This window comes from Microbacterium sp. UCD-TDU, from assembly GCF_000340625.1.
Taxonomy (GTDB): domain Bacteria; phylum Actinomycetota; class Actinomycetes; order Actinomycetales; family Microbacteriaceae; genus Microbacterium; species Microbacterium maritypicum.
Genome location: NZ_KB454446.1, coordinates 230,687 through 344,239 on the forward strand (window position 1 = coordinate 230,687; position 113,553 = coordinate 344,239).

Genomic DNA, 113,553 nt, shown 5'->3' on the forward strand with positions numbered 1-113,553 from the left:
GGCAGATCTGGCCGGCCGGGCGGTATCCGAACGCGCACCAGGGCGGTGCAGGGCTGCCCGAGTACACCGCCGCCGACCGCGACATCGACGGCCAGGACATCGTGTTGTGGCACACCTTCGGCCTGACGCACTTCCCGCGACCGGAGGACTGGCCCATCATGCCCGTCGACTACGCCGGATTCTGGTTCAAGCCAGCCGGCTTCCTCGACCAGAACCCGGCCATGGATGTGCCAGAGGCGTCACAGGCGCACCGCGGCGCGACAGCGAGCACATGCTGCGGCGGAGACACCTGCACCTGCGCGCACTGAATCGGATGCCCGCCCGGGGCAGGCGCGCAGGGACCACCCCCGGTCTCGACGCTTCTGCGCGTCGAGCTCTGCGCGTCGAGACCGCGCCTGCCCCGCGGCTCAGTACCTCGCCGAGAACGCGCCGTCCGACTGCAGCAGCTGCCCCGAGATCCAGCGCCCTTCCTCCGACACGAGGAACTCCACCACCGCGGCGATGTCACCGGGGCGTCCGAGACGCCCGAGCGGTGTCATCTCCGCCAGCCCGCGGCGCGTCTCGTCGTCCATCCAGCCGGTGTCGATGGGCCCGGGGTTGAGCACGTTCGCCGAGATGCCGCGCGGGCCGAGCTCGCGGGCCGCCGAGATCACGAGCCGGTCGAGAGCGCCCTTGGAGGCCCCGTAGGGGAGGTTGCCGGTCACGTGGTCGCTGGTGAGCGCCACGATCGCACCTCCGCCGTCGCCCACCTGCCGCGCGAAGGCCGCGATCAGCAGCAGACTCGCCCTGGCGTTCACGGCGACATGCCGGTCGAAGCTCTCGGCCGTCGTGTCGAGGATGCCGGATTCCACATCGTGCGCGTGGCTCAGGATGAGGGCCGAGACCGGGCCGTGCGCGGCGGTCACCTCAGCCATCAGGGCCTCGGGCCCCTCGGGCGTGGCGAGGTCGGCGATGTGATCGGCGTCGTGCAGGTCGCTGGTGACGACGGTCCAACCGGCGGCGCGCAGACGAGGAACGATGCCGGCGGCGATGCTGTCGGCACGCGCGGCGCCGGTGATCAGAGCAAGGGGCATCCGCACACCGTATCGGACTCCCCGGGCGCTCGCATCGCCCTCAGGCGAGCGCGGCGATCGCGTCGCGGAGGATGCCGTCGGCCTCGTGGAGGGCTGCGGCCGCGTCCTGCGGCGTCGCGTCGGCGGCCAGCATCAGCAGCGCGAGCTTGACCGAACCGTCCGCCGCCTGCAGTGCCGCCGCAGCCTGGTCGATGTCGACGCCGGCGAGCTGCGACACGGTGCGGATCGACCGGGCATGCAGCTTCTCGTTCGTGGCCAGCAGATCGACCATGACGCCGCGGTAGGTCTTGCCGAGGTTGATCATCGACAGCGTCGTCAGCATGTTGACGACGAGCTTCTGCGCCGTCCCCGACTTGAGGCGCGTGGAGCCGGAGATGAACTCGGGTCCGGTGACGACCTCGATCGCGACCTCCGCGGCCGCACCGATGTCGGAACCGGCGTTCGAGGCGATCGCCGCGGTGAACGCACCGACGCTGCGGGCGTAGATCAGCCCTCCCACGACGTAGGGCGTGCGGCCGGAGGCGGAGATGCCGACCACCGTGTCGTTCTCCGAGAGACCGAGCTCGCGCAGCGAGGCCTCAGCGGCCGCGTCATCGTCTTCGGCATTCTCCACGGCGGAGCGGATCGCCGTCTCGCCCCCCGCGATCAGCCCGACCACCATGGACGGGTCGGTGCCGAACGTCGGCGGGCACTCGCTCGCATCCAGAACGCCGATGCGCCCGGCCGTGCCCGCGCCGATGTAGATGAGGCGTCCGCCGCGGCGGAACCGCTCCGTGATGCCGTCGACCACGATGGCGATCTCCTCCGCCCGCTCGGCGACGGCCTCCGGCACCCGCCGGTCCTCCGCGTTCATGCGTCGCACGAGCTCGGCGGTGCCCAGCAGGTCGAGGTCGCCGCGATCGGTCGTCGAGGCCTCGGTATCGAGGCGCTCCAGCACGGAGAGGAGGGTGGCCAGGCGGGAATCGTCATTCGGCACGGTGGACGAACCTTTCGTGGGGGAGGTCGGCGCGGCGCGCGAGCAGCAGCGCGCCGTCGAGTGCATCGCCGCTCGCGGGCACGATCGTGCGTGCGGCGCTCTGCAGGGAAGAGGTCAATGACGCGCGGAACCACGCGTGGTCGGTGAGGCCGCCGTGGATCACCACGTCGGTGGTGCGGGCGGATGCGGCGACAGCCGTCGCGGTGAGCAGTCGGATCCCCTCGGCCACGATCTCGCGGGCGACCGCATCGCCGTCGGCAGCGGCATCCAGCACGAGAGGCGCGAGCGTCGCGAGGCGTCGAGGGAGGGGTTCGCTCTGGGCGAGCCAGGCCTGGATGTCGGATGGCACACCCACCGGCTGCGCGATCGCCGCGGTGAGGGCGGTGCGCGCGCCCAGCGCGTCGTCCGCACGCAGCACGGCACGCAGGGCCTCGCGCCCGAGCCACGAGCCGCTGCCGAAGTCGCCGAGTTCCGGACCCCAGCCGTCGACGAGTCGCGCGCCATCGGCGTCGACGCCGAGGGCTGCCGCTCCGGTGCCCGCGATGAGGAGCACTCCCCCGGCACCGTCGAGCGCACCGGCGTGAGCGGTGACGACATCGGAGGCGACGGCCACCGCGGCTCCGCTCGCTGCGGCGAGCCGGGACGACAGCTCCTGCGCCGCATGCGGCGCCAGCCAGGCCCCTGCGGCACCGACCCCGATCAGGTCGAGGCGGTCGCCCTCCAGAAGCGGGAGGATCGCCTCGAGTGCACTCTCCACCCCTCCCGCTGCGGCGAGCCCGGGAGCTCCGACGCCTGCACGCGCGACCCGCTCGCCGTCGCCGACGATCACGACGCGGCACCGGGACTTGCCGAGATCGATGGATGCGGTCGTCTTCGCGCTCATCGACTCTCCCGGGGATCGGTGGAAACAGGTGGTGAAAAGAGACTACATGCGAAGTAGACTCTGCAAAAAGAATTTACACCGAGCAGACGGAGAACCGATGAGCATCCAGTCGACGATCGAAGCCGCCGCTTCCACGCTGACGCCGTCGCTGGCCCGCATCGCGCTGGTCGTCCGCGAGAACCCCTCCGTCGTGATCGACAACACGATCAACGAGCTGGCCGCGGAATGCGACACCTCGGTCGCTTCGGTCGTGCGCTTCTGCCGGGCGATCGGCTTCAGCGGCTACGCCCCGCTGCGCATGGCCCTGGCCGCCGAGCTCGGCAAGGAAGCCGCCCAGTTCTCCGCACGCGGCGCCTATGGGTCGGAGATCTCCGACGCCGACACCCTGCAGGAGGCGGTGTCGAAGGTGGCGGCGCTCGAACTGCTGGCGATCGAGGAGACCGTCGCCCGACTCGACTTCACCGTGCTCGAAGCGGCAGTGGACGCGATCGACGGGGCCGAGCGCATCATCCTCTACGGGCTCGGCGCCAGCCGGTTCGTCGCGGAGGATCTCGCCCACAAGCTCCTCCGCGTCGGACGGAACGCGCATATTCCCGCCGATCCGCACGAGGCCGTCGCCGTCTCCGTGCTGCCGACCGCATCGACCGTCGCGATCGGCTTCTCCCACTCGGGTTCGACGCTCGAAACCGTGCGGTTCCTGGAGACGGCGCGTACCAGCGGGGCCACCACGATCGCCGTCACGTCGGCGAAGGACTCCCCCCTCACCCGCGCGGCCGATCACCCGCTCTTCACGGAGGTGCGCGAGTCGACCTTCCGCGCGGGCGCCATGGTGAGCCGCATCGCGCAGCTCACGCTCGTCGACTGCCTGTTCCTCGGTGTCGCCAAGCGTCGGTACACCGAGACCGTCGACGCCCTGCAGCGCACGGGGCAGGCGACGCGCGCGCTCCGCGGCTGACGGGCACGGGCGGCCAGAACCCGCACACGAGAGAGCCACCCTGACCCGAAGGTCAGGGTGGCTCTCGGTCACAGCGAGGTGCTGTGGGGTGTTCCTCGAAGGAGCATCCGGATTACTGGTACGACTTCACGATCTCGAGGAGGCTCGGGACGTTGGCGTATGCCTCGGCCGCGTTCTCCTTGGTGACGATGATCGGGTCGAGCAGGTAGGCCGGGACGATCTTCTTGCCGTTGTCGTACTGCTCGGTGTCGTTGACGTCGACCTCCTCGCCCTTCTGGAGCTGGCCGACCATCTTGATGGCCTGCTCCACCAGCAGCGTGGTGTCCTTGTTGATCGTGGAGTACTGGATGCCCTCCATGATCGACTTGACCGACTCGACCTCGGAGTCCTGACCCGTGACGACCGGGACCGGCTTGCCTGCTCCCTGCACCGAGGTGATGATGGCGCGGGCGAGCGTGTCGTTCGGGGAGAGGACGCCGTCGAGCGTCTCGGAACCGTACGAGGAGGTGAGCAGCGAGTCCATACGACGCTGCGCGTTCTCCGGCTTCCAGCCCTCGGTCGCCGTCTGCGCGATCTCGGTCTGGCCGGAGACGACATTCAGCGTCCCGTCATCGATCTTCGGCTGGAGAACCTCCATCGCGCCGTTGAAGAACACGGGTGCGTTGGCGTCGTCCGGCGAGCCCGAGAACAGCTCGATGTTGTAAGGCGCCTCGTGGCCCGCGCGCTCGGCGAGGCCGTCGAGGAGCGCCTGGCCCTGCAGCTGACCGACCTTGAAGTTGTCGAAGGCGACGTAGTAGTCCACGGCCTCGGTGTTCTCGATGAGACGGTCGTACGCGATGACGGTGACGCCGGCGTCGCGGGCTGCCTCGACCTGCGTCGACAGCTGCTTGCCGTCCTTCGCACCGATGATGATGACCTTGGCGCCACCGGTGACCATCGCCTGGATCTGGTTCTGCTGCTCGGCGACCGTGTTGCTGGCCGGCGCGTACTGCACATCGGCCTTGAATCCGGCCTTCTTCAGGCCGTCGGTGAACAGCTGACCGGCGAGAACCCAGTTCTCCGAGGTCTTGTCCGGAAGGGCGACACCGATCGTGGCATCGGCGGCGAAGCCCTTGGCCTCGTCCCCCGACCCGGAGCCGGTGTCACCGCCGCGCTCCGATGAGCAGCCGGTGAGGGCGAAAGCGCCCACGGCGACGATCGCTGTCGCCGTAAGAAGCATCTTCTTCATGTGATCTCTTTCTCTGGTGTGTGAAGGTCAAGGCGCGTGTGCGGTGCGCGACTCGACCCCTACTTTCCGCGCGTCTCGTCGACGGCGGGGGCTTCGTACTTCTGACTGGTGGGGTAGTTCGCCTTCGGGTCGAAGGTCTCGAGGGCGGGGTCTTCCTTGCGACCGAACCGACGCGTCAGGAACCCGATGATCGAGGGGCGGCCCTGCTGCTTGTTCCAGACGTCGACACCGACCGCGAACAGGAGCACGAGGCCCTTGATCATCGACACCACGTCGGCACCGGCGCCGAGCAGCGCGAGTCCGTTGTTGAGGAACGCCATCACGAGACCACCGATGATCGACCCGATCACGGTTCCGATACCGCCCGAGACGGCGGCACCACCGATGAAGACCGAGGCGATGGCGTCGAGCTCCCAGCCGTTGCCGTCCTGCGGGCCGGAGGCCGTGGCACGGGCCACGTAGATCATTCCGGCGAGCGAGGCGAGCACCGACATGTTCATCATGACGAAGAAGTCGACCCAGCGGTCCTTCACACCCGACAGACGCGCCGCCTGGCGATTGCCGCCAACGGCGTAGATGTGGCGGCCGAAAACGGTGTTGTTCGTGATGAACGAGTAGAGGATGACGAGGGCGAGCAGGATGACGCCGGAGATCGGGAAGCTGGTCCCTTCACGCCCTGTCGCGAACAGCCACCCCGCGATGAGGATCACGGCGGAGATCAGTACGACCTTGGTGACGCTCACCCAGCGGGGCGCCATGTCCGAGCCCATCTTGGCCTGCGCGCGGCGGGTGCGGATCTCCGAGATGACGATCCACAGCACACCGATCAGGGCGAGGACCATGGTGAAGACGTTGAACGGCACGGGGATGAACGACAGCTCGGGCAGGTAGCCCGCGCCGATGACCTTGAACCCCTCCGGGACGGGGATCGACTGCGAGTCGCCGACCCACTGGTTCGCTCCGCGGAAGAACAGCATGCCCGCCAGCGTCACGATGAAGGCGGGCACCCCGACATACGCGACCCAGAATCCTTGCCAGGCTCCCACCAGCACGCCCACGCCGAGACCGAGGAGGATCGCCAGTGGCCATGGCAGGTCCCAGTCCGCCATCGCCTTGGCGACGACGATGCCGGTGAACGCCGCGACCGATCCGACCGACAGGTCGATGTGGCCCATGATGATGACCATCACCATGCCGATCGCGAGGATCAGGATGTAGGAGTACTGGTTGACGACGTTGATCAGGTTGCCCGACGAGAGCGTGAGGCCCTGCCCCTTGAAGATCCAGGTCAGCACCTGGAAGACGACCAGGATCACGACGAGGCTGCCGAGGATGCCGAACTGACGGAGGGTCGACTGGCCGCCTCCGAACATCTTCGTGATGTCCTTGAAATGGAAGCCGCGCTTCGTTGCGGTGGTGTCGGTGGTCATGCGGATGCTTTCTGGGTCGCGGAGGTCATGCTGCGCATGAGGTCCTCAGGTGTCGCCTGATCGGCCGGGATGCAGTCGGTGACCCGACCTTCGAAGACGGTGTAGATGCGGTCGGAGATGCCGAGGAGTTCGGGAAGCTCGCTGGAGATGACGATGACGCCCTTGCCCTGGGCCGCGAGCTGGTTGATGATCGCGTAGATCTCGTACTTGGCACCGACGTCGATGCCGCGTGTGGGCTCGTCGAGGATCAGCAGGTCGGGGTCGGTGAACATCCACTTCGCCAGCACGACCTTCTGCTGGTTGCCGCCGGAGAGCTTGCCGACGCCTTCTTCCACAGAGGGCGTCTTGATGCGGAGCGCCTTGCGGTACTCCTCCGCGACGGCGAACTCGGCGCGGGCGTCGACGACACCGCGCTTGGCGATCTTGGAGAGCTTGGCGGCGACGACCGAACGCTTGATCGTGTCGAGCAGGTTGAGCCCGAGCACCTTGCGGTCCTCGCTCACGTACGCGAGCCCGTGCTTGATCGCCGAGGCCACATCGTGCAGGGCGACCTCCTGGCCGTCCTTGATCAGGGTGCCGGAGAGGAAGGTGCCGTAGGAGCGGCCGAAGATGCTCATCGCGAACTCGGTACGCCCTGCGCCCATGAGACCGGCGATGCCGACCACCTCGCCGCGGCGCACGTTGATGTTCGAGCCCTTCACGACCATGCGCTCGGGGACGGTCGGATGCTGCACCCACCAGTCCTTGACCTCGAAGAACACCTCGCCGATCTCGGGGGTGCGGTCCGGGTAGCGGCTCTCGAGCGAGCGGCCGACCATGCCGCGGATGATGCGGTCCTCGTTGATCTCCCCGCGCGAGATGTCGAGCGTCTCGACCGTACGGCCGTCGCGGATGATCGTGATCTCGTCGGCGATCTGCTCGATCTCGTTGAGCTTGTGGCTGATCATGATCGACGCGATGCCCTTGGCCTTGAGGCCCAGGATCAGGTCGAGCAGGTGCTGCGAGTCGTTCTCGTTGAGTGCGGCGGTCGGCTCGTCGAGGATCAGGAGCTTGACGTCCTTGTTGAGCGCCTTCGCGATCTCGATCAGCTGCTGCTTGCCGACACCGAGGGTCTTGATCTGCACGTCGGGGTCTTCGCTCAGCCCGACGCGGGCGAGCAGCTCGATCGCCCGTTCCTTCTGGGCCTTCCAGTCGATGCGGCCTCCGCGCTGGATCTCGTTGCCGAGGAAGATGTTCTCGGTGACCGAGAGCTCGGGGATCAGGGCGAGCTCCTGGTGGATGATCGCGATGCCGGCATGCTCGCTGGCTGCGATGTCCTTGAAGCGCTGCTCCTCGCCGTAGAGCAGGATCTCCCCGTCGTAGGTTCCGTAGGGGTACACCCCGGACAGGACCTTCATCAGGGTCGACTTCCCGGCGCCGTTCTCGCCGCAGATCGCGTGGATCTCGCCGGCGCGGACGGTGATCGAGACGTCGGCGAGTGCCTTGACCCCCGGGAACTCCTTGGTGATGCTGCGCATCTCCAGGATGGGGCCTGACACGGTAGGCAACGTTGCTGTGGTGCTCACGGATCTTTCCTCGCGACGTGCGGTCACCTTCGATGTGACCGTTCACATTGGATTACATAGTCCACTCACGACGAACCGCTGTCAAGTCCGCGCGCCGATTTCGTGTCGCTACCGTGATGCGTGCGGCCCGATCGGCTGGGAGCGGTCCCGCGACAGGTCAGCGTGCTGCGGCGGATTCGCGCGCACGCAGGATCGTCTGCAGCGGGCCGAACTCCGGCACCTGCTCTCCCCGGATCTGCGCGAGGAGGATGCGCACGGCTCGGCGCCCGAGCTCGGGGAAGTCCTGATGCACCGTGCTCAGCGTCGGCGCCACGTGCGCGGCGACCGGGATGTCGTCGAACCCGATCACGCTCACGTCGTGCGGCACCCGCACCCCGGAATCGCGGAAGCCGTGCATCAGCCCGATCGCCATCAGATCGTTCGCGGCGAACACCGCCGTGAAGTCCCGACGGCGCGAGAGCTCCTTGCCCGCGAAGTAGCCGAAGTCGGCTGTCCAATCGCCGCGGATCGGCGGGAACGTCGGCAGGTCGGCCTCGCGCAGTCCGTCGAGGTACCCGCGCATGCGAGACTCCGCCTCGATCCAATCCTGCGGGCCGGCCAGATGCAGGATGTCGCTGTGACCGAGCGATATCAGGTGGGCCGTCGCGGCCTTGGCGCCCGCCACCTGGTCGGCGGACAGGCTCACCCCGTCCGAGCCCGATGCCGTCTGCAGGGTCACGAACGGCATGTCCACCGACATGCCGCGAAGCACATGGAACACCCGCACCTGCGGTGCGAGCACCACGATGCCGTCGACCTGCTCGCGCGACAGCTGGCGCACCGCGTTGCCGATCGCCTCTGGCGTCGTGTCGGCGAGGTTCAGGGTCGAGACCGAGTACCCCTCCTCGCGCGCCGCATCCTCGATGCCGGCGATGGACGAGGTCGGACCGAACTCCCCGATCGTGGCGGACAGGATGCCCAGCATGTTCGACTTGCTGGTGACCAGAGCGCGGGCGGCCAGGTTCGGCCGGTAGTCGAGCACCGAGATCGCATCGAGGACCTTGGCCTTCGTCTCCGGACGGATGCTCGGGTGATCGTTGAGCACTCGGGACACCGTCTGATGCGAGACACCGGCGAGCCTGGCGACGTCGCGGATGCTCGGCAACCGCGCACGCTCGGAGGCGGTGGACATCACTTGCCTCCTCGCGTGTGCACGGTCACATCGTCACTACATTATGTCTGGCGGCGCGCGCGTGTGCACCACTCGAACGCCGTTGCCGCGCGTGACGGGTTGTGCGCGAGCACCGGAAGCACCACCCGGTTTCGTCGAGCGGCACCGGAACGGCTCCCTCCAGCATGGCATCGTGGCGGCGTGGACACACTGCTGCGCGGCGGGCACGCATCTGGTCGAGACGCTGCGGGCCTGGCTCGACGCCTTCGGAGATGTGGCGGTCGCCGCCGCACGGGTCTACACGCACCCCAACACGTTCCGCTACCGGCTGCGCCGCCTGTCGGAGATCAGCGGACTCGACCTGACCGATCCGGAAGCCCGGTTCTCGGCCATGGTGCAGCTTCGCCTGCTGGTGCCCCGCGACTGACGCACGACACGCGATGACAGCGCCTGCCCCGCCCCTCATCGGGACGGGGCCGACTGAGGCTCGTGGCCCGTCGCCGTCTGCACTCGGCGACTGCGGGCTCGTGGCCTCCGCGTCGAGTGCGCGTGATGTCCGCTCGTGGCCGACATCCTGCGTTTCTGACACTGATTCCAACACACGGCGATCACCCAGACCATAGAGTGGATTCTGATTGATCGATTCGATCAAGTGCGACCCGATGACGAAGGTGACGGTGATCGAAATGGCCAACCTCGACGAGACCGACCGCAGGATCCTCACGGTGCTCGACACGGACCCGCGGCGGCCGGTCGCCCTGATCGCCCAGGATCTGGGTCTCGCCCGCGGCACGGTGCATGCCCGTCTCGACCGTCTCGAATCGGGCGGATACCTGCGCGCGCACAGCTCGCGCATCCTCCCCCAGGCCCTGGGTCGCGGCGTCTCGGCGTCGATCCTGGTGGAATTGGATCAGCATCAGATCACCGCCGCCATCGATGCCCTCAGCCGCGTGCCCGAAGTGCTGGAGTGCTTCGCTCCCGCCGGTGACACCGACCTGCTGCTGCGGGTCGTCGCCAAGGACCCGGACGACCTCTACCGCGTGGCAGAAGTCGTGCGCCTGTGCCCCGGCATCCTCCGCACGTCGACGAGCCTCTTCCTCCGCGAGGTCATCCCCTACCGCGTGAGCGCGCTGCTCAACGCGGGGTGAGGCCGGATCCCGCCGAAACGGCGTCCGCTCAGCCGATGATGCGCGCGCCGGGCACCGGACCGTGCACGTGCAGCGGGTCGAGGCCGGTCTCCCGCAGGGAGGACTGCACGTCCTGTGCCGTCTCGGGGTCGGGGCAGAGCAGCGCGACCGTCGGCCCTGATCCCGACACGATGCCCTGGAGCGCTCCGGCGGCGACGCCCTGACGGATGGTCTCGGCGAGGTCGGGCCGTTCGTAGAGGGCCGCGGCCTGCAGGTCGTTGAACAGCGTCTCGGCGAGCTGCACAGGTTCGCCCGAGCGGAGAGCCTGCAGCACCGGGATCGGCACGTCCAGCGACAGCGGCGGGTCGTCGGCGAGGGCGCCCTCCTCCTCACGCAGCAGGTCGAGACGTTCGTAGACCACGGGCGTCGAGAGGCCCTGCTCGCTGGGCACCAGGATCCAGTCGAAACGGCCCCGTGCGAGCGCCGGATTGAGCTGATCGCCGCGGCCGGTGCCCACCGCCGTGCCGCCGTGCAGCGCGAACGGCACATCGGCGCCGAGGCGGGCGGCCAGATCGTGCAGACGGGTCTGCGACAGTCCCGTGCCCCACAGCGCGTCGCAGGCGACCAGCGCGGCAGCGGCGTCGGCTGATCCGCCGCCCATGCCGCCGGCCACGGGCACGCTCTTGCGGATCTCGAGCGCGACGCCGCCCCGGTGATCCACCGCCACCGCGAGCAGCTTGGCCGCACGCATCGCCAGGTTGCGATCGTCGAGGGGGACCGAGTCGATGTCCTCCACGCCCGAGACCGTGACCGAGAAGTCGTCGGCAGGGCGTGCGATCACGTCTTCGTAGAGAGAGACCGCCTGGAAGACCGTCGCCAGCGCGTGGTAGCCGTCGTCATGCCGGCCGCCGACTCCGAGGAAGACGTTGATCTTCCCCGGGGCGCGCACGTGCACGGAATCGGCGAACGCGGCATGGCTCATGATCGGCTCACAGCTCCGAGGACTTCGCCCACAGGTTGACGTCGATGGCCCCGGCGAGCTCGTCGATACGGGTGAGCTCCTCGGTGGTGAAGGCAGGGCCGTTCACGGCCGCGATGTTCTCGTCGAGCTGCTCCGGACGCGAGGCGCCGATCAGCGCGGAGGCCACGACGGGCGTGCGCAGCGTCCACTGCAGCGCGAGCTGCGCGAGCGACTGGCCGCGCCCCTGTGCGATCTCGTTGAGCGAGCGCAGCGTCTGGACGGCCTCCTCGGTGAGCCGGCCCTCCGGCAGCGAGCCGCGCTTCTGCGCGCGCTCGGCCGTGCCGTCGCCGAGGTACTTGTCGGTGAGCAGCCCCTGCGCCAGCGGCGTGAAGGCGATCGCCCCGAGGCCCGACTGCTCGAGCGTGTCGGTCAGTCCGTCTTCGACCCAGCGGTTGAGGATCGAGTACGCCGGCTGGTGGATGACGAGCGGTGTGCCGAGATCCTTCGCGACCGCGACGGCTTCTGCCGTGCGCTCGGCGCTGTACGACGAGATGCCGACGTAGAGTGCCTTGCCCTGGCGGACGAGCGTGTCGAGGGCGCCGACCGTCTCGGCGATCGGGGTGACCGGGTCGACCCGGTGGGAGTAGAAGATGTCGACGTAGTCGAGCCCCATGCGGGTCAGCGACTGCTCGGCGCTCGCGAGGATGTACTTGCGGCTCGCGAAGTCTCCGTACGGCCCCGGCCACATGTCCCATCCGGCCTTCGACGAGATGATCAGCTCGTCGCGGTACGGGCGGAAGTCCTCGGCGAAGATGCGGCCGAAGTTCTTCTCGGCGGAGCCGTAGGGCGGACCGTAGTTGTTCGCCAGATCGAAGTGGGTGATGCCGCGGTCGAACGCGTGGCGCAGCAGTGCGCGCTGATTGTCGAGCGGGATGTTGTCGCCGAAGTTCCACCACAGCCCGAGCGAGATCGGCGGCAGGTACAGGCCGGAGGTGCCGACCTGTCGGTAGGCGAACTGCTGATAGCGACTTTCGTCGGCAGCGTACGGACGGTGCAGCTCGGGGACATCGGGGCGGAAGCGGGGGGACTCGTTCACGGTGCCAGGTTACTGGGTGGGAGCGACGTCGTCGGTGAGAACCTCGGACGCGGCCGCGTGCTGCGCGATGCGCTGGTAGTCCTCGACGGTGAGGTCCTCGCCTCGGGCCGTCGGCGCGACGCCGGCGGCGAGCAGCACCTCGGAGGCCGCCGCAGAGCTGCCGAAGATGCCGGACAGTGCCTGACGGAGCATCTTGCGCCGCTGGTTGAAGGCGGCGTCGACGATCCGGAACGTGCGACGACGTTCCTCTTCGGTGCCCCGCTCCCCTTCGGAACGGTCGAAGCCGACGAGCAGGCTGTCGACATTCGGGACCGGCCAGAACACCTGACGGGAGACGTTCCCGGAGAGCTTCCAGTCGCCGTACCAGGCGGCCTTGACGCTGGGCGAGCCGTAGATCTTCGAACCGGGCTTCGCGGCCAGCCGCTCGGCGACCTCGGCCTGGACCATCACGACACCACGCTGCAGATAGGCGAAGTTCTCGAGGAAGTGCAGCAGCACCGGCACCGAGACATTGTAGGGCAGGTTGGCCACCAGCACCGTCGGCTCGCCAGGCAGCTCGGTGATGCGCAGCGCATCGGCATCGACGACCGTGAGACGGTCGGCTTCGACGCCGTGCTCGGCGGCGGTCTGCGCGAGGCGGGCCGCGAGGCGGTGATCGATCTCGACGGCCGTGACCGATGCGCCGGTCTCCAGGATCGCGAGGGTCAGCGACCCGAGCCCCGGACCGACCTCGACCACGCGCTCGTCCGGCTGCACGCGAGCCGCCTGCACGATCTTGCGCACGGTGTTCGCGTCGGTGACGAAGTTCTGGCCGAGCTTCTTCGTCGGGGTGACGTCGAGCTCGGCGGCGAGGCGGCGGATCTCGGTGGCGCCGAGCAGGGTGACGGTCATCCTCCCATTCTCCCCCACGGCACCGATGTCTCCCGCCGTCAGTAGTCTTCTCTGGTGCCCTCCCTCGGTGAACTCGTCGCGCCCCGCCGCATGGGCCGGGACTTCCGGTGGCTGCTCGCCTCCTCGTGGACGAGCAACATCGGCGACGGCGTCGCCCTCGCGGCCGCTCCCCTGCTCATCGCGTCGATGACCTCCTCGCCGATCCTGGTGGCGGCCGGTGCGATCCTGCAGTTCCTTCCCTGGCTGCTGTTCGGGCTGCACGCGGGCGCGATCGCCGACCGCTTCGACCGTCGACGCCTCGTCATGTTCGCGAACGCCGCCAGAGCCGTGGTGCTCGCGGCGCTGTGCGTCTTCCTCGTCACGGGCGTCGCGAACATCTGGATCGTGCTCGCTGTCGCTTTCCTCTACGGCAGCGCCGAGGTCTTCGTCGACACGGCGGGCAGCACGCTGCTGCCGATGCTCGTGAAGCCCGCCGACCTCGGGATCGGCAACGCGCGCCTGCAGGCCGGGTACCTCGTGGCGAACCAGTTCGCCGGCCCGCCGCTGGGCGCGTTCCTGTTCGCCGCCGGCACTGCCTGGCCGTTCCTGCTCGAGGTCGTGTGCGTGAGCTTCGCGGTCGTGCTCATCTCGCGCATGGCGAAGACGCCCGTCCCGCCCCGCGAGACCGATACGCACCCGCCCGTGCACACCGACATCGCCGAAGGTCTGCGCTGGCTGTGGCGCAACCCTCCGGTGCGCATGCTCGTGCTCATCATCCTGGTCTTCAACATCACCTGGGCAGCCCCCTGGGGCGTGCTCGTGCTGTACGCCACCGAGCACCTGCACATGGGCGCTGTCGGCTACGGAGCGCTCACGACCGCGTCAGCGGCCGGCGGCATCCTCGCGACACTCAGCTTCGGCTGGCTGGAGAGGCACGTGTCCTTCGCGACGCTGATGCGCGTGGTGCTGTCGCTCGAAGTGCTCATGCACCTGTCGTTCGCCCTCACCACGACCGGCTGGGTCGCGCTGGTCATCATGTTCTTCTTCGGCGCCTATGCGTTCGTGTGGGGCACGATCTCCACGACCGTGCGGCAGCGCCTGGTTCCCGCCGAGCTGCAGGGGCGGGTGGCCTCGGTGAACATGGTCGGAGTCTTCGGCGGCATGGTCGTCGGGCAGGCGCTCGGCGGCGTGATCGCCCAGGTATGGGGGCTCACCGCGCCGTGGTGGTTCGCGTTCGTCGGCGCGGCTCTCACGCTGCTGCTGGTGTGGAAACCCATCTCGCAGATCGTCTCGGCGAAGCCCATCGCCGACACCGGCCCCGAAGACGCGGAACCCGCGAGTCAGGAGTCGAACGAGCCTCAGGAGTCGAAGGAGCCGTAGACCCGCAGGGTGTTCTCGGCGAGCTGGGCGCACAGCTCATCCACATCGATGCCGAGCTCCGCAGCCATGAAGCGCACCGTGATCGGCACGAGGTACGGCGCGTTCGGGCGGCCCCGCAGCGGCACCGGAGTGAGGAACGGGGCGTCCGTCTCGACCAGGATGCGATCGAGCGGGGTGACCTGCAGCGCGTCGCGCAGGTTCTGGGCGTTCTTGAACGTGAGGTTCCCGGCGAACGACAGGTGGTAACCGGCCTCGGCGCAGATGCGGGCCATCGCGTCATCGCCCGAGAAGCAGTGGAACACCGTGCGCTCCGGGGCACCGACGCGGGCGAGTGTCTCCAGCACCGCCTCGTGCGCGTCGCGATCGTGGATCTGCATCGCGATGCCGTGCTTCTTCGCGAGGGCGATGTGCGCCTCGAACGACTCGAACTGCGGCGCCTGCCGCTCGGGCTCCGTGCGGAAGAAGTCCAGGCCCGTCTCACCGATCGCCCTGGTGCGCGGGTGGGCGGCGAGTTCGTCGATCACCGCGATCGCCTCGTCGAGACGACCTTCCTCGGCATAGGTCGGCGCGTCGTTGGGGTGGATCGCGACGGCGGCGAGCACGCGCGGGTCGGATGCCGCGGCCTCGACCGCCCACCGCGACGATTCGATGTCGCCCGAGGCCTGGACGACCCCGGCGATGCCCACGGCCGCCGCGCGGTCGAGCTGCTCGGTCAGCGACAGCGGCTCGTCGCCGTCGACGATCTCCAGGTGCGCATGATTGTCGTACACCGGAACCGTCAGCGGCTCGGGGGCGGACGGATACTTCAGATCCTTGCGTCCGTCCCCCGAGCGCTTACGCACGTAGGTCTCGGCCATGTCGTCGGGCTCCGTCGTCGGCCGCGGCTCAGGCCGTGGTCTCCACCCGCGGGAACAGCGGGGCGAGGCCGTTCACGCTGGTACCGGGACGAAGCACGCCCCAGGCGCCGGCCTCGCGGATCGGCTGGTCCTGCAGACGGCCCAGGGCCTCGGCGGCCCCGAGCGCGATCCAGAGCTTCTCGGTCGACTGCGGCATCACCGGCGAGAGCAGCACCGCAAGCGCGCGCAGGCCCTCGGCGCAGGTGTACAGCACGGTGCCGAGGCGCGCGCGCTGGTCCTCGTCTCCGCTGTTCGCCTGCTTGGCGAGCGCCCACGGCTCGTTCGCGGTGATGTAGCCGTTCAGCGCGTCGACGATCGTCCAGATCGACGAGATCGCCTCGTCGATGCGGAACTGCGCGACCGCGGCATCGGCGTTCCTCGCCGCATCCGCCACGATCTTCTGGATCGCGAGATCCTTCTCGGTGTACTCGGCCGCGGGGGGAACGACGCCCTCGAAGTACTTCTCGATCATCGCGGTCGTGCGCGAGGCGAGGTTGCCGAAGCCGTTCGCGAGCTCGGCCTGATAGCGGGCCGACAGGTCTTCCCACGAGAACGAGCCGTCCTGTCCGAAGGCGATCGCGGAGAGGAAGTAGAAGCGGTAGGCGTCGGAGCCGAAGACATCGGTGATCTCGGTCGGCGCGATGCCGGTGAGCTTCGACTTCGACATCTTCTCGCCACCGACGAGCAGCCAGCCGTGCGCGAAGACGCCCTTGGGCACCTCGAGGCCTGCCGCCATCAGCAGCGCCGGCCAGATCACGGCGTGGAAGCGCAGGATGTCCTTGCCGACCACGTGGTACGCGGGCCAGCGACGCTCGAAGGTCTCCTCGTCGGAGCCGTAGCCCACCGCCGTGGCGTAGTTGAGCAGGGCGTCGACCCACACGTAGATGACGTGCGACTCGTCCCACGGCAGCGGGATGCCCCAGTCGAACGTCGACCGCGAGATCGACAGGTCCTTGAGGCCCTGGCTCACGAAGGAGACGACCTCGTTGCGTGCCGAGTCGGGGCGCACGAAGTCGGGCTGGGTCTTGTAGAGCTCGAGCAGACGGTCCTGGAACTCGCTGAGCTTGAAGAAGTAGTTCTTCTCCTGCAGCAGCTCCAGCGGCTTCGAGTGGATCGCACAGACCTTCAGCCCCTCGAAGGGACCGGTGCCGTCGACGATCTCCGACTCGGGCTTGAACTCCTCGCAGCCCACGCAGTAGAGCGCCTCATACTCGCCCGCGTAGATGTAGCCGCGGTCATACAGGCGCTGGAAGAACGTCTGGACGTTCGTCTCGTGGCGCTCCTGCGTGGTGCGGATGAAGTCGTCGTTGGCGACGTCGAGCGTCGTCAGCAGCGGGAACCAGCTCTCGCTGACGAGCTTGTCCACCCACTCCTGCGGGGTGACGTTGTTCGCCGCCGCGGCCCGCAGCATCTTCTGCCCGTGCTCGTCGGTGCCCGTGAGCATCCAGGTGTCATCCCCCGCCTGGCGGTGCCACCGTGCGAGCGCGTCGACGGCCACCGTCGTGTACCCGTGGCCGATGTGAGGCACGTCGGACGGGTAGTAGATGGGCGTGGTGATGTAGAAGGATTCGCCTGCGGGCATGGAGCAATTCTAGGCGGGATACCGCGGGGGGTTACGCCGTGCGCCGGAGGTCTCCCCCGGCTCACGCCACCGACACGTCGATCCGATGCCACCCCTGCGCGCCGTCGGGCGCGGGGGCCGCCGGATCCGCTGTCTGCGTCTCGCCATCGACGCTGAGCGCCCGGCATTCGACGGTGTGCGCACCGCTCTCCGCCACCCAGTCGATGCTCCACTGCACCCACGTGTCGGCCGAGATGGCGGTCGCGAGTTCCGCGGCACGCCAGGGACCGTCGTCGATGCGCACCTCGACGCCGGCGATGCCGACGTGCTGATGCCAGGCCATTCCGGCGATCACCGCGTCACCCGCTGGGATCGACTGCCCGCGGCGTGGCACGTCGATGCGCGACTGCAGCTTGACCGGTCCGCGATCGGACCATCCCCGCGTCGTCCAGTAGGCCTTCGCACGGTCGAACCGCGTCACCTCCAGCTGCGTGACCCACTTCGTGGCCGACACGTAGCCGTAGAGTCCCGGCACCACCATCCGCACCGGGAAGCCGTGCTCGATCAGCAGCGGCTCGCCGTTCATGCCGATCGCGAGCAGGGCGTCGCGATCATCGGTCAGAGCCTCGATCGGGGTCGACGCCGTGAAGCCGTCGGCGGAGGTCGAGAGCACCATGTCGGCCTCGGCGTCGACGCCCGCGCGTGCGAGCAGCTCCCGCACCGGCACACCCAGCCAGCGGGCGTTGCCGATCAGCGAGCCGCCCACTTCGTTCGACACGCACGCGAGCGTCACATCGGACTCCTGCATCGGCATGGCGAGCAGCTGGTCCCAGGTGATCTCCACCTCGCGGTCGACCATCCCGTGGATGCGCAGCGACCAGTCGGCAGGATCGACCTGCGGCACGATCAGGGCGGTGTCGATGCGGTAGAACTCCGCGTTCGGGGTCACCACGGAGGCGAGGCCGCGTATCCCGAGCTCTGCGCCGGCGGGAACCGCGGCTGCCGGTCGTGCTGCCGTCGGCAGCCGCAGTGCCTCGCGGACCGCCTCGATCGAACGGGTCGCGCCGCGGGCGAGGTTGCCGACGATGAGGGCGACGGCGCCGGCGGCGGCGACTCCGGCGGTCCAGATCAGGAACCGTCTCCGATCCTCGCCGTCGGGTCGGAGGCCGGCGACCGGACGCAGTCGAGCGACGAGGAGGCGCAGGACGATCACCGCGACCAGACCGGCGACGAGACCAGGGAGCCAGGCGAACGGCCCCGCACCGGGGCGGATCATCGCGGCGACGACGGCGAGGACGCCGAGTGCTCCCAGGATCACGGCGCCGACACCGGACCGTCGACGCTCAAGGATGCCCGCGCCGGCGGCGACGACCACGAGCACCAGGGCGATGCCCACGATCAACGCCACCTTGTCGCCGGTACCGAACAGCGCGATGGCCGTGTCCTTCGCCCAGCTCGGTGCGAGGTCGATGAGCCCGCTGCCGATCACGGCGAACGGGCTCGCGCTCGGCTCCACCACCGCGGCGACGAGTTCTGCCAGGCCGACGGCGAGGAACGATGCGCTCAGTCCGGCTGCGGCCGAGCGGAGCGTGTCCTCCCTGGTCGCGTGCATGGCGTTCGTCATGACCCGAGGGTAACCCCGCCACGGATGCCGGGGGCGCATCCGAGGCGGGGTCGTCGACCGGTCTCAGAGACCGTTGCGGCGCGCGACCTCACCCAGCCACGCGAGCGACGGCTTCGGCGAGCGCTCGAACGTCTCATGGTCGAAGCCGATCAGCCCGAACGTGGGCCGGAAGCCGCTGGCCCATTCGTAGTTGTCGAGCGCGCTCCAGTGCTGGTAGGCCCGCACGTCGATGCCGTCGGAGATCGCGCGGTGCAGTCCCTCCAGCGCTCCCTGTGTGTAGGCGATTCGCCGGGTGTCGTCGGCGGTCGCGATACCGTTCTCGGTCACGAGCACCGGCACGCCGCCACTGCGCTCCCAGGCGCTGCGCACACCCATCTCGAGAGCCTCGGGGAAGAACTCCCAGCCGGTCAGCGTGGTCTCGACGTCCGGCGACACGGGCAGAGGACCCTCCGGGCCGATGAAGGTGCGGGTGTAGGCCTGCACGCCGACGAAGTCGTCGCCGGCCGACTGGTCGAGGTACCAGTGGTCGCGCGGGTCGCCGTACGTGGCGAGCATCTCGTCGGCGCCGGGCTCACCGGTGGAGTGGAACGCCTGCGTGGCGATCGTCCATCCGGCTTTGACTCCCGGTACCGAGTGCAGGATCTCGGTGGCACGGTGGTGCGCATCGAGCAGCGTGTCGGCCACGGCGAGGTCGGGGTTCGGGAGGCCGTAGGCGACCAGATTCGCCGCGTCCTCTCCCCCGGCCAGCATCGCCGCGATGTTCGGCTCGTTGATGGTGCACACGTAGTCGATGCCGTCGAGGATCGGCAGCACGGTCTCGACGTAGCGGGCGAACAGGTCGACCGCATCATCGGCGCGCCAGAAGCCGTCCTTCTGGAACCACTGCGGCACCGTGAAGTGCATGAGCGTGACCGTGGGGTCGAGCCCGTTCTCGCGCGCCGTGTCGATCATGCGGCGGTAGTGGTCGAGCATCGCCCGGGAGACGAAGCCGCGCTCGGGCTCGATCCGCGCCCACTCCACCGAGAACCGGTAGGAGTTCAGCCCGGCGTCGGCGAGCAGCCGCATGTCCTCCGGGTAGCGATGGAAGTGATCGGCGGCGTCGCCGGAGGGCTCCACCATGGGCGAGCCGGGCGCGTGTTCCATCGCCCACCAGTTGCTCGTGGTGTTGTTGCCCTCCACCTGGTGGGCCGCTGTCGCGGCACCCCACAGGAAGCCGTCGGGGAATGCGAGCACGAGTGCTCCTCTCGGTGTTGATGTACGGATCGAGGGTTCTATCGGATTCGCGTGGGATTGGGCACGGCGTCCAGCAACTGGATCGTGTACGGATCCTCCGGATGCTGCAGCACCTCCGCAGTCTCGCCGCGTTCGACCACGCGTCCGCCGTTGAGCACCAGGATGTTCTGGGTCACGAGCCTCGCGCTCAGCAGGTCGTGCGTGATGTAGAGCATGCTGATGCCCCACCTCTCGCGCAGGTCCTCCAGCAGCGCCAGGACCCCGGCGCGCAGCGAGACGTCGAGCATCGAGACGGGCTCGTCGGCGATCAGCACCTGCGGGTCGCTCGCGAGTGCCCTGGCGATCACGACGCGCTGCCGCTGTCCGCCGGAGAGCTGGTGCGGCAGCTTCGCCGCGAACTGCTCGACGGGCGTGAGGCCGACCGTCTCGAGCAGTTCGAGCACGCGGGCCCTGGCCTCGGGCCCCCGCAGCGTGGTGTAGTTCATGACCGGACGCGTGAGGGCGTACTCCACGGTGTGCAACGGGTTCAGTGCCGCATACGGGTCCTGGAAGACCATCTGCACGTCCTTGCGCAGGTCGCGCAGACCCCGCCGCTTGAGGGACGCCACGTCGACATCACCGAAGTGCACGGTGCCGGAGGTCGGCTTCTCGACACCGGTGAGCATCTTGGCGATGGTCGACTTGCCCGAGCCCGAGGCGCCGACGAGCGCGAGCGCCTCGCCGGGTTCGAGCCGGAACGAGACGTCGTCGACCGCGGTCACGGCGTCCTGCCCACGTCGAGGGGCCGGGTAGTGCTTCGAGACGCCCTCCACCACGATCGCCGCATCCGCACGACGGGTGTCGCGCGACGAGACGGTCGGCAGCGTCTCGGTGACGTCGGTGCGACGGCGGCCCTCTCGACGCCGGGTGCCCGCGTCGAGGAATCCGGGGATCTCGATCTTCTCCGCCCGCGGGTCTGCGTAGTGGCTCAGCAGCATCCGGGTGTACTCGTCCTGCGGGCGTTCGAGGATGTCGATGCTCCTGGCGTCCTCGACGATATGACCCTCGTGCATCACCATCACCCTGTCCGTCGCCTCCAGCACGATGCCGAGGTCGTGACTGATGAGGATGGCGGTGAAGTGCTCGGCGCGCTGCAGCTCCTTGATCGTGTCCATGACCGCGTGCTGCACGAGCACGTCGAGCGCGGTGGTGGGCTCGTCGAACACCATCAGCTGTGGTTCGAGAGACAGCGCGAGCGCGATCGAGGCACGCTGGCGCATACCGCCGGAGAGCTCACCCGGGTAGCGGGCGAGCACCGACGCGTCGAGTCCGACCTTGCCGATCAGTTCCCGGGCACGCGCATCGCGCGCGTCCTTGGGTACGTGGCCGTGCGCGGCGAAGATGTCGCGGAAGTGGTTGCCGATCGTACGCACCGGGTTGAGCGCGTTCATGCCCGACTGCAGCACCATGGCGAACCCGCCCTGGCGCTGGCGACGCAGCTCCTCCGCATCCAGTTCGCGGATGTCGCGGCCCCCGAAGAGGATGCGCCCTGCGCTGATCCGTGCCGGCGGCTTCTGCAGTCGGGTGAGCGCGAAGCCGAGGGTCGACTTGCCCGACCCCGACTCGCCGACCAGCCCGACGAACTCGCCGCGGCGCAGCGAGAACGACACGTTCTCGACCGCGGTGACGGGCTTCGTGCCCGGCGAGGCGTACTCCACGGACAGCCCCTGCACGTCGAGCAGGATGTCGTTCGGCATCGGTGTGGTCTCGGGTGCCATGGCGGTCATCGGCCCTTCCCCTCTCGCAGGCGCGGATTGGAGATGCCGTCCACGCCGAAGTTGATCAGTGTCAGGCTCAGTGCCAGCAGTGCGATGCACAGACCGGGGGCGAACAGCAGCAGCCACTGTCCGGTGAGCAGGGAGTTGGAGTTCTGGGCCCAGTAGAGCATCGTGCCCCAGCTGACGATGCTGGAGTCGCCGAGGCCGAGGAACTCCAGCCCCGCCTCCGCGAGGATCGCCGCCGTGGCCGCTCCGAAGAGCGTGCCGGCGATGATCGACGTCATGTTCGGCAGGATCTCGCGGAACACGATGCGCGTCCTGCTGTCACCCGAGAACTGCGCCGAGGTGACGAAGTCGTTGCCGCGCAGCGACTGCGTCTGGCTGCGGAGCACGCGAGCACCCCACGCCCAGCCGGTCACCACGATGACCGCGATGATCATCAGGATGCCGCCGTTCTGCAGATACGCGGCGATCACGATCATCAGCGGGAGTCCGGGGATCACCAGGAAGAGGTTGACGATGAAGCCGACCACCTCGCCGGCGAAGCCGCGCATGTATCCCCAGCTGAGGCCGATGAGCACGGCCACGATGGTGGACAGGATGCCGGCGGCGAAGCCGACCAGGAGGCTGACCTGCGCGCCGTAGATGAGCTGGCTGAGCACGTCCTCCCCCGCCGCCGTCGTGCCGAGCCAGTGCGCCCAGGAGGCATCGGCGTTGCGCTCGAAGGTGTTGTCCTTCGCGCCGTACGGGGCCAGGAGCGGGGCGAACACCGCCACCAGCACGAAGAAGGCGAGGATGCACAGTCCGAGCCGTGCCTTGCCGTTGCCCCAGAGGGTGGCGACCATGCGCCCGAAGGCGCGCCACGGGCTGGGCGCGGCGATGCGCTCGGCGGGGATCTTGACGTTCATGGTGGAAGTCATCGGCGGGTCCTTGGGTCGAGTACCCCGTACAGGATGTCAACGAGGAAGTTGGCGATGAGCACGCTCACGGTGATCATCAGGAAGAGCGCCTGCATGAGCGGGTAGTCCTGCCCGATCACGGCGTTGAACAGCAGATACCCGATGCCCGGATATCCGAACACCTGCTCCACGAGGATCGATCCGCCGACGACGCCGCCGAGCGTGAGCCCGAAGCCGGTGAGGTTGGGCAGGATCGCGTTGCGCGCGGCGTAGCGGAGGGCGATCGTGCGCCCGTGCAGGCCGTTCGCCTCGCCGAACGTGATGTAGTCCTCGCCGAGCGTGTTGATCATGGCGTTGCGCATCCCGATGATCCAGCCGCCCAGCGAGGTGAGCAGGATCGTCAGAGCGGGAAGGAACGCGTGGCTGAGCAGGTCTCCGAGGAACTCCCAGGTGAATCCGGGGGTCGTCGTCGCGGAGTAGGCGCCCGTGGTCGGGAACCAGTGCAGCACGTAGCCGAAGAAGAACAGCAGCAGCAGCGCGGTCCAGAAGTAGGGGAACGTGCTGAGGAACGAGCCGGTCAGCGTCGGGAGGCTGTCGAGCCAGGTGCCCCGTCGCCAGGCCGCCGAGACGCCGATCAGCGTGCCGATCACGAACGCGAGGATCGTGACGATGCCGACGAGGCCGATCGTGTACGGCAGGGCGGTGGACACCATGCTCGACACCGACTGCGGGTAGAACGTGTACGAGACGCCGAAGTCGAGCCGGACGACCTGTCCGAGGTAGGCGATGTACTGATCCCACAGCGACCCGGTCGGAACGCCCAGCTGCGCCTCGATGGCGGCGCGCGTGGCGTCCGACACCGGTCCGTTCTGGGACAGCTTCGCGATGGCGGCATCCGCCGGAGAACCCGGCATCATCCGCGGAAGGAAGAAGTTCAGGGTGACCGCGGCCCACAGCGTGAGCACGAACAGGCCGAACTTCTGCAGCGCGTACTTCATCGGTCGTCCCCCTTGACGCGCTTCAGGTGCGTGAAGATCATCAGCGGCGCGGAGTCGTAGTTCTGCGGGATCATGTACGGGTCTTCCTCACTCGGCCAGCCGGTGAACTTGGCGTCGTTGAACAGGCCCCAGATGCCGCCGTAGTAGAGGCCGATCACGGGCATCTCGTCGTAGACGATGCCCTGCAGCTCCTTCACGATCTCGGCCTGGCGGGCGGTGTCGACGGTCTCGCGGTACTCCGCGAGCAGCGCGTCGACCTTCTCCGAGCTGTAGCGTTCGAAGTTGTTCGCCGTCGGCTCTCCCGACGGCACGTAGAACTCGCTGGAGAGCAGGTTGTTGTACGCCTGGTAGACGTCGCCGTTGCCCATGCCGCCGATGGCCATCTCGAAGTCACCGTTGCTGATCGCGCTCTGGTAGCCCGCGGGCTGCGGGAGCTTGAGCGTGACCTTCACGCCCACGTCGGCGAGCTGGCTGCGCACGGTCTGCGCGGCCCTGGTCCAGTCGGTGAAGCCATTCGCGGTGGTGAGGGCGAATTCGAGCTGCTCGCCGTTCGCGTCGACGAGGCGGTCGCCGTCCAGGGTGTACCCCGCTTCGGCGAAGGCGGCGAGAGCGGCGTCCTTGTCCTGCGTGATCATGCCCTGGTCGGGGATGCTCGGATCCAGGTACTGCTCCTGGTTGGGGAGGATGAGCCCGGTCTGACCGGCCGGCTTCATGTACCCCTCGGAGGCGGTCTCGGCGATCTCCGCGCGGTCGAGGGAGAGCGCGATGCCACGGCGCACGTTCACGTCGTCGAAGGGCGCGACCTCGAGGTTCGGCATCAGCGCGATCACGCCGCCCGGCGGGAACCACCAGGAGTTGTGCTCGCTCGCCGCGCCCCACGTGCCCTCGACATCGGAGATGAAGGCGTAGGCCCAGTCGTAGCCGCGACTGACGGTGTCCAGCTGCGAGTTCGTGGCGGGGAGGATGATGTGCTCGATCTCGATCGAGTCGGCCTGCCAGTAGTCGGGGTTCTTGTCCATCGAGTACTGCTGGTCGTTGTAGTTGCCGAGCACGAAGGGGCCGGTGCCGACCGGCGTCTCGTTGCGGTAGGTGCCGCTGTCCTTCACATCGGCCCAGAGATGCTCAGGGACGATCATGGTCTGCCCGAGGATCGACAGAGAAGGAGCGTCGTCGGTCTTGAGGTGCAGGATCACGTCGCCGCCCTCGGTCTCGACGCTCTCGAGGTGCTGCCATGCGCCCTTGATGTCGAGCGACGGGTTGTCCTTCAACAGCTGGAACGTGAAGGCGACGTCCTCGGGAGTGAGGTCTTCGCCGTCGCTCCAGGTCACGTCGTCGCGGATCGTCATCACGATCGTGCGGGCGTCGGGCTGGGACCACTCGGACGCGAGCCACGGGTTCTGGGTGCCGTCGAGCGGGTTGATCAGGATCAGCGGTTCGTAGATCCACCGCGACGCCGTGCGCGTGTTGGTGAGATACGGGTTGAAGTTCTTCGTGAAGAACGGATTGCCCTTGTCGGCGTTGATCAGCATCGTGTCGGCGCCGATCGACGGATCGGGTTGGGATGTGATCTGGATGCTGCAGCCGCTGAGTGCGACCGCGACGGCCGCCAGGCCTACGATCGCCGCTCGGCGCCAGCGCTGGATCACGCGCCCTCTCGGTGTTCTTCCACCGGACATCTGCCACCTCATGTCGTCTCTGTCATGAACGGCATCCTGCGCCGCCTCAGCGATTGTAAGCGCATACATTTTGCGATCGCAACCCCTTGACACCGCCACCGGGGCATGTGTCGAGCCGTCAGGCGGGGCGCAGAGAGCTCTCGCGCAACAGGATCTGCAGCGGCAGCCGCGCGACCACGGGGTCGGCATCGGCGTTCTCGAGGCGGCGGGCGAGCACCTGCACCGCCGCGCGCCCGAGGTCGATCATCGGCTGGCGGATCGTGGTCAGCGGCGGCTGCGAGAGCGCGGCGGCCTCGATGCCGTCGAAGCCCGTCACCAGCACGTCGTCCGGCACCCGGACGCCCGCGCCGCGGAACACGTCGAGCGCGCCGAGGGCCATCTGATCGTTCGCGCAGATGAGCGCGGCCGGCGTGCCGGCCGCGAGAATCTCCTCGGCGGCCTGGCGCCCCGACGCGCGGGTGAAGTCGCCGCGCCGCACCGTCACGTCGTCGAGGGACCCGCCGGCCTCCACCACGGCAGCGGCGAAGCCCTCCCAGCGCTGCAGTCCATCCGGGGAGTCCGCCGGCCCCGCGAGGAAGGCGAGCCGCCCGTCCCCCACCTGAGCCAGCACGTGCCTGGTCAGCTCGGCCATCGCCTCGGCGTTGCTCACCGTCACGTGGTCGTAGTGATCGCCGCGCGGGGGGCCGGAGAGCACCACCACGGGGATGCGTCGCGCCAGTCGGGCCAGCACGTCGTCGGGCACACTACTGGCGAGGACCATGAGCCCGTCAACCCGGCCGGCCATGTCCCGCACGGTGGAGCGATCGGGGTCGTCACGTCCGACGCCGACCATCAGCACGAAGCCCTGCTTCCACGCCTCCAGCTCCGCACCGCGCAGCACCTCGTCGAGGAACAGCATCGAGGTGTGCCGGCCGTCGACCTCCGCCTCCTCGCGGACGATCGCGAATGGCGGCGCCTCGCTGTCGGCGGCGGAGAGGGCGTCGAGAGGCGGAGCATCCTCCGCGGCGTCGAATCCGGGGAAGTACAGTCCCAGCACCCCTGTCCGCCGCTCGGCGAGGCCCCTGGCACTGCCGCTGGGGACGTACCCGAGCGCGGCGACGGCGTCGAGCACGCGTTCGCGGGTGACCGGACGCACGGCGTCCGGCGAGCGCAGCACCCGCGAGACCGTGGCGATCGAGACGCCGGCCCGATCGGCCACGTCGTACACGGTCGCCGCCTTGCTCACGCCGACGCCCCTCCGGATCGGGCGGCGAGGGCGGCCTGGTAGAGGTCTCGGGAGGAGAGACCGGTGAGGGCCGCGACCTCGGACGCGGCATCCTTCAGCCGGATGCCGTCGGCGACGAGCTTCTGCACCTGGACGAGGGCGTCTTCCGGGGAGGCATCACGACGCGACGCCCCTTCGACCACGACGACGATCTCGCCCTTCACCCCGTTCTCGGCCCAGGCGACGAGTTCGGAGGAGGTGCCGCGGCGCACCTCCTCGTAGAGCTTCGTGAGCTCGCGGCACACCGCGATCCGCCGCTCGTCGCCGAACGCGGTGCCCATGTCGGCGAGAGCGCTCGCGAGGCGGGCGGGCGACTCGAAGAAGACCATGGTGCGGGGTTCGGCGGCCAGCGCGCGCAGTGTGGAGCGACGCTCCCCCGGCTTGCGCGGCAGGAACCCCTCGAACGTGAAGCGGTCGGTGGGCAGGCCCGAGATCGCGAGCGCCATCAGCACCGCGCTCGGCCCGGGGATCGCGGTGACGGTGACTCCCTGCGCCACCGCCTCGGCGACCAGTCCGTACCCGGGGTCGCTGACGGTCGGCATCCCGGCATCGCTCATCACCACGATGTCGGTCTCCGCCGCGAGGGCTGCCAGCTCGGCGGCCTTCTGCTTCTCGTTGTGGTCGTGCAGGGCGATCAGGCGCGGCCTGTTGTCGATCTGCAGGGCCTTAAGCAGGCGCTGGGTGGTGCGGGTGTCCTCCGCGACGACGACCTCGGCGTTCTCCAACACCTCCACGAGGCGGCGAGATGCGTCGCCGAGATTTCCGATCGGAGTGGCGGCGAGGATGATCACCCGCCCAGCTTAGGCGGGCGGGATGCAGCCGGCGGAGAAGGCCTGTTGTCTAGGCTGGAGCGGTGACCGCGCCCGTGCCCCTGCTTCCCGCTCCCGAGGAGCGGTCGACGCGCTACGGGCAGCTCCGCGATCGTCTGCTGCGGGATCCGGACTGGGGACGCGCGATCCGCTGGCTCGCCCCTCTCGTGATCACCGCGATCGCCGCCCTCCTCCGTCTGATCAACGTCGCGCATCCGCATCAGCTGGCGTTCGACGAGACCTACTACGTCAAGGACGCGTGGTCGCTGTGGACCCTCGGCTACGAGGGCACCTGGGGTGAGAACGCCAACGACGCGTTCATCACCCTGCAGCAGCTGCCGTTGTCCGAACAGGGCGCGTTCATCGTGCATCCGCCGCTCGGCAAGTGGCTCATCGCGCTGGGCATGGCGATCGGCGGTCCCGACAACAGCGCGGGCTGGCGGCTCGCGACGGCACTGCTCGGCACCGCCTCCGTTCTGCTGGTCTACCTGATCGCGCGACGACTCAGCGGTTCCGTGGTGGTCGCGAGCGTGGCCGGAACACTGCTCGCGATCGACGGCCTGAGCATCGTCATGAGCCGCATCGCCCTGCTCGACGGCATCCTGACCTTCTTCGTCCTGCTCGGCGTGCTGTTCGTGATCATCGACCGGCAGCGGACCATCCCGGTGCTCGCGAGGCGCGACCCCGACAAGCCCGACCCGTTCTGGGGTCCGGTGCTCTGGCGCCGCCCCTGGCTGATCGCGGCGGGTACCGCCCTGGGCGCAGCGTCGGCCGTGAAGTGGTCGGGACTGTACGTTCTGGCCGGATTCGGCCTGTACGTCGTGGTCACCGATGCGCTGGCCCGTCGGCGGGCCGGGGTGGTGCTGTGGCCCACGGCAGCTGCCTTCCGCCAGGGGCCCGTCTCGTTCGTGCTGCTCGTCTTCCCCGCCCTGGCCGTGTACCTGATCAGCTGGACCGGTTGGCTGGTGACCGCAGGGGGTTATGACCGCCAGAGCGACCCTAACCCGCTGATCGCCCTGTGGAAGTACCACGAGTCGATGCTCGGCTTCCACGTCGGCCTGACTCGCGGGCACCCCTATGCGAGCCCCGCCTGGGAGTGGCCTCTGCTGCTGCGCCCCACGGCCGTATGGGTCGACTCCGATCCCACCGGCTGCGGCACGGACCACTGCATCGGCGTGATCTCCGCGATCCCGAACCCGCTCATCTGGTACGCGGGCGTGGCCGCGGCGATCTACCTGCTCTACCGCCTGGTGCGCGGCTGGATCACCCGGCGATCCGTCGGCCCGGAGCTGAGCATCCCCCTCGTCGGCCTCGCGGTCACCTATGTGCCGTGGCTGATGTTCCCCGATCGCACGATCTTCCAGTTCTACACGGTCGTGATGATGCCGTTCCTCGTGATCGCGCTGGCCATGACGCTGCGGATCATCGCCGGCACGCGCGTGGATCCGCTGCACCGTCGGCAGTCCGGCGAGCGCACGGTGATGATCTTCCTCGCGTTCGTGGTGCTGGTGTCGGCGTTCTTCCTGCCCCTGTGGACCGGCATGAGCGTGCCGTACGAGTTCTGGCTGCTGCACAACTGGCTGCCCGGCTGGGTGTGAGGCTGGGTGTGAGGCGCTAGCCGGAGAGCACCTCGTCGGTGGCGACGTGCTCCACGAGCGGCAGCACCCGTCCGGAGAGATGCGTGCGCATCGCGATGGACGACGCCGTGCGGGCGACTCCCGGCACCAGAGCGACCCGGTCGAGCACCTCCTGCAGCCTGGTGGCATCGCGCGCCACCAGCCGCAGCTGCATGTCGCTGGCCCCCGTGACGGTGTGCATGTCGACGATCTCGGGCACGGCGTCGGCGAGCGCCGTGGCCACCTCGTCGTGCCCCACCTTCTGATCGATCTCGACCAGGCAGAACGCGACGACGCCGTAGCCGAAGCCGGCAGGGTCGATGCGCGGCACGATCGCCTCGATCACCCCGCCCTCGTGCAGGCGCGCGAGTCGGCTCGTCGCGGTGCCGCGGGCGATGCCGAGCCGCCGCGCGCATTCGAGGATCGGCAGCTGCGGCGACTCGGTGAGCAGCCGGATGAGCTGGGCGTCGAGGCGATCGATGCGCATCGCTACTCCCGGGGGACGCCGGGCCGGGCCACACCCCTGGTCGCGCGGGCGACGAGGAGGAGCACGGCGGTGAGCCCCAGCGTCAGCAGCAGCTGGATGCGCGCTGCCTCATCGATCATCGCGAGGGCGATCACGGCCGCGAGCAGCACCAGGCACAGCCACGAAAGCCAGGGGAAGCCCCACATGCGCATCGGCATCGCCTCTCCCTCCCGATCTGCGCGGCGGCGGAGGATGATCTGCGCCACGGCGGTCGCTGTCCAGATCACGAGCAGCGTCGAGCCGACCACGTTGAGCAGGGCGGGCAGGACCACATCGGGGAAGGCCCAGTTGAGCCCGACCGTGACGAAGCCGAAGGCGACCGAGGCCAGCACCGCGACGAACGGCACGCCCTTGAGGCTGGTGCGGGTGGCGGCCAGCGGCGCGAGCCCGCGCTCCCCCAGCGAGTACGCCATGCGGGAGGCGCCGTAGATGTTGGCGTTCATGGCCGACAGCAGCGCGATGATGACGATGAGGTCCATCACCAGTCCGACGCCCGGCACGTTCAGGGTCTCGAGCACCGCCGAGAACGGCCCCGCCTTCACGGCCGGGTCGTTCCAGGGCAGCACCGCGACGATCACGAAGATCGATCCGACGTAGAAGACGAGGATGCGCACGAGCACCTCACGGACGATGCGGCGGATGTTGTGGGCGGGATCGTTCGACTCGGCGGCCGCGATCGCGACCACCTCGGTGCCGCCGAAGGCGAACACCACGATCAACAGGGCACCGGCGATGCCGGCGATGCCGTTCGGGGCGAAGCCGCCGGCGTCGACGAGGTTCGAGATGCCGGTGGCCGCCACGCCGGGGATGAGACCGATGATCGCGCACACCCCCACCACGAGGAAGGCGATGATCGCGGCGACCTTGATCGCCGCGAACCAGAACTCGAAGCGACCGTAGTTGCGCACGCCGAACAGGTTCACCGCGGTGAGCGCCACGACGAAGATCAGCACCCACACCCAGGCGGGGATGCCCGGCGTCCAGTTGGCGACGATCGCGCCCGCCCCCGTCGCCTCGGCCGCGATCACCACGACCAGCTGGATCCAGTAGAGCCACCCGACCGCACTGCCGGCGCTGCGCCCCATCGCCTTCTGGGCGTAGGAGCTGAAGGCGCCGGAGCTGGGGCGGGCCGCGACCATCTCGGCGAGCATCGCCATCACGAGAACGACGATGCCGCCGGCGACGAGGTACGACACCAGCACGGCGGGTCCCGCGATGCTGATCGCCTGACCCGATCCGACGAACAGACCGGCGCCGATCGCACCGCCCAGTCCCATCATCGAGATCTGACGGCGGGTCAGGCCCGGATGCAGTCCCTTGGTGGTCGTGGTGGTCGGCGGCACCTCGGTCATACGGTCATCGGTCATGCGCCGACCTCCACACGCTCGGCATCGACCGCGAGCGGAGCGGATGCGGCGAGCGCGGCCTCCACCCGGTCGATGTCCTCCGCGGAGCCCGAGGAGATGCGGATGCCCTCCCCGGCGAAGGCGCGCGCGATCACTCCCCCCTCCTGCAGCAGGCCCTCGAGCTCTGCGGTGCGGTCGGCGGACGGCACCCAGACGAAGTTGGCCTGGGAGCGGACGGCAGGCCATCCGGCTGCGGTGAGCACGGCGTGGAGGCGATCGCGCTGGGCCACGACGTCGTCGATGCGGGTCGCGAGCTCGTCCTCGGCGTCCAGCGAGGCCAGAGCCGCGACCTGAGCGAGGTCGGTCACCCCGAAGGGGACGGCGACCTTGCGCTGGTTCTCGGCGACGGCGGCCGGGGCGATCGCGTAGCCGATGCGGAGCCCGGCGAGCCCGTAGGCCTTGGAGAACGTGTGCAGCACCGCCACGTGCGGGTGCCGGCGGAACAGCTCGATGCCGGCGCCCCTGCTCTCGGTGCGGTCGAAGTGCACATAGGCCTCGTCGATCACCACGAGCACGTCGTGCGGAACCGCGGAGACGAAGCGCTCCAGCTCCTCGGCCCCGACGACGGTCCCGGTCGGGTTGTTCGGGTTGCACACGAAGATCAGGCGGGTGCGCGGGGTGATCGCCGCGAGCATGGCATCGAGGTCGTGCCCGTGGTCCGCGTCGAGCGGCACCGGTACGGGTGCGGCCCCGGCGATGCGCACCAGCGAGGGATACGCCTCGAACGACCGCCACGCGAAGATGACCTCGTCGCCGTCACCTGCCACCGCGTGGATGAGCTGGGAGGCGATCTCGACCGATCCCGCCCCGACGGTGACCTCGGACGCATCGACGCCGTAGCGTTCGGCGAGCCGTTCGCGAAGCGCCGCGGCGCTCATGTCGGGATAGCGGTTGATGCCGTCGAGGCGATCGCGCACGGCCTGGACGACCGAGGCCAGCGGCGGATGCGGGGACTCGTTCGAGGAGAGCTTCGAGGCACCGGCCGGAGCGGAGCGCCCCTGACGGTATGCGGGAACGGCGTCGAGTCCGGCGCGGGTGGGGAGGGGCATCGTCAGAGCGTCCTTGCTGTGATCCATGGGCGGCCCCCGAGCGGCACCGCCTGCTGTCGCGCAACAGTAGAACGGATCGCGGCCACTGGGCAATCGGCGCACCGGAAGCTGCGCATCTCGCGCAATCGACCGGCAGCCCTCGGGGAACTGTTAGGCAGATTGCACAGTCGCGACGATCACGCGGCGGAGGCCGCGAGCCGGAACCCGATGCCCACCGCGACGAGGTCGGCCTCATAGGCCCCGTGTCGCCGCGCGCAGCGGGCCAGGTCGACGTCGTGGCGGAATGCGCCGCCGCGCGTGATGTGCGGGTCGGCCGCCCAGTCCTCGACGGCCGGGACGCTGTCGGGCGCACCCGGGTACGGCGCGTACCGGGTGGAGGTCCACTCGTCGACGTTGCCGGCCATGTCGAGCACTCCGAACGCACTGGCACCGTCGGGGAACGACCCGACGGGCGTCGTGGTGCCGAGCCCGAGGTCGAACAGGTTCGCCCTCCCCCGCACGTACTCGTCTCCCCAGGGGAACTCGCGGGTGTCGTCACCGCGCGCCGCCCTCTCCCACTCGTCTTCGGTCGGCAGTCGCACCTCTTCGCCGAGTTGCGAGCCGATCCAGGCGGCGAAGGCGGATGCTTCGGCCCAGGTGACTCCGACCACCGGATGCTCGTCGATCCCGGAGATGGTGCGGGCGCCGGTCTCCCCCGCGAACACCGCCCACTGCGCGACGGTCACCGGGGTGCGGGCGAGCCGGAACGCCGGGACGACGATCGACGTGCGCGGCGTCTCCTTCTCGTACCAGGCACGCGGAACCCCCGTGTCGGCATAGCGCACGGTGAGGGCGTCGACCTCGTCGGGCGGTGTCCCCCGCTGCAGTGTTCCCGCCGGGATGCCGACCCACTCGATCTGCTGCGCGGCCATGCAGCTTCCCCTCTCGAACCCTGTCGGTCCCCAGCGTAGGAGCCGCAGCGCCCCTGAGGGCCGCCGTCAGCGCGTGAGCGACACCTCGGCCGGGTCGCTCACCGGCAGCCGGCACACGAACGCGCGGCAGTCGTAGGCGCGCTCCACCGACGCGTCCTTCCCCTCGAACAGGTCGAACCCGGCATCGGCGAACGCCCGCGCCTGCTCCGCGGTGACGACGGCGACGACCTCGGCGTCCGCTCCCCTGGCGACCACGGCGAGGGCGCTGTCGCGCGCTCCGGTCACCACGACGAGCTGGCGGGGCGGAACGGCGAGCCCCGCGGCCACCCGCAGCAGGGTGCCGTGGGCGAACGGCTGCTCCAGCGAACGCGCCGCGAGCGCGCTCACGGTCGTCACCGCCGCGTCGCGATACCGCTCCCCCGCTCCCAGCCACCATGCGGTCAGGGCGGCACCGGCCACCGCAGCGGCATCAGAGGGCAGGTCGCCGTCGGTCTGGTCGGGCGAGGCCGCGATGCCCTGGGCCGACAGCAGCGGGTCTTCACCGACCGTGCCGTCGAGTGCCCCGTCGACAATGCTGCGCGCCGCGATCGCCCAGGTCGCCTCGCCGGTCGCCAACGCGAGCGCGAACAGGCCGTCGGCGAGAAGACCGAGGTCGGCGGCGGTCGCTGAAGCGGCGGATGCCCTTCCGTCGAGCGACGCCCGCACGAGGGCGCCGTCGGCATCCCGGTTGGTCCGCAGCACCTCGTCCGCGGCGGAGGCCGCGGCATCGATCCAGCTCTGTTCGCCGAGCGTCGCGCCGGCCCTGGCGATGGCGCCGATCGCGAGTCCGTTCCAGCCGGTGATCACCTTGCCGTCGACCGCAGGAGGCTCGAGCTCCGCCCGTTCGGCGAGCGGGCGGAGGTAGTACCCGCCCTCGTTGCGCTCGCCGTCGATCGTCGACTCCGAGTCCTGCGCCGCCCCGAATCCGCCGCCGTCGCGACGGAGCACATCGATCAGGAAGGAAGCGATGCCGCGCACGATGCGCTCGTCTCCCGCGTCGCGCGCGACATCGAGCAGCTGCGCGTTGTCGGTCAGCATCCGCTCGTAGTGCGGCACCGTCCAGTCGCGCTGGGTCGCATACCGGAAGAACCCGCCATCCGCATCGCGAAGGTCGGAGTCCGCCACCGCGGCGAGCGCGCGTGCGGTGGCCGCCGCCGCCTCCGGAGCGCTCTCCCGCACGAGCGGGTGCTGCAGGAAGCGCAGCGTCGTGGCGACCGGGAACTTCGGGGCTCCCCCGAAGCCGCCGAACTGCGGATCCTCGCGCTGAGCGATCGCCTGCGCCGCGGTCCCGATCGCGACGACGTCCGGCAGGGCCGAAGGCGCGGATTCCGCTGCGCGGGCGAGCGCGTCGGTCACGGCATCCGCCGACTCCTCGGCCTGCGCACGACGCAGCGTCCACGCTTCCCGCACCGCCGCGAGCACGTCGCGGAACGCGGGCATCGGGGGGCGCGCCTGCGGGGGCCAGTAGGTGCCGGCGTAGAAGGTGCGCCCGCGCGGGGTGGCGAAGACCGTGAGCGGCCAGCCGAGACTCTGCGTGAAGGCCGAGGCTGCGGCCATGTAGGCGCCGTCGACCTGCGGATGCTCCTCGCGGTCGACCTTCACGGCCACGAACCCGTCGTTGATGAGCGCGGCGGTGGCGGGGTCGGCGAACGACTCCCGCGCCATCACGTGGCACCAGTGGCAGGTCGAGTAGCCGATCGAGATGAGCAGCGGCACGTCGCGCCGCTGCGCCTCGGCGAACGCCTCCTCACCCCACGGATACCAGTCGACGGGGTTGTCGGCGTGCGCGCGGAGGTACGGGCTGAGGGTGTCGCCGAGCCGGTTGGTCATGCCTTCACGCTACGCCCGCGGGCGCGGCGGGGTCAGCCGACCAGCAGCTCGACCGGACGCGACGCCGCGTACCCCACCAACGGCAGAGCACGCTCCGCCGCCAGGGCGATACGGGCTTCGAGCACCTCGGAGACGATCTCGTAGCCGTCGAAGTCCGTGTTGCTGGCGTAGACGCCGACCGGAAGGGTGAGCGCCTGGAAGAACGCGAACAGCGGACGCAGCTGGTGCTCGATGATCAGCGCATGCTTCTCGCCGCCACCGGTCGCCGCCAGCAGCACGGGCGTGCCCACCAGGTCGTATTGGCCGACGAAGTCGAAGAGGTGCTTGAAGAGCCCGGTGAAGGAGGCGCGGTAGACGGGGCTGCCCACGATCAGCAGATCGGCGGACTCGATCGCCTGCAGCTGCGCCTCGACCTCCGGCGGCAGCTGGTCGCGCTGGAGCGCGCCGGCCAGTCCCGGACCGATCCGCGTCAGCTCGATGAGCTGCGACTCGACCTCAGCGCGCTCGGCGACGGCGGCCGTGATCGCGCGGACGAGGGCGGTCGTCTTGCTGGGCTCGTGCAGGGATCCCGACACGGCGACGACACGGAACGGAGCTGTCATGCCTCGACGGTACTCACGACGACGCCCTGTGTCGCGCGGTGCGACACAGGGCGTCATGTGAGCTCGAAGGCTCCGGCTACCGGAGCGGGTCAGTTGACCTCGTCCGGGTGGGAGCCGACGCGGCCGGAGCCGTCGAGCGGGTCGAGCGCGTCGATCGCCGCGATCTCGGCATCGGTCAGTTCGAAGCCGAAGACATCGAGGTTCTCGCGCAGGCGCTCGGCGCGCACCGACTTCGGGAATACGATGACGCCCTTCTGCAGGTGCCAGCGCAGCACGGCCTGGGCGGGGGTGACCCCGTGGGCCGCCGCGGCATCCGCCACGGCCGGAGCGCCGAACAGGTCGTACTTGCCCTGGCCGAGCGGACCCCACGCCTCGATGCGCACACCGTTCGCGTCGGCCCAGGCGACCACGTCGCGCTGCTGGTAGGCGGGGTGCAGCTCGATCTGGTTCACGGCCGGCACGACACCGGTCTCCTTCACGGTGCGCTCCAGGTGCGGAACCAGGAAGTTCGAGACCCCGATGCTGCGGGTGAGACCTGCGTCCCGCAGCTCGATGAGCTTCGCGAACGCATGCACGTAGTCGTCCTTGGCGGGGGTGGGCCAGTGCACCAGATACAGATCGACCTTCTCCAGGCCGAGCTTGTCCAGGCTCTCGGCGATGGCCGCACGCGGCTCGTCGTCGTGGTGGCGGTCGTTCCAGAGCTTCGTCGTGACGAACAGCTCGTCGCGCGGGATGCCGGAAGCCGCGATGGCGGCACCGACGCCCTCCTCGTTGCCGTAGATCGCGGCGGTGTCGATGTGGCGGTAGCCGATCTCGAGCGCCTCGCTCACCGCGCGCTCGGTCTCTGCCGGCGGCACCTTGAAGACGCCGTAGCCGAGCTGCGGGATGGAATTGCCGTCGTTCAGTTCGAGTGCAGGAATCGTCATCCCTCCAGCCTATGACCTGTGATGACAGGCGGATCCGAACGATGACGCGGGAAGTCGGTGCGGGTGACGCGGCCCGCGGCCGCGGTTCCGTAGGCTGAGGGACGATGAACGAGCGCGACGCTTCCGACGATGCGGAGTATCTCCCGCCACCTCCCGCTGCCGCGGACACGCCCGCGCCGGACGAGGAGGAGACCCGGATCGTCGCCGCGACCAAGCGGCGCAGTCGAACCATCGTCATCCTGGTCACCGTCGTCGCCGCCGTCCTGCTCCTCGGAACGATCGCGACGAATCTCCTTCTCGCCGCCGGGCTGCGCGCCGAGATCGGCGAGGGACGCCCCCGCCCATCGGCGGCGCCGTCGGCATCCGCGTCCCCGACACCGCCCCCCGATCGGCCGACGTCCGCGTGCAGCGAGCTCTGCGCCGCGGCCACCGAGGAGATCGGAACCACCGCCGGCGACTGGCGGATCGAGGGCGACTGGAAGAACGCGGCGAACGACCTCGGCTCGCGCGATGCCGCAACAGCGGTGTTCACCTCCGACGCCGGCCGCGCCACGGTGACGGTGCTGCAGTTCGCCACCGACGACGATGCCGCGCAAGCGGCCCTCGACATCCGCGCCAGGATCGGCGACCCGACATACACGGAACAGGTGTTCGACGACGGTTCGGGCACGCGCTACGACTTCGACGGCGCGACCGTCAGCCGCGTCGTTTGGCATCTCGATGCCCAGTCGAGGCCACACACCCCCGGGCGTCTGTACATCGTCGAAGCGCCGACGAACGCCGCGGAGAACTTCGCGGGACAAGCCGCGTATCAGCTGTATCTGGCGCTCCCGCTGTAGGCGCGCGACGTATCCCGCCTGTCCCGCGAGCGCAGAGGTCAGTCGAGGCCGCGCAGCCCCTGAGACATCGCCTGGAAGGCGTCGACCGCCCGCGCCGCGGGGCGAGGGCCGTCGGGATCGGCCGCCCACTGTTCGAGCCCGACGCGGATCGAGGCCGTCGCGACGGTGGCCAGCAGCGTCGCCTCCCACACCGCGAGCCCTCGATCCTGGAGGATCACGCGCAGCCGACGCTCGGAATCGTCGTTCACGCGCAGCCAGACGTCGCGCATCGCGGTGTCGTCGTCGAGTCCGCGGAGCACGCCGAGCATCGTGTCGAGCTCGAGGCCCTCGGACTCGGAGCGCTGCCCCGCATCGGTCCGGTCCTCAGCGAGCTGCGCCCGGATCACGGCCGGTATCTGCGCGCGCAGCGACCGCTCTCCGACCTCCGCGAACGCCTCTTGCCAGCGCTGGGCTCCCACACTGAGGATCGGCGCGATCGCATCTTCCTTGCGCGCGAAGTACCGGTAGAACGTGCGCACCGAAACGCCGGCACGCGCGGCGATCTGCTCCGCGGTGACACCCGTCACGCTCTGCTCGGCGAACAGAGCGGCGGCAGCGGCAGCGATGTCGCGTTCGGTCGCGGCCTTGCGGCGCTCGGTGAGGGTCGTGGTCTCCACCGTCACAGCGTACGGGAAGAGGTCGACTGCTCGACAGGCAACGCCTAGGTGGCATGATCTGCCATACAGGCATAGTCTGCCTACAACGGAGTGTCGCACCACGACACCACGACGAAGGGAAGACCATGAACCGCTACGAAGGACGTCGGGCGCTCATCACCGGCGGAGGGTCGGGCATCGGCCAGGCCACCGTGCTGCGGATGCTGCACGAGGGCGGCAGCGTCGTCGCCGCCGACGTCAGCACCGCAGGCCTCGAGGACACGATCGCCCAGGCCGGCCCCCTCGCCGCGCGGCTCACGACGGTCACGATGAACATCGCCGACGAGGCTTCCGTCGCCGCGGGGGTCGCCCAGGCGGTGGCCGCCCTGGGCGGACTCGACGTCCTCGTGAACGCCGCCGGCATCCTGCGCTCCTCGCACACCCACGAGACGACGCTCGATCAGTTCGAGCAGGTCATCCGGATCAACCTGGTGGGCACGTTCCTCGTGATCCGTGAGGCGATCCCCGCGCTGCTCGAGGGCACTTCGTCGGCCGTGGTCAACTTCAGCTCGACCTCAGCCGGCTTCGCCCACCCGTACATGGCGGCCTACGCCGCCAGCAAGGGCGGCGTGCAGTCGATGACCCACGCGCTGGCGGCCGAATACGCCAAGGACGGGATCCGCTTCACCGCGGTGCAGCCCGGTTCGATCTCCTCCGGCATGACGGACGGATCCGGACGCAGCAACCAGAGCAACGGCCCGGGCCTTCCTGACGACGCCGACATGAGCCTGTTCATGAAGCTCGCACCCGCGATCGGTCAGGGTTTCGCCGGCCCCGAGTCGGTCGCCGGTGTCGTGGCGATGCTCGCGAGCGAGGACGGCGCCTTCATCACCGGCACCGAGGTGCGCATCGACGGCGGCACCCACTTCTGACAGAAAGGGTGGGGGCCCGGCTCATGCCGGTACCCCCACCCGCTCACCCGGTCACTCGCCCTGTCGAAGGGTCTTGACCTCGCTCACGCTCACGACGTTGGTGCCGGTCGCGGCGCCGGCCCGATAGGAGAACACCGACGGCGAGCCCTCGCCCTGCAGCGCGGGGGTCGCATCCGTCGCGGACACCAGCCACGCCGTCGGCTCCGGCTGCCCGTCGGCCCACACCTTGGCGCGGATCGTCGTCGACGGCGAACCGGACGTCTCGGTCGACAGATGGAACACGGTCCCCGCGCTCCAGGTCATACCGGAGACCGCCGCGCTGGCGATCGCCGTGCCGTTGCGCTGGATCACGACCCACACCGAGCCGTCGGCGCGATGCCACGCCAGAGCGCGGTACCCCACGTCACCCGTGCGACGAGAGCCCGCACCGACATAGACCGTGCCCGACTCCGGACCGCCCGAGAGCGAGTAGGACATCGTCGTGGCGGAATCGCGCACGGACGCATCGTCCAACAGCATCTCTCGCGTCTGTCCCGCGACGAGGTCGATCACCCCGGCGCCGTCCTTGACCGACAGCGCCGTCGACTTGCCCTGCATCGGCGTCCACAGACCCCCGATGTCCGCCGTGCCCCAACCCGACTCGACCACACGATCGAATCCATCGGCGGCCACCACCACATCGGCGGCGACAGGCGCCGTGACGACGACCTGCTTCTCACTCGACGCGGACAATCCGCTGCTGTCGGTCACGGTCATGCGCACCGTGTAGGTTCCCGCCGCCGCGTACTCGTGCGACGCCGTGGCGCCGGTGGCCGTCGAGCCGTCGCCGAAGTCCCATGCGTAGGCGCTGATGGTGGCCGCGCCGTCGGCGACGGAACCTGCGCCGTCGACCGCGACGCTCAGATCGGTGGTCTGCGCGGTGAAGACCGCCGTCGGAGCCTTGAGACCCTTTCCGACCTGGAAGTGCGCGCGCACCTGGTCGGAGTTCAACGCGAACGAGTACACCGCGGCCTCATCCAGCGACCCCTTGAAGTAGTTCGACGAGGGAGCCGACGGCCAGCCCGTGAGCAGGTCGCCGCCGATGCGCACATACGCGGGATCGGTCTTGGCGTTCGTCACCGCCGGATCCGACGCGACGAGCTCCCCGTCGACGTACAGCTTCATCCCGTCCGCGCTCTGGGAGACGACGGCGTGATGCCAGGCGCCGTCGTTCAGCGCCTTGTCCCCGGAGACGGTGGCACGGGTCTGACCTGCGGAGACTCCGAAGGTCAGCGTGCCGCTGGTCGTCATGTAGAGGTGACGATCGATCGTCGCCGAGCTCCCCGTCTTGGCGGAGCCGGAGCCGATGAGCATGCCGCCGGTCGTCGTGGTGGTCTTGAACCAGATCTCGGAGGAGAAGTCCTTCGACGCCGCCGCCTTGGCGTCGGAGGACACCCGTCCGTTGGTGGTGCCGTTGACCGTGGTCGACCCGGTGCCGCCGTTCTCGATCCCGGACGACGAGACCGTGGCGCCCGACCCGTTGACCGGGTTGTTCGATCCCGCCCAGTCCTTCGAGACGTTCCCCATCGGGTAGTACAGCGACGGGCCGTCGGCGAGAACCTTCGTCGTATATGCCGAGACGGTGCCCGCTGTGGCCTTCGCGCTCACGCTCGCACTGGTCGCGGTGTTGCCGTCGGCGTCCTTCGCGACCACGGTGTAGCTCTGGGTCGCGCCCGGAGTAGCCGACGGGTCGTCGAGAGTGACCGTCGCGCGCTTCCACCAGGTTCCGTCCGCGGTCGTGCTCGCCACGGGCTCAGCGGTTCCGGCGCGGTACAGCTCGTAGGTGAGCGTCAGATCATCCCGATCCCAGTTGGTCTGGATCGACACACGAGCACGACCGGGAACGGGCGAGGTGCCCGCGGTGGGCTTCCAGTTCGCATCGGCGACGCGGGGGCCGTCCTTCGCGCCGGCCGGAGGGTTGGTGGAGAAGCGGACCAGTCCCTCGAACTGACCGCCGTTGACGGATCGGAACTCACCGCCGATCGAGATCATGTCGCCGGAGCCGGTGATCGACAGGCCCGCCTGTCCGAGTCCGGTCGTGGTGCCCACCGACCAGTCCGGTGCCCACTGATACGGCGACGGAGCGGGAGTTCCCGCCCAGCTGGCGTACCCGGAGTAGGTGTTCGCGGAGAGGGTGCCGCGCGCGTCCGTCGTGTACGCCTCCGCGTACTGGTAGACCGCGGGGTTCTTCTGCGGCTGCAGCCCCATCGTGTTGCAGGAGTGCATGTGGCTCGTCGTGTAGACCACCTTGCCGGTGGAGTAGACGCCGTAGTGGTCGCCGTGGCAGTCCGCGATCCAGCGCACAGCGCCGCTTCCCGCCTCTGCCGCGAACGTGCCCTCGAGGTTGCCCCCGCCGGACCAGCTCCACCCGGTGCCGTAGACCGTGTTCGCGTCGGTGGCGAGAGCGAAGATGCCGGAGTTGCTGCTGCTCCCGCTGTTCTTGACGACCTTGGAGATGCCCCAGTCGGTGTCAGCGGCCCCCGTGGACTTGTCCACCGCGGCAGATCCGCGCAGGCTGCTGCCGTTGAGCGTCGAGAACCGGCCTCCGACGATGACCTTCGCCCCTGCCGGGTCCATCACGAGGGCATCGACCTGACGGTCGGCCAGCGGAGCCCAGCTCAGCAGTGCGCCGTTCCCGGCGTCGAATGCGGCGAGGTTCTTGCGGGCGACGCCGTTCGCCTGGGTGAACAGACCACCGAGGTAGATGTTCGATCCGTCGGTCGTGATCGCGTACACACCGCTGCCGCCGATCGACGGCGTGAACTGCGGGACGAGCTCGCCGGTCTTCGCATCCAGTGCGGCGAAGTTCCAGCGGTCCTTGCCGTTCACGCTGTTGAACGAACCGCCGATGTAGATGCGGGATCCGTCAGGAGACGCCGCGACCGCCTTGATCACTCCGTTGACCTTCGGGGCGAACGACGACAGCGCGCCGGTCACGATGTCGTACGCCAGCACGTTCGATCGTGCGGTCAACGACGTACCGGGGGCCGCCTTCGGCTCGCGCGCGTTGTCGAACTTGCCCACCGCGTAGACGGTCGTGCCGATCGTGGTCTGCGCCCAGACGTAGCCGTTGTCGATCTGCACGGTCGGGATCGGATCCGACGTCACCACGTTCTCGTCGCGCTGCAACTGCGGCGGCATCGACGGCGGCACCTCGGCCGCGCTCGCCGCGCTCGCGCCCACGCCGGACAGACCCGCGATCAGCAGACCTGCCGTCAACGCTGACGCGACGACACCCCGCGCTCGGCGCCCGAAACTCGTATTCCCCACAGTGACTCCCCAGTCGATGCTGTTCCGAACGCGAGGTCGTCGCTCCACCGCGCGCTCGACGACATCGAGGCGACGACGAACGCCGCGACGCGGTGGTGTGAACTCCCCAGTTCAGAACTCCCCAGTCCGACCCGAAAGGCGGGTCGGTCGCGAACGCCAGACAGCGTGCGCGCTCTCACGCTAGCACATCGTCCCTCTCCGCTTCCGGGAGGCCCGGCGCCGACCGGCTCAGCGCCGGGGCACCGCCGCCATCGCCGCCGCTCCTCGTCCGACCAGGCGTTCGAGCGGCCCGCGTCCGAAGAACATCGCCCAGAGCGTCGTGATCACGAGCAGCCCGATCGCGGTCGCGGCCCAGAAGGCGTTGCTGGAGAAGAACCCGCCCGGCCCGCCGACCACCATGATCGAGAGGACGTGCGCGCTGTATGCCGTCAACGGCATGGAACCGAGCGCACCGAGTGGGAGCAGCACCCAGCGCAGGGGCCTGCTCAGCAGCAGACACAGCGCGATGATCGTGAGCGCGAAGCCGCCGGATCCGAGGATCTCGGCCGTGCCGCCGCTGTGCGGGTCGACCGCGAAGACCGCCGTGAGCGCGGCGCGAAGCGGGTCGGACGCGGCGAGCGCCTGCGGATAGTCCTCCCACCCGGCCGGCGGAGCCCAACTGCCGGAACCGCCGTCGATGATCGAGCCGGCGCCCGACGAGAGCTCCGCAGCGGATGAGCTGCCGCCGACGGCACCGGTGATGCCCACTGCCTGTCCGATCCCTCCCAGGCCGTATCCGACCACCATGAGTGCGACGCCGATGGCGAGAGCCGCCACCGCGGTGCGCAGCTGCCCGATGTTCAGGCGCCCGAGCGCCATGCCCGCCAGTACCAGGGCCAGCCAGACGGTGATCGGATAGGTGCCGTACAGCACGAACCCGATGCCGGAACCGTAGGGGTTGAGCATCACCGCGTTCAGGAACGCGAGCAGCGCGGGGCCCAGGAGCGCGAGCACCCCGGCTCCCGCCAGCAGTTGCCAGGGTCGCCAGCGCAGGAACGGGATGACCGCGACGTAGAGCAGGCCGTAGAGCGTGAGGATCACGGCGATCGGGGTGTTCAGCATCTCCAGGGCCAGACCGATCACGAAGATCACCGCGCCCCGGCCGATCAGATTCAGCCGGATGCTCGGGACGCGCTCCCGCTCGGGGAGGGTGCTGCGCCCGGTCATCAGGGCGATCGAGATGCCGGCGAGCACCGCGAAGAGGATCGAGGAGCGTCCGTGCACCAGATCGGTCCAGGTGGCCGGGTCGAGCCACTGGAACGGCTCGGTCTCGCCGATGTGCGCTCCGGCCATGCCGAGGATCGCCAGCCCCCTGGCGATGTCGAGGCCGAGGATGCGCGGGGGTCGTCCGAACTCATGGAACCACCGGACGGGAGCGAGAGCAGTGATCACCCCCCGATCGTAGGGGCTGACATCGGCGTGCACATGCCCGATCCCGGCATACGATGGAGGGCTATGTCCTCCCCTGTGATCTCCTATCCCCCGGAGCTGCCGGTCAGTGCGGCCAGGGCCGAGATCTCCGATGCCATCCGCGACCACCAGGTCGTGATCGTCGCCGGTGCGACGGGCTCGGGCAAGACCACGCAGCTGCCGAAGATCGCGCTCGAGCTGGGGCGCGAGCGCATCGCGCACACCCAACCCCGGCGTCTCGCCGCCCGCACGATCGCGGAACGGGTAGCGGAAGAGCTCCAGGTCGAGCTGGGCACGCTCGTCGGATACAAGGTGCGCTTCACCGACAAGGTGTCCGACACCACCCGCATCGCCCTGATGACCGACGGCATCCTGCTCAACGAGATCCACCGCGACCGGCTGCTCACGCGCTACGACACGATCATCATCGACGAGGCGCACGAGCGCTCCCTCAACGTCGACTTCCTGCTCGGCTACCTGGCTCGCATCCTCCCGGAGCGCCCCGACCTCAAGGTGATCATCACCTCGGCGACGATCGATCCGGAGAGCTTCGCGAAGCACTTCGCCGCGCCGGATGGCACCCCGGCGCCGATCATCGAGGTCTCGGGACGCACCTATCCGGTGGAGATCCGCTATCGCGGTCCGGTCGAGGATGCGGACGACGAGGCCGAGCCGGCCGAGCCGGAGGACGAGGTCTCGGCCATCGTCGCCGCGCTGCGCGAACTCGACCGCGAGGCGCCGGGCGACGTGCTCGTCTTCCTCCCCGGCGAGGCCGAGATCCGCGATGCCGCCGACGCCGTTCGCGGCGCCTATGCGAACGACCGCGCCCCCACCGAGGTGCTGCCCCTGTTCGGACGCCTCTCCGCCGCCGATCAGCACCGGGTGTTCGAGCGCAGCCGGGTGGCCGGGGTGCGCCGCCGGGTGATCCTCGCCACCAACGTCGCCGAGACGAGCCTCACGGTCCCCGGCATCAAGTACGTGATCGACACCGGCACCGCACGCATCTCCCGGTACAGCAATCGCTCCAAGGTGCAGCGGCTGCCGATCGAGGCCGTCTCGCAGGCCTCGGCCAATCAGCGTTCGGGCCGCGCGGGTCGAACCAGCGACGGCATCGCCATCCGCCTCTACTCGGAAGAGGACTACGCCAAGCGGCCGGAATACACCGAGCCCGAGATCCTGCGCACGTCTCTGGCCTCGGTCATCCTGCAGATGCTCTCGCTCGGCTTCGGCGACATCACGGCGTTCCCCTTCCTCACCCCGCCCGACTCCCGCGGTGTGAAGGCCGCGTTCGACCTGCTCACCGAGCTCGGTGCGGTCGAGCCGTCCCGCCGCGACGGCGCCCCGCACCTCACCCGCACGGGTCGCGACATCTCGCGCATGCCGATCGACCCGCGGTTCGCCCGCATGCTGATCGAAGCCGGTCGGGCCGGTTCCGGCGGCACCGTGACGCGCGACGTGCTCGCGATCGTCTCGGGCATGACGATCCAGGATGTGCGGGAGCGGCCGGAGGAACGCCGGGAGGAGGCCGACCGTCTGCACGCGCGATTCGTCGACCCGACCAGCGACTTCCTCACCCTGCTGAACCTCTGGAACCACCTGCGCGAGCAGCAGCGCGAACTCGGCTCGAGCGCCTTCCGCCGGCTGTGCCGCTCCGAGCACCTCAACTACGTGCGGGTGCGCGAATGGTTCGACGTGCATCGCCAGCTGCGCACACTCGTGAAGACACCGGACCGGCAGCGCGACGACGCCCGCACGGACGAGCGCGACGCGACCAGCGATCCCGACGCCATCCACCGCGCCCTGCTGTCGGGTCTGCTCTCGCAGATCGGCATCCTCGACGAGCGCACCGCCCCTGCGGGTAGATCGCACTCCCCCGCCAAGGAGCCGAAGGGCCGCCGTGTCGCGGAGTACCGCGGCGCCCGCGGCATCCGCTTCTCGATCTTCCCCGGGTCGGGGCTGCGCAAGAAGAGCCCACGCGCGGTGATCGCCGCCGAGATCGTCGAGACCTCGCGCACGTTCGCGCGCACGGTCGCCGCGATCGATCCCGCCTGGGCCGAGCCGCTCGCCGGCGACCTCGCCAAGCGACAGGTGACCGAGCCGCACTGGTCGAAGGATGCCGGCGCCGCGGTCGCCTTCGAGAAGGTGACGCTGTTCGGGCTCGAGATCATCCCGCGTCGGCGCGTGCAGTTCGCCCGCATCGACCGGGCCGCCTCGCGAGAGCTGTTCGTGCGGCATGCGCTCGTCGAGGGCGAGTGGGATCCGACACGGATCGACAAGCGGGTGAGCGCCTTCTGGCGCAGCAACGCCGAATTGCGCAAACGCCTCGAGAAGCTCGAGGAGCGCGAGCGCCGCCGCGACATCCTCGCCGGCGACGAAGCCGTCTTCCGGTTCTACGACGAACGCATCCCCACCGATGTGTTCGACGTGCGCTCGTTCGAGAGCTGGTGGCGCGAGGCGATGGCCACGACACCGAAGTTGCTCGTGATGCGCGAGAGCGACCTGATCGATGACGAGGAACGAGCGGATCAGCGCGAGTTCCCGACCCGGTGGACGCAGGGCGACCAGGTGCTCGGCCTCGCGTACCGGTTCGAGCCCGGCGCCGACGACGACGGTGTGAGCGTGGTCGTGCCGTTGCCGCTCCTCGCGCAGATCGAGGACCGCGGCTTCGACTGGCAGGTGCCCGGTCTGCGCGCCGAACTCGTGACCGGGCTTCTGCGCGCCCTCCCCAAGGCGATCCGCCGCCACGTCGTCCCCGCGGCCGATTGGGCCGAGAAGTTCGGTGCAGAGCTCGTCGAGGAGGGGCCGGAGTCGCACGGCGGCCTGCCGCCGCGCACGCTCAAGGAGGCCCTCGCCCGCCGCATCCAGCCGCTCGCGAATCAGCTGGTCTCCGCCGCAGACTTCGACGACGAGCGGGTGCCGCCGCACCTGCGCATGAACTTCCGCGCCGTGGACGAGCGCGGCAGGATCGTCGGCTCGAGGCGCGATCTGCGTGCCCTGCAGTCCCAGCTCTCCGACCGCGCACGCAGCAGCGTCGCCCGATCGATCGCCGCCCCCGCCCGCGCCGGCACGCCACGAGCGGGCCGCGGAGCCGAACGCGGCGGCGTCGAGCGCGTGGCCGCCGCACCGCTCGAGCAGACGGGGCTCACCGCCTGGACCTTCGCCGACCTGCCCGAGGTGCTCGACACCCGCGTCGCCGGCGGCGTCGTGCGGGGGTATCCGGCCATCGTCGACCAGGGCAAGACCGTTTCGGTGCGCGTCGAATCCACCCCTGATGCCGCGGCTGCCGCCACACGCGACGGCGTGCTGCGGCTCGTGCTGCTGGGCGTTCCCTCGCCCTCCTCCTACGTGCAGGAGCACCTCACCAGCCAGGAGAAGCTGGCGCTCGCCGCCTCGCCCTACCCCTCCGCCGCCGCCCTCATCGAGGACTGCCGCGCGGCGGTCGCGCGCAAGGTCATCGAGGGTCTCGTGCCCGACGGGATCGTGCGCAACGAGGCGGACTTCGCGCGGGTGCGCGACGCGGTCTCCTCCGTCCTCGTCGACGAGCTCTTCGCGTGCGTCTCCCTGGTCGCCCGTATCCTCACCAAATCCCGCGACGTCGAGCGCGGCATCAAGTCCCAGAACTCGCTCGCCCTGCTCGGACCCCTCAACGACATCCGCACCCAGCTGAGCGGCCTGCTGCACCCCGGTTTCGTCTCCGCCGCCGGCGCCGACCGCCTCACGCAGTTCCCCCGATACCTGGAGGGGATGCTCGACCGGCTGAAGACCCTCTCCAGCGAGCCCGGCAAGGACCGCGCGCGCATGACCGAGTACGAGCGGATGGCGAAGGCCTTCGAAGACGCGGGCGGCACGATCCCGCTCCCCGCCGATGCGACACCCGCGCTCGTCGAAGTGCGCTGGCTGCTGGAGGAGTATCGGGTGAGCGTCTTCGCACAGCGATTGGGCACCGCGCAGCCGGTGTCGCCGCAGCGCATCATGAAGGCGCTGTCCGGGCGCTGATCCGCGACCGCTCGGCACGCCGCGGGTAGCCTTGAGCGCATGGCTCGCGCGATCGTGTACACCGAAATCGGCTCCCCCGCTGTCTTGCATCTGATCGAGGTCCCCGATCCCGTCGCGGCACGGGGCGAGGTGGTCGTGCGCATCGATGCGGCAGGGGCGAATCCGATCGACGCGAAGCTGCGCGGCGGCAAGCGCCCGTCGCCGCCGATCACCGAGCCGCGTCCGGTCGGCTTCGACGGCGCCGGCGTCATCGAGGCACTCGGTGAGGGCGTCGACGACTTCGCGGTCGGCGACCGTGTCGCCATCCGCGACGGGCATGGCACCTATGCCTCGGCGCTCGCCATCCCGAGCGCGAACCTCGCCAAGCTCCCCGACTCCGTCACCACTGCCGAAGGTGCCGGGATCGGCATCCCCGCCGGAACCGCCTACCAGGCGCTGCGCTCGCTCGGGGTGACCGAGGGCGACGTACTGCTCGTGCACGGAGGCTCCGGAGCCGTCGGTCAGGCGGCCGTGCAGTTCGCCGTCGCCTGGGGTGCGACCGTGATCGCGACCGGAAGCCCCGCCCGCCACGACCAGCTGCGCGAGCTCGGCGCCCTCCCCGTGGCCTACGGCGACGGCCTGCTCGACCGGGTCCGCGAGGTCGCGTCGTCCCCCGTCACGGTGGCTCTCGACTGCGCGGGCACCGACGAGGCGATCGAGGCCTCCCTCGCCCTGGTGGCCGACCGCGACCGCATCGCGACGATCGTGCGGGGGCCGGATGCCGCGTCCTTCGGCATCCGCGCCTTCTCCGGCGGCTCCCCCGTGCCGTTGACCGCGCAGGAACTCGCCTGGCGTGCCGAGGCCCTGCCCGAGACGATCGCGCTCCTGGATGCCGGGGACTTCACGATCGAGCTCGGACCGCAGCTGCCTCTCGCCGAAGCGGCGCGGGCCCATGAGCTCATGGAATCCGGCGCCGCCTCGGGCAAGATCATCCTGCTGCCGTAGCGGCAGCCGTTCCGGATCAGGCCGGAGCCACCGGCCGTCCGATCGACAGCATCAGCCGGTTCGCCCAGTTGAAGAACGCGGCGCCGTGGATGAGGTCGGCGACCTCCAGATCGTCGAGTCCTGCTGCGCGCAGTCGCGCGATCTCCTCCTCGCCGAACGCACTGGGCGTGTCGGTGAGGGCGACGGATGCCGCGACGATCGCGTTCCAGCGCGCACCGAGGTCGGCATCGACGCCCTCGTCGAGCAGCAGGTCGACGTCGTCTGTGCGCTTGCTGTGGTGCGCAGCGAAACGAGAGTGCACCGACGCGCAGAAGACGCAGCCGTTGCGACGCGATGCCGCCGTGGCCGCCAGCTCGCGGTCCGCACGCGGGAGGCCCTCCGCAGCGTTGTAGAAGATGTCCTTGTCCACCAACGTGCGTGCCTTGAGCACCTCGGGGTCGCGAGCCAGCAGTCGGAAGTAGTCGTTCTTCGCCCGCGCGGCGTCGACGAGACCGTCGTAGTGCCGCGCGGTCAGCTCCTCCTCCGCGAGAGGTTCCAGGTGCGGGACCCAGCCGACCTCGCCGCGGGTGAAGGCGTGCGGGTGCGGGGCGTCGTCGTGACGGAGCACGGTCTGTTCGATGGTCATGCTGCTTCCTCCTCGGAGAGTGCGGTCCGGGCGAGCCCTGCGGCAGAGAGCACCCGAAGCCCGGTGACCACGCGTTGCTGGAAGGCGAGGAACGACACCAGCTGCGACAACGTCACGATCCCGTCCGCCGACCACCCGGCGTCCAGCAGGCGTCCGAGGTCGGCACCCGAGGCCTCACGAGGGCGGAACACGAGCAGATGCGTGTGCGCGAGCGCGGCGGCGAGGCGCTCGCCGATGACCGCGGTGACGGCGCCGGCGGGCTCGTACCGCTCACCCTCGGTGTTCTCGTTCTGCAGGCCGAGCTCGGTGTAGGCGCCGAAAGGACCGCGCACGGCCGCATCGGCCGCCTCCGCCGACACCACGCGCGCCCGCTGCGGGTCCGTCTCCCGTGCACGGACGGCGTAGAACACCGCGGTCGCGTCATCGGCTCCGGCCAGCCCGGTCGCGAAGGCCGCGACGAGCTCGCGCTCCGCCTGCGAGACGTGCGCGACCGTGACCGGCCGGAAGAGGGCGTCGAAGCTCGCCTGCAGCTGCTCCCTGGTGACAGGACGGCGACGACGCAGGGCATCCAGCTCCGGCGTCACCTCCACGATGCGGTCCACGATGTCGTCGGTCATGCGTTCTCCTTGAGGGTGAGGGTGTCTGGGGTGGAAGGGCTGAGTGCGTAGCCGAGGGCGGGAGCGACCTCGTCGGCGAAGAGGGCGATCGAGCGCAGCACGTGCTCATGCGGTGCGTCGACCGAGTGCACCTGGAATGCCACCTCGGTCGCCCGGGCGAGGGTGCGGTCGGCGGCGAGAGACTCCGCCACATCTTCGGGCGTGCCCAGGTGCGTATCGAGGGCGGCGATCAGTTCGTCGATGCTGTCGCCGGGGATCGTCTGCCCCTGCCGGCGGAAGCCCTCCGCCGCCCTGCGCAACCCGACCTCGGCGAACCGCAGCGCCTCGGCACGGTCGTCCGCGACGAACACGGTGCGTGAGGCGGTGATCCGCGGAGTCGCTCCCTCCGGCAGAGCGTCGAGGTAGGCGTCGATGATCGGGTCCTGCAGTTCCGACAACGGCGCGTGCAGGCGGTCGGCGCGGCGCGGCTGCGTGCGGGAGAGCAGCAGGCCGTGCCCGTGCACCCCGGCACGGTGCCCGCCGGGAGCTGAGAAGGTGGCCTGCCAGATGCGGTCGGCGAGGTCGCCGGCATCCGGGTAGAGCGTGTTGCCCGCGCCGACATCGCGCCCGGCGAGGCCGTCGAGCAGCGTTCGCAGCTTGCGGTCGTAGGTCGGCGCCTTGTCGCGCACGTCCTCCCCGAACGGCACGAACGACGAGGGGGTGCCGCCGCTGCCGAGTCCCAGATCCACACGCCCCCCGGAGAGCAGATCGGCGACGGCGGCGTCTTCGGCGACGCGCACCGGATCCTCCAACGGCAGGGTGATCACCCCGGTGCCGAGGCGGATGTCCGTGGTCGCGGCGGCCACGTGCGCGAGGAAGACGAGCGGCGACGGCAAGCCTCCCTCCGCCGCGTGGAAGTGATGCTGGGCGACCCAGGCGCGACCGATCCCGTGCCGCTCCGCCTGCTGGATCTGTGCGGTCGCCAGCGCGTACCGCGAAGCCGCGGTTGCGTCGTCGAGCAGGCGGGTGAAGAAGGCGACAGTGGGGGCGGTGGTCATACGAGGTTCTCCGTTCGTCCGGGGACCGCGGCCAGCAGCTCCCTGGTGTACTCGTGCTGCGGGTCGCGGAAGAGGTCCTCCGTCTGCCCCTCCTCGACGATCCGGCCACGGCGCATGACCGAGACCGTGTGGCTGATCCTGCGCACGACGGCGAGGTCGTGCGAGATGAACAGGTACGTGAGTGCGAGCTCCGCCTGCAACGAGGTGAGCAGTTCGAGGATGCGTGCCTGCACCGTGACATCCAGCGCCGACACGGCCTCGTCGAGCACCACGACCTCCGGATCGATCGCGAGGGCCCTGGCGATCGCGACGCGCTGCCGCTGTCCGCCCGAGAGCTCGCGCGGGGTGCGGCGTGCGAGGTCGGCGGGCAGCGAGACCCGGTCGAGGAGGGCGAGCGCGCGCTCCCTACGCTCGGCACGCGAGCCGACGCGGAAGTTCTGCAGCGGCTCCGCGACGATGTCGATGATCGGCTGACGGGGATCCAAAGAAGCGAAGGGGTTCTGGTAGACCAGCTGCACGCGTCGGCGCAGAGCGCGCAGCTGCTCGCGCTTCGCGTGCGTGACGTCTTCTCCCGCGACCTCGATGGCCCCGGCATCGGGCTGGTGGAATCGCGTGATCAGCCGCGCCGTGGTGGTCTTGCCCGAGCCCGACTCCCCCACGAGCGCGTGAGTGGTGCCCCGGCGCACACGGAACGAGACGTCGTCCACCACGCGGAACCGCTCGCGCCCCGCCACCCGGAACTCCTTCACGAGCCCCTCGGCCACGATCGCATAGGGGTTCTCCGCCGCCACGGCCGCCGCATCGCGCAGGAACGGCGGGGCCTCGGGCCGACGGAATCCGGTCGCGAACGCAGGAGCATCGGCGAGCAGCTGTCGCGTGTAGGGATCGGACGGCGCGGCCAGCACCGCCTCGCTCGGCCCCTGTTCCACGATCCGTCCGCCCTTGAGCACGACGAGACGCTCGGCACGGTCCGCAGCCACCCCGAGATCATGGGTCACGAGCAGGATGCTGGTGCCCTCCTCGCGCTGCAGTTCGTCGAGCAGATCGAGCACGGTGCGCTGCACGGTGGCATCGAGCGCACTGGTCGGCTCGTCCGCGATCAGCAGACGGGGCCGCAGCGCGATCGCCGTGGCGATCAGCACCCGCTGACGCATGCCGCCGGAAAGCTCGTGCGGGTACTGCCGTGCCCGCAGGTCCGGGTCGTCGATGCCGACGCGGTCGAGCAGCTCGATCACCCGTGCGCGACGCGAGCGCCGGTCCCGATGTCCGTGCAGGCGCAGGATCTCCTCGACCTGCGCTCCGACCGAGCGCACGGGGTCGAGGGAGGTGGTGGGGTCCTGCGGCACCAGACCGATCTCCGCACCGCGGATGCCCCGCAGCGCGCGATCGGTCCATCCCGAGATGTCGAGGTCTCCGAGCACCACGCTCCCGCCGTCGACCGTGCCGCCGGCGGGCAGGAGACCGAGGATCGCATGGGCGGTCGTGGACTTGCCCGATCCAGACTCGCCGACCAGGGCGAGCGTCTCGCCTTCCGCGATCTCGAACGAGACGCCGTGCACGACTTCCCTGCCGTTGTAGGAGATCCGCAGATCCGTCGCTGCCAGAACGCTCATCGCGTCCTCCTTCCGATGCGGTTGCTGATGCGGTTGGCGCTGAGCACGACCGCGACGACGACGAGACCGGGGAGCGCGGTGAGCCACCAGGCGGTGCCCACGTAGTTGCGACCCTCGGCGATCAGCAGTCCCCACTCCGGGGTGGGCGGCGGGGCGCCGTAGCCGAGGAAGCCGAGGGTCGAGATCGCGAGGATCGCGGTGCCGAACTGCAGCGCGGCGAGCGCGACGATCGGGGTGAGGGAGTTGGGAAGCACGTGTCGGCGGAGGGCTGCGAAGAACGTGGCACCGCTGCCGAAGGCCGCCTCGACGTACTCGGTGCGCCGCACGCGGGCGACCTCGGCCCGCATCAGACGTGCGAAGGCCGCCACGCTGCCGAGGCCGACCGCGAGGGCGGCGTTGACCGTGCCGAACCCGAGCAGGATGATCACCGAGAGCGACAGCAGCAGCCCGGGGATCGCGAGCAGCACGTCGACGATCCGCATCAGGACGTCGTCGACCACGCCGCCAACGGCTCCGGCGATCGCGCCGAGCACGGTGCCGAGGGCGAGACCGACGGTGACGGCGATCAGCGCGCCCGAGAGCGAGTGCACGGCGCCGTGGACGACACGGCCGAACAGGTCGCGGCCGAGAGTGTCGGTGCCGAACCAGTGCGCGGCGCTCGGGGGCAGCAGCTTGTCTGCCGGCACGCCGGTGAGCGGGTCACCGGGCGCGAACACCCCGGGGACGACGGCCCAGAGCACGGCGACGGCGACCACGGCGAAGGCCAGATACAGCCCCCACGCACGGCGGCGCAGACGACCGCCCGCGCGAGGCGGCTGCGTGCCCTCCGGAACGACCGGCGCCGCGACGACGTCGGACTCGACGCTCGTCTGGGCGATCACGGGAGCGGTCATGCGGACACCTCCTGGGGTGCGGGGCGCGAGGCGGTGGATGCGGTGGAGCGCGAGAGCGTGCGCTGGCGCGGGTCGATGAGAGGGGTGACGAGATCGACCGCGAAGCTGATCACCACGAAGCCGAGCGCCGAGAGCAGCACGACGCCCTGCAGCACCGGGATGTCCTGGTTCGCGACGGCCTGCTCGGTGAGGCGGCCGATGCCCGTGCGTCCGAAGACGGTCTCGGTCACGACCGCTCCCCCGACGAGTTCGCCGAACAACACTCCGGCGATCGTGAGGGTCGGTACGGCGGCGTTGCGGGCGACCGAGCGCGTGAGCACCCACAGCGGCGGGGCGCCCTTCGCCCGCACCACGGTGACGAACGGCTGCGCCTGCACCTGGTCGATCGCGCGGACCAGCACCTGCGCCAGCGGGGCAGAGATCGGCACGGCGAGGGTCAGCACGGGAAGGACGAGCCCGCTCACCGGGTCGGCTCCGACGATGGGTACCCAGCCGAGTCCGAACGAGAACACCTGGATGAGCAGGATGCCGAGCCAGAACACCGGCACCGCCACGAACAGGCCCGGCACCTGGCGGAGGCCGTCGCGCAGCCAGGCGAAGGGGGCGAGCCAGGAGAGCCCGGCGATCAGCACGGCCAGCAGCAGGGCGACGACGAGTCCGAGCGATGCGAGCAGCAGAGTCGCAGGAAGCGCCTCGGTGAGCATCGTCAGCACGGGCGTGCCGAACTGCGTCGAGAAGCCGAAGTTCCCGGCGAGGAAGCCGAGGCCCGCATGCACGTACTGCTCCCACCAGGGCAGATCGGCGCCGTAGGTGGTGCGGATGCTGTCGAGCTGGTCCGGCGACAGCCCGAGGCTGAGATCGGAGAACTTGATCAGGATCGCATCGCCCGGCAGCAGCTGCAGCAGGAAGAAGGTGGCCGTGAAGGCCGCGATCAGAACGATCGCGGCCTGCCCGGCTCGTCGGAGGACGAACGTCATCGAAGCACCATGCCGATCAGTGCTCGGCGAGCCAGACGCCGGAGAACGTGGGGCGTCCCACCGACTCGAAGGCGACGCCGTGCACGGAGGTCGCGGTGCCGTACACCTGCGGCTCCTCGAACAGCGGGATCACATAGGCCTGCTCGGCGATGTAGTCCTGCACGGCCTGGGACGCGGCGACGCGCGCGTCAGCGTCGGGCTCCGATGCCACGGCGAGCAGCAGCTCGTCGAGCTTCGCGTCCTTCGAGATCAGCACGTCGCGGTTCTTCGTGAAGTACTGGCTCTTGATCACGTCGAGATCCGCACGGCCGACCATGGAGTGGTAGAAGCCGGTCTTCAGCGGGTCGCGGGTGTCCTCCGCGTAGCTGCCGGCGTCGCCGGGCTTGATCGAGAGCTCGACGCCCACCTTCGCGAGCTGCTGCGCGACGAGTTCGAGGGTCTGCTTCGACAGCGGCTGGGGCTTCGCCTCGTACACCGTGATCGAGAGGCGCTCCCCGTCCTTCTCGCGGATGCCGTCGGTGCCGGGCGTCCATCCGGCCTCGTCGAGCAGCTTCTCCGCCTTCTTCGGGTCGTACGCGTAGTGCTCCGACTCGTCCTTGTAGCCGAGGGCCTGGGATGACAGCACCGAGGTCGCCACCGGATAGTTCTCCGTGAACAGGGTGTCGACGACCTCCTGGGCGTTCACCGCGGCGATGAGGGCCTGTCGCACGCGGATGTCGGTGAGCAGCGGATTCTCGGGCCGCAGGGCGATGGAGTTGTTCACGCCGCGGGTCTGCGGGGCGTAGAGCGTGAAGCCGGCGCTCTCGACGCGGTCCTCGTCGAACGCCTGCACGTAGCGGACGTAGTCGGCCTGGCCGGCCAGCAGCGAGCCGATGCGCACCGAATCCTCGGGGGTGATCAGCACGTGCACGGCGTCGAGGTAGGGGCGGCCGTCGTTGTCGACGCTGTCGGGACCCCAGTCGTAGTAGTCGCGGGCGGTGAGCGTGTACTCGGTGCCGAGCTTCTCGCCCGTGACCGTGAAGGGTCCGGAGCCGATGATGTCGGCGGCGTTGCCCGCGCCGAAGTCCTCGATCGTGCCGTCGAGGGTCTCCGGCGACAGCAGACCCGAGTTGATGGTGGAGGTCGCCTGCAGGAACCCGGGCGACGGCGCCGAGAAGCGGAACGTCACGGTGTCCTCGTCGACGACCTCGCTGCTGGCGTAGTTGTTGATCGCCTCCGAGACCGTGAGGCCCCGCTCGGCGTCGCCCAGGCCGTAGGTGTCGAAGTTCTTCTTCACGGCCGCGGCGTCGAGCACCGTGCCGTCCGAGAACGTGACGTCGGGGTTGAGATCGAACGTGTACTCGGTGGCGTCGTCGTTCACCGTCCAGTCGGAGGCGATCCACGGCTCGATCTCGAGCGTGTCCGGGTTCTGCCAGGTGAGACGGGCCGCGATGTTGTTCACGATGCCGCCGTTCGGGTAGAAGCCGGCCTGGGGCGGGTACAGGTTCGTGTACGCCTGGTGCTCGAGGTAGGTGAGGGTTCCTCCCTTGACGGGGTCTCCCCCCTCGGCGGGCGCGTTCGCCGGGGCGGGTGTCGACGCGCAGGCGGCGAGGCCGCCGGCGAGGACGAGCGGCAGCGCGATGGCGGCGACGCGGACGAGACGACGGTTCATGGGTGGGCCTCCAGGCTTCGGGTGCGGTGCTGTGGTGCGGTGCTGTGGTGCGGTGCTGTGGTGCGGTGCTGTGGTGCGGTGGGTCTCACCGTAGGAATCGCGGCTCTCCCGGCGCGAGCCGGCGGACTCCGGATGTCGCGTGAGGAAACGCGTGGTCACGCGTCGACATACGAGGAAATGCGCAGGCGATCGCGGAGCGTCGCTCCTGCGCTCTCCTTTGCGCTGCGCAGCAGTCCACGACGGCGCAGTTCGGGGGCGGCCTGGCGTGCGAACGCCTCGAACTGCGCGGGCTGGAAGGCCGACAGCACGTTGAATCCGTCCGCCGCGCCCTCGTCGCGCCACGTCTCGAAGTGATCCGCGATCGTCCCGGCATCTCCCGAGACGAAGGCCGCGGGCACCGTGTGCGCGGCGACGAGGTGCCGCCACGTGAGGGTGTCGCCACCGGCGGCTCCCGATCCGGAGACGCGTGCTCCGGCCACGCGCAGTCCCGCGATGAGGCCGAGCCGCTCGATCAGCCGGGCGCCGCGCTCTCCCAGTCGCACGGTCTCGGCGACGGTCACCGGTGCGTCGAAGGCGGCGGAGCGCAGCGGGTCGTCCGCCGGGACATCGAACGCGTCGGCGAGCGCGGCGACGGTGCGGTCGCGCGGGAAGGCCCTCCGCGCGCGCTGGTGCTCCTCGGCGAGGGGCACCAGCGCGAGCAGACGCTCCACGATGCGTCGTGCATCGGCATCCGTGTCCGCGACCACGGGGAGCACCGGGGCGATCACGTTCAGCGCATCCGGCGATCTCCCGGCTTCGGCGGCGATGTCCCGCAGCAGCCGGCGGGTGGCGATCGCATCGGCCAGGGTGGGCGCGGCAATCAACGCGAGATCGGCCTCGGTGGCCGCGAGCGCTCTCGACCGCGGCGACGTGCCGGCATGCACGATCGGGATCTGCCCCTGCGGTGGGCGGGCGACGTTGAGCGGACCGGCGACCTGCACGTGCGCACCTCGCAGATCGGCGGCATGGAGCGCTTCCGGGTCGATCAGCACCCCGCGTTCGGCATCCGCGATCCACGCTTCCTCGCCCCACGAGCCCCACAGCCGCCGCAGCGCCTCCACGAACTCCTCCGCCCGGTCGTAGCGGGTCTCGTTGTCGGCGTGCGCGTCGCGACCGTGGTTGCCCGCGGCGCGCGGTTCGGCACCAGTGACGAGGTTGATCCCGGCTCGACCGCGGGTGAGCACGTCGAGCGAGGCCAGCGAGCGCGCGGTCGCGTACGGGTCGGCGTAGGTCGTGTTCACCGTGGCGATCAGACCGATCCGCGACGTCACACCGGCGAGGAAGAGCACGGCACTCACGGGGTCGATGCGGGCGAGCAGGTACGGGTCGCGGAACTCCAGATCCAGACCCGTGGCGAGCCAGTCGCCGAAGAAGAGGTAGTCGAGACCCGCGTCCTCCCCCTCGCGGGCGATGCGGCGCAGGATGTCGGCGTCGGTCGCGGGGTCGCGGTGCGCGCCGGGCTGACGCCAGCCCGAGGGGTACGCGCCCAGGGTGCGCACCATGGCGCCGATGATGAGGGGTTCGGTCATGCCGTCACGGTAGGAGCCCCCGGCTGCCGCTGCCACAGGGCCGATGCCGGGCGTCACGGGATGTAACAGTCCGTCACAGCCGACGCACCCCCTACGCTGAGACCATGACAGGTCTTCGGTGGGGAATCCTCGCGACCGGCGGTATCGCCGGCGCATTCGCGTCCGATCTGCGAACTGCGGGGCTCGACCTCGTGGCGGTCGGATCCCGCTCACAGGAGTCGGCAGACGCGTTCGCCGCCCGCTTCGACATCCCCCACGCACACGCCTCGTACGAGGCTCTGGTGGCCGACCCCGACGTCGACATCGTCTACGTGTCGACGCCGCACCCGATGCACCATGAGAACGCCCGGCTCGCGCTCGAGAACGGCAAGCACGTGCTCGCCGAGAAGGCGTTCACGCTGAATCGGGCAGAGGCGGAAGATCTGCAGGCGCTCGCGGCCGAGCGCGGTCTGCTGGTCATGGAGGCGATGTGGACGCGGTACCTGCCGCACATGGTCCGCATCCGCGAGCTCATCGCCGACGGCGCCCTCGGCGAGATCCGCGCGGTGAGCGCCGACCACACGCAGCTGCTCCCCTCCGACCCCGCGCACCGGCTCAACGCCCTCGAACTCGGCGGCGGCGCCCTGCTCGACCTCGGCATCTACCCGATCTCCTTCATCTGGGACATCCTCGGCGCACCGACCACCATCCACGCCGTCGGTCGGCTCGTGGAGACCGGAGCCGACTCCGAGGTCGCGACCGTGATGACGCACGAGGGCGGAGCGGTCTCGACCAGCCTCTCGTCGTCGCGCGCCGCAGGACCCAACGTGGCGAGCATCATCGGCACGGCCGCTCGCATCGACATCGACACCGTCTGGTACAGCCCCACCACCTTCCGCCTGGTCCTGCCGGACGGCACGGTGCAGGAGAGCTACACCTCCGAGGTCGACGGTCGTGGCATGCAGTTCCAGGCGCTCGCCGCCGAACGGCTGGTGCGCGACGGGATCCTCCAGGGCGACATCCTGCCGATCGCCGAGAGCGTCGCGATCATGGGCACCCTCGATGAGATCAGAGCGCAGATCGGCGTCCGCTATCCCCGTGAAGAGGTCTGATCATGGCTGAGGCCACCGATGCCCGCGTCGCCGTCTATCTCGACTTCGACAACATCGTCATCTCCTGGTACGACCGCGTCCACGGACGCAACGCCTACGGCAAGGACCGCCAGCGGATCAGCGAGAACCCGAACGATCCGGAGGTCACCGACCGGCTGAGCCGCGCGATGATCGAGGTCGGCGCCATCATCGACTACGCCGCCTCCTTCGGCACACTGGTGCTCACCCGGGCCTACGCCGACTGGTCCTCCCCGGTGAACGCCGAGTACCGCTCACAGCTCGTGGCTCGTGCGGTCGACCTCGTGCAGCTGTTCCCGGCGGCCGCCTACGCGAAGAACGGGGCCGACATCCGCCTCGCCGTCGACGCGGTCGAGGACATGTTCCGACTCCCCGATCTCACGCATGTCGTGATCGTGGCCGGCGACAGCGACTACGTGCCGCTGGCCCAGCGCTGCAAGCGGCTCGGTCGCTACGTGATCGGCGTCGGGGTGTCGGGTTCCACCGCGAAGTCGCTGGCCGCAGCGTGCGACGAGTTCGAGTCGTACGACTCGCTGCCCGGCGTCGTCCGCCCGGTGAAGGCGGCACCGGTCGCCGCCGCGAAGACCCAGGCCGTGGCGGAGCCGCCTGCCCCGGTCGCCGACGCCGTCGCCGAAACCGCTGCGGGGACCGCGTCGAAGCCGAAGACCGCTTCCAAGCGCACACGCTCCAAGCCCGCGCCCAAGGTGGAAGAGCCCCGGGTCGAGGACAAGGTCGATGACCAGGAGGTGGCGACGCAGTTGCTGGAGCGCGCGCTGCGCCTCGGTCACGACAAGGCCGACGCGGACGAGTGGCTGCACAGCTCGGCCGTCAAGACGCACATGCGCCGCATGGACCCCTCGTTCAGTGAGAAGGCCCTGGGCTACCGCTCGTTCTCCGACTTCCTGAAGTCGCGCGACGACATCGCCGAGCTCGAGGAGACCGGGCACGAGCGGCTGGTCCGCCTGCGCGAGCCCGCCGCCTGATCAGCACCGTGGCGGCGAAGGCGCGTCGATCCGCGTCTCCGCCGCCACGAGGCCTGTCAGAGGGTGGCCTCGAACGGGTCGAAGTCACCGGCGATCGAGCCGACTTGATCGAGCGTGCTCTCGACCTCGACGAAGCGGCGCGATTCCGCGGCCTCCTCGATCGAGAGCAGCGTGTCGAGCACGTGGTAGCCGAACTCTCCCGTGGCCACGTGCGGACGGCCGGCGGCGATCGCGCGCGCCATGTCGAGCAGTCCCACGCCGCGACCGGAGAGCACGCCCTCCTGCTCGACGTCGATGACCTCCTGCTCGATCGGCTCCGGCGGGATGAACAGCCGCGTGAGCGGTCGGGTGATCGAGATCGCCCCGCCGAACGTGTTCGGATCCGGGATCACGATGGTGCCCTCGGTGCCGGTGATCTCGACGATCCCCTGCCGGATGACGGGCGAATCGGTGCTGTAGACGCTCTGCGCCTGGCCGCCCTGCTCGAAGTCCATCAGCACGCTCAGCGTCGAGGGGATCTCGACCGGGAACTCCTGACCGGCCAGCTCGCCGACCTGCACGCGACGGGTGGGCGTGCCCTGCAGCCCGAGTGCGGCCACCGAGGCGACCGGACCGAAGACGTGCACGAGGGCCGACACGTAGTAGGGACCCATGTCGAGCAGGGGGCCCGCTCCCTTGGCATATAGGAACGCGGGATTCGGGTGGAAGATCTCCGGCCCCGACCACTGGAACGTGGTCTGCGCGAACAGCGGACGACCGATGTCGCCGCGCGCGATGGCGCGCTTCGCCGTCTGCACGCCGGGTCCGAGCACGGTGTCGGGGGCGACGCCGACACGGAGACCGGCCGCATCCGCCTTCGCGAGCAGTCGACGGGACTCCTCACGGGCGACGCCGATCGGCTTCTCGGTCCACACGTGCTTGCCGGCCGCGATGATCGCCTCGGAGACCTCGACGTGCACGGCCGGGATGGTGAGGTTCACCACGATGTCGATCTCCGGGTCACCGAGAACCGTGTCGACGCCGCCGGAGCGCGGGACGCCGTACTTCTCGGCCTGCGCCTTGGCACGGTCCTCGAGGAGGTCGCCGATCGCGAGGACGCGCACGTCAGGGAACGTCGTGAGGTTCGACAGGTACTGATCGCTGATGTTCCCGGCGCCGATGATGCCGACACCGACGGGTCCTGCACCGATCGCCATCAGCCGGCGACCTTCTCGTCGAGGTAGACCCGGCTGCGCTCGATGGCGTCGAACAGGTCGCCCTCGTAGTGGTCGAACTCCACGATCGCGAGCTCGAGCGCGGGGGCCGCGGCGATGGCCGCGACGAGCGGCACCGAGCCCTCTCCTGCCGGCAACTGATCGGCGGGCGGGTAGGCACCGGCGAGTGCGGGGTCGAGAGTGCCGTCCTTCGCGTGCACGGCGATCACGCGGCTGCCCAGACGTCCGAGCAGTGCGACGGGGTCGACGCCGCCACGAGCGACCCAGTACAGGTCGACCTCGAGCACGACGCGCTCGTCGAGGAGACCGGCGAGGATCTCGAGTCCGGTGACGCCGTCGAAAACGGCCTCCAGCTCGTGCGCGTGGTTGTGATACCCGACGCGCACGCCGACGCCGGCCCCGACCTCGGCGGCCTCGTTCAGCAGCCGCGCGGTCTCCTCGATCTGCTCGACCGTCTCCCAGCGCGCGGGCTCCGTGTAGGGGTCGATGACGGTGTCCATGCCGAGCACCTTCGCCGCGGCGAAGACCTCGGCCGGGGTCGGCACGGGTACCGTCGTGCCGCTGCCGTCGGGGTTCACGAACGACGAAGACGCCAGGAAGGCGTGGCCGGAAGGGGCGACCAGGCCGGCGGCGGTCAGCGCCGCGGCGAGGGGTTCGGCGCGGCGGACGAAGTCGTAGGGCTCGACCGCCGTGAAGCCACGGGCGGCCACCGCCGCGAGGGAGGATTCGAGGTCGGCCTCCAGCTCGTCCTTGATCGTGAACAGCTGCAGGGAAGTCCGAATCGTCATCGGTCGTGCTCCTTCGGTCATCGGTGACGTGGCGGGACCGCTGTCCCGTGCAGGCACGCTATCACCAAATACCTCCATGCGGAAGTTTTGGTTCGCTAGACTCCCCTCATGCCCGCCGACACGTCCGAGCCCGCCGAGCCGTCACGACAGCGCGGCACCTACGCCAAGGGGATCGCTCGACGACAGGAGATCCTCGATCGCGCCATCGAGGTGTTCGCCGAGCGCGGCGCCGATCGCACCAGCCTGAGAGCGATCGCCCGCGAGGTGGGCGTCACCCACGCCGCTCTCACCCACTACTTCGGCTCCTTGGAAGAGCTTCTCGTTGCCGTCTACGAAGAGAGCACGGCGCCCGCCCGACAGCCCAGCGCACCGGCGGAGGATGCCACGCCGGTGGAGATGATGATCGAGTCCGCACGCATCAACCGCGCGATCCCGGGACTCGTGCAGCTGTACTCGACCCTCGTGGCCACGGCGCTCGAGGAAGGGCACCCGGCGGCGCGCACGTTCGCGACCGGTCGGTTCACCCGCCTCCGCGCCCGACTCGCCGACATCGTCCGGCATCAGCAGGACGAGGGCAGGATCCGCGACGACATCGATCCCGATGCGGTCGCCGCCCTCGTCGTCGCGGCCTCCGACGGCCTCCAGACGCAATGGCTGCTCGACGAGACCGCCCCGCAGCACGAGGCGCTCGCCCTCCTCGACCGGCTGCTGCGACCCGCCTCCTGAGGGCTCCGCCGGCGCCGAGGGGGAGGTGCCGAGGACAGGGCTAGGCTCGAAGAGTGACGCCCCCGCCGCAGTCCCCGTACGCCAGGGCGCTGGGCGAGCGCATCGATGACCTGCACCCCCGGCTGCGCGCGTACTTCGAGGCGATCCCCGACGGCGCGGTGGGCATCGGCGATGGCGTTTTCCAGCGCGTCGGCACCCCGCGACGATGGCTGTGGCCGTTCCTCCGTCTCCTCGAGCGCCGGGGCGTGGTCGCCGCCGTCTGGGAGTGCGATGTGCCGTTCCGCGTGGAGAACCGCACGATCGCCTCCAGGGCCATCGGCGAACGCACCTTCCACTTCGACCGCGGACCGTGGACCATGCGCGATGCGGCGGCGCTCACACGGCACGGCCGCGTCGTCGACGAGCTGGGCGAGCCGGGCCTGGTCGCCGCGTGCTTCGACGTCGAGGTGCACCAGGGCGCGCTGCACCTCGTCAGCCGCGCGGTCGGTGTGCGTCTCGGACGCCTCCGGATGCGCATCCCCGCGCCCATCGCGCCGCTCATCCGCCTCACCGAGCGCTTCGACGATGCCCTCGATCGACAGCGCATGGCCCTGACCGTCGACGCGCCGTTCCTCGGCCGTGTGTACGAGTACCGGGGCGACTTCACCTATCGCATCCACCATTCCGAGAAGGAGCAGACCACATGAGCGCAGGACGGGTCGTCATCGGCGGATCCACCGGATTCATGGGCCGCTTCCTCCTGCCGAGATTCCACGCCGAGGGTCGCGAGGTCGTCACGATCTCCCGTTCGGGTGCCGACATCCGCTGGGGCGATCAGGTCGAGATCGACCGCGCCGTCGATGGCGCGGCCCTCGTGATCGGCCTCGCCGGCAAGAGCGTCAACTGCCGCTACACGCCGGAGAACCGCGCCGAGATCTTCCGCTCCCGCCTCGACACCACGGCGTCGCTGAGCACCGCCATCCGGCGTGCGTCGGCCCCTCCCGCGCTCTGGGTGAACTCCTCGACGGCGACCATCTACCGTCACGCCGAAGACCGCCCGATGACCGAGTCGACCGGAGAGATCGGCACCGGTTTCTCGGTCGAGGTCGCGAGGGCCTGGGAGAAGGCGCTGTTCGCCGACGAACTGCCCTCCACCCGCCGCGTCGCCCTGCGCAGCACGATCGTCCTCGGCCACGGGGGCGTGCTCGGTCCCGTGGAGAAGCTCGCCCGGTTCGGGCTCGGCGGGTCGCAGTACGACGGACGCTGGCCGGTCAGCGCGGCACGACGCGCCGCCGGCACCGGCCACTTCCCGGGTGCGCGTCATGGTCGCCAGCGCTTCAGCTGGGTGCACATCGAAGACGTCGCCCGCATCATCGAATTCCTCGAACAGACGCCCTCGCTCGAAGGCCCCGTCAACGCCGCATCCCCGCACCCCGTCGACAACGCCGAGTTCATGGCGATGGTGCGCCGCGTCCTGGGCGTGCGTGTCGGTGTGCCGATGCCGCGATGGATGCTGGAGCTCGGAGCGATCGGCATGCGCACCGAGACCGAGCTGATCCTGAAGAGCCGCTGGGTGCTGCCGGAGAAGCTCGCCGCGGCCGGGTTCGAGTTCCGGTACCCGACCCTCGAAGACGCGATCCGCGAGTCGTTCGACCGCTCGCAGATCGCCGAGGTCGAGTCCGTCGCCTAGGCGGAGCCCGCAGGTCCGGTCGAGCCCTCGCCGTCGGTCCCGCGGTTCTTCTCGATCTCCTGGCGCAGCCGCCACTCCTCGATCTCTCGGTCGAGGTCGGCGATCTGCTGCTCGGTCGTCCTGGTGTCCCTCGGCGGCGCCGGACGCACGTCGGTCGGTGCCGCAGGGCGTTCCGCTCTGCGCATCCGCGGCATCTGGATGCCGGACTCGCCGTACTCGCGACCGAGCCCGAACCACAGCAGGCCGCCGATCAGCGGCAGCAGGATGACGATGATGATCCATGCCAGCTTGGGCAGGAACTTCACCAGCGAGCTGTCCCGCGTGATGATGTCGATCAGCGCGCCGATCATCAGGGCGATGACGAGGAGCGAGAACAGGAACGCCATGGCTTCAGGGTAGACGACGCCGCGGCATACCGCTCGGGCTAAGGAAGCAGGTGACCGCCGGCGCGGAACAGCTCGTACCACTCGGGGCGGGTGAGCTCGATGTCGGCGCCGGCCGCCGCGTCCTGCACCCGCTGCGGCGTCGTGGTGCCGAGGACGACCTGCATGCCCGCGGGGTGGCGGGTGATCCAGGCGGTCGCGATGGCGATGGGTGTCACGTGGTGCGCCGCCGCGAGGCGGTCGATCACGGCGTTCAGTTCTGCGTACTCGGGATTGCCGAGGAACACGCCGTGGGAGAAGCCGTCCTGGAACGGCGACCAGGCCTGGATCGTGATGCCGTTGATCCGGCAGTACTCCACGATGCCGCCGCCGTCGCGCACGACGCTCTGCGCGTGCCCGGCCATGTTGGCCGCGACCGGCTGCGCGATGATCGGCGCGTGGGTGATCGACAGCTGCAGCTGATTCGCGACCAGCGGCTGCCGGACCGCCGTGCGGAGGAGGTCGATCTGGCGCGGCGTGTGATTGGAGACGCCGAACGCCTTCACCTTTCCCGCGCTCTCCAGATCGTCGAAGGCGCGAGCGACCTCCTCGGGCTCGACGAGGGCGTCGGGGCGGTGGAGCAGGAGCACGTCGAGGCGATCGGTCCGCAGGGCTGCGAGCGACCCCTCGACCTGCGCCACGATGTGCGCGTACGAGAAGTCGAACATCCCCTGCGACGGCACGATGCCGCACTTCGTCTGGAGAACGATCTCGTCGCGCTCGGAAGTGGTGAGCTGCAGCGCATCGGCGAACCGCGTCTCGCAGTGATGCATGCTCCCGCCGTAGATGTCGGCATGGTCGAAGAAGTCGATACCGGCGGTGCGGGCGGTTTCGTACAGTGCGCGGATGTGAGCGTCGTCCTTGTCGTCGATGCGCATCATTCCGGCGATGACGGCGGGGGCGGTGGCTGATCCGAACGACACTGTCTTCATGCGCACAACGCTACCCTCCGGCGCCGACGTCGTCAGGAGTCGTCGGGCACCGCACCGGGGAGCAGAGCGGTGACAGGAACCCCGAGCACCTCGGCGATGCGCGCGAGGTCGACGACCGTGAAGTCGTCGATGCCGTCGAGCAGATTTCCCAGGGCGTCGGGCCCGATACCCGAGCGCTCGGACAGCTCGGAGAAGGACACCCCGGCGTGGAACCGCGCCCCGTCGACCTCAGATGCCAGCAAATGACGTAATTCTGTCCCCATCTGCCTACACTAGCGCCACGAACAGACGCGCATGGGGCTCGAATGAGCCAGAATGGCGGCATTCTGGAGTCGCCGCGCTGCTATGGTGAGCCAGGTGAAGACACCTGCCGAGGAGTTCAACGACGCTGTCGGTCGCCAGATGCGCGCGGAGATCGCGGCGTCACGGAGCAGCATCGCAGCGATGGCGCGCAGCATCGGGATCGCCCGGAGCGCTCTCGACAACTACGTGACGGGCAAGCGCGCGATCCCGGTCCCCGTCGTCTACGCGGTCTGCGCCGACCTCGGCGTCGAGCCTCACGTGCTCTTCGCCCGCGCAGAAGAGCGGCTGCGCGCGGACGGCGATGCCACCGCGCGCATCACGCCGATCCGCCGCACACCCGATGTCGCCGGCCCGCGCGAAGATACCCGAGAGGTCGCCTTCGAATCCGGCGTCAGGCACGATGCCGACACCGACGACCTCTACGAATAGGCCGGGCTTCCGACCCGGAGCGAGAGACCGGCACGAGGAGGGGGACCATGCAGCACCTTCTCCGCCTCGCCGACGAGCAGAGGGTGCGCGTCGTCGAACGTGTCGGCCGCACGCGTGGGGGCTATGACCCCGTGACGCGCACGATCCGCCTCAGCCCCGGGATGAGCGCGCGCACGACTCGCAGCGTCCTCGCCCACGAACTCGGTCACGTCTGCCTCGGCCATCTCCCCGCGCCCACCCCTGCCATCCGTGCGCTTCAGGAGCGGCAGGCAGACGAATGGGCGGCATCCCTGTTGATCACCCCGCGCGCCTACGCCGAGGCGGAGGAGGTTCGGGGACCGCATCTGGCGAGCCTCGCCTTCGAGATGGATGTCACGATCGAGCTGGTCGTGGCCTACCAGCGCCTGTTGCGTCAGACGCTGCTCGTCGCTGGTTGAATGTCGACATGGCCTTCCTCGTCGCCCCCTCCCCCGTCACCCTCACCGGCCGACTCGTCGAACTGCGCCCTCTCGATCGCTCGCACATCGAGGGACTGATCGAGGCCGTGCAGGAGGACGACCTGTGGAAGACGGCGTGGTACACCTCGGTGCCCGAGCCGGACGGGGTGGCGGCAGAGGTCGAGCGACGGATCGGACTCATCGAGAAGGGCGAGATGGTCCCGTTCACGGCCTTCGACGCGTCCGGCCGCATCCTGGGGCTCACGTCGTACTACGACATCGTCGCCGACGTGCCTCGTCTGCACATCGGCTTCACCTGGAACCGCCCCTCCGCGCACGGCACCGGTACCAATGCCGAATCCAAGCTGCTGCTGCTGCGGCATGCGTTCGAGACGCTCGGGGTGTTCCGTGTCGGCCTGACGACGCAGTGGGTGAACTTCCAGTCGCGCGCGGCGATCGAGCGCCTCGGGGCCAAGCAGGACGGCGTGATGCGGGCGATGAGCCGGTACCGCAACGGCGCGCTGCGCGACAGCGTGGAGTACTCGATCATCGAGCCGGAGTGGCCCGCAATCAGAGCGAACCTCGAAGCGCGGCTCGCCAGACGATGGTGAGCGGTCAGACGCGTCGCGGCGCGACGCGCAGACCGCGATGAGTCACTCGGCGGCCTTGCCCGACCAGTTGTTCGACCGACGGGTGGCGGTGCCGCCCTGGCGGAGGAGGAAGGCCATGGCCAGCGTGACCAGAAGGAGCCCCCCGCAGAACGCGATCGCCTGGAACGCGGGCAGCCCGAACGAGATGCCCATCAGCAGGATCCCCCCGATGAAGAGGATCATGAAGAAGAGGAAGCTGAGGATCACGGGATCTCCTGTCGTCGGTGCCGTCTACCAGGATAGCCCGGACTCGGAAACCCCCTGTGCACGTTCGTCGTCGTCTGGTGTGCTCGGAGCATGAAGACACCACTCACCGCTGTCGCCGTGTCGTGCACGTTGAAGCCGTCACCCGCAGCCTCCAGCTCCGATCTCCTCGCGACGCAGCTGCTCGATGCCCTCTCCGCTCACGGCGTCGCCGGAGATCTGGTCCGCGCCGTGGATCTCTCCCTCAGCCCCGGGGTCGAGAAGGACATGGGCGGCGACGACGAGTGGCCGCGCATCCGTGAGCAGGTACTGGACGCCGACATCCTCGTCTTCGTCACCCCCACCTGGATGGGGCAGCATTCGAGCGTCGCGCAGCGTGTGCTCGAACGCCTCGATGCAGAACTCGGCGAGACGGATGCTGACGGACGACCCACGCTGTTCGACAAGGTGGCGATCGCGGGCATCGTCGGCAACGAAGACGGGGCCCATCACATCGCCGCGATCCTCTTCCAGTCGCTGAACGACGTCGGCTTCACGGTACCCGCCCAGAGCTCGGTGTACTGGAACGGCGAGGCGATGCACACCACCGATTACAAGGATCTCGACGAGACACCCGAGAAGGTCGCCGCTGCGATCGAGACGGCTGCGAGAAACGCCGCGCATCTGGCGCGACTGCTCACGGCGCAGGAATACCCGGCGGAGTGATCTGGGGCAACGCGTCGAGGTCGAGTGCCGGCCGCCGGCACCCGGTCAGTGCGCAGGGGCGCGCGAGGCGGGCTCTGAGGGCCCGCGGAAGGTGATGACCTCGCCCCTGCGCGCTTTCTCGAGCGTGAATCCTGCGAGCTCCAGACGTCGATAGACCCGGCGGGGCAGGGCGGGAAGCTCGGCGGAGAAGCCGCGGGGCGGTTTGGCGAGCCCGGCGAAGAGCGACAGATCGGCACCGGCGCCGCGCACCTCGATGCGCGCGTAGTCGCTGCGGCACCGCCAGCGCAGGAACTCGAGCTCCCGGAACGGGATCCTGTGCAGCTCGTCTCCCACTCCCACACGCAGCTCGTCGTTCCCGAAGGCGACCGTGCAGGGCACTGTTCGCCGACGCAGGATCGCCGTGAACACGAGATACACCGGAAGCGCGACCGTGATGCCCAGGAAGAGGATCATCATCCGAGGCCCCATCCGCATCACGATGTCGTCGAGCGCGATCACGAGTGCGACACCGAGCAGCCCGCCGACCACAGTGATCCCGACGATCGCCTGCGTGAGGGTGCGCAGCCGCAGCTCGACGGCGGGGAAGCGCACGATCGACCCGTCGCCGCTCTCCTCCCGTTCCCACTCCGGTGCCACCGGCGACGGCCTCTTCTTCGCGTCTCTGCGCCCGAAGAGATCCGTGACCCGAGAGATGAGCGCGAGCCAGATCCAGCCGGTCGCCGGGATGGCCGCGAGTTGCAGCACCACGGCGATGCCGCGCACCTCGTCGGGGAACGGCTCGATCAGGTCTCCCCCGAACTCGACCACGAAGGCCAGGACGGCTCCGAGCACGATGGCGACGCCGAGATGCAGAATCGCTCCGTTGCGAGTCGGCACCATGCCCAGGGTCGCGTTCACGAACGCGAAGCCGAAGCACCAGCCCCCGACCAGCATGAGCAGGAACGGGAAGATGCTCAGGTCGTCGCCCAGGAGCGTGAAGCCGATGGCCGCGAGCAGCAGCACCGTGCCCACGACCAGTGGGGTGCGCACGAGCGTCCGCGTCACCTTCACGCGGACGCGCGCTTCGGCGGCGGTCTCCTCGGTCATCGGGATGATTCTAGGTCCGGGCCGGTGGCCACGCGCTCCGGGAGACAAATGCAGGCCCCGGCCAGCCGCTCGTGGTGAGCAGCCGGCCGGGGCCCTTGGCACGTCAGCGAATCCGGTGCTGACGCGACGGACTCAGAAGTCCCAGTCGTCGTCTTCCGTGGCCTCGGCCTTGCCGATCACGTACGACGAGCCCGACCCCGAGAAGAAGTCGTGGTTCTCGTCGGCGTTCGGCGAGAGCGCCGACAGGATGGCCGGGTTTACGTTCGTGACGCTGGAGGGGAACATCGCCTCGTAGCCCAGGTTCATGAGGGCCTTGTTGGCGTTGTAGTGCAGGAACTTCTTCACGTCTTCGGTCAGACCGACGCCGTCGTAGAGGTCCTGCGTGTACTGCACCTCGTTGTCGTAGAGCTCGTACATGAGCGAGAACGTGTAGTCCTTGAGCTCATCGCGGCGCTCCTGGGTCTCGTTCTCGAGGCCCTTCTGGAACTTGTAGCCGATGTAGTAGCCGTGCACGGCCTCGTCACGGATGATGAGGCGGATCAGGTCGGCCGTGTTCGTCAGCTTCGCCTTCGAGGACCAGTAGATCGGCAGGTAGAAGCCCGAGTAGAACAGGAAGGACTCCAGCAGGGTGGAGGCCACCTTGCGCTTGAGCGGGTCGTCGCCCTGGTAGTAGTCCATGATGATCTGAGCCTTCTTCTGAAGGTTCGGGTTCTCGGTGGACCAGCGGAACGCCTCGTCGATCTCCTTCGTCGACGCGAGCGTCGAGAAGATCGAGGAGTAGCTCTTCGCGTGCACCGACTCCATGAACGCGATGTTCGTGTAGACGGCCTCTTCGTGAGGCGTGATCGCGTCGGGGATCAGCGACACCGCACCCACGGTGCCCTGGATCGTGTCGAGCAGCGTGAGACCGGTGAACACCCGCATGGTGAGCAGCTGCTCGTCGGGGGTGAGCGTGTTCCACGACTGCACGTCGTTCGACAGCGGCACCTTCTCGGGCAGCCAGAAGTTGTTCACCAGACGGTTCCAGACCTCGAGGTCTTTGTCGTCCTGGATGCGGTTCCAGTTGATCGCCTGCACGCTGGAGACCAGCTTGAGTCTTTCGGGAGTCATTTTCTTCGTCGTTTCTCGGGATTCAGAGCGTCGTTCTCAGGTCAACAGCAGGTCAGAGCATGCACGAGACGCACTCGGCCATGTCGGTGCCCTCGAGCGCCAGCTGACGCAGGCGGATGTAGTAGATCGTCTTGATGCCCTTGCGCCATGCGTAGATCTGCGCCTTGTTGATGTCACGCGTGGTGGCGGTGTCCTTGAAGAACAGCGTCAGCGACAGGCCCTGATCGACGTGCTGCGTGGCCGCGGCGTACGTGTCGATGACCTTCTCGTAGCCGATCTCGTACGCGTCCTGGTAGTACTCCAGGTTGTCGTTCGTCATGAACGCCGCCGGGTAGTAGACGCGACCGAGCTTGCCTTCCTTGCGGATCTCGATCTTCGACGCGATCGGGTGGATCGACGACGTCGAGTTGTTGATGTACGAGATCGAACCGGTCGGCGGCACGGCCTGCAGGTTCTGGTTGTAGATGCCGTGCTTCTGGATCGACGCCTTCAGCTCAGCCCAGTCGTCCTGCGTCGGGATGTGCTTGCCGGCGAAGAGCTCCTTGACCTTCTCGGTCGCGGGGACCCAGGCCTGGTCGATGTACTTGTCGAAGAACTCGCCCGATGCGTAGGTCGAGTCCTCGAACCCGTCGAACGTGGTGCCGCGCTCGATGGCGAGGTTGTTCGAGGCACGCAGCGCGTGGAACAGCACCGTGTAGAAGTAGATGTTCGTGAAGTCGATGCCCTCTTCGGAGCCGTAGTACACGTGCTCGCGAGCGAGGTAGCCGTGCAGGTTCATCTGGCCGAGGCCGATCGCGTGAGAGCGGTCGTTGCCGTCCTCGATCGAGCGCACCGAGCCGATGTGGCTCTGGTCGCTCACCGCGGTGAGGGCGCGGATCGCCGTCTCGACGGTCTGTCCGAGGTCGTCGGCGTCCATCGACAGCGCGATGTTCATCGAGCCGAGGTTGCAGGAGATGTCCTTGCCGATGTTGTCGTACGACAGGTCGGCGTTGTACGTGGTCGGCGTGTTCACCTGCAGGATCTCGCTGCAGAGGTTGGACATGTTGATCCGACCCTTGATCGGGTTGGCCTTGTTCACCGTGTCTTCGAACATGACGTACGGGTAGCCGGACTCGAACTGGATCTCGGCGACGGTCTGGAAGAACTCGCGCGCGTTGATCTTGGTCTTCTTGATGCGCGGGTCGTCGACCATCTCGCGGTACTTCTCGGTGACCGAGATATCGCCGAACGGAACGCCGTAGACCTTCTCGACGTCGTACGGCGAGAACAGGTACATGTCCTCGTCGTTCTTGGCGAGCTCGAACGTGATGTCCGGAACCACGACGCCCAGGGACAGCGTCTTGATGCGGATCTTCTCGTCGGCGTTCTCGCGCTTGGTGTCGAGGAAGCGCATGATGTCGGGGTGGTGGGCGTTGAGGTACACCGCGCCGGCGCCCTGACGCGCACCGAGCTGGTTGGCGTAGCTGAAGCTGTCTTCGAGGAGCTTCATCACCGGGATGATGCCCGAGGACTGGTTCTCGATCTGCTTGATCGGCGCACCCGACTCACGGATATTCGACAGCAGCAGGGCGACGCCGCCGCCGCGCTTGGAGAGCTGCAGGGCGGAGTTGATGCCGCGGGCGATCGACTCCATGTTGTCTTCGATGCGCAGCAGGAAGCAGCTGACGAGCTCGCCGCGCTGCGCCTTGCCGGCGTTGAGGAAGGTCGGGGTGGCCGGCTGGAAGCGGCCGGAGATGATCTCCTCGACGAGGGCGACGGCGAGCTTCTCATCGCCGTCCGCCAGTCCGAGGGCGGTCATGACGACGCGGTCCTCGAAGCGCTCGAGGTAGCGCTTGCCGTCGAACGTCTTGAGCGTGTAGCTCGTGTAGTACTTGAACGCGCCGAGGAAGGTCTCGAAGCGGAACTTCTTGCCGTAGGCGAGGTCGTTGAGCTTCTGGATGAACTCCATCGAGTACTTCTCGATGACGGCGCCCTCGTAGTACTCCTTCTCCACGAGGTAGTCCAGGCGCTCCTTGAGCGAGTGGAAGAACACCGTGTTCTGGTTCACGTGCTGCAGGAAGTACTCCCGCGCGGCGCGCTTGTCGGCGTCGAACTGGATCTTGCCGTTCGCGTCGTACAGGTTGAGCATCGCGTTGAGGGCGTGATAGTCGAGACCCTCGTAGGAGGGGTTCGCCTTGAATGCCGCTGTCTCGGTCACTGAAGCTGCCACCGTCGTTCCAATCCGTCGCTCACGCGATCCACATCGTCTTGTGTGCCGAAGATCTCGAGCCGATACAAGTGAGGCACGTTGCACTTGCGGCTGATGATGTCGCCGGCGAGGCAGAACGCCTCGCCGAAGTTGGTGTTGCCCGCGGAGATCACGCCGCGGATGTGGCGCCGGTTGCGCTCGTCGTTGAGAAACCGGATCACCTGTTTCGGAACGGCGCCCTTCTCGACGCCGCGCCCTGCTCCCCCGCCGTAGGTGGGGGTGACCAGCACGAAGGGCTCGTCGATGACGAGGTCTTCTTCGTTCCGGTGGAGGGGGATGCGTCGGGACGGGAGCCCGAGCTTCTCGATGAACCGCGCGGTGTTACCCGAGACGCTCGAGAAGTAGATCAGGAGCGGCGCTGCGGTCGCGACGGCGCTCATGGGGCGTCACGCCAGACGGGAGGCGAGCTCGTCGATCTTGTCGGGACGGAAGCCCGACCAGTGACCCTCGTCGGTGACGACGACGGGTGCCTGCATGTAGCCGAGCGCCTTGACCTGCTCGAGCGCCGTCGGGTCTTCCGACAGGTCGAGGATCTCGTACTCGATGCCCTTGGCATCCAGGGCACGGTAGGTGGCGTTGCACTGAACGCAGGAAGGCTTTGTGTAGACCGTGATCGACATCTTTTTCGTAACCCCTCAAATCTCTGGCCTGCTTCTCATCAGGCTGTTTCCCGGTAGACCCCCTGCCGGGACTTCAATACTACATATGGGGACCGACATTGGGGGCGACCACAAGGGGTAGTAGTTACATCCGTGTAGTTATCCACCGTTCTCTACAGATACAACACAGGTTCTCCACCGTTTCTTCCACAGGCAGAGACCCCGTACGGGGACACTCGAACCGCAGGAAATCGCGGCTGGGAAGCCCCTGTGAGAGATCCATCCACAGGGGCGACCATACGAGGGGCTTCGGACATTCCGAGACCTGTGGAAACTGCCTCTCGGCGTGTCGTCGGCGTGTCGCATCCGTACCCGCTTCGACGGCCCCCGCCGGGTGCCGGTACCGTTGTCTGGTGGCGGGATATCGGGATCTTCTTCGCACGCCGGGAGTGGCGCGCATGATCGCTGCTCAGCTGACGGCGCGCTTCCCCAACGGGATGATGTCGCTGGCGATCCTGCTGCATGTCGAACAGCAGACGGGGTCGTACGGATCTGCCGGTCTGGTGCTCGCCGCGACCAGTGTGGGGCAGGCGATCGCCGGCCCCATCACCAGCCGGTGGATGGGCGTGTGGGGCATGCGTCGCGTGATCACCCTCACCCTGTCGGTGTGCGTCGTGGCGGTGCTGTGCCTCGCTCTGCTCCCGCTCGAAGTACCGGGGTACATGGCGCTCGGGATGCTCGCCGGCCTCTCCACTCCCCCGGTCCAGGCCGCGGTCCGCACGATCTACCCCAAGCTCGTGAACTCGTCGAACCTCACTCCGCTGTTCTCCCTCGACGCCTCGCTGCAGGAGATCATCTGGGTGCTGGCCCCCGTCGTGATCACGCTCGTCTCCACACAGATCGGCACCGCGGAGGGACTGCTGCTGGTGGCGATCATCCTCGTCGGCGGCGGAGCGTGGTTCATCCTCTCCCCCGAGGTCGGGCGCGTGCGCATCCCGCGCAGTCGCAACGCTCTCGGCAAGGTCGTGCTCAAGCCGCCCGTGCTGCTGGCGACCGTGATCGGCTTCCTCCTGATCGGGGCCTGTGCGGCCGTGGAGGTCGGCGTGGTCGCGACATTCGAGCACGGAAGCCTCGCCGCCGGTCTCGTGCTCGCCGTGTTCTCTGCCGGAAGCCTCGCCGGCGGTCTGGCGTTCGGACACATCCCCATCGGGCCGTGGGCCATGGCGCGCCGGCTGCTGATCGTGACGATCGGGCTCGGCCTGACGATGGTCATGCTCAATGTCTTCTGGCTGGGTGGCACCCTGATCCTCGCCGGCATCGGCATCGCCCCCGCTCTCGCCGTGCTCTTCGCCATCACCTCGGCCAGCGTGAAGTTCAGCGAGACCGCTGAGGCGTTCGGATGGGCGGGCACCGGTCAGCTCATCGGCGCCGCGGCAGGATCCGCCGTCGCCGGCTTCCTCGTCGACGTCGGCGACTGGCGCGGTGCGTACCTCGCCGCCACGATCTTCGCCGCGGTCGGACTCCTCGTCGCTGTCGTCTTCGTCCGCTCCTTCCCCGACCTGCGTCACCGCGACGCGAGCCCGCATCCCGACACCGAACCCCTGGCGGTCACCCCCTCATGAGCTCCTCCTCCTCGACCTCTGCCCCCGAGATCGTCTGCATCGGCGAGACCATGGCGCTGATCACCCCGACGGACGACCGGCTGGCCGACGCCGCAGCGGCGACGATCGGTCTCGCCGGCGCGGAGTCCAACGTGGCTGCCGGCGCAGCCTCCACCGGGCACCGCGTCGCCTGGGCATCGCGTCTGGGCGCTGACCCCCTCGGCGACCGCGTCGCCACCGAGCTCGAGCACCGAGGCGTGGAGCTGTGGATCGACCGCGATGCCACCGCGCCGACCGGAGTCATGTTCAAGGATCCGGGAGCGGAGTCGTCCTCCGTCTACTACTACCGCCAGGGATCGGCCGCCTCCCGCATGGAGCCGGGCTTCCTCACGACCGCGCAGCTCCAGGGCGTGCGGATCGTGCACACCACCGGGATCACCCCCGCGCTCTCCGCGTCGTGTCGTGCGATGGTCGATCGGCTCTTCATCGACGCACGCGCGGCCGGCGCTCTCGTGTCGTTCGATGTGAACGACCGTCGTCCGCTGTGGAGCACGCAGGAGGCGGCCGAGACCCTCGCCCGCCTGGCGGACGCCGCGGACATCACCTTCGTCGGCCGCGACGAGGCCGAACGCATCTGGGGCACGGCGGCTCCGGCCGAGATCCGTGCGTTCCTCCCGAACTGCGCGCTGCTGGTCGTCAAGGACGGCGACGTCGGCGCCACCGCCTTCGACGGCGAGGCCGAACCGGTGTTCGTCCCCGCCCCCGTGGTCGACGTCGTCGAACCGGTCGGCGCAGGCGACGCGTTCGCCTCCGGATTCCTGGCGGCCACCCTCGACGGAGCCGACCTCGCCGCACGCCTGTCCGCCGGCCACGCGGCCGCCGAGCGCGTGCTGACGATCGCCGCCGACCTTCCGCCGCTGGTGTCGCTCAGCTGAACGCCGCGGGCTCCCCGCCAGGACGCCCCCGCTCCCCCGGTCGTAGGCTGGTGCCATGCCCGCACCGCTCACTCTGCCCCGTATCTCGTGGGGCTCCCCGTCGGCATCCCGGCGAGCGCTTCTGGTTCACGGCCTCGGGTCGTCCGGCGCTCTGATGTGGCGTCTCGGCGACGCTCTCGCCGATGCGGGATGGCAGGCGACAGCCGTGGATCTGCGAGGTCACGGCGAAGCGCCGCGCTCCCTGGACTACTCGGTCGCCGCATACGGTGCCGACCTCGCCGTCACGCTCCCCGAAGGCGGCGGCGCCTGGGACGCGGTCATCGGCCACTCGCTCGGCGGCGCCGCCAGCACGGTCGCCGCAGCATCCGCCGCGGAATGGACGCGGCGTCTCGTGCTCATCGATCCGGCGATCCACGTGGACGGACGCGATGCGGCGATCGTCCGCCGCAGCCAGGAGCGCGCATTCGCCGACACCCGGCTCGAGGTCGTGCAGCAGGAGCATCCGCACTGGCATCCGCAGGATCAGGAGCTCAAGGTCGACGCCGTCCTGCGCGCGAGCGCCTGGGCCGTGGAGCAGACCAGCGTCCAGAACCAGCCGTGGGACGTGCGCGCCGAGGCCGCGCGGCTGCGCGTGCCTACGCACGTGATCGGCGCCGACCCCGCCGTCTACAGCATCTTCACGGGTGCTCTCGCCGACGAGGTCCTCGCCGCGAACCCCTTGATCTCCCTGTCGATCGTCGAGGGCGCAGGACACTCCCTGCACCGCGATCGCCCGGAGGAATCCGTCCGTCAGCTTCTGGAGGCACTGGCATGAGCACGTTCGATCCCGCGGAGTTCCTCCCCGACGACCTTCTCGAGCGCATCCGCGAGCGCGCTCCGATCCATGACCGCGAGAACACCTTCCCCGCGCAGGACCTCGACGAGCTGCGGGCCGCGGGATACCTGTCGATCCTGGTGCCGACCGCGCGCGGGGGCGCCGGACTCGGACTCGCCGAAGCCGCGATCCTGCAGCAGCGTCTCGCGGGTGCCGCACCGGCGACCGCCCTGGCCGTCAACATGCACCTCGTGTGGACGGGCGTCGCCAAGGTCTTCTCCGACCGCGGCGTGCCCGGACTGGAGTTCGTGCAGGACGGGGCGGTCGCGGGCGAGGTCTTCGCGTTCGGCATCAGCGAGGGCGGCAACGACCTGGTGCTGTTCGGCAGCGACACCGCAGCCGTGCCCGATGGCGACGGCGGGTACGCCTTCACCGGCACCAAGATCTTCACCTCCCTCGCCCCGGTGTGGACGCGACTGGGCCTGCACGGGCTCGACACCACGAGCCCCGACGCGCCCCAGCTCGTGTTCGCTTTCATCGAGCGGACGGATGCGGTCACCACCTCCGACGACTGGGACACCCTCGGCATGCGCGGCACGCAGAGCCGCACCACGCGGCTGAACGGCGCCGTCGCCGATGCCGCGCACGTGGTGCGCCGCATCGACCCGGGCCCCAGCCCCGATCCCATCGTGTTCGGCATCTTCTCGGTCTTCGAGATCCTGCTCGCGTCCGTCTACACGGGCATCGCCCGCCGAGCACTGGAACTCGCCGTCACGACGGCGCAGAAGCGGCACTCGAAGAAGACGGGTCTCGCCTACAGCCAGGATCCCGACATCCGCTGGCGCATCGCCGACATGGCGATCGCCTACGACGCACTGCCGCCGCAGATCGCCGCGCTCGCACGCGATGTGGACGACCGTGTCGATCACGGCGCGCGGTGGTTCCCGCAGCTCTCCGGCGTCAAGCACCGCGCGATCACGATGGCCAAGCATGTCGTCGACGAGGCGATGCTCGTCGCCGGCGGCGGGTCGTACTTCTCCGCCAACGAGCTCTCCCGCCTCTACCGCGACGTGCTGGCCGGGGCGTTCCACCCCTCCGACCCCGAATCCGCGCACTCCACCGCGGCGAGTGCGTGGTTGGGACCTCTCGAAAGCTGATTTTTCCTGCCGATTCCGCTGGACGAATGACCATATTCTGCGAAATCGGTTGCCGAGAGCATCCTTGAGTGCGAGGATCGCACCATGAGTCCGGCGAAGAAGCACCCTTCCCTCGATGCGGTCTCGAAGACGATCGTCGAGCTGCTCCAAGAGGACGGCCGTCGTTCCTACTCCGAGATCGGCCGCACCGTAGGGATGAGCGAGGCGGCCGTGCGCCAGAGGGTGCAGCGGCTGACCGAGTCCGGTGTCATGCAGATCGTCGCCGTCACCGACCCGATGCAGCTGGGCTTCCATCGCCAGGCCATGATCGGCGTCCGCGTCTCCGGCGATGCCCGTCGCGTCGCCGAGGCCATCGCCGCGATCGACGCCGTGGACTACGTCGTCATCACGGTCGGCTCCTTCGATGTCCTCGCCGAGGTGGTCTGCGAGGACGATGACGACCTGCTCGCACTGATCAACGACGTCATCCGCCCGATCGAGGGCGTCCTCTCCACCGAAACCTTCATATACGCCAAGCTGCAGAAGCAGCTCTACAACTGGGGGACCAGATGAGCATCGCACGCACCATCCCGTCGGAATCCGAGCTGCAGAGGATGGCGAAGGATCATCTCTGGATGCACTTCACCCGGCAGTCCACGATGGCCGAATCTGGCGTGCCCATCATCGTCAAGGGCGAGGGTCATCGGATCTGGGATGCCAAGGGCAAGGAGTACTTCGACGGCCTCGCCGGACTCTTCGTCGTGAACGCCGGCCACGGTCGGCGCCGGTTGGCCGAGGCCGCGGCGGCACAGGCGTCCGAGCTGGCGTTCTTCCCGCTGTGGTCGTATGCGCACCCGGCGGCGATCGAGCTGGCCGACCGTCTCGCGGACGAGGCCCCCGGCGACCTGAACAAGGTCTTCTTCTCCACCGGTGGCGGCGAGGCGGTCGAGACCGCGTTCAAGCTCGCCAAGCACTACTGGAAGCTGCAGGGAAAGCCCGCAAAGCACAAGGTCATCTCGCGCGCGGTGGCGTACCACGGCACCCCGCAGGGCGCTCTGGCGATCACCGGCATCCCGGCGATGAAGTCGATGTTCGAACCGGTCACCCCCGGCGGTTTCCGCGTGCCGAACACCAACTTCTACCGCGCGGCCGAGATGGGCGGGCCCGCCGATGACCTCGAGGCGTTCGGCCGGTGGGCGGCCGACCGCATCGAGGAGATGATCCTCTTCGAAGGGGCCGACACCGTGGCCGCGGTCTTCCTCGAGCCCGTGCAGAACTCCGGCGGATGCTTCCCGCCCCCTCCCGGCTACTTCGCCCGCGTGCGCGAGATCTGCGACCGCCACGACGTGCTGCTCGTCTCGGACGAGGTCATCTGCGCCTTCGGCCGTCTCGGACACACGTTCGCGTGCACGGGTCTGGGTTACGTGCCCGACATGATCACGTGCGCCAAGGGCATGACGAGCGGCTACTCCCCCATCGGGGCGACGATCGTCAGCGACCGCATCTACGAGCCCTTCTCCAAGGGCGACATGTCCTTCCCGCACGGCTACACCTTCGGTGGACACCCGGTCTCGGCCGCGGTCGCGCTGGAGAACCTCGCGATCTTCGACGAGGAGGGGTTGAACGCGCACGTGCGTGAGAACTCCCCGCTGTTCCGCTCCGAGCTCGAGAAGCTCCTCGATCTGCCGCTGGTCGGCGACGTGCGCGGCGACGGATACTTCTTCGGTATCGAGCTCGTGAAGGACAAGGCGACCAAGGAGACCTTCGACGACGCCGAGTCGGAGCGGCTGCTACGCGGCTTCCTCTCCCCCGCACTGTTCGAAGCCGGTCTGTACTGCCGTGCGGATGACCGCGGCGACCCCGTGATCCAGCTCGCGCCGCCGCTCACCGTCGGGCCTTCGGAGTTCCGCGAGATCGAGCAGATCCTGCGGGATGTGCTCACGCGCGCGCAGTCGGTGCTCTGACCCTCGCGGACACGGCACGAAGGTCACACCACCGGCGCCGCGCTCCGCTTCGCCAGCAGCGCGAGGTGGAGCGCGGCGAGGGTCTCCCCGTCGTCGAGGTCGACATCGAGCAGGTCGCCGATCAACGTGAGGCGCTGATAGAAGACGGAGCGTGAGAGGTGGCTCGCGGCGGCGGCTGCCGAGCGGTTGCCGGGGTGTGCCACCAGCGCCGCCAGCACCTCGAGCAGGTCGCCACGGCGCTCGCGGTCGTGCGTCACCAGCGGCGCCAGCATCCGCTCGCTGTGTGCGAGTAGGCGATGATCGTCGCGCAACGAGGCGACGAAACGCTCGAGCGGACGGTCGTCCACACGCCGCACACGCGGACCGCCATCCGAACGATCGCTGGCCGCCAGATCGCGCGCGGCCCGCAGCGAGGCGAGCAGACCCAGCACGTCGTCCGCAGGGGGTCCGACGAAGACCGTGCGGTCAGGACCGACGAGGCTCGCGACGAGCGCATCCGACAGCGGAACGGATGCCGGCAGCGACAGCAGTGCGACATCGTCGTCACCCACCCGCGCCGCGACCACCGCGACCCCGGCCTGCGCCGCACGGTAGGCGAGGTGCACCGCAGGTTCCGTGCCACGTGCCACGATGCCATGGCACGGCCGCCCGGCAAGCATGAAGCCGCTGGTCGCGAGGCGAGCCTCGATGTCATCCGGACTCGCGAAGCGCGCGCCGAGCAGGTCGTCGATGAGGCCGCGCTGCGCGAGCAGCGACCACTCGGAATCACCGCCGTCGGCGAGGCATCCGAAGGCGAGGGCCGTGGCCCCCTGCTCGAGCACGGTGAGCCGGCCGGCCGGATGCGCGGGTCCGGGGAGCGCGAGCAGGGTCCCCCACCGCACGCCGCGCGCCTGCACGGGCACGCGGTCGGCGGAGCGCAGCTTTCCCAGCGCCTCCGCGACCGGCATCCGCAGGGTCTCGTGTGCGATCACCTCGCGCGCCAGGTTCTCCAGCACGACGGGTGCACCGAGCGCCCGCGCCGTCTCGGCGACGACGACGTCGGCCGGGGCTCCCCGCAGGCTCAGCGCCGTGAAGAGTTCGTGCAGGTGTTGGCGTTCGCGCAGCGCCATGGTCTGCGCGGCGATCAGGGCGCGGTGCACGGTCTCGGTGACGGCGACGAACTTGACCTCGCTGGTCAGTGCGATCAGCGCGAGCCCGTGCTCCGCGCACACCTCGACGACGGCATCCGGGATGCGCGCCTGGCCGGACCCGAGCTCGACCACGATGCCCGCGACCCCGGCCTGGTGCAGCCCGAGGGCGAATGCACGCAGCTCCGCCGCAGCGGCCGGCCAGCCGGCCCCGGTGCTGAGCAGCAGCTCCCCGCCGTCCAGCAGACGGGCGACACCGGCGCTGTCGGACACATGCACCCAGCGCACGGCGGCGTCGAGAGAACGGCCGCCGACGATCACCTCGGGAGCCCCGGCCTGCAGCACCGGCTCGGCGAGGACGTCAGCGACGGTGAGGAGCGCGTCATCTCTCGTCGGACGATCTGTCCGGATAGAGCGGAAGTCCTGACGTTCTGACATCACGATCATCTCCGTCCCTCTGTGATCATTGAGGAGCACAAGCCTATCGAACACCGGTCAGAGTGTTCGAGACCCGCATTCTTCAGCCCTCGGAGGAACATCGTGGACATCGTCCGTCACGTCATCAACGGCACGGAGACCGCCGAAGCGGCCCGCACCGGTCAGATCTTCGATCCTGCAACGGGTCAGGTGACAAAGCAGGTCGCCTTCGCATCGGCGGCCGAGGTGGAGACCGCGATCGCCGCGGCTGCGGCCGCCCTGCCGGGCTGGCGCGAGACGAGCCTGATCAAGCGCGCCGACGTGTTCTTCCGCCTGCGCCAGCTGTTGAAGGAGCGCACGCCCGAGCTGGCCGCGATCGTCACCTCCGAGCACGGCAAGGTGCTCTCGGATGCCGCCGGCGAGGTGTCGCGCGGCATCGAGAACGTCGAGTTCGCGGCCGGACTCGTGCACCTTCTCAAGGGCGAGCGCAGCGAGCAGGTCTCGCGCGGTGTCGACGTGCACTCGGTCAAGCAGCCGGTCGGCGTCGTCGCCGCGATCACCCCGTTCAACTTCCCCGTGATGGTGCCGCTGTGGATGGTGGCCTCGGCCATCGCCTGCGGCAACACGGTCGTGCTCAAGCCGAGCGAGAAGGACCCGTCCGCCGCGGTGTGGCTCGCGAAGCTCTTCACCGAGGCCGGTCTCCCCGACGGCGTGCTCAACGTCGTCCACGGCGACAAGGAGGCCGTGGACGCGATCCTCGACTCCCCCAGGGTCGACGCCGTCAGCTTCGTCGGCTCCACCCCGATCGCCCGCTCGATCTACCAGCGCGCCTCGTCCGCTGGCAAGCGCGTGCAGGCCCTCGGCGGCGCCAAGAACCACATGGTCGTCATGCCCGACGCCGACATCGACGCGGCCGCAGACGCCGCGGTCTCCGCCGCCTACGGCTCCGCCGGCGAGCGCTGCATGGCCGTCTCGGTGCTGGTCGCGGTCGGTGACATCGCCGACGACCTGGTCTCCGCCATCGCCTCGCGCATCGACGGGCTGAAGATCGGCGCCGGCACGGATGCCGAAAGCGAGATGGGTCCACTCATCACCCGCGAGCACCGCGACAAGGTCGCCTCCTACGTCACCGGCGCCGAAGCCGAGGGCGCGACGGTCGTCGTCGACGGCACGCAGAAGCAGTTCGACTCCGAGGGCTTCTTCCTCGGCGTCAGCCTGATCGACCAGGTCGCCCCCGGCATGAAGGTCTACGACGACGAGATCTTCGGCCCGGTGCTGTCGGTCGTGCGCGTCGAGACCTACGCTGAGGCGGTGGCCCTCGTGAACGCGAACGCCTACGGCAACGGCACCGCGATCTTCACGCGGGACGGCGGCACCGCCCGCCAGTACGAGTTCGACATCGAGGTCGGCATGGTCGGGGTCAACGTACCGATCCCGGTGCCGATCGGCGCCTACTCGTTCGGCGGCTGGAAGGAGTCGCTGTTCGGCGACTCGCACATCTACGGCCCCGAGTCGGTGCACTTCTACACGCGCTCCAAGGTCGTCACGACCCGCTGGCCCGACCACACCCCGTCGCAGATCGACCTCGGCTTCCCGAGCAACCACTGACAGGGGCGACCACGATGACGAACTTCACCGACCGCCACGGCGTCTCGCACCCGCTCCCGGCTCCCGAGGCCGAGGCTCAGGTGCGTGCCGACGACCGCGGCCATGTGTTCCACTCCTGGAGCGCGCAGGGCCTGATCGACCCGATGCCGGTCGCGACGGGCGAGGGCTCGACGTTCTGGGACTACCAGGGCAACGCCTACCTCGACTTCTCCAGCCAACTGGTGAACCTCAACCTCGGGCACCAGCATCCCGACCTGGTCGCCGCGATCCAGCACCAGGCGGGGCGTCTCGCGACGATCCAGCCCTCTATCGCGAACGACGTGCGCGGCGAGCTCGCGCGCCTGATCGCCGAGGTCGCCCCGGAAGGACTCGAGAAGGTCTTCTTCACCAACGGCGGCGCCGAAGCCAACGAGTACGCGGTGCGCATGGCCCGCCAGTTCACCGGCCGCCGCAAGGTGCTCTCGATGTACCGCAGCTACCACGGCTCCACCTCGACCGCGATCTCGCTCACCGGCGACCCGCGTCGCTGGGCCAACGACACCGTCGATTCCGGCGCCGTGCGCTTCTTCGGGCCCTACCTGTACCGCTCGCCGTTCCACGCCGAGACCCCGGAGCAGGAGTCGGAGCGAGCGCTCGCCCATCTGGAGCAGACGATCCAGCTCGAGGGACCGCAGACGATCGCGGCGATCATCATCGAGACCGTGGTCGGCACGAACGGCGTGCTCGTGCCGCCGCCCGGCTACCTGCAGGGCGTGCGCGCGCTGTGCGACCGCTACGGCATCGTCTACATCGCCGACGAGGTCATGGTCGGCTTCGGTCGCCTGGGCGAGTGGTTCGGCATCGATGCGTTCGACGCGAGCCCCGACCTGATCACCTTCGCCAAGGGTGTGAACTCCGGATACGTGCCCCTCGGCGGCGTGGTGATCTCCGACCGCATCGCGAGCGCGTTCGACACGATGCCGTTCGCCGGCGGACTGACCTATTCCGGTCACCCGCTGGCGTGTGCGGCGGGTGTGGCGACGTTCGAGGTGTTCCGCCGTGACGGCATCCTGGAGCGCGTGCGCGACCTCGGCACGCGCGTCGTCGAGCCGACGGTGCGCGCCTGGGCCGCGAAGCACCCGAGCGTCGGCGACGTGCGCGGCCTCGGACTGTTCTGGGCGGTCGAACTGATCCGCGACCAGGAGACGCGCGAGCCCCTCGTACCGTTCAACGCCGCGGGCGCCGACGCCGCACCGATGGGGGCCTTCGCCGCTGCCGCCAAGAAGGGCGGGGTCTGGCCGTTCACACACTTCAACCGCATGCACGTGGCGCCGCCGCTGGTGATCAGCGAGGACGACCTGGTGCGCGGACTCGCCGCGCTCGACGACGCGCTCTCCGTGGCCGACGAGGCCGCCGCCCGCTGACACGAGCACAGTCACAGACGAAGCCCCGGCGACGCGAGGTCGCCGGGGCTTCGTGTGTGTGCGGGGCTCCTCCTACGGCTCATCCCGCGGAGTCGAACACCCGCTCCCCCTCGACCCAGGTGCCGCGCACCTCGGTCAGACCGATCTCCTGCGCCGGATGCTCGAACGGATCCCGGTCGAGCAGGGCGAGGTCCGCCCGCATGCCCACCGCTATCGTGCCGGTGTCGTCGAGATGGTTCACGCGCGCGGAGCCTGCGGTGTACGCGACGAGCGCGGTGGCCAGGTCGATCGCCTGCTCGGGCAGGAACGCCTCGTAGTCGCCCTCCCACTCCGTCGGCGCCGAGCGGCGATTGACGGCCACGTGGATCGCGGCGAGCGGGTTGGGCGTGCTCACCGACCAGTCGCTGCCCGCGGCGAGCGCGGCGCCGGAGCGCAGCAGGTCGCCGAACGGATACTGCCAGGTGCTGCGCTGCTCGCCGAGGAACGGGATGGTGAGGTCGACCATCTGCGGCTCGAGCGTCGCCCACAGCATCTGCATGTTGGCGGTGACGTCGAGCGCCCGGAACCGCGAGATGTCGTCCGGGTGCACGACCTGGATGTGGGAGATGTGATGCCTGTTGCCGCGTGGCCCATTGCGCACGAGGGCGGCCTCGACCGCATCCAGGCACTCCCGCACGGCGCGGTCGCCGATCGCGTGGAAGTGCAGCGTGAAGCCCAGGGCATCGAGCCGGGTCGCGGCCTCTTTGAGCAGCTCCGGTTCGACGAACGAGATCCCGGAGTCCTCGCGCGGATGCCCATGGCCGTCGCAGTAGGGCTCGAGCATGGCCGCAGTGAAGTTCTCGGCGACGCCGTCCTGCATGATCTTCACGCTGCGGGCCCGGAAGCGGCCGACAGTGCCGGCGTCGCGGCGGGCGACGATGTCGTCGATCTGCTCCAACCCGCGCGAACGGTCCCACCACAGGGAACCGACGACGCGACCGGTGAGGGCACCGGAGGCCGCGGCCGTCAGATACGCAGGGAGCGGGTCGCCCGCGTCGCCGTACTCTGTGCCGACGATCGCATCCTGCCAGGCGGTGACACCGTACGAGTGCAGGTGCCGCTGCCCCTGCAGGAGCGCCTCCACGAGTCGCTCCGGCACCTCGACCGGGAGGAGCCGGTTGACCAGACCCATCGCGCCCTCATGCAGCGTGCCGCTCGGGGCGCCGCCGGCGTCGCGTTCGATCCGACCGTCCGCAGGGTCTGCGGTGTCGCGGGTGATGCCGGCGAGCGCCAGTGCCCGGGAGTTGACCCAGGCCCCGTGTCCGTCGCGGTTGGGCAGGAACGCAGGGCGATCGGGCAGCACGGAGTCCAGGTCGGCCGCGGTCGGTGTGCCGCCGGGGAACGCCGACATCTGCCAGCCGCCACCGAGGATCCACTCGTCGTCCGGATGCTCCGCCGCGTACTCCGCGATCCGCGCCAGGTACTCCTCCCGCGTCGCCAGCGCCGACAGGTCGCAGCGCAGCATGTCGAGACCGCCCCAGACCGGATGCACGTGCGCGTCCTGGAAACCGGGGACCAGCAGCCCTCCGTCGAGGTCTACGACCTCGGTGTCCGGTCCGATCAGCGCCGAGACATCGTGCCCCACCGCGCTGATGCGACCGGCGGTGACCGCCACGGCGTGCGCGGTGGAACGCGCGGCATCCGCGAGGAACACCCGTCCTCCCCGCACACCGCCGGTAAACACCAGATCTGCATACGTCACGGTCAACCCCCGGCCATCGTGCGGGCGATCTCGGTCGCCGAGTCGCCCGCTCTCTTGAGCACCACCGCCACCAGCGCGAGAGCGAGCAGCGTGAGCACCAGCATGATCGTCGACACCGCGGCGATCTCGGGACGCAGTCCGCTGCGCAGCGCGCTGAGCACGTACACGGGCCACGGCGTGGTTCCCGAGACCTGCACGAATGCCGACACGACCGTGTTGTCGAGGCTCAGCGTGAACGACAGCAGGAACCCGGCGAGCACCGCGGGCATCGCGAGCGGGAGCGTGACCTTGAAGAAGGTGCGCACGGGCGGAGCGTAGAGGTCGGCCGAGGCCTCCTCCAGGCGGGCGTCGAGTCCCACCAGGCGGGCCCGCACGATGTACGACACGATGGCGATCGAGAACAGCGACTGTCCGACGACGAGCCGCATGGTGCCGTCGTTGAAGATGCCGATGCCCGCGTCCTGTCCGAGGAACACGAGCCACGGCAGCAGCGCGACGGCATCCACGATCTCGGGGGTGACCGACACGAGCAGCAGGAGTCCGAGGAACCACCACACCCATTTACCGGGGTTTCGGGCCATCGCGATGCCTGCCAGTGTGCCGAGCGCCGTGGCGAGCAGAGCCGCCAGCAGACCGGTGCGCACCGACACGAGCACGGCGTCGCGGATCGCCGGCTTGTTCACGATCGCGAGGAAGGAGTCGAAGCCGAAGTGGTCCCACGACACCAGCAGACGGCCGACGTTGAACGAGTACACGATGATCACGAGGATCGGCAGGAACAGGAACAGGAACACCAGTGCCGCCCAGATCGGGAGCACGAAGCGTCCGGCTCCGCGGCGCGCGCGCGGCGTCGGCGCGGTGGTCTTCGTATCGGTCATGATCCCTCCCCCAGGACGAGGCGGTGGCGTTGTCGGAGCGGCAGCGTCACGAGCCAGAGCAGACCGGCGGCGACCGCGATCGAGATCATGATGACGATGATCAGCAGCACGGCCATCGCCGAGCCCAGCGCCCAGTTCTGGGCGGTCTGGAATTGACTCGCCACCACCTGCCCGATCATGTTGCCCTTCGCTCCTCCGAGCACGGTGGCGGTGATGTAGTCGCCCATCAAGGGGATGTAGACGAGGAGCACACCGGCGATGATGCCGGGCCTGGCCAGCGGCACGGTCACCCGGAGGAAGGTGGTGATGCTGTTCGCACCGAGATCCTTGCTCGCCTCTCGCAGCGGGCCGGACACCCGGTCGAACGCCACGAACAGGGGCAGGATCATCAGCGGCAGATAGTTGTAGACGACGCCGAGCAGCACGGCCCCGCGCGAGTACAGCAAATCGAGCGGGCCGGGGATGACCCCGATGCCCTGCAGCAGCTGGGAGAGCCACCCCTCAGGGGCGAGGATCACCTGCCAGCCGATGGTGCGCACGAGGAAGTTCGTCCAGAACGGCACCATCACCAGCGCGAGGAGCAGCCCGCGCTTCGACGGCGGGGCCTTCACCGCGATCCAGTACGCGACGGGGCCGCCGATCACCAGGCACAGCGCGGTGCCGAGGATGCCGATCCACAGTGTGTTCAGGAAGGTACTGAAGAACGTCGGAGAGAGCGCCTCGAGGTAGCGGTCGAAGGAGAGGTGGTCGAGTGCGTGCGTGGCGAAGATGCTCGGCTTGTAGCCGAAGCTGAACACCACGACCATGAAGATCGGGGCGACGAAGAAGATGAGCAGCCAGGCCCACGCGGGGATGGCGAGACCGAACTTGAGCTTAGGCACCGGCTGCCGCCTTCATCGAGTTCCAGATCGAGACGACGCGGTCCTGCGCATCGGTGAGCTTGCCCTCGTGCATGGTCTCCACCTGCTTCTCGTCGAAGAACACCATGTCGAGTCGTTCGAGACCCGCGGCCTCCGCCTCTTCGCGGATGCCGCTGATCCCGGTGTCATAGCCGATGTAGTCCACCTGCGCGAGCTGCACATCGGGCTGCAGCACGAAGTCGATGAACGCGTGCGCGGCCTCGGGGTGCGGAGCACCGGCGGCTATCGCCCAGTTGTCCATCCACAGCTCGGTCGCCGGGCTCCCCAGCACCCACTGCCAGCGGTCGGGGTCGTCGGACTCGAAGATCCCGAGCCGCGCGTCGCCGTTGTAGGACTGCAGCAGCGCGTGCGAGGCCTGGGGAATCGAGGAACCGCCGGGATACGAGTCGAACGCCGAGACGTGCGGCGCGAGATCCTTCACCAGGAACTTCTCGACCGCGTCGAGGTCGTCGGGATCCGTGGTCGTCCAGTCGATGCCGTTGGCCCAGAAGTAGATGCCCAGCAGCGGCGCCGGGTCATCGAGCACCGAGGTCGAACCGGAGGCCTCGTTCTGTGCGGCGTCGATGAAGTCGTTCCAGGTCGTGAGCTCGCGCGAGATCACCCTCTTGTCGTAGACGAAGCCCGTGGTCCCCCAGGCCTTGCACACCGAGTACTCGTTGCCGGGGTCCCATGAGCGCCCGCGGAACTCGGGCGCGACATGCTTCATGTTCGGCAGCAGGTCGAGGTTGAACTTCTGCAGGAGTCCGTTCTCGGCCATCGGTCCGACGAAGACCCCGGTCGGTACGACGATGTCGTATCCCGAGGTGCCGCGCGCCGCGACGAGCTTGGCGATCAGCTCCTCGTTCGAGTTGAAGGCGTCGAGCACGATGCGCGGGCCGTTCTCCGCGGTGAACTGCTCGAGCACCTCCGGGGCGTCGTAGTCGCCCCAGCTGTAGATGGAGAGCTTGTCCTCGAGGGGGCCGCCCTTGGCGTGCACCGCCGCGGCGTTCTGCCCCGGCGCGCAGGCGCTGAGCACGACCGCCCCTCCCGCCATGATCGCGGTGGCGAGGAAGCCGCGCCGGGTCAGCTCGGTGCGGATCACCCGCGCAGCGCTCCGATGCGCCAGCACGCGCACCGGGGGCCCGCCCGTCATCTGCCGCCGTCCTTGGGCAGGGTGATCACGTGCGTCGCGGTGGTCGGGATGCCCTCGGCGGCGAACAACCGTGCATCCGCCGCGCTCCAGACGCAGCGGACGACGTCGTCGACCCCCACCGACGGGGCGGTCGGGGCGGGCATGCGCGAGAGGAATGTGGCGTCCTCACCGATGCGCACCGCGACTTGAAGGGTCTCGCCGAGGTGGGAGACCCCCAGCACGCGTCCGGGGACTCCTGCGCCCTCCCCCTGCTCCAGACGGATGTGCTCCGGCCGGATCGCGGCGACGGCCGGTTGTCCTGCGGCGACGCGCTCGCCACCCCACCGACCGGAGATCGCCCCGATGGCGGTGTCGACCGCGTTCCCGTCTGCGCGGACGGTGCCGTGCACGAAGTTCTGCTGCCCGATGAAGGAGGCGACGTACGCCGAGGCGGGCTCCGCGTAGATGGCGGCCGGTGCGTCGAGCTGCTCGATCCGCCCCGCACGCATCACGGCGATCCGATCGCTCATCGACAGCGCCTCGGCCTGATCGTGCGTGACGAACACGAAGGTCGTGCCGAGCCGTGCCTGCAGCAGCTTCAGCTCGAGCTGCATCTCTTCACGCAGCTGCCGGTCCAGTGCTGCCAGCGGCTCGTCCAGCAGGAGGACGCTCGGCCTGTTGATGAGCGCCCGCGACAGGGCGATGCGCTGTTGCTGTCCACCGGAGAGCTGCGTCGGCTTGCGGTCGGCGAACGCCCGCAGCTGCACCATGTCGAGCGCTTCGCTCACGCGCTCGCGCTGCTCGGCCTTCGGCACCCGCCGCTGCTGCAGCCCGTACGCGACGTTCTCGGCGACCGTCAGATGCGGGAAGAGGGCATACGCCTGGAAGACGGTGTTGACCTCTCGCCGATAGGGCGGGAGGTTCAGGACGCTGCGACCGGAGATGAGGATGTCGCCGGCGTCAGGGAACTCGAAGCCCGCGATCATGCGCAGGGTCGTCGTCTTGCCGCAGCCGGAGGGTCCGAGGAGAGAGAGGAACTCCCCCGGCTGCACATCCAGACTCAGGTCGTCGACCGCGGTGGCAGCACCGTAGCGCTTGGTGACGCCGTCGATGCGGACCGCACCGGTGGTGGCGGGTGCGTCGAGTGTCGCCGTCGACGTTCGGATGGTGTCGGGCATGGAGCCTCCCCATTGAGATTCGCTTGTCGCGAGTCTGTCATAGGAAAGGCGCCAGGTATAGCGAAATCGGAAGTCTCTTGATCTGTTCGCAACTGTATCCGTTGCGAACCCTCAAAAAAGCGACCGATTAGCGCTGATCAGACGAGGAAGCCGCGCAGCAGCGCCTCGGAGCCGGCGAGGTGGTCGCGCATCGCCGCCTCTGCCGCATCCGGACGCCCGGCGAGGATCGCGGTGACGATGCTCTCGTGCTGCTCGCCCGAGTGCTGGATGTTGCGCGGCATCAGCGGGAACGTGTCGAGCCACACGTTGACATCGGCTCTGTTCTCGGCGACGAGAGCGACGAGCGACGGGATGCCAGCGGCCTCGGCGATCGCCAGGTGGAGCAACGTGTCCAGGCGCCGGTACTCTTCCGGCCCAGCCGGCAGCGCTGCTTCATGTCGCGCCCACAGGTCGGCACGGGTCGAGGCGTCCAGCGATCGACTCGCCGCGGCGCGCACCGCCCCGGTCTCCAGCACGCGGCGCAGTCCGAGGACGTCGTCGATCTCCTCGGGCGTCACCGTCCCCGACGTGGTCGGGTGCGGCAGCGGGTCGGCGACGAACGTTCCCCCGTACCGCCCGCGCCGCGGCAGCAGGTAGCCGGTGTCGGCCAGTTCGCGGATCGCCTCGCGCACGGTGTCCCGGCTCACCCCGAACGACGCGGCGAGCTCGCGCTCGGGTGGCAGCGACTCCCCCGGAGCGACCACGCCGAGCCGGATCGTCTGCACGAGGCGGGCGACCGTGTCCTCGAGGGCGTTGCCGCGCCGCAGCGGTCGGTAGACCGCCTTGCGAACCTCGACGAGGTCGCCGTCGTGGGGGTGCTCGCTCATGCCTTCACCCTGTCACAGCGAGGTGAGGGTCGCTCACAGCGGGGTGACGTAGGCGTTCGTGATCCCGCCGTCGACGACGAAGGCGCTCGCGGTGATGAACGACGAGTCATCCGAGGCCAGGAAAGCCACGGCCGCCGCGAGTTCCGCAGGCTCGGCGAAGCGGCCCATCGGCACGTGGACGAGGCGGCGCTGCGCGCGTTCCGGGTCCTTGGCGAACAGCTCCTGCAGCAGCGGGGTGTTCACCGGTCCGGGGCACAGCGCGTTGACCCGCACCCCCTGACGCGCGAACTGCACCCCGAGCTCACGGGACATCGCCAGCACGCCGCCCTTCGACGCGGTGTAGCTGATCTGCGAGGTCGCCGATCCGAGCAGGGCGACGAACGACGCCGTGTTGATGATGGAGCCGCGCCCCGCAGGCACCATGTGGCGCAGCGCCGCACGGCTGCACAGGTAGACGCTCTTGAGGTTCACGTCCTGCACCCGGTCCCAGGCCGGGAGCTCGGTCGTCTCGATGGAGTCGTCGTCGGCCGGCGAGATGCCCGCGTTGTTGAAGGCGATGTCGATGCGGCCGAACTCCTCGGCGACGCCGTCGAACAGCGCGTCGACCTTGGCCTGGTCGGCGACGTCGACCGGACGGAACGCCCCGCCCACCGCGGCGGCCGCTGCCTCTCCGGTCGTCGGATCGACATCGGCTATCACGACGAAGGCGCCCTCCGCGGCGAACCGCTGGGCGGTGGCGAACCCGATGCCGCTGGCGCCACCGGTGATGATGGCGACGCGGTCCTTCAGTCGCTGGGTCAGATCGATGCTCATGTGGGTTCTCCGTTCCGGATGGGTGAGGGGACGACGCGATCAGGCTTCATCGGTCGCGAAGAAGACGTTCTTGGTCTCGGTGAAGTGCTCGGCGGCGTCCGGGCCGAGCTCGCGCCCCAGGCCCGACGCCTTCATGCCGCCGAACGGCGTGGAGTACCGCACCGAGGAGTGGGAGTTCACCGACAGCACGCCGCTGCGCACACCCCGTGCCACGCGCACACCGCGCCCCAGGCTCTCGGTCCACACGGAGCCGGCGAGCCCGTAGGCGGTGTCGTTGGCCAGACGGATGGCGTCGGCCTCATCTTCGAACGGCATCACCGCGACGACGGGCCCGAACACCTCTTGCTGGGCGATGCGGTCGGCGGGGTCGGCGAGCACGACGGCCGGAGCGAACCAGAACCCGTCCCCGTCGGGCGCGCTTCCCCGGAACGCGATGTCGGCGCCGTCGAGGAAAGAGGCGACGGTGTCGCGGTGCCCTGCCGAGATGAGCGGCCCCATGTCGGTGTCCTCGCGTGCGGGGTCGCCCACGCGCCAGGCGGCCACGGCCGGTTCGAGCAGTTCGAGGAAGCGGTCGTACACCGAGCGCTGCACGAGCAGGCGGCTGCGAGCACAGCAGTCCTGACCTGCGTTGTCGAACACCGAACCTGGCACCCCCGCCGCCGCGCGTTCGAGGTCGGCATCGGCGAAGACGATGTTGGCGCTCTTGCCGCCGAGTTCGAGCGTGACCGGCTTGAGCGCGCGTGCACAGCCGGCCGCGACCTCGATGCCGACCTCGGTCGAGCCGGTGAAGACCACCTTGCGCACGTCGGGGTGCTCGACCAGACGCTGACCGACGACCGAGCCCGAGCCCGTGACGACCTCGAACAGCCCTTCCGGGAGTCCGGCCTCGAGCGCGAGCTCGCCGAGGCGGATCGCGGTGAGCGGTGTCAGTTCGGCGGGCTTCAGCACCACGGCGTTGCCCGCGGCGAGCGCCGGTGCGAACGCCCAGGAGGCGATCGTCATGGGGAAGTTCCAGGGCACGATGACGCCGACGACGCCGTAGGGGTCGTGGAAGGTGACATCGAGCCCGCCGGCCACCGGGATCTGTCGTCCGGACAGCCGCTCCGGGTCGGCGGAATAGTAGTTGAGCACCTGGGCGACGTGCCCGGCCTCCCACCGTGCGGAGCCGATCGGATGTCCGGAGTTGAGCACCTCCAGCTGGGCGAGTTCCTCGACCGCGCCCTCGACCGCACGAGCGAACGCCCGAAGCGCGTCGGCTCTGGCGATCGGAGCCAGTGCCGACCACCGTCGCTGGGCGGAGACCGCACGGGCGATCGCCGCATCGGTCTCTCCGACATCCGCGCGCGCGACGTCGCGGATCGCTGCTCCGGTCGACGGGTTGATGACTGTGAACGCACTCATCGGGCGTCCTCCTTCCGCTGCGCGGCGAACGCACGAGCCTGTGAGACGAGATCTGTGAAGAGACGCCGGTCTTCGGCGTTCTCCTCCGGATGCCATTGGATGCCGACGATGCGGCCGGCCGAGGTGTCGACGAACGCCTGCACGAGTCCATCGTCGGAGCGGGCGGCCGCGACCAGCCCCTCCCCGAGTCGATCGATGCCCTGATGGTGGTAGCTGTGCACCCGCACATCTCCCGCGCCGAGTACCTCGGCGAGCGCGGTGTCGTCCGAGACCTCGATGTCGTTCTCGGCGAACACCCCTCCGCCGAGGCGGTACCGTTCGGTGCCGAGCGACTCGGGGAGATGCTGCTGGAGAGTGCCGCCGCGCGCCACGTTGACCAGCTGCAGCCCCCGGCAGATCGCGAGCACCGGGATGCGCCGCCGCTCCGCCGCCCGGAACAGCGCCAGCTCCCACGCGTCACGGTCGACACGGGCGGGGTCGGTCAGCGGATGCCGCTGCGCACCGTAGAGCTCGGGCGCGACATCGGCCCCGCCGGAGAGGATCAGCCCGTCCATCCCGGCGATCGCCGCATCCGCCGATTCCGGGTCCTGCGGGGGCAGCAGCAGCGCGATGCCGCCGGACGCCGTCACACCGTTCAGGTACTGCTCTGGCAGGAATGCCGCCCGCACATCCCATACCCCCTGCTGCGCCCGCTCCAGGTAAGTCGTGACCCCGATCAGGGGCGCCGGGTCAGAGCCGCTCGAAACCACGGACGCGCTCCCAGTCGGTCACGGCGGCATCGTAGGCTTCCAGCTCGATGCGCGCCTGGTTCAGATAGTGGTCGACGACGTCGTCGCCGAAGGCCTCCCTGGCGATGCTCGACGCGCTGAACAGCTGTGCGGCCTCGCGCAAAGTCGTCGGCAGGTGGTCGACGCCCGCCTCGTAGGCGTTGCCCTCGAACCGCTCGGGGAGGACCAGCTCGTTCTCGATGCCGTACAGGCCACCGGCGATGATCGCCGAGATGCCCATGTAGGGGTTCACGTCGCCGCCGGGCACCCGGTTCTCGACCCGCAGGCCCGATCCGCTGCCGATCACGCGCAGCGCACAGGTGCGGTTGTCGATGCCCCAGGCCACGCCGGTCGGCGCGAAGCTGCCCTTCGCGAAACGCTTGTACGAGTTGATGTTGGGCGCATACAGCAGCGTGAACTCGCGCAGGGTGGCGAGGATGCCGGCGATCCAGTGCTCCATGACGGGGCTGAATCCGTGGGCACCGTCGCCGGCCATGACCGGGGTCCCGTCTTCCGCACGCAGCGAGAGGTGGATGTGGCAGCTGTTGCCCTCGCGCTCGTTGAACTTCGCCATGAACGTGAGCGACTGCCCGTGCTGGGCGGCGATCTCCTTCGCGCCGTTCTTGTAGATCACGTGCTGATCGGCAGTCTCGCGCACCTCGGCGTAGCGGAACGCGATCTCCTGCTGCCCGAGGTTGCACTCGCCCTTCACGCCTTCGCAGTACAAGCCCGCTCCGTCCATGCCGAGGCGGATGTCGCGCAGCAGCGGTTCCATGCGGGTCGAGGCCTGCAGGTTGTAGTCGACGTTGTAGTCGGTGGCCGGTGTCAGCCCCTCGTACTTGCGCGCCCACGCGTCGCGGTAGGTGTTCTCGAACACGATGAACTCGAGCTCGGTGCCGGAGAAGGCCGTCCATCCGCGCTCTGCGAGCCGGTCGCGCTGCCTGTCGAGGATCGCCCGCGGCGAGGGCCCGACGGGCTCGCCGTTCTGCCAGACCAGGTCGGCCATGATCAGCACGCTGCCCTCGAGCCACGGCATCCGCCGCAGGGTCGCGACATCGGGGCGCAGCACCATGTCGCCGTAGCCGCGGTTCCAGCCCGACATCGCGTAGCCGTCGACCGTGTTCATGTCGACGTCGACGGACAGCAGGTAGTCGCAGGCCTCGGCGCCGTGATGAAGGATGTCCTCCTGGAACAGCCGCGCGGAGACCCGCTTTCCGACCAGCCGACCCTGCGCATCGGCGAAGGCCACGATCACCGTGTCGATCTCACCGGCGGCGATGCCGGCATCCAGCTGCTCGATGCTGAGGTTTCCCGACATCTTCTCGCTCCCGTCGTCGTGGTGAAGCGATCGACCGACCGGCTTCGCCATCAGAGTAGATCACTGTCGCGTTTAAAGGTAGACGAAACCACCATTGACTGCCACAATCATCCGCAAGGTGCACCCGGCGCCTGTGTGCATGCGAACGGAGAGCGGATGTCTGAGCAGAGCAATGAATCCCGCAAGGTCGCTGGGGCGACCTATACACGTGCCGGGAGCGAGTATTTCGAGAAACGGACGCTGAAGAGATCCGCCGGCGTCTGGGGCCTGTGGGGCCTCGCGGTCGCTGCCGTCATCTCCGGCGACTTCTCCGGCTGGAACTTCGGCATCGACTTCGCAGGCTTCGGCGGGATGCTGATCGCCTTCGCGATCCTCGTGCTCATGTACTACGGCATGATCTTCGCGATCGGCGAGATGGCCGCGATGATGCCGCACACCGGTGGCGCGTACTCCTTCGCACGATCGGCGATGGGACCGTGGGGTGGTCTGGTGACCGGGGCCGCCGAGACGATCGAGTACGTCGCCACGACGGCGGTGATCGTCTACTTCTCGGCGTCGTATGCGAACGGGATCACCAGTGAGCTGCTCGGCCTCGAGCTGCCGGGGTGGGCCTGGTACCTCATCCTCTACATCGTCTTCATCGCTTTGAACTCCGCGGGTGCGGCGATCTCCTTCCGCTTCGCGATCGTCGTCTCGATCATCTCGATCGGCATCATCCTGGTGTTCTCCGCGATGGCGATCTTCTCCGGCGCCTTCAGCTGGGACGCACTGTGGGACATCGCCCCCGACCCCGGCCAGACCGAGTTCCTGCCGCACGGCGTGCTGCCGATCCTGTTCGCTCTCCCGTTCGCGATGTGGTTCTTCCTCGGCATCGAAGAGCTGCCGCTGGCCGCCGAGGAATCGCACAACCCGACGCGCGACATCCCGAAGGCCGGATTCTGGGCTCGCGGCACGCTCATCGTCACGGGTCTGCTCGTGCTGTTCCTGAACACCGGCGTGATCGGCGCCGAGGCCACCGGCACTGCGGGCGAGCCCCTGCTCGACGGCTTCCGCGCGATCGTCGGCGATCAGCTCGCCGCCGTGCTCGCCCTCTTCGCCCTCATCGGACTGCTCGCCTCGCTGCAGGGGATCATGTTCGCCTACGGCCGCAACATGTACTCGCTGTCTCGCGCCGGCTACTACCCGCGCTTCCTGTCACTGACCGGCAAGCGCCAGACCCCGTGGGTCGCCCTCGTCGTGGGTGCGGCGATCGGCTTCGTCGCCCTCATCGTGCTCGACGTCCTCGCAGCCGTCGACGCCGAGGGTGCGGGTTCGGTCGCCGGTGCGATCGTGCTGAACATCGCCGTGTGGGGAGCCGTGCTGGCCTACGGCCTCCAGCTGGTCTCGTTCATGATCCTGCGCAAGAAGTACCCGAACGTCGACCGTCCGTACCGCAGCCCGTGGGGCATCCCCGGTGCCGCGGTCGCGCTGGTGATCGCCGCACTGATCTTCGTCGGGTTCCTGCTCAACCCGACGTTCGGCCCGGCGATCGTCGCGATCGCGATCGTCTACGTCGTGATCCTGCTCGGGTTCGGACTCTTCTTCCGCCACCGCCTGGTGCTCTCCCCCGAGGAGGAGTACGCGATCTCGGGCGGCACCCACGGCGACCCGCAGGCCGAGGGCTACGACGCCATGGAGGGCGAGGTCTTCGACGACAGCGGCAGGTGAATCACCGCGCAGCGCCTCGACGATTCGGTCGGGGCGCTGTGTCGTGCCCGGCTCGGAACGTCCTACTTGCGGTCGAAGTCGAAGGCCTTGAGGAGTTCGACGACGGCCTTGTCGCGCTCCTCGCCGCCCTCGTCGAACATGTGGGTGACGTGTGTGCGGAGGTGGTTCTCCAGCAGCAGCCGGTTCAACGACTCCAGCGAGCGCTGGATGGCGCGGGACTGCGTGATGATGTCCATGCAGTACTCCTCGTTCTCGATCATCCGCGCGACGCCGCGCATCTGGCCCTCGAGGATGCTGGTGCGGTGCAGAGCACGCTTCTTGATGTCTTCGATCACCCCTTGAGGGTACTCGTCCGTCGAGGCGGACGGCTGTCTGAGCACCGAGACACCGCACGTGCGCCGTCGGCACCGCGACGACGACGTCGTGAAAGGATGACGTCATGCCGCGAACACCGATGGCGATGCTGTCCCCCTCCGACCAGGAGCGCCTGCGCGCGCTCCGAAGAATGAAGGCCGTCGCCCTCGGAGCTCTGGTGTTCATGGCCGTCGTCTTCGTGTTCGCCTTCGCGTTCCAGCAGCGGTTCGAGGGGCTCGCCTATGTGCGCGCTGCGGCCGAGGGCGGCATGGTGGGTGCGCTCGCGGACTGGTTCGCCGTCACCGCACTGTTCCGCCGTCCGCTCGGCCTCCCGATCCCGCACACCGCGATCATCCCCAACCGCAAGGACGAGATCGGCCGCACGCTCGGCGAGTTCGTGGAGACGAACTTCCTCGCCGCCGACGTGGTGCGCACCAAGTTGTCGAGCACGCGGATCGCGCTGCGCGCAGGCGAATGGCTGCGCGAGGCCCCACACGCCGAGCGAGTGGGCGCCGAGGGCGCGACCATCGCCACGGCCGTGCTCAACGCGCTGAGCGATGACGATGTGCGAGACCTCATCACCGACCTCGCCCGTGAGCACCTGGTCGACCCCGAGTGGGGTCCGCCCGCGGGAGCCTGGCTCGAGAAGATCGTCGAGGCCGACGCCCATCACGGCGCCGTCAACCTGGCCGCCGACAGCATCGCGCGCTGGCTCGACGCGAATGCCGAATCGTTCAGCGGACTCGTCTCCCGTCGCCTGCCAGGGTGGGTGCCGAAGCTGGCTCATCGCTTCGTCGACGACACGGTCTACCACGAGGCCGTCAAGTTCGTGCAGGCCGTGCAGGCCGACCCGCATCACCCGGCCCGCATCGCCGTCGACGGGTATCTGGCGCGTCTGGCGGACAGTCTGCAGAACGACCCGGCGACCCGCGCGAAGCTCGAGAACGCCAAGGCCTCGCTCTTCGACAGCCCGCGTGTGGGCGCCCTGGCCGCCGAGGCGTGGAACACCGCGAAGAACGGTCTGCTCACCGCCCTCGCCGATCCGGAGAGCGGTCTGCGCCGCCGCGCGGTACAGGCCCTGCAGGAGGTCGGAGAACGCCTCACGACCGACACCGCACTGCAGCACCGCGTCGACACCTGGGTGTCGGACGCGGCCGTGTTCCTCGTCGACCGCTACCGGCACGACATCGCCTCGATCATCACCGACACCGTCGAGCGCTGGGACCCGGCCGAGACGACCGAGAAGATCGAGCTGATGGTCGGCCGCGACCTGCAGTACATCCGACTGAACGGCACGTTCGTCGGTGCGCTGGCGGGTCTGGTCATCTTCTCCATCGCCCACGCCCTGATCCCCGGAGTCTGATCATGAGCACCCACACCGCACAGCTCAGCAACGATCCGCTCTGGCCGCGTGCCGGATCCTGGCCCGCATTCGACGGCACCGCCGACGCCGTCGTGCTCGGAGTGCCGACCTGGCGCACCTCGCTGTCACCGACGGGAGCGCACGCGACGCCGGCCGCGATCCGCGAGGCCCTCCCCCGCTATGGGACGACGCTGATGGGGCCGCCCGCGATCGAGCTCGGCGAGGTGCTGCGCATCGCCGACGCCGGTGATGTCGGCGACCCCGACGGCTCTGCCGGCGAGGCTCGGGTCATCTCCCGCGTGCGCGAACTCGCCGCGGCCGCGAAGCTCGTCATCGCGCTCGGCGGCGACAACTCGCTCACCTATCCGACGGCGCTCGGGGCCGAGGCCACCGGACTGATCACGTTCGACGCGCACTTCGACCTGCGTGACGGCGTCTCCAACGGCACGCCGGTGCGGCGCCTCGTGGAAGACATCCCCGCCGCGTCGCCGGTCGACACCACCCGGATCGACCCGACACGGATCGTGCAGATCGGCATCGCCGACTTCGCGAACTCCGCCGCCTACGCCCGGCGCGCAGCCGACTGGGGCATTCGCGTGATCACCCTCGACGAGCTCCGCCGCCGCGGCATCGACGACGTGATCGCTGAGGCCCTGGACGTCGCAGGAGCAGGAGCCGATCCGCGGATCCACCTCGACATCGACGTCGACGTGTGCGACCGCTCGGTGGCCCCCGGCTGCCCCGCGAGCGTTCCCGGCGGACTGCAGGCCTGGGAGCTTCGGGCGCTCACGCGTGCCGTGGCCTCGGACTCCCGTGTGGTGAGCGCCGATCTCGCCGAGGTCGATGCGACCGCCGACGCCGACGACGCCCGCACCGTGCGCCTGGCGGCGCTGTGCGTGTTGGAGCTGCTCGCCGGCCTCGCCGCACGCGGATGAGGATCGTCGTCTCGGGAACGCATGCCAGCGGCAAGAGCACGCTGATCTCGGACTTCCACGCCATCCGACCCGAGTTCCGCGTCCTCACCGACCCCTTCGACGACCTCGACCTCGACGACCCGACCGGCGAGCGGAGTTTCGCCCGGCAGCTGCGCGTCACCGCCTCACGGGTGCAGGAATCGGCCAGCTGGTCTTCGGTCATCAGCGAACGAGGACCGCTCGACTTCCTCGCCTATCTCACTGCGCTGGAGCGGCTCGGGCGCAGCGACGGCGACCTCCTCCCGCGCGCGACCGCTCTCGTGGAGGCATCGATGTCCGACATCGATCTCCTCGCGATCGTGCCGCTGGAGGCTGCCAGGATCATCCACGTGCCCGATGACGAAGACCCGGCATTGCGCCTCGCGATGGACGAAGCATTGCCCGAGCTCGTCGACGATCTCGATCGCGACGGCCTTCTCCCCCGCACGATCACGATCACCGGCAGCCCTGAAGCACGACTTCGGCTGCTCCTCGAGGCCAGCGCACCCTCGTCGTGAACGAACTCCTCGGGGCCGGTGTACCCGCCTCCGCCACGGAGGCGGGTGCACCGGTTCAGGCTCCGGCGATCAGCCTCTCGATGAACCAGAACAGCCCGACGGCAGCGACGACCGCGGCGATCCAGAATCCCGCCGAGGGCAGCCGCCGCCGCAGCAGCACGAACAGCGGGAACACCACCGCGATCACCAGAAGCTGCGCCAGCTCGATGCCCACGTTGAAGACGAGGAGCGCCCCGAGCAGATCCCACGAGAACGGCTCGTCGATTCCCAGCGCTCCGGCGAAGCCCACACCGTGCATCAGCCCGAAGGCGAAGACCACGCCGATGCGCAGCAGATCCCCTCGGGTGAAGCCGTCGACCACCGGTGCGGATGACGGCGCCGCGAGGATCCGCTCACGCACAGCCACAGCGCTCCCGCCGCCTCCGACGAGCGGCTGCTCGTCGAGCGGACCCTGGGCCTTCCCGGAAAGAGGCCGAAGCGTCCCGTCCGCCCCCATCGCATCCGTCCGCCTGGCACGCCGGAACCGTCGCATCTCCCAGAGCGCGACGACGGCGATCGACAGAGCGATGGCCGGCTCCACGATCCACGCGGGAATGCTCACCACCCCGAGGGCGGCGAGGATGAAGGTCGCCGAGTGCGCGACCGTGAACGCCGTCGCCGCCAGCACGATGTCCCTGAGCCGGCGAGATCCGATGATCAGCGCCAGCAGGAACAGCAGGTGGTCGGGGCCGAGCAGCAGATGCTCTGCCCCCAGCACGAGGAACTCACCCATCCGAGAACCCCAGTCGGTCGTGGTGACCATCGAGGGGTTCGTGTCGGTGTCGAGACTGGCCACACCCGCACCCGAACGCACGTCGTAGTCGACGATGGTCGTCGTCATGCCCCCGGGAGCCGTTCCGGGGAACAGCTCGGTCGTGATCCGATACGGCACGGGCATCGCCTCGACCTGCGCCGTGCAGTCGGCTTCGATCACCAGGCGCGCATGTGGCACGCCGTCCCGGATGACGATCTCGTAGGGCGCCACCACGGCGTTGGGGCACGCCTGCGACGGCTCCCCGTCCTGCGCCACGCTCACCGAGAACCGAGGCAGCACGTATCCCTCGACGGAGTCGGCATGGTCGTCGAGCACCGCGGGCGTGAGCTTCTCCGGATCCCGGCCGCTCGCCTGCACGTCGGCGTAGGCCTCCTGCTCGAAGGCCGTGTCGCCCATCGCCCGCGCTCCGTCGGTGGCGAGCAGGACGTACTCGATGTCGAGCACGGTGCGCACGACGCCGCGCTCGGGTTCGGACACATCGGCGAAGACCGTCGCCGCATAGCTGTGCGCCGCGGCCGGGGCCGCCGTCAGCATCACGCTGACGGCGACCCCGGTGAGGGCGATGACTCCGGCGACCAGGGTGCGGATCGCCGGTCGGGGGCGCTGGCGCGCACCCGGATGCCGACGCCGGTTCCTCATTCCTGTCCCTCCGGGCGGCGCAGCATCCGCCGGCGGAGCAGAACGCCGCCTCCGGCGAGCAGCAGCAGTCCGGCGAAGGCGAGCATCGTCGGGACCGGGCCACCGGTCGCCGCCAGTGGATCGGACTGTCCACCGGCGGAACCGCCGCCCTGGTTCGCGCCGCCACCGGTGTTGCCGCCACCGGGGTTACCGCCGGGGGTGCCACCAGGGTTGCCGCCGGGGTTGCCGCCGTCGGAGCCGGCTGTCGAGGTCACGGTGAACGTGACCTGGTTCTGCCGGGCGGCCGCGTCGGTCGCGATGTACTTCAGGGTGTAGGTGCCGGTCGCGGTCGGGGTGAACGTGTAACCGTCTCCGGCAGCCGCGGCGAGTGCCCGCAGGCCGGACGCCGGGTCGTCGACCGCCACCGGGGCACCCGACGGGTCGGTCACCTCGAGCATCGTGCTCACGCGTCCCGAGTTGTCCACGGCCTCGGCGCGCGGGGCGGTGTAGGCGGTTCCGACCGTGGCCTCACCCGCGGGTTCCGGGGCGACGCGCACGAGCGGCGGCATGGTGTCGAGTGCGGTGAGCTCCCGCGTCGCCACCCGGTACACGTCCTTGTCGGAGAGCGGAGCGCTGTAGACCTCGACTCCGGCGATCCGTCCGTCCATGGTGGCGTCGTCGAGCGCGCCCGACGTGTTCGCGTCGCCGCCGATCACCATGTAGCGCGCATCGGCCGCGCTGGGCTTGACGGAGAACGACACTCCCTCGGACTCGGCCTTTCGGAGGCCGTCGACGTACAGCCGTGCATCCTGACCGTCATACCAGGCGGTCACGTGGTACCACTGGCCGTACTTCAGGCTGACCGCCGGACGAGGCGAGGCGTACCAGAACTGCAGCTCGTACGTCGTCGCGCTGGTGCCGACGGCCTCGAGACCGATGCCACCGCTCTGCATGCCGCCGAACACGTCGACGTATCCGCCGGCGATCGCGTCGAGACGGAAGGTCGCATCGAGCGTGAAGCCGTCCTGCAGTGCTGCATACTCCGCGTCCGTCCACTTCGGAGTGCGGATGCCGGTGGCAGCCCCCTCCGCGCCGATCACGACATCGGATCCCACGGCGGGATCGTTCTCGATCCGGGCATCGGCGCCTGCGGTGAGCGGACGCGCGGCCGGAGAGGAGTCGCTCGCCGTGCCGCCCGCGAAGCCGACATCCAGGAGATCAGCTGTGGGCAGGGCAGCGCGGAGGTCGTCGAAGGTCAGGCTGCTGGGGTCGAAGGGCCCCTCACCGCCGCTGCCCTCGGTGCTGGTGAACCGGGCCGTCAACGCCGACCCCTCCTTGCCCCAGGCGTTGATGGGGGTGACCCGCACCTCGTACTCCTTTCCGGGGAGCAGGTTCCACACTTCGTGGCTGCGGTCGGCCGGCATCGGCAGGTTGTAGAAGCCCGACCACTGCAGGAAGGAGTTGACCTCCTCGCCGGTGGCCACGTCGACCGTCGAGTAGCGGTACTTGTGCACGATGTCGCCGACGGAGTTCGGCGCGGGGACGGCCTGGGGGAACGAGACCATCGCCTTCGCGCTCGCGATGTCGCCCACGGTCACGGCCGCACCCTCCGGCCAGACCGGCCCCGCGGACTGGCTCGCACGGTAGGTGTCGTTGAACGGGAACCGCTCGTCGTAGCTCTTGGTCTCATCCACGGAGTCGGCCACGTCCCACGTCCACGTCTGGTCGATCCACTGATCGGCGAGCAGGTCGTAGTTCTTGATGGTGACGGTGGTGCCGGTGATCTCGACGATGGCCGTCTGGCGGTTGTTGCCCGCGTCATCCGGTGTGGTGTCGTTACCGCGGCTGGTCGGGCTCGAGTTCACGACGCCGGACTCGAACTCGTAGTACGCCAGCGGCGGCGCGTTCACGGTGGTGAATCCCTGAGTGGACCGCTCGCCGCTCCGGTTCTCCTGGCCCTGCCAGATCGAGGTCGGGATGTTCTGCGGCGTGTGGATGTGACCGCCCCAGACGACAGCCTGCGGGAAGTCGTCGAACACGGACTGGAAGCCGTCGCCGCAGCCGCTGGAGAGACCGGTGCCGTACCACTCGTTCGAGACGTAATGGGTGCACTGGAGCGGGTGGTGCACCAGCACCATGACGGGCTTGTTCGGGTCTTCAGCCGTAGCGGCTGCCAGCCTCTGCTGCAGCCAGGACTGGGCGTAGGCGTAGTTGCCGCCGCTCGCGCCCGAGGGCTTGCCCGTGTCGGGGTCGATGGTGCCGCTGCCCGGCGACACCGTGATGACGTGGTAGCCGTTCACGGTGTAGTCGGCGTTCGGCTTCTGGCCGCCCGTCGCCTGCGTGAACAGGTCGTACGAGGAGATACCCGAGACGTCGTGGTTTCCGAGCGAGGCGATCGCCGGAATGCCGAGGCCTGCCTTGGAATCCATCGTCTGCTTGAGTCCGGCGAATTCGCCCGGCGTCGCACTGTTGGTGAGGTCGCCGACGAACAGCGCGGTCTGCACGTTCTCCTGTGCCCAGAAGTCGTAGGCCTCGGCGAGCTCGTCCCAATTGACGTGGATGTCACCGATCGCCGCGAAGCGCACGTCCGGACCTCCCGCCTCGACCGCCGGCGCCGCTGCGACGCTCGGAGCCGCGGCCACGGCCGCATCCGCCGCACCGGCCACGGTGATCGTGCGGGTCTCCTCGCTCACACCGCCCGCGGCATCGCTGATCGAGTAGGCGACGACGTACTCGCCGGGGATGGTCGGGGTGAATCGATACCCGCCCGATTCCTCCGGCATCACCATCGTGACGACACCGGAAGGGTCTTTCACCGTGACGACGAGTTCGCTCGCGGAGCCGTCGACGTCGACCGCCGCGGCCGGCGGGAGCACGATTGCGCGTCCGACCTGACCGCTCGTCGGCGCCTCGCCGTCGAGACGGATGATGGTGCCGCCGGTCTCGGTGGAAGCAGGTGTCTCCTCGCCGTCGGACACGGCGAGAGCCGACCGGTCGGAGGCGGCGACAGCCGGTGCAGTGAAGTCGGAGGCGGCGAAGGCCGGTGCCGCCGTCAGCGCCGGCACGGCGACGCAGGCGGCGACGGCGACCAGCGATGCGGGTCGCAGGAGCCGCGTGAATCCACGGCGGGAGAGGGTCGGATCGGGGGCGGGCGGTTTACGACGAGACACGGAGCATCCTCTGTGAGAAGAGAAGAAATCGGACCCACCCAATCGACCGCCGCGAGATGTCCGGTGGGTGAACTCCGACCGACCTGCGCGTGTCATCGAGCGCCCGCACGAGGATCCGGGCGACCCGGTGCGCACAGTGGGCGCGTGCCGTCAGCGGGACTTCAGTCCTCGCCCGGAAGCGCGGCGGCGCCGAAGGCCTGCGCCTCGAATGAGATCGTGTGCGGGACGTAGCGGTCCTCGGCGCATTCGACGGGGCGGCCGTTCGCTGCGAAGGTCTCCCGTCGCACCTGGAGCAGGGGGCTTGATCGCCGCACACCGAGCAGGCGCGCATCCTCGGTGGCTGCGGCCACCGCCTCGATCCGGTGGTTTCCCGACGACACCACGATTCCGGCATCCGCGAGCACTCGTGTCGTGGAGACGACATCGTCGGGGACGCCGGTCACATGCGGCACAACCCAGGGCGCCCAGGTCGAGCGCTCCACCATCACGGCACGCTGGTCGAGGGTTCGGACCCGGGTGAAGGTGAGGACGTCGGCATCCGTCCGAATAGCCAGCAGACGCGCCTCCCGCGCCGTGGCCTTCCTCGTCGCACGTGCCACGATGAGACCGCCGGGTGCGCGACCGCGACCGCGGGCCCACTGTGTGAACGACCGCATCCGGTCGAATCCCTGCGGCTGGCTGGGCTGCACGAACCATCCTGAGCCCCGGTGCGACTCGACCAGCCCCTGCCGCGCCAGGGTGGCGAGCACGGTGCGGATCGTGCGTCGAGAGACGCCGTGGAGGGCGGCCAACTCCATCTCGCTGGGAAGCCCCGCTCCCCCGGCGTAGGTTCCGTCGAGGATCTGCCCGCGCAGACGGGCCAGCACCTCACTCATCGGAACGCATGCGAGCGCATCACGGCGTTGTCGAGCGGAAGGCTCCCGGGTTGCGACGGCACAGCTCACTCTAACGCCCGTGCGCCGTCACCCCGGAGATGACTGAAGCCCCCGGGCATGTGCCTGGGGGCTTCAGTGTTCGGTGGACCTAAGGGGATTCGAACCCCTGACCTCCTCGATGCGAACGAGGCGCGCTACCAACTGCGCCATAGGCCCGTGAACGACATCTACGCTATCACGACGGAGAAGCTGTTCGCGCCGCGAACGGTCATCCGGCGGCGCGGCGCGAGAGCAACTCGCGCACGTGCGCTTCGATCTCGGCGTCGTCGACGAAGCCCATCCGCGCATACGGCGACGAGGCCGCCGGCAGGGCCACCGGGGCCTCGGGCGCCATCTGCTCGGCACGCTCGCGCAGAGCAGCGACCCTGGCTGCCTTGCGACGCTGCTCCTGCGCCTCCAGCTGGGCCTGTGCGGCCTGCGCGCGGGATCCCGCCACCGAGACCAGGGGCTCCGGCAGCGGCCGCGGTGTCCACGTCGCCCGTCCCTGATCGTGCAGCTCCGGCGCGACGCGAGGAGCGGCAGGAGCGGAGACGACGTGCGTCGCTCGCGCGACCCGGCCGGCGACGGCGGCCATGCGCTGCAGCGCGACACCGGCGACGACGATCGCGGCACCGCCGAGCCAGAGCAGCAGCGCGCTTCCCGCGGCCAGCAGCTGCCACACACCGAGGCCGGCGAGCACGAGCCCGACGAGGAGAGTGCTGGTCGCCGCGACCCGCACACGTCGACGCGCGCGCGCACGACGGATCACGGGATCGGCTCGGGTGGCGGCGAGTTCTTCACGGAGCGCCTCGAGCTCGGCGGCCTCGCGTTCGGACTGCACGCGCTTGGCCAGCTTCTGCTGCGCGAGCGCGGTGCGCGCGTTCAACTCGAAGCGCACCTCACCGGGGGTCTCGCTCGTCTCTGCGAGCACGCGCAGGGCCTGGTTCAGCCGCACGGCGTTGCGTTCGGCGGCGTTGTACTGGAAGCGGCCGCGCCACGAAGGCAGCAGATAGAGCATCCAGAGCAGCACGGAGACGAGTACGATCACTCCCCCGCTCAGCACCGGCCCGTCCATACCGTCCACGCTAAGGGTTGCGAGCGGGCAGCGCCGTACACACGGGCGCGTGTCGCGGCGAGTCCGTGCGGATCCGCCGCCGGAGCACCCGTTTCAGTGCGAGATGCGGTCCGAGGGCGGCACCGTCGCGGCATCGGGCGGCACCTGGCCGCTGAGCCAACGCGCGAGCACACCCTGGGGCACGTCTTCTCTGGTCAGAGCGAACGCATAGTGGTCGCGCCAGTCGCCGTCGATGTGGATGTAGCGACGACGCAGTCCCTCGTAGCGGAACCCCAGCTTCTGCACGATGCGCAGACTCGCGGCGTTCTCCGGACGGATGCAGATCTCCATCCGGTGGAGCCCGTACTCGGTGAAGCACGCATCGGTGGCCATCGCGACCGCCGTCGGGGTGATCCCTCGACCGGCGAACCGCTCGCTCACCCAGTACCCGATCGTGGCCGAGCACAGGGACCCGCGCGAGACTCCCCACACGTTGAGCTGCCCGGCGACCTCGCCGTCGTACTCCATGACGAACGGGTAGCCCGAGCCGTCGCGATACTGCTGGAGCAGCCGGCGGATGCTGAGCCTCATGTCGAACGACACCGAGCCGTACGGGACCGTCGCCTCCCACGGCTGGAGCCACGACCTGTTGGCGAGCAGCTCATGCTGCAGCGGTCTCGCATCCTTGGCACGGACGAGCCGCAGTTCTATGGGTCCGTGTCGCATCCCCGCCGCCAGATCCATGCCGCACCGACCCCCGCAGAGTCGCCTAGAGGCGTTCCGCGAACTCCTTGAGCCAGGGGCGCAGCTCGGGACCGAGATCGTCCCGGTCTGCCGCGAGCTGCACGATCGCCTTGATGTAGTCGACGCGGTCGCCCGTGTCGTAGCGGCGTCCGCCGAAGATGACGCCGACGACGCCGGGGCCGTCGGGATCGGTCGCGAGCACCTGCAGCGCGTCGGTGAGCTGGATCTCGCCCCCCTTGCCCGGCTCGGTGTGCTCGAGGATGTCGAACACCGAGGCCGGAAGCACGTAGCGGCCGATCACGGCCAGGTTCGACGGTGCGTCTTCCTGGGCGGGCTTCTCGACGAGTCCGGTGACGCGGACGGCGTCGGATCCTTCGAGCGGCTCGACCGCGGCTGCACCGTACATGTGGATGTTGGCGGGGTCGACCTCCATGAGCGCGATCACGGCGGCGCCGGAGCGCTCGTGCTCGGCGATCATGTCGGTCAGCAGCGCGTCGCGCTCGTCGATGAGGTCGTCTCCGAGGAGCACAGCGAAGGAGCTGTCGCCGACGTGGGTGCGTGCACGAAGGACCGCGTGCCCGAGCCCCTTCGGTTCTCCCTGGCGGACGAAGTGGATGTCGGCGAGGTCGCTCGACTTCATCACACGCTCGAGACGCCCGGTGTCGCCCTTCTCCATGAGCCTGACCTCGAGCTCCGGCACGGAGTCGAAGTGGTTGGAGATGGCGTTCTTGTTGCGGCCGATGATGACGAGGATGTCGTCGATGCCGGCATTGGCCGCCTCTTCGACGACGTATTGGATCGCCGGCTTGTCGACGACGGGGAGCATCTCTTTCGGCATCGCCTTCGTCGCAGGGAGGAATCTCGTACCCAGGCCTGCTGCGGGAATGACGGCTTTGATCTTGTGGTCAGCCATCTTGCCAGCCTAGTGGTGAGCGCCGACGTAGACTCGGAGCCATGTCGAACGACGTCGAACATGCGAAGCGCGCACTCCGCGCCGAACTCCGCGAACGACGCCAGCTCCTCTCCGACACGCAGCGCGAAGCCGCGGCCACGGCCATCGGCGAACGCCTCGACGCCTTGGTCGACGAGCTCGGCGCCCGATCCATCTCGTGCTTCCTCTCCACCACCACCGAGCCGGGCACCCGCGAGTTCGTGACCAGGGCCGTGCGCCGCGGCATCCGCGTGCTCCTGCCCGTCACCCGCGCCGACGGGCTGCTGGACTGGGCTGTCGCCACTGATGACGACGAGGTCACCGAGGGACTCTTCGGCCTGCCTGAGCCCACCGGCGAGGTGCTGGGCCCGATCGCGGTGAACGACGTTGACCTGATGATCGTCCCCGCCGCGGCGGTCGATCGCACCGGCATGCGCATGGGGTGGGGACGCGGCTACTTCGACAAGACGATCGGCTCGATGGAGAAGTGCCCTCCCGTCTACGCCGTGATCTATGATTCCGAGGTACTCGACGAACTTCCGCGAGAGGTGCACGACCAGCCGGTGAACGGCGTCGTCACCCCGTCGCAGACCCTCACCCTGTCGCCACGCCGGCGCTGATCGCAAGGACCCCCATGCCCACCTACGCCTATGCCTGCACCGCGTGCGGACACACTTTCGACGCCGTGCAGAGCTTCGCCGACGACGCTCTCACCGTGTGCCCCGAGTGCGGTGGCGCGCTGCGCAAGCAGTACGGCTCGATCGGTGTGACCTTCAACGGCTCCGGCTTCTATCGCACGGACTCGCGCGCGAAATCCGGGGCTTCGAAGGATGGTTCGGCATCATCGAAGACGGAATCGACGACGAGCGCCAAACCGGCGGCTGCGTCGACTCCGGCCTCTTCCTGAGGCCCCGATCTGTTGGGGGATCCCATGCTCAAAGGTTTCAAGGACTTCCTGCTGCGCGGCAACGTCATCGACCTGGCCGTCGCTGTCGTCATCGGCACCGCATTCACCGCGATCGTCACGGCTGTCGTCAACAGCATCATCAATCCGCTCATCGCGCTCTTCCTGAAGGCGGATGCGGCAGGCCAGTTCGGCATCCAGGTCCCGAACATCTACGGAGAGATGGTGACGTTCCCGATCGGCGACCTGATCTCGGCGATCATCAGCTTCCTCGCCGTCGCCGCCGTCGTCTACTTCGTCTTCGTGCTGCCGATGAACACCTTCAAGGCCCGTGTCGAGGCTCGCAAGGGCACGCCGGCCGAGGAGCCCGAGGAGGAGCCGGCCGCATCGACCGAGTCCGAGCTGCTCGTCGAGATCCGCGATCTGCTCAAGGCACAGCGCGGGGCCTGAGAGCTTCCACTCGCACGACGAGACGCACGGTTCCTCTTCGGAGGGGCCGTGCGTTTCTCGTCGGCGGGCGCAGACCGAGACTCACGCTCAGTAGTGCGGCGGCACGTCCCGCATCAGCTGATCGTCGTTCGGCCCTCTGGCGCCCTTCGGCCGTGTCGGCGGAGGCGACACCTCGGCGGGGCCGGACTCCGGTTCGGGATCGCTTCCCGGCACCGGCGTGAGACGCGCACGTCGGGAGCCGGATACCCGCACCACGCGCTGGCGCGGTTCGGGGGTGTCGGGCTCGTCAGTCATTCCGGGGGTCGACGATGTCGATCGGCTGCGTGTCGTTCTCGGCACGCGGGGCGGAATCCGAGATGCCGAGCACCGCCGCGATCCGCGTCGCGACAGTCGCGGGGTCGCTGTAGAGATCGAAGGCGTGCACCCGCACGTAATGCCAGCCGAGGCGACGCAGCACATGCGGTCGCAGACGCAGGGTCTCCCGCAGCGATTCTCCTCGCGACTCCGGGTCGGACTCGATGACGACCGCCTTGCCGCCGTGCTGCGCGACCAGCGGGAGCAGCCCGCGATAGTCGACATCCACCGAGGCTCCGAGTCGCCGCAGCTCCCGTGCGAGGGCGAGCGTGAGCGGATCGGCGAGATCCTCCAGGCGGGCATCCCTGCTGCGCGCGGCCAGGCCGCCGAGGATCGACATCAGGGTCGCCGCTCCGTGCTCCAGGCGTCCGTCGTCGAAGGACGAGGGGCGGATCGACGACACGAGCACCATCGACCGGCGGGCCCTGGTCATCCCGACCGTGAGAAGTCGCTCTCCGTCCGGAGTGGAGAGGTCGCCGAAGTCGCTCAGGACGCGGCCGTGCTTGGTGAGCCCGAAACCCAGCGAGAAGATCACGCGGTCGCGGCTCTCGGCGACCGACTCCTCGAGGGTGAGCACCGCAAAGGGTTCGAGCGTGTCGCGCCCGACGAAGTCCGCCACATCCGAGCGTCCGGCGAACGCCGCGGTGACGGCGGCGCGCACGCGCTCGGCGTGACGAGCACTCGCGGTCACCACCATGAGGGACTCAGCCGGACGGTGCACGGCGTGCTCGACCACCAGGGTCACGACCCTGGCGACCTCGGCATCCGGACTCTCGACAGCGCCGGAGATCGGATCGGGCGTTCCCGTCCCGCCCTCCACGTAGTCGACCGTGAGGCTGCCACGACCGAGGTACGAGCCAGCCCAGGGAAGGGAGACGATCTCGCCGCCGTAGAACGCGTCGTTGATCAGTTCCGCGAGGTCCTCGCCGCCGGCGCGATAGCTGCGGGTCAGGGTCATCACCGGCAGGAGCTCGGAAAGGCGCTCGAAGGCCGAGACGTCGTCGAACGGCACCTCGGGCTCCCACGACTCCTCAGGATCCACCGCGATGCGGAAGGGAGTGGGGCGCTGCGTCACCGGGTCGCCGAACGCGACGATCTGGCGCGCGCGACGGATCGCCGGAGCGGCCTCCGCGAGGTTGATCGCTGCGGCGTCGACCAGGATCACGGTGTCGAACTCCACGGAGTCCGGAATCTCCGGGACGAGGTACGGCGACGAGATCCAGACCGGTGCGAGCACATCGACGAGGGTGGGCGCGGCACTGACGACCTGCGCGGTCGTGGTCGCGGACTGCGTCAGCGCACGGCGCAGGTGCTGCGACTGCTGAGGCTCGTCCACGATCGCGATCCGCCACTGGTTGGCCAGTTGCCAGGCGAGCAGCGGTCCGGCCATGGCGGCATGGGCCTCATCGACCAGGCGGAAGTCCCGTTCGAGACGGTCGACGACAGCGGTGTTCGCGCCGAGCAGCGCGCGGTTCTCCTGCAGGGCACGCTCGAGGAGGGACTGCCACCAGGCGAATTCGAGCTCCTCCCCCACCTGGGACTCCGCGACATGGCGCACCGAGAGTTCGGCGAGCAGCGGCTCCAGCCCGAGAAGGGCGAGCCGATCGCGCAGCTGAGCGCGCTCGACGAGATTCTCGAAGACATCGGACTTCGCAGCGAGCCCCGCGAGGGTGCGGACGAGTCGCGCGACCGGGAGCGAGGCCAACGGTTCGCGGCGCCCCAGTGCAGCATCGAGCTCGCTGAGCTCTGCCTCGACCCGCTGCCAGGCCGCGTACACATCGGCGAGACCGAGCGGAATCTCCGGCGCGACGCCGGCTTCGACGAAGCGCTGCCACTGCGTGCGCTGCGCCTGGATCCGCAGGAGCGCCTCGTGCATCTCGGTGACATGCACGCCGGGGCGCACGTATTCCTTGGCCAAGCGCCGCAACCGCCGCCTGTTCGCACCCGACAGACCAGGAGCGTCGCGACGCGAACCGTGCGCCTGGATGAGCTCACCCAGCGGACGCTCGAACACGGTCGGGCTGAAGCGGTCGAGGGAGTCGCGGATGCCCTGCAGCAGCCGCAGGTAGTCGCCCAGCTCGTCGATCGTCGCGAACGGGCGCATGTGCGTCTGGGCGATCAGCTCGTAGCCGCGCTCGAGGAGGGCCGGCACGCTGTCGGAGTGCAGGCGACCAGCGAGCTCATGAGCCGCACGAGCCGCTTCGGTGCTGGAGAAGGTCACCCCGTACCAGGGCGAGTCGTTCGGGCCGAAGCGGAACTCACCGAGACGGGCGGCCTGCGCGAGGGCCTCGGCGGCTTCGCTGCGATCGGCCGCGAGACGGCGCAGCGCATCGGGGCCCAGTCGAGCCGTGGTCGACGGCGGCACGGGGAGCGATGCCAGCCGCGTCAGCTGCCTGGTCGCATCGAGCACGGAGGCGTTCAGCCCGGCCACGGGCGCACTGAGCGCCTGGCGGTAGTCGCGAAGGACCGTGCGCAGGCGCACGAGCGCGTCGTCGACCTCGCTGACCTTGGGCGCCGTGGCCTTCTCGTTGCGTCCGATCGCCCTGACCAGGTCGCGCCGCACGCTCGCCGGCGAGATCGCCAGGCTGTCGAGCCCGATCCCGGCGAGTCGATGGCGCACGCCGTCCAGGGTGGAGCGACGGGCGGAGACGACGAGCACCCGCTTGCCGCCGCGCACCAGTTCGCCGAGCGCGTTGATGACGGTCTGCGTCCCGCCGGTACCCGGAAGAGTGGCCACGGTGAGGGAGTGCCCCGCCGCGATGCGGGCGAGCACCGCCTCCTGCTCCGCGTCGGCGTCGAGGAGGAGGTTGTCGGATGCCGGAGCGCGATCATCCGGGCCGATGTGGTGCGGGGTGGCGCGCGGGGCGGTGACCTGCTCGCGGTCGCCGACGTGGCCGGCGAGCGCGTTCAGAACCTGATGGTCGAGGCTGCCGCCGTCGCGCGACATCACCCCGGACACGTCGGCGAACGTCGAGACGACCAGGCGCGGCTCGACCGAGAAGGTGTCGATCGAGCGGGTCAGCGCGCGCAGACTGTCGATCACGGGCTGCGGCTTGAAGATGCCGCCGTCGTAGGCCAGCGCGGCGAGGGCTGCCGCATCGATCGTGAGGCCGAAGTGGTCACGCGCGATCCGCACGAGTTCCGGGTTCACCTCGAAGGTCCCCTGGAGCTTCAACTCGAAATCGGAGTGGTGGCGGCGGATGGCCAGCGGGCGCAGCAGCACGGGCGCGGCGAAACCCGCGCCGCCGATGCGCCACCGTGCGACACCGACCGCGAGATGCACCGCTTCGATGCCGCGGACCGTGCGCAGCTCGGTGTTCTTCGCCGTGATCCGCTCGGCGGCCAGTCGTGCCGTGCGCAGTCCGACCTCATCACGGAAGAGGTTCGACAGCAGCGTCGACTTCCCGGTGATGAACTGCGGCAGGCTGCCAGGGTGCGCCTTGGAGATGTCGATACCGGACTCCGGGGTGTCGCGGAAACTGACCAGCGGCGAGGGGCCGCCGAGATCGGCCGCTTCGGCCCTCAGACGCGTGCGCTCGGCCTCGGCCGCGTGCGCGATGTCGATGCCCGTCGTGGTCCCGTGCAGGTCGCCGATCGGCACAGCAGGGTCCACCGCTGTGTCGTCCGCAGACTTGCCTTCACGTCGCCACAC

103 protein-coding genes and 1 tRNA gene (1 of these 104 running past the window's edge) are annotated in these 113,553 nt (G+C 69.3%); 34 read left to right on the top strand and 70 right to left on the bottom strand.

The window, feature by feature from the left end; genetic code table 11:
• Window positions 1-308: the final stretch of a primary-amine oxidase gene (locus tag D514_RS23845; protein WP_017828802.1), read on the top strand. The gene continues 1,681 nt to the left of window position 1, outside the view; the window shows 308 of its 1,989 coding nt (coding positions 1,682-1,989); its start codon lies beyond the left edge, outside the window; the stop codon is at window positions 306-308.
• A gap of 99 nt (window positions 309-407) precedes the next feature.
• Here the strand turns inward: D514_RS23845 and D514_RS23850 are convergent, their stop codons facing one another.
• From D514_RS23850 to D514_RS23860, 3 genes are read right to left on the bottom strand one after another with little or no spacing between them, the layout of a single operon-like run.
• Window positions 408-1,073 (bottom strand): SDR family oxidoreductase, encoded by a 666-nt coding sequence (locus D514_RS23850; protein WP_017828803.1) that lies wholly within the window; start codon window positions 1,071-1,073, stop codon window positions 408-410.
• A 40-nt stretch (window positions 1,074-1,113) separates the two neighbouring features.
• Window positions 1,114-2,049 (bottom strand): N-acetylmuramic acid 6-phosphate etherase, encoded by a 936-nt coding sequence (gene murQ, locus D514_RS23855; protein WP_017828804.1) that lies wholly within the window; start codon window positions 2,047-2,049, stop codon window positions 1,114-1,116.
• Window positions 2,039-2,932, bottom strand: coding sequence for an N-acetylglucosamine kinase (locus D514_RS23860; RefSeq protein WP_017828805.1), 894 nt, complete (start codon window positions 2,930-2,932; stop codon window positions 2,039-2,041). The genes murQ and D514_RS23860 overlap by 11 nt, the downstream gene beginning before the upstream one ends.
• A gap of 97 nt (window positions 2,933-3,029) precedes the next feature.
• On the opposite strand from D514_RS23860, the gene D514_RS23865 reads away from it, so the two are divergent.
• Complete coding sequence (locus D514_RS23865; RefSeq protein WP_017828806.1) at window positions 3,030-3,887, top strand: MurR/RpiR family transcriptional regulator; 858 nt, start codon at window positions 3,030-3,032, stop codon at window positions 3,885-3,887.
• Window positions 3,888-3,999: 112 nt separating this feature from the next.
• Here D514_RS23865 and D514_RS23870 read toward each other — a convergent pair whose 3' ends face one another.
• The 4 genes from D514_RS23870 to D514_RS23885 form a co-directional block, all read right to left on the bottom strand.
• A complete protein-coding gene (locus D514_RS23870; protein WP_017828807.1) occupies window positions 4,000-5,115 on the bottom strand; it encodes a sugar-binding protein in 1,116 nt (371 codons plus the stop codon).
• A gap of 59 nt (window positions 5,116-5,174) precedes the next feature.
• Complete coding sequence (gene mmsB, locus D514_RS23875; protein ID WP_017828808.1) at window positions 5,175-6,545, bottom strand: multiple monosaccharide ABC transporter permease; 1,371 nt, start codon at window positions 6,543-6,545, stop codon at window positions 5,175-5,177.
• The gene (mmsA, locus tag D514_RS23880; protein ID WP_246877412.1) at window positions 6,542-8,062 is read right to left on the bottom strand and encodes a multiple monosaccharide ABC transporter ATP-binding protein; all 1,521 of its coding nucleotides are present in this window, start codon (window positions 8,060-8,062) and stop codon (window positions 6,542-6,544) included. Before mmsA ends, mmsB begins: the two co-directional genes overlap by 4 nt.
• A 205-nt stretch (window positions 8,063-8,267) precedes the next feature.
• The gene (locus D514_RS23885; protein ID WP_017828810.1) at window positions 8,268-9,281 is read right to left on the bottom strand and encodes a LacI family DNA-binding transcriptional regulator; all 1,014 of its coding nucleotides are present in this window, start codon (window positions 9,279-9,281) and stop codon (window positions 8,268-8,270) included.
• Window positions 9,282-9,453: 172 nt separating this feature from the next.
• Here D514_RS23885 and D514_RS39105 point away from each other — a divergent pair, with 172 nt between their 5' ends.
• Both D514_RS39105 and D514_RS23895 read left to right on the top strand, forming a co-directional pair.
• Complete coding sequence (locus D514_RS39105; protein ID WP_017828811.1) at window positions 9,454-9,687, top strand: CdaR family transcriptional regulator; 234 nt, start codon at window positions 9,454-9,456, stop codon at window positions 9,685-9,687.
• A 259-nt stretch (window positions 9,688-9,946) separates the two neighbouring features.
• Window positions 9,947-10,408: an Lrp/AsnC family transcriptional regulator gene (locus D514_RS23895; RefSeq protein WP_031205515.1), complete on the top strand. Its 462-nt coding sequence runs from the start codon at window positions 9,947-9,949 to the stop codon at window positions 10,406-10,408.
• A gap of 28 nt (window positions 10,409-10,436) precedes the next feature.
• Here the strand turns inward: D514_RS23895 and D514_RS23900 are convergent, their stop codons facing one another.
• From D514_RS23900 to rsmA, 3 genes are read right to left on the bottom strand one after another with little or no spacing between them, the layout of a single operon-like run.
• Entirely contained in the window at window positions 10,437-11,369 is a 933-nt protein-coding gene (locus D514_RS23900) for a 4-(cytidine 5'-diphospho)-2-C-methyl-D-erythritol kinase (RefSeq protein WP_017828813.1), read from the bottom strand.
• 7 nt (window positions 11,370-11,376) lie between these two features.
• Complete coding sequence (gene mgrA, locus D514_RS23905; RefSeq protein WP_017828814.1) at window positions 11,377-12,444, bottom strand: L-glyceraldehyde 3-phosphate reductase; 1,068 nt, start codon at window positions 12,442-12,444, stop codon at window positions 11,377-11,379.
• Between the two features lie 9 nt (window positions 12,445-12,453).
• Complete coding sequence (gene rsmA / locus D514_RS23910) at window positions 12,454-13,335, bottom strand: 16S rRNA (adenine(1518)-N(6)/adenine(1519)-N(6))-dimethyltransferase RsmA (RefSeq protein ID WP_017828815.1); 882 nt, start codon at window positions 13,333-13,335, stop codon at window positions 12,454-12,456.
• Between the two features lie 90 nt (window positions 13,336-13,425).
• Between rsmA and D514_RS23915 the strand changes: the two genes are divergently transcribed.
• A complete protein-coding gene (locus tag D514_RS23915) occupies window positions 13,426-14,694 on the top strand; it encodes an MFS transporter (protein ID WP_051056573.1) in 1,269 nt (422 codons plus the stop codon).
• Here the strand turns inward: D514_RS23915 and D514_RS23920 are convergent.
• The 10 genes from D514_RS23920 to rsmI all read right to left on the bottom strand — a co-directional run bounded on the left by D514_RS23920 (window position 14,673) and on the right by rsmI (window position 27,393).
• Window positions 14,673-15,551 (bottom strand): TatD family hydrolase, encoded by an 879-nt coding sequence (locus tag D514_RS23920; protein WP_017828817.1) that lies wholly within the window; start codon window positions 15,549-15,551, stop codon window positions 14,673-14,675. The two genes, D514_RS23915 and D514_RS23920, sit on opposite strands and share 22 nt — an antisense overlap.
• A gap of 28 nt (window positions 15,552-15,579) precedes the next feature.
• On the bottom strand, window positions 15,580-17,172 hold the full coding sequence (gene metG, locus D514_RS23925; protein WP_017828818.1) for a methionine--tRNA ligase: 1,593 nt from the start codon (window positions 17,170-17,172) through the stop codon (window positions 15,580-15,582).
• 61 nt (window positions 17,173-17,233) lie between these two features.
• Window positions 17,234-18,775: a molybdopterin-dependent oxidoreductase gene (locus tag D514_RS23930; RefSeq protein ID WP_236610911.1), complete on the bottom strand. Its 1,542-nt coding sequence runs from the start codon at window positions 18,773-18,775 to the stop codon at window positions 17,234-17,236.
• A gap of 63 nt (window positions 18,776-18,838) precedes the next feature.
• The gene (locus tag D514_RS23935; RefSeq protein ID WP_017828820.1) at window positions 18,839-20,008 is read right to left on the bottom strand and encodes a glycoside hydrolase family 1 protein; all 1,170 of its coding nucleotides are present in this window, start codon (window positions 20,006-20,008) and stop codon (window positions 18,839-18,841) included.
• Between the two features lie 38 nt (window positions 20,009-20,046).
• Window positions 20,047-21,774, bottom strand: a complete 1,728-nt coding sequence (locus tag D514_RS23940) for an ABC transporter ATP-binding protein (protein WP_017828821.1) — start codon at window positions 21,772-21,774, stop codon at window positions 20,047-20,049.
• Window positions 21,771-22,685, bottom strand: coding sequence for an ABC transporter permease (locus D514_RS23945; RefSeq protein WP_017828822.1), 915 nt, complete (start codon window positions 22,683-22,685; stop codon window positions 21,771-21,773). The genes D514_RS23940 and D514_RS23945 overlap by 4 nt, the downstream gene beginning before the upstream one ends.
• Window positions 22,682-23,662, bottom strand: coding sequence for an ABC transporter permease (locus D514_RS23950; RefSeq protein WP_017828823.1), 981 nt, complete (start codon window positions 23,660-23,662; stop codon window positions 22,682-22,684). The genes D514_RS23945 and D514_RS23950 overlap by 4 nt, the downstream gene beginning before the upstream one ends.
• Window positions 23,659-25,308, bottom strand: coding sequence for an ABC transporter substrate-binding protein (locus D514_RS23955; protein ID WP_017828824.1), 1,650 nt, complete (start codon window positions 25,306-25,308; stop codon window positions 23,659-23,661). Before D514_RS23955 ends, D514_RS23950 begins: the two co-directional genes overlap by 4 nt.
• A 148-nt stretch (window positions 25,309-25,456) precedes the next feature.
• On the bottom strand, window positions 25,457-26,563 hold the full coding sequence (locus D514_RS23960) for a LacI family DNA-binding transcriptional regulator (protein ID WP_017828825.1): 1,107 nt from the start codon (window positions 26,561-26,563) through the stop codon (window positions 25,457-25,459).
• A complete protein-coding gene (gene rsmI, locus D514_RS23965; protein ID WP_017828826.1) occupies window positions 26,560-27,393 on the bottom strand; it encodes a 16S rRNA (cytidine(1402)-2'-O)-methyltransferase in 834 nt (277 codons plus the stop codon). Before rsmI ends, D514_RS23960 begins: the two co-directional genes overlap by 4 nt.
• 62 nt (window positions 27,394-27,455) lie before the next feature.
• Between rsmI and D514_RS23970 the strand changes: the two genes are divergently transcribed.
• Complete coding sequence (locus D514_RS23970) at window positions 27,456-29,009, top strand: dolichyl-phosphate-mannose--protein mannosyltransferase (protein WP_017828827.1); 1,554 nt, start codon at window positions 27,456-27,458, stop codon at window positions 29,007-29,009.
• 16 nt (window positions 29,010-29,025) lie between these two features.
• Here the strand turns inward: D514_RS23970 and D514_RS23975 are convergent, their stop codons facing one another.
• The 7 genes from D514_RS23975 to D514_RS24005 all read right to left on the bottom strand — a co-directional run bounded on the left by D514_RS23975 (window position 29,026) and on the right by D514_RS24005 (window position 36,316).
• Entirely contained in the window at window positions 29,026-29,514 is a 489-nt protein-coding gene (locus D514_RS23975) for an Lrp/AsnC family transcriptional regulator (RefSeq protein ID WP_017828828.1), read from the bottom strand.
• A 2-nt stretch (window positions 29,515-29,516) separates the two neighbouring features.
• The gene (locus D514_RS23980; protein ID WP_017828829.1) at window positions 29,517-30,920 is read right to left on the bottom strand and encodes an amino acid permease; all 1,404 of its coding nucleotides are present in this window, start codon (window positions 30,918-30,920) and stop codon (window positions 29,517-29,519) included.
• Complete coding sequence (gene hisC, locus D514_RS23985; protein WP_036323023.1) at window positions 30,917-32,008, bottom strand: histidinol-phosphate transaminase; 1,092 nt, start codon at window positions 32,006-32,008, stop codon at window positions 30,917-30,919. Before hisC ends, D514_RS23980 begins: the two co-directional genes overlap by 4 nt.
• A 176-nt stretch (window positions 32,009-32,184) precedes the next feature.
• The gene (locus tag D514_RS23990; protein ID WP_017828831.1) at window positions 32,185-32,919 is read right to left on the bottom strand and encodes an SUMF1/EgtB/PvdO family nonheme iron enzyme; all 735 of its coding nucleotides are present in this window, start codon (window positions 32,917-32,919) and stop codon (window positions 32,185-32,187) included.
• 66 nt (window positions 32,920-32,985) lie between these two features.
• Window positions 32,986-34,788 (bottom strand): thioredoxin domain-containing protein, encoded by a 1,803-nt coding sequence (locus D514_RS23995; RefSeq protein WP_017828832.1) that lies wholly within the window; start codon window positions 34,786-34,788, stop codon window positions 32,986-32,988.
• Window positions 34,789-34,820: 32 nt separating this feature from the next.
• On the bottom strand, window positions 34,821-35,390 hold the full coding sequence (gene msuE / locus D514_RS24000) for an FMN reductase (RefSeq protein WP_017828833.1): 570 nt from the start codon (window positions 35,388-35,390) through the stop codon (window positions 34,821-34,823).
• 89 nt (window positions 35,391-35,479) lie between these two features.
• On the bottom strand, window positions 35,480-36,316 hold the full coding sequence (locus D514_RS24005; protein ID WP_017828834.1) for an aldo/keto reductase: 837 nt from the start codon (window positions 36,314-36,316) through the stop codon (window positions 35,480-35,482).
• 104 nt (window positions 36,317-36,420) lie between these two features.
• Here D514_RS24005 and D514_RS24010 point away from each other — a divergent pair, with 104 nt between their 5' ends.
• The gene (locus D514_RS24010) at window positions 36,421-37,155 is read left to right on the top strand and encodes a hypothetical protein (RefSeq protein ID WP_017828835.1); all 735 of its coding nucleotides are present in this window, start codon (window positions 36,421-36,423) and stop codon (window positions 37,153-37,155) included.
• A 38-nt stretch (window positions 37,156-37,193) separates the two neighbouring features.
• Here the strand turns inward: D514_RS24010 and D514_RS24015 are convergent, their stop codons facing one another.
• On the bottom strand, window positions 37,194-37,811 hold the full coding sequence (locus D514_RS24015) for a TetR/AcrR family transcriptional regulator (RefSeq protein WP_144052946.1): 618 nt from the start codon (window positions 37,809-37,811) through the stop codon (window positions 37,194-37,196).
• A 125-nt stretch (window positions 37,812-37,936) separates the two neighbouring features.
• Here D514_RS24015 and D514_RS24020 point away from each other — a divergent pair, with 125 nt between their 5' ends.
• Window positions 37,937-38,722, top strand: coding sequence for an SDR family NAD(P)-dependent oxidoreductase (locus D514_RS24020; RefSeq protein WP_017828837.1), 786 nt, complete (start codon window positions 37,937-37,939; stop codon window positions 38,720-38,722).
• Window positions 38,723-38,773: 51 nt separating this feature from the next.
• Here D514_RS24020 and D514_RS24025 read toward each other — a convergent pair whose 3' ends face one another.
• Both D514_RS24025 and D514_RS24030 read right to left on the bottom strand, forming a co-directional pair.
• Window positions 38,774-42,031: a LamG-like jellyroll fold domain-containing protein gene (locus D514_RS24025; protein WP_236610912.1), complete on the bottom strand. Its 3,258-nt coding sequence runs from the start codon at window positions 42,029-42,031 to the stop codon at window positions 38,774-38,776.
• Between the two features lie 228 nt (window positions 42,032-42,259).
• Complete coding sequence (locus D514_RS24030; RefSeq protein ID WP_236610913.1) at window positions 42,260-43,462, bottom strand: heparan-alpha-glucosaminide N-acetyltransferase domain-containing protein; 1,203 nt, start codon at window positions 43,460-43,462, stop codon at window positions 42,260-42,262.
• A gap of 63 nt (window positions 43,463-43,525) precedes the next feature.
• Here D514_RS24030 and hrpA point away from each other — a divergent pair, with 63 nt between their 5' ends.
• Both hrpA and D514_RS24040 read left to right on the top strand, forming a co-directional pair.
• Window positions 43,526-47,476: an ATP-dependent RNA helicase HrpA gene (hrpA, locus tag D514_RS24035; protein ID WP_017828840.1), complete on the top strand. Its 3,951-nt coding sequence runs from the start codon at window positions 43,526-43,528 to the stop codon at window positions 47,474-47,476.
• A gap of 39 nt (window positions 47,477-47,515) precedes the next feature.
• Window positions 47,516-48,460, top strand: coding sequence for an NADP-dependent oxidoreductase (locus D514_RS24040; protein WP_017828841.1), 945 nt, complete (start codon window positions 47,516-47,518; stop codon window positions 48,458-48,460).
• 16 nt (window positions 48,461-48,476) lie between these two features.
• Here D514_RS24040 and D514_RS24045 read toward each other — a convergent pair whose 3' ends face one another.
• From D514_RS24045 to D514_RS24080, 8 genes are all read right to left on the bottom strand, one after another.
• Complete coding sequence (locus tag D514_RS24045; protein ID WP_017828842.1) at window positions 48,477-49,085, bottom strand: alkylhydroperoxidase domain protein; 609 nt, start codon at window positions 49,083-49,085, stop codon at window positions 48,477-48,479.
• A complete protein-coding gene (locus tag D514_RS24050; RefSeq protein ID WP_017828843.1) occupies window positions 49,082-49,702 on the bottom strand; it encodes a CMD domain protein in 621 nt (206 codons plus the stop codon). The genes D514_RS24045 and D514_RS24050 overlap by 4 nt, the downstream gene beginning before the upstream one ends.
• Complete coding sequence (locus tag D514_RS24055; protein ID WP_017828844.1) at window positions 49,699-50,739, bottom strand: putative FMN-dependent luciferase-like monooxygenase; 1,041 nt, start codon at window positions 50,737-50,739, stop codon at window positions 49,699-49,701. Before D514_RS24055 ends, D514_RS24050 begins: the two co-directional genes overlap by 4 nt.
• Entirely contained in the window at window positions 50,736-52,352 is a 1,617-nt protein-coding gene (locus tag D514_RS24060) for an ABC transporter ATP-binding protein (protein WP_017828845.1), read from the bottom strand. The genes D514_RS24055 and D514_RS24060 overlap by 4 nt, the downstream gene beginning before the upstream one ends.
• The gene (locus D514_RS24065) at window positions 52,349-53,245 is read right to left on the bottom strand and encodes an ABC transporter permease (protein WP_017828846.1); all 897 of its coding nucleotides are present in this window, start codon (window positions 53,243-53,245) and stop codon (window positions 52,349-52,351) included. The genes D514_RS24060 and D514_RS24065 overlap by 4 nt, the downstream gene beginning before the upstream one ends.
• A complete protein-coding gene (locus tag D514_RS24070) occupies window positions 53,242-54,222 on the bottom strand; it encodes an ABC transporter permease (protein ID WP_017828847.1) in 981 nt (326 codons plus the stop codon). Before D514_RS24070 ends, D514_RS24065 begins: the two co-directional genes overlap by 4 nt.
• 16 nt (window positions 54,223-54,238) lie before the next feature.
• Entirely contained in the window at window positions 54,239-55,873 is a 1,635-nt protein-coding gene (locus tag D514_RS24075; protein ID WP_017828848.1) for a TIGR04028 family ABC transporter substrate-binding protein, read from the bottom strand.
• 155 nt (window positions 55,874-56,028) lie between these two features.
• Window positions 56,029-57,441, bottom strand: a complete 1,413-nt coding sequence (locus tag D514_RS24080) for an NtaA/DmoA family FMN-dependent monooxygenase (RefSeq protein ID WP_031205524.1) — start codon at window positions 57,439-57,441, stop codon at window positions 56,029-56,031.
• Window positions 57,442-57,545: 104 nt separating this feature from the next.
• On the opposite strand from D514_RS24080, the gene D514_RS24085 reads away from it, so the two are divergent.
• Together D514_RS24085 and D514_RS24090 are read left to right on the top strand one after the other, a co-directional pair.
• Window positions 57,546-58,532, top strand: coding sequence for a Gfo/Idh/MocA family protein (locus D514_RS24085; RefSeq protein WP_017828850.1), 987 nt, complete (start codon window positions 57,546-57,548; stop codon window positions 58,530-58,532).
• Window positions 58,533-58,534: 2 nt separating this feature from the next.
• Window positions 58,535-59,533 carry an NYN domain-containing protein gene (locus tag D514_RS24090; RefSeq protein ID WP_017828851.1) on the top strand — a complete coding sequence of 333 codons (999 nt, stop codon included), beginning with the start codon at window positions 58,535-58,537 and terminating at the stop codon, window positions 59,531-59,533.
• A gap of 56 nt (window positions 59,534-59,589) precedes the next feature.
• On the opposite strand, the gene D514_RS24095 is transcribed toward D514_RS24090, so the two are convergent.
• Together D514_RS24095 and D514_RS24100 are read right to left on the bottom strand one after the other, a co-directional pair.
• Entirely contained in the window at window positions 59,590-60,729 is a 1,140-nt protein-coding gene (locus D514_RS24095; protein ID WP_017828852.1) for a Gfo/Idh/MocA family protein, read from the bottom strand.
• Window positions 60,729-61,535, bottom strand: a complete 807-nt coding sequence (locus tag D514_RS24100) for a sugar phosphate isomerase/epimerase (protein ID WP_017828853.1) — start codon at window positions 61,533-61,535, stop codon at window positions 60,729-60,731. The genes D514_RS24095 and D514_RS24100 overlap by 1 nt, the downstream gene beginning before the upstream one ends.
• A 108-nt stretch (window positions 61,536-61,643) precedes the next feature.
• On the opposite strand from D514_RS24100, the gene D514_RS24105 reads away from it, so the two are divergent.
• From D514_RS24105 to D514_RS24115, 3 genes are read left to right on the top strand one after another with little or no spacing between them, the layout of a single operon-like run.
• Entirely contained in the window at window positions 61,644-62,261 is a 618-nt protein-coding gene (locus tag D514_RS24105) for a TetR/AcrR family transcriptional regulator (RefSeq protein WP_017828854.1), read from the top strand.
• A 53-nt stretch (window positions 62,262-62,314) separates the two neighbouring features.
• On the top strand, window positions 62,315-62,947 hold the full coding sequence (locus D514_RS24110) for a DUF4166 domain-containing protein (RefSeq protein WP_017828855.1): 633 nt from the start codon (window positions 62,315-62,317) through the stop codon (window positions 62,945-62,947).
• Window positions 62,944-63,930, top strand: coding sequence for an epimerase (locus D514_RS24115; protein WP_017828856.1), 987 nt, complete (start codon window positions 62,944-62,946; stop codon window positions 63,928-63,930). The genes D514_RS24110 and D514_RS24115 overlap by 4 nt, the downstream gene beginning before the upstream one ends.
• On the opposite strand, the gene D514_RS24120 is transcribed toward D514_RS24115, so the two are convergent.
• Genes D514_RS24120 through D514_RS24130 form a run of 3 tightly spaced genes read right to left on the bottom strand, consistent with a single transcriptional unit; the run spans window position 63,927 to window position 65,547 of the window.
• Window positions 63,927-64,316, bottom strand: a complete 390-nt coding sequence (locus tag D514_RS24120; RefSeq protein WP_017828857.1) for a PLDc N-terminal domain-containing protein — start codon at window positions 64,314-64,316, stop codon at window positions 63,927-63,929. The genes D514_RS24115 and D514_RS24120 overlap by 4 nt on opposite strands.
• Before the next feature lie 38 nt (window positions 64,317-64,354).
• A complete protein-coding gene (locus D514_RS24125; RefSeq protein WP_031205527.1) occupies window positions 64,355-65,284 on the bottom strand; it encodes an aldo/keto reductase family oxidoreductase in 930 nt (309 codons plus the stop codon).
• 32 nt (window positions 65,285-65,316) lie between these two features.
• Window positions 65,317-65,547 (bottom strand): helix-turn-helix domain-containing protein, encoded by a 231-nt coding sequence (locus D514_RS24130; protein WP_219870255.1) that lies wholly within the window; start codon window positions 65,545-65,547, stop codon window positions 65,317-65,319.
• 94 nt (window positions 65,548-65,641) lie between these two features.
• Between D514_RS24130 and D514_RS24135 the strand changes: the two genes are divergently transcribed.
• From D514_RS24135 to D514_RS24145, 3 genes are read left to right on the top strand one after another with little or no spacing between them, the layout of a single operon-like run.
• Window positions 65,642-66,016, top strand: coding sequence for a helix-turn-helix domain-containing protein (locus D514_RS24135; protein WP_236610914.1), 375 nt, complete (start codon window positions 65,642-65,644; stop codon window positions 66,014-66,016).
• Between the two features lie 47 nt (window positions 66,017-66,063).
• The gene (locus D514_RS24140) at window positions 66,064-66,453 is read left to right on the top strand and encodes an ImmA/IrrE family metallo-endopeptidase (protein WP_017828861.1); all 390 of its coding nucleotides are present in this window, start codon (window positions 66,064-66,066) and stop codon (window positions 66,451-66,453) included.
• An 8-nt stretch (window positions 66,454-66,461) separates the two neighbouring features.
• Window positions 66,462-67,064 carry a GNAT family N-acetyltransferase gene (locus D514_RS24145; RefSeq protein WP_017828862.1) on the top strand — a complete coding sequence of 201 codons (603 nt, stop codon included), beginning with the start codon at window positions 66,462-66,464 and terminating at the stop codon, window positions 67,062-67,064.
• Window positions 67,065-67,106: 42 nt separating this feature from the next.
• Here D514_RS24145 and D514_RS24150 read toward each other — a convergent pair whose 3' ends face one another.
• Window positions 67,107-67,310 (bottom strand): hypothetical protein, encoded by a 204-nt coding sequence (locus tag D514_RS24150; RefSeq protein ID WP_017828863.1) that lies wholly within the window; start codon window positions 67,308-67,310, stop codon window positions 67,107-67,109.
• A gap of 90 nt (window positions 67,311-67,400) precedes the next feature.
• Between D514_RS24150 and D514_RS24155 the strand changes: the two genes are divergently transcribed.
• Window positions 67,401-68,012: a flavodoxin family protein gene (locus tag D514_RS24155; RefSeq protein ID WP_017828864.1), complete on the top strand. Its 612-nt coding sequence runs from the start codon at window positions 67,401-67,403 to the stop codon at window positions 68,010-68,012.
• Between the two features lie 45 nt (window positions 68,013-68,057).
• Here the strand turns inward: D514_RS24155 and D514_RS24160 are convergent, their stop codons facing one another.
• The 5 genes from D514_RS24160 to nrdH form a co-directional block, all read right to left on the bottom strand.
• Window positions 68,058-69,098 (bottom strand): hypothetical protein, encoded by a 1,041-nt coding sequence (locus tag D514_RS24160; RefSeq protein WP_017828865.1) that lies wholly within the window; start codon window positions 69,096-69,098, stop codon window positions 68,058-68,060.
• Between the two features lie 132 nt (window positions 69,099-69,230).
• Entirely contained in the window at window positions 69,231-70,208 is a 978-nt protein-coding gene (gene nrdF, locus D514_RS24165; RefSeq protein WP_017828866.1) for a class 1b ribonucleoside-diphosphate reductase subunit beta, read from the bottom strand.
• Between the two features lie 52 nt (window positions 70,209-70,260).
• Window positions 70,261-72,405: a class 1b ribonucleoside-diphosphate reductase subunit alpha gene (gene nrdE, locus D514_RS24170; RefSeq protein ID WP_017828867.1), complete on the bottom strand. Its 2,145-nt coding sequence runs from the start codon at window positions 72,403-72,405 to the stop codon at window positions 70,261-70,263.
• A complete protein-coding gene (gene nrdI / locus D514_RS24175; RefSeq protein WP_017828868.1) occupies window positions 72,402-72,836 on the bottom strand; it encodes a class Ib ribonucleoside-diphosphate reductase assembly flavoprotein NrdI in 435 nt (144 codons plus the stop codon). Before nrdI ends, nrdE begins: the two co-directional genes overlap by 4 nt.
• A gap of 6 nt (window positions 72,837-72,842) precedes the next feature.
• Entirely contained in the window at window positions 72,843-73,076 is a 234-nt protein-coding gene (gene nrdH / locus D514_RS24180) for a glutaredoxin-like protein NrdH (protein ID WP_017828869.1), read from the bottom strand.
• A gap of 392 nt (window positions 73,077-73,468) precedes the next feature.
• Between nrdH and D514_RS24185 the strand changes: the two genes are divergently transcribed.
• The 6 genes from D514_RS24185 (at window position 73,469) to D514_RS24210 (ending at window position 79,505) form a co-directional block, all read left to right on the top strand.
• Entirely contained in the window at window positions 73,469-74,677 is a 1,209-nt protein-coding gene (locus D514_RS24185; protein ID WP_031205529.1) for an MFS transporter, read from the top strand.
• Window positions 74,674-75,591, top strand: a complete 918-nt coding sequence (locus D514_RS24190) for a sugar kinase (protein WP_017828871.1) — start codon at window positions 74,674-74,676, stop codon at window positions 75,589-75,591. Before D514_RS24185 ends, D514_RS24190 begins: the two co-directional genes overlap by 4 nt.
• 55 nt (window positions 75,592-75,646) lie before the next feature.
• Window positions 75,647-76,405: an alpha/beta fold hydrolase gene (locus D514_RS24195; protein WP_017828872.1), complete on the top strand. Its 759-nt coding sequence runs from the start codon at window positions 75,647-75,649 to the stop codon at window positions 76,403-76,405.
• Complete coding sequence (locus tag D514_RS24200; protein ID WP_017828873.1) at window positions 76,402-77,562, top strand: acyl-CoA dehydrogenase family protein; 1,161 nt, start codon at window positions 76,402-76,404, stop codon at window positions 77,560-77,562. The genes D514_RS24195 and D514_RS24200 overlap by 4 nt, the downstream gene beginning before the upstream one ends.
• A gap of 84 nt (window positions 77,563-77,646) precedes the next feature.
• The gene (locus D514_RS24205; protein ID WP_017828874.1) at window positions 77,647-78,114 is read left to right on the top strand and encodes an Lrp/AsnC family transcriptional regulator; all 468 of its coding nucleotides are present in this window, start codon (window positions 77,647-77,649) and stop codon (window positions 78,112-78,114) included.
• The gene (locus D514_RS24210) at window positions 78,111-79,505 is read left to right on the top strand and encodes an aspartate aminotransferase family protein (RefSeq protein ID WP_017828875.1); all 1,395 of its coding nucleotides are present in this window, start codon (window positions 78,111-78,113) and stop codon (window positions 79,503-79,505) included. Before D514_RS24205 ends, D514_RS24210 begins: the two co-directional genes overlap by 4 nt.
• Before the next feature lie 23 nt (window positions 79,506-79,528).
• Here the strand turns inward: D514_RS24210 and D514_RS24215 are convergent, their stop codons facing one another.
• Complete coding sequence (locus D514_RS24215; protein ID WP_081603890.1) at window positions 79,529-81,070, bottom strand: PucR family transcriptional regulator; 1,542 nt, start codon at window positions 81,068-81,070, stop codon at window positions 79,529-79,531.
• A 102-nt stretch (window positions 81,071-81,172) separates the two neighbouring features.
• Between D514_RS24215 and D514_RS24220 the strand changes: the two genes are divergently transcribed.
• Window positions 81,173-82,657, top strand: coding sequence for a CoA-acylating methylmalonate-semialdehyde dehydrogenase (locus tag D514_RS24220; RefSeq protein ID WP_017828877.1), 1,485 nt, complete (start codon window positions 81,173-81,175; stop codon window positions 82,655-82,657).
• Between the two features lie 14 nt (window positions 82,658-82,671).
• Window positions 82,672-84,060, top strand: coding sequence for an aspartate aminotransferase family protein (locus D514_RS24225; RefSeq protein ID WP_017828878.1), 1,389 nt, complete (start codon window positions 82,672-82,674; stop codon window positions 84,058-84,060).
• Window positions 84,061-84,139: 79 nt separating this feature from the next.
• On the opposite strand, the gene D514_RS24230 is transcribed toward D514_RS24225, so the two are convergent.
• The 10 genes from D514_RS24230 to D514_RS24275 form a co-directional block, all read right to left on the bottom strand.
• Window positions 84,140-85,801, bottom strand: coding sequence for an amidohydrolase (locus tag D514_RS24230; RefSeq protein ID WP_036322821.1), 1,662 nt, complete (start codon window positions 85,799-85,801; stop codon window positions 84,140-84,142).
• A gap of 2 nt (window positions 85,802-85,803) precedes the next feature.
• The gene (locus tag D514_RS24235; RefSeq protein ID WP_017828880.1) at window positions 85,804-86,679 is read right to left on the bottom strand and encodes an ABC transporter permease; all 876 of its coding nucleotides are present in this window, start codon (window positions 86,677-86,679) and stop codon (window positions 85,804-85,806) included.
• Window positions 86,676-87,560: an ABC transporter permease gene (locus D514_RS24240; protein ID WP_017828881.1), complete on the bottom strand. Its 885-nt coding sequence runs from the start codon at window positions 87,558-87,560 to the stop codon at window positions 86,676-86,678. Before D514_RS24240 ends, D514_RS24235 begins: the two co-directional genes overlap by 4 nt.
• Entirely contained in the window at window positions 87,553-88,731 is a 1,179-nt protein-coding gene (locus D514_RS24245; RefSeq protein WP_017828882.1) for a spermidine/putrescine ABC transporter substrate-binding protein, read from the bottom strand. The genes D514_RS24240 and D514_RS24245 overlap by 8 nt, the downstream gene beginning before the upstream one ends.
• Window positions 88,728-89,888, bottom strand: coding sequence for an ABC transporter ATP-binding protein (locus D514_RS24250; RefSeq protein WP_017828883.1), 1,161 nt, complete (start codon window positions 89,886-89,888; stop codon window positions 88,728-88,730). The genes D514_RS24245 and D514_RS24250 overlap by 4 nt, the downstream gene beginning before the upstream one ends.
• Window positions 89,889-90,025: 137 nt before the next feature.
• Window positions 90,026-90,754: a FadR/GntR family transcriptional regulator gene (locus D514_RS24255; protein ID WP_017828884.1), complete on the bottom strand. Its 729-nt coding sequence runs from the start codon at window positions 90,752-90,754 to the stop codon at window positions 90,026-90,028.
• 33 nt (window positions 90,755-90,787) lie between these two features.
• On the bottom strand, window positions 90,788-91,567 hold the full coding sequence (locus D514_RS24260; RefSeq protein ID WP_017828885.1) for a 3-oxoacyl-ACP reductase: 780 nt from the start codon (window positions 91,565-91,567) through the stop codon (window positions 90,788-90,790).
• Window positions 91,568-91,606: 39 nt separating this feature from the next.
• On the bottom strand, window positions 91,607-92,968 hold the full coding sequence (locus D514_RS24265) for an aldehyde dehydrogenase (RefSeq protein ID WP_017828886.1): 1,362 nt from the start codon (window positions 92,966-92,968) through the stop codon (window positions 91,607-91,609).
• The gene (locus D514_RS24270) at window positions 92,965-93,717 is read right to left on the bottom strand and encodes a gamma-glutamyl-gamma-aminobutyrate hydrolase family protein (RefSeq protein ID WP_031205537.1); all 753 of its coding nucleotides are present in this window, start codon (window positions 93,715-93,717) and stop codon (window positions 92,965-92,967) included. The genes D514_RS24265 and D514_RS24270 overlap by 4 nt, the downstream gene beginning before the upstream one ends.
• The gene (locus tag D514_RS24275; RefSeq protein WP_017828888.1) at window positions 93,698-95,104 is read right to left on the bottom strand and encodes a glutamine synthetase family protein; all 1,407 of its coding nucleotides are present in this window, start codon (window positions 95,102-95,104) and stop codon (window positions 93,698-93,700) included. The genes D514_RS24270 and D514_RS24275 overlap by 20 nt, the downstream gene beginning before the upstream one ends.
• A gap of 105 nt (window positions 95,105-95,209) precedes the next feature.
• Between D514_RS24275 and D514_RS24280 the strand changes: the two genes are divergently transcribed.
• Entirely contained in the window at window positions 95,210-96,760 is a 1,551-nt protein-coding gene (locus D514_RS24280) for an amino acid permease (RefSeq protein WP_017828889.1), read from the top strand.
• Between the two features lie 62 nt (window positions 96,761-96,822).
• On the opposite strand, the gene D514_RS24285 is transcribed toward D514_RS24280, so the two are convergent.
• On the bottom strand, window positions 96,823-97,095 hold the full coding sequence (locus D514_RS24285; protein WP_017828890.1) for a metal-sensitive transcriptional regulator: 273 nt from the start codon (window positions 97,093-97,095) through the stop codon (window positions 96,823-96,825).
• Window positions 97,096-97,199: 104 nt separating this feature from the next.
• Between D514_RS24285 and D514_RS24290 the strand changes: the two genes are divergently transcribed.
• Genes D514_RS24290 through D514_RS24300 form a run of 3 tightly spaced genes read left to right on the top strand, consistent with a single transcriptional unit; the run spans window position 97,200 to window position 99,948 of the window.
• On the top strand, window positions 97,200-98,477 hold the full coding sequence (locus D514_RS24290; RefSeq protein ID WP_031205540.1) for a DUF445 domain-containing protein: 1,278 nt from the start codon (window positions 97,200-97,202) through the stop codon (window positions 98,475-98,477).
• Window positions 98,478-98,479: 2 nt separating this feature from the next.
• A complete protein-coding gene (locus D514_RS24295; RefSeq protein WP_017828892.1) occupies window positions 98,480-99,412 on the top strand; it encodes an agmatinase family protein in 933 nt (310 codons plus the stop codon).
• Window positions 99,409-99,948, top strand: coding sequence for a hypothetical protein (locus D514_RS24300; protein ID WP_017828893.1), 540 nt, complete (start codon window positions 99,409-99,411; stop codon window positions 99,946-99,948). The genes D514_RS24295 and D514_RS24300 overlap by 4 nt, the downstream gene beginning before the upstream one ends.
• A gap of 55 nt (window positions 99,949-100,003) precedes the next feature.
• Here the strand turns inward: D514_RS24300 and D514_RS24305 are convergent, their stop codons facing one another.
• The 7 genes from D514_RS24305 to galU form a co-directional block, all read right to left on the bottom strand.
• Window positions 100,004-101,401: a HupE/UreJ family protein gene (locus D514_RS24305; RefSeq protein ID WP_017828894.1), complete on the bottom strand. Its 1,398-nt coding sequence runs from the start codon at window positions 101,399-101,401 to the stop codon at window positions 100,004-100,006.
• The gene (locus D514_RS37995; protein WP_017828895.1) at window positions 101,398-104,550 is read right to left on the bottom strand and encodes a LamG-like jellyroll fold domain-containing protein; all 3,153 of its coding nucleotides are present in this window, start codon (window positions 104,548-104,550) and stop codon (window positions 101,398-101,400) included. The genes D514_RS24305 and D514_RS37995 overlap by 4 nt, the downstream gene beginning before the upstream one ends.
• A 161-nt stretch (window positions 104,551-104,711) precedes the next feature.
• Window positions 104,712-105,425, bottom strand: coding sequence for a GntR family transcriptional regulator (locus D514_RS24310; RefSeq protein WP_031205543.1), 714 nt, complete (start codon window positions 105,423-105,425; stop codon window positions 104,712-104,714).
• A gap of 143 nt (window positions 105,426-105,568) precedes the next feature.
• Window positions 105,569-105,641 (bottom strand) — tRNA-Ala (locus D514_RS24315).
• 52 nt (window positions 105,642-105,693) lie between these two features.
• The gene (locus D514_RS24320) at window positions 105,694-106,539 is read right to left on the bottom strand and encodes a hypothetical protein (RefSeq protein WP_017828897.1); all 846 of its coding nucleotides are present in this window, start codon (window positions 106,537-106,539) and stop codon (window positions 105,694-105,696) included.
• A 93-nt stretch (window positions 106,540-106,632) separates the two neighbouring features.
• A complete protein-coding gene (locus tag D514_RS24325) occupies window positions 106,633-107,244 on the bottom strand; it encodes a GNAT family N-acetyltransferase (RefSeq protein WP_017828898.1) in 612 nt (203 codons plus the stop codon).
• Between the two features lie 43 nt (window positions 107,245-107,287).
• Window positions 107,288-108,175 (bottom strand): UTP--glucose-1-phosphate uridylyltransferase GalU, encoded by an 888-nt coding sequence (gene galU, locus D514_RS24330; protein WP_031205546.1) that lies wholly within the window; start codon window positions 108,173-108,175, stop codon window positions 107,288-107,290.
• Window positions 108,176-108,216: 41 nt separating this feature from the next.
• Between galU and D514_RS24335 the strand changes: the two genes are divergently transcribed.
• Genes D514_RS24335 through mscL form a run of 3 tightly spaced genes read left to right on the top strand, consistent with a single transcriptional unit; the run spans window position 108,217 to window position 109,547 of the window.
• Window positions 108,217-108,813: a 5-formyltetrahydrofolate cyclo-ligase gene (locus D514_RS24335; RefSeq protein ID WP_017828900.1), complete on the top strand. Its 597-nt coding sequence runs from the start codon at window positions 108,217-108,219 to the stop codon at window positions 108,811-108,813.
• Window positions 108,814-108,827: 14 nt separating this feature from the next.
• Window positions 108,828-109,100 (top strand): FmdB family zinc ribbon protein, encoded by a 273-nt coding sequence (locus D514_RS24340; RefSeq protein ID WP_017828901.1) that lies wholly within the window; start codon window positions 108,828-108,830, stop codon window positions 109,098-109,100.
• Between the two features lie 24 nt (window positions 109,101-109,124).
• Complete coding sequence (mscL, locus tag D514_RS24345) at window positions 109,125-109,547, top strand: large conductance mechanosensitive channel protein MscL (protein WP_017828902.1); 423 nt, start codon at window positions 109,125-109,127, stop codon at window positions 109,545-109,547.
• An 87-nt stretch (window positions 109,548-109,634) separates the two neighbouring features.
• On the opposite strand, the gene D514_RS24350 is transcribed toward mscL, so the two are convergent.
• Window positions 109,635-109,841, bottom strand: a complete 207-nt coding sequence (locus D514_RS24350) for a hypothetical protein (RefSeq protein ID WP_017828903.1) — start codon at window positions 109,839-109,841, stop codon at window positions 109,635-109,637.
• Window positions 109,834-113,514 (bottom strand): AAA family ATPase, encoded by a 3,681-nt coding sequence (locus D514_RS24355; RefSeq protein ID WP_236610946.1) that lies wholly within the window; start codon window positions 113,512-113,514, stop codon window positions 109,834-109,836. The genes D514_RS24350 and D514_RS24355 overlap by 8 nt, the downstream gene beginning before the upstream one ends.
• Between the last annotated feature and the right edge of the window lie 39 nt (window positions 113,515-113,553).

Coding starts and splice junctions, on each gene's coding strand:
- D514_RS24340 (WP_017828901.1), top strand. CDS start 108,828: ATGCCCACCTACGCCTATGCCTGCACCGCGTGCGGACACACTTTCGAC.
- D514_RS24300 (WP_017828893.1), top strand. CDS start 99,409: ATGAGGATCGTCGTCTCGGGAACGCATGCCAGCGGCAAGAGCACGCTG.
- mmsB (WP_017828808.1), bottom strand. CDS start 6,545: ATGACCACCGACACCACCGCAACGAAGCGCGGCTTCCATTTCAAGGAC.
- D514_RS24140 (WP_017828861.1), top strand. CDS start 66,064: ATGCAGCACCTTCTCCGCCTCGCCGACGAGCAGAGGGTGCGCGTCGTC.
- D514_RS24250 (WP_017828883.1), bottom strand. CDS start 89,888: ATGCCCGACACCATCCGAACGTCGACGGCGACACTCGACGCACCCGCC.
- nrdH (WP_017828869.1), bottom strand. CDS start 73,076: ATGTCGATCACGGTCTACACAAAGCCTTCCTGCGTTCAGTGCAACGCC.
- D514_RS23860 (WP_017828805.1), bottom strand. CDS start 2,932: ATGAGCGCGAAGACGACCGCATCCATCGATCTCGGCAAGTCCCGGTGC.
- D514_RS24290 (WP_031205540.1), top strand. CDS start 97,200: ATGCCGCGAACACCGATGGCGATGCTGTCCCCCTCCGACCAGGAGCGC.
- D514_RS24350 (WP_017828903.1), bottom strand. CDS start 109,841: ATGACTGACGAGCCCGACACCCCCGAACCGCGCCAGCGCGTGGTGCGG.
- D514_RS23950 (WP_017828823.1), bottom strand. CDS start 23,662: ATGAAGTACGCGCTGCAGAAGTTCGGCCTGTTCGTGCTCACGCTGTGG.
- hisC (WP_036323023.1), bottom strand. CDS start 32,008: ATGCCCCTCCCCACCCGCGCCGGACTCGACGCCGTTCCCGCATACCGT.
- rsmA (WP_017828815.1), bottom strand. CDS start 13,335: ATGACCGTCACCCTGCTCGGCGCCACCGAGATCCGCCGCCTCGCCGCC.
- hrpA (WP_017828840.1), top strand. CDS start 43,526: ATGTCCTCCCCTGTGATCTCCTATCCCCCGGAGCTGCCGGTCAGTGCG.
- mscL (WP_017828902.1), top strand. CDS start 109,125: ATGCTCAAAGGTTTCAAGGACTTCCTGCTGCGCGGCAACGTCATCGAC.
- D514_RS24205 (WP_017828874.1), top strand. CDS start 77,647: ATGAGTCCGGCGAAGAAGCACCCTTCCCTCGATGCGGTCTCGAAGACG.
- metG (WP_017828818.1), bottom strand. CDS start 17,172: ATGCCCGCAGGCGAATCCTTCTACATCACCACGCCCATCTACTACCCG.
- D514_RS24260 (WP_017828885.1), bottom strand. CDS start 91,567: ATGAGCATCGATCTGACCCAGCGACTGAAGGACCGCGTCGCCATCATC.
- D514_RS23975 (WP_017828828.1), bottom strand. CDS start 29,514: ATGCGCATCGATCGCCTCGACGCCCAGCTCATCCGGCTGCTCACCGAG.
- D514_RS23915 (WP_051056573.1), top strand. CDS start 13,426: ATGGGCCGGGACTTCCGGTGGCTGCTCGCCTCCTCGTGGACGAGCAAC.
- D514_RS24070 (WP_017828847.1), bottom strand. CDS start 54,222: ATGACGTTCGTCCTCCGACGAGCCGGGCAGGCCGCGATCGTTCTGATC.
- D514_RS23920 (WP_017828817.1), bottom strand. CDS start 15,551: ATGGCCGAGACCTACGTGCGTAAGCGCTCGGGGGACGGACGCAAGGAT.
- D514_RS24010 (WP_017828835.1), top strand. CDS start 36,421: ATGAACGAGCGCGACGCTTCCGACGATGCGGAGTATCTCCCGCCACCT.
- D514_RS23990 (WP_017828831.1), bottom strand. CDS start 32,919: ATGGCCGCGCAGCAGATCGAGTGGGTCGGCATCCCGGCGGGAACACTG.
- mmsA (WP_246877412.1), bottom strand. CDS start 8,062: ATGCGCAGCATCACCAAGGAGTTCCCGGGGGTCAAGGCACTCGCCGAC.
- D514_RS24335 (WP_017828900.1), top strand. CDS start 108,217: ATGTCGAACGACGTCGAACATGCGAAGCGCGCACTCCGCGCCGAACTC.
- D514_RS24160 (WP_017828865.1), bottom strand. CDS start 69,098: ATGACCGAGGAGACCGCCGCCGAAGCGCGCGTCCGCGTGAAGGTGACG.
- D514_RS23900 (WP_017828813.1), bottom strand. CDS start 11,369: ATGAGCCATGCCGCGTTCGCCGATTCCGTGCACGTGCGCGCCCCGGGG.
- D514_RS24305 (WP_017828894.1), bottom strand. CDS start 101,401: ATGAGGAACCGGCGTCGGCATCCGGGTGCGCGCCAGCGCCCCCGACCG.
- D514_RS24190 (WP_017828871.1), top strand. CDS start 74,674: ATGAGCTCCTCCTCCTCGACCTCTGCCCCCGAGATCGTCTGCATCGGC.
- D514_RS24310 (WP_031205543.1), bottom strand. CDS start 105,425: ATGAGTGAGGTGCTGGCCCGTCTGCGCGGGCAGATCCTCGACGGAACC.
- D514_RS23895 (WP_031205515.1), top strand. CDS start 9,947: ATGGCCAACCTCGACGAGACCGACCGCAGGATCCTCACGGTGCTCGAC.
- D514_RS24105 (WP_017828854.1), top strand. CDS start 61,644: ATGCCCGCCGACACGTCCGAGCCCGCCGAGCCGTCACGACAGCGCGGC.
- D514_RS24255 (WP_017828884.1), bottom strand. CDS start 90,754: ATGAGCGAGCACCCCCACGACGGCGACCTCGTCGAGGTTCGCAAGGCG.
- D514_RS23870 (WP_017828807.1), bottom strand. CDS start 5,115: ATGAAGAAGATGCTTCTTACGGCGACAGCGATCGTCGCCGTGGGCGCT.
- D514_RS24320 (WP_017828897.1), bottom strand. CDS start 106,539: ATGGACGGGCCGGTGCTGAGCGGGGGAGTGATCGTACTCGTCTCCGTG.
- D514_RS24100 (WP_017828853.1), bottom strand. CDS start 61,535: ATGACGATTCGGACTTCCCTGCAGCTGTTCACGATCAAGGACGAGCTG.
- D514_RS24115 (WP_017828856.1), top strand. CDS start 62,944: ATGAGCGCAGGACGGGTCGTCATCGGCGGATCCACCGGATTCATGGGC.
- D514_RS23885 (WP_017828810.1), bottom strand. CDS start 9,281: ATGTCCACCGCCTCCGAGCGTGCGCGGTTGCCGAGCATCCGCGACGTC.
- D514_RS24210 (WP_017828875.1), top strand. CDS start 78,111: ATGAGCATCGCACGCACCATCCCGTCGGAATCCGAGCTGCAGAGGATG.
- D514_RS24005 (WP_017828834.1), bottom strand. CDS start 36,316: ATGACGATTCCTGCACTCGAACTGAACGACGGCAATTCCATCCCGCAG.
- nrdI (WP_017828868.1), bottom strand. CDS start 72,836: ATGAGCGCCGTCGCGACCGCAGCGCCGCTCCTGATCTACTTCTCGAGC.
- msuE (WP_017828833.1), bottom strand. CDS start 35,390: ATGACAGCTCCGTTCCGTGTCGTCGCCGTGTCGGGATCCCTGCACGAG.
- D514_RS23940 (WP_017828821.1), bottom strand. CDS start 21,774: ATGACCGCCATGGCACCCGAGACCACACCGATGCCGAACGACATCCTG.
- D514_RS24235 (WP_017828880.1), bottom strand. CDS start 86,679: ATGACCGATACGAAGACCACCGCGCCGACGCCGCGCGCGCGCCGCGGA.
- D514_RS24090 (WP_017828851.1), top strand. CDS start 58,535: ATGGCTGAGGCCACCGATGCCCGCGTCGCCGTCTATCTCGACTTCGAC.
- D514_RS24145 (WP_017828862.1), top strand. CDS start 66,462: ATGGCCTTCCTCGTCGCCCCCTCCCCCGTCACCCTCACCGGCCGACTC.
- D514_RS24095 (WP_017828852.1), bottom strand. CDS start 60,729: ATGGCGATCGGTGCAGGACCCGTCGGTGTCGGCATCATCGGCGCCGGG.
- D514_RS24060 (WP_017828845.1), bottom strand. CDS start 52,352: ATGAGCGTTCTGGCAGCGACGGATCTGCGGATCTCCTACAACGGCAGG.
- D514_RS24265 (WP_017828886.1), bottom strand. CDS start 92,968: ATGAGTGCGTTCACAGTCATCAACCCGTCGACCGGAGCAGCGATCCGC.
- D514_RS24215 (WP_081603890.1), bottom strand. CDS start 81,070: ATGTCAGAACGTCAGGACTTCCGCTCTATCCGGACAGATCGTCCGACG.
- D514_RS23945 (WP_017828822.1), bottom strand. CDS start 22,685: ATGACTTCCACCATGAACGTCAAGATCCCCGCCGAGCGCATCGCCGCG.
- D514_RS24130 (WP_219870255.1), bottom strand. CDS start 65,547: ATGGGGACAGAATTACGTCATTTGCTGGCATCTGAGGTCGACGGGGCG.
- D514_RS24050 (WP_017828843.1), bottom strand. CDS start 49,702: ATGACCGACGACATCGTGGACCGCATCGTGGAGGTGACGCCGGAGCTG.
- D514_RS24225 (WP_017828878.1), top strand. CDS start 82,672: ATGACGAACTTCACCGACCGCCACGGCGTCTCGCACCCGCTCCCGGCT.
- nrdF (WP_017828866.1), bottom strand. CDS start 70,208: ATGACTCCCGAAAGACTCAAGCTGGTCTCCAGCGTGCAGGCGATCAAC.
- D514_RS24085 (WP_017828850.1), top strand. CDS start 57,546: ATGACAGGTCTTCGGTGGGGAATCCTCGCGACCGGCGGTATCGCCGGC.
- D514_RS23995 (WP_017828832.1), bottom strand. CDS start 34,788: ATGACCAACCGGCTCGGCGACACCCTCAGCCCGTACCTCCGCGCGCAC.
- D514_RS24055 (WP_017828844.1), bottom strand. CDS start 50,739: ATGACCACCGCCCCCACTGTCGCCTTCTTCACCCGCCTGCTCGACGAC.
- D514_RS23930 (WP_236610911.1), bottom strand. CDS start 18,775: ATGACGAACGCCATGCACGCGACCAGGGAGGACACGCTCCGCTCGGCC.
- D514_RS24245 (WP_017828882.1), bottom strand. CDS start 88,731: ATGACGGGCGGGCCCCCGGTGCGCGTGCTGGCGCATCGGAGCGCTGCG.
- D514_RS24280 (WP_017828889.1), top strand. CDS start 95,210: ATGTCTGAGCAGAGCAATGAATCCCGCAAGGTCGCTGGGGCGACCTAT.
- D514_RS24045 (WP_017828842.1), bottom strand. CDS start 49,085: ATGACCATCGAACAGACCGTGCTCCGTCACGACGACGCCCCGCACCCG.
- D514_RS24120 (WP_017828857.1), bottom strand. CDS start 64,316: ATGGCGTTCCTGTTCTCGCTCCTCGTCATCGCCCTGATGATCGGCGCG.
- D514_RS24275 (WP_017828888.1), bottom strand. CDS start 95,104: ATGGCGAAGCCGGTCGGTCGATCGCTTCACCACGACGACGGGAGCGAG.
- D514_RS24080 (WP_031205524.1), bottom strand. CDS start 57,441: ATGACCGAACCCCTCATCATCGGCGCCATGGTGCGCACCCTGGGCGCG.
- D514_RS24020 (WP_017828837.1), top strand. CDS start 37,937: ATGAACCGCTACGAAGGACGTCGGGCGCTCATCACCGGCGGAGGGTCG.
- D514_RS23865 (WP_017828806.1), top strand. CDS start 3,030: ATGAGCATCCAGTCGACGATCGAAGCCGCCGCTTCCACGCTGACGCCG.
- D514_RS24125 (WP_031205527.1), bottom strand. CDS start 65,284: ATGAAGACAGTGTCGTTCGGATCAGCCACCGCCCCCGCCGTCATCGCC.
- D514_RS24075 (WP_017828848.1), bottom strand. CDS start 55,873: ATGAACCGTCGTCTCGTCCGCGTCGCCGCCATCGCGCTGCCGCTCGTC.
- D514_RS24200 (WP_017828873.1), top strand. CDS start 76,402: ATGAGCACGTTCGATCCCGCGGAGTTCCTCCCCGACGACCTTCTCGAG.
- D514_RS24195 (WP_017828872.1), top strand. CDS start 75,647: ATGCCCGCACCGCTCACTCTGCCCCGTATCTCGTGGGGCTCCCCGTCG.
- galU (WP_031205546.1), bottom strand. CDS start 108,175: ATGGCTGACCACAAGATCAAAGCCGTCATTCCCGCAGCAGGCCTGGGT.
- D514_RS24065 (WP_017828846.1), bottom strand. CDS start 53,245: ATGACCGCTCCCGTGATCGCCCAGACGAGCGTCGAGTCCGACGTCGTC.
- D514_RS24040 (WP_017828841.1), top strand. CDS start 47,516: ATGGCTCGCGCGATCGTGTACACCGAAATCGGCTCCCCCGCTGTCTTG.
- D514_RS24155 (WP_017828864.1), top strand. CDS start 67,401: ATGAAGACACCACTCACCGCTGTCGCCGTGTCGTGCACGTTGAAGCCG.
- D514_RS23850 (WP_017828803.1), bottom strand. CDS start 1,073: ATGCCCCTTGCTCTGATCACCGGCGCCGCGCGTGCCGACAGCATCGCC.
- D514_RS24325 (WP_017828898.1), bottom strand. CDS start 107,244: ATGCGACACGGACCCATAGAACTGCGGCTCGTCCGTGCCAAGGATGCG.
- D514_RS23980 (WP_017828829.1), bottom strand. CDS start 30,920: ATGACCGATGACCGTATGACCGAGGTGCCGCCGACCACCACGACCACC.
- D514_RS24295 (WP_017828892.1), top strand. CDS start 98,480: ATGAGCACCCACACCGCACAGCTCAGCAACGATCCGCTCTGGCCGCGT.